The sequence below is a fragment of the Mesorhizobium sp. M8A.F.Ca.ET.207.01.1.1 genome, assembly GCF_004794715.1.
Taxonomy (GTDB): Bacteria; Pseudomonadota; Alphaproteobacteria; order Rhizobiales; family Rhizobiaceae; genus Mesorhizobium.
In genome coordinates, this window is record NZ_SRUS01000008.1 from 1 (window position 1) to 112,794 (window position 112,794).

General features: G+C 64.1%; 107 protein-coding genes and 1 other RNA gene (1 of these 108 only partly in view). 68 read left to right on the top strand and 40 right to left on the bottom strand.

The window, feature by feature from the left end; translation table 11 throughout:
• The first annotated feature begins 409 nt into the window (after positions 1-409).
• The 3 genes from EN850_RS22795 to EN850_RS22805 all read left to right on the top strand — a co-directional run bounded on the left by EN850_RS22795 (position 410) and on the right by EN850_RS22805 (position 1,864).
• Positions 410-928, top strand: coding sequence for an Rrf2 family transcriptional regulator (locus EN850_RS22795; RefSeq protein WP_136092293.1), 519 nt, complete (start codon positions 410-412; stop codon positions 926-928).
• A 28-nt stretch (positions 929-956) separates the two neighbouring features.
• Positions 957-1,415: a carboxymuconolactone decarboxylase family protein gene (locus EN850_RS22800; protein ID WP_127871730.1), complete on the top strand. Its 459-nt coding sequence runs from the start codon at positions 957-959 to the stop codon at positions 1,413-1,415.
• 71 nt (positions 1,416-1,486) lie between these two features.
• Positions 1,487-1,864: a DoxX family protein gene (locus EN850_RS22805; protein WP_136092294.1), complete on the top strand. Its 378-nt coding sequence runs from the start codon at positions 1,487-1,489 to the stop codon at positions 1,862-1,864.
• Positions 1,865-1,873: 9 nt separating this feature from the next.
• On the opposite strand, the gene EN850_RS22810 is transcribed toward EN850_RS22805, so the two are convergent.
• Complete coding sequence (locus tag EN850_RS22810; protein ID WP_136092295.1) at positions 1,874-2,596, bottom strand: SDR family oxidoreductase; 723 nt, start codon at positions 2,594-2,596, stop codon at positions 1,874-1,876.
• The gene (locus tag EN850_RS22815; RefSeq protein WP_136092296.1) at positions 2,593-3,432 is read right to left on the bottom strand and encodes an SDR family NAD(P)-dependent oxidoreductase; all 840 of its coding nucleotides are present in this window, start codon (positions 3,430-3,432) and stop codon (positions 2,593-2,595) included. Before EN850_RS22815 ends, EN850_RS22810 begins: the two co-directional genes overlap by 4 nt.
• A 103-nt stretch (positions 3,433-3,535) precedes the next feature.
• Here EN850_RS22815 and EN850_RS22820 point away from each other — a divergent pair, with 103 nt between their 5' ends.
• Positions 3,536-4,423 (top strand): helix-turn-helix transcriptional regulator, encoded by an 888-nt coding sequence (locus tag EN850_RS22820; protein ID WP_136092297.1) that lies wholly within the window; start codon positions 3,536-3,538, stop codon positions 4,421-4,423.
• Between the two features lie 281 nt (positions 4,424-4,704).
• Here EN850_RS22820 and EN850_RS22825 read toward each other — a convergent pair whose 3' ends face one another.
• Positions 4,705-5,340: a TetR family transcriptional regulator C-terminal domain-containing protein gene (locus tag EN850_RS22825; protein WP_127279388.1), complete on the bottom strand. Its 636-nt coding sequence runs from the start codon at positions 5,338-5,340 to the stop codon at positions 4,705-4,707.
• Between the two features lie 225 nt (positions 5,341-5,565).
• On the opposite strand from EN850_RS22825, the gene EN850_RS22830 reads away from it, so the two are divergent.
• The 5 genes from EN850_RS22830 to EN850_RS22850 all read left to right on the top strand — a co-directional run bounded on the left by EN850_RS22830 (position 5,566) and on the right by EN850_RS22850 (position 10,594).
• A complete protein-coding gene (locus tag EN850_RS22830; protein ID WP_135881951.1) occupies positions 5,566-6,894 on the top strand; it encodes an aspartate aminotransferase family protein in 1,329 nt (442 codons plus the stop codon).
• A gap of 139 nt (positions 6,895-7,033) precedes the next feature.
• Positions 7,034-7,447, top strand: coding sequence for an endonuclease domain-containing protein (locus EN850_RS22835; protein WP_246689263.1), 414 nt, complete (start codon positions 7,034-7,036; stop codon positions 7,445-7,447).
• Entirely contained in the window at positions 7,448-8,698 is a 1,251-nt protein-coding gene (locus tag EN850_RS22840; protein ID WP_136092299.1) for a Zn-dependent hydrolase, read from the top strand.
• Positions 8,699-8,762: 64 nt separating this feature from the next.
• Positions 8,763-10,214 (top strand): dihydropyrimidinase, encoded by a 1,452-nt coding sequence (gene hydA, locus EN850_RS22845; protein ID WP_136092300.1) that lies wholly within the window; start codon positions 8,763-8,765, stop codon positions 10,212-10,214.
• Between the two features lie 2 nt (positions 10,215-10,216).
• Positions 10,217-10,594 carry a hypothetical protein gene (locus tag EN850_RS22850; protein WP_127871721.1) on the top strand — a complete coding sequence of 126 codons (378 nt, stop codon included), beginning with the start codon at positions 10,217-10,219 and terminating at the stop codon, positions 10,592-10,594.
• A gap of 23 nt (positions 10,595-10,617) precedes the next feature.
• Here EN850_RS22850 and EN850_RS22855 read toward each other — a convergent pair whose 3' ends face one another.
• Positions 10,618-11,022, bottom strand: a complete 405-nt coding sequence (locus EN850_RS22855; RefSeq protein ID WP_127280216.1) for a cupin domain-containing protein — start codon at positions 11,020-11,022, stop codon at positions 10,618-10,620.
• Positions 11,023-11,160: 138 nt separating this feature from the next.
• On the opposite strand from EN850_RS22855, the gene EN850_RS22860 reads away from it, so the two are divergent.
• The 5 genes from EN850_RS22860 to EN850_RS22880 all read left to right on the top strand — a co-directional run bounded on the left by EN850_RS22860 (position 11,161) and on the right by EN850_RS22880 (position 16,037).
• The gene (locus EN850_RS22860) at positions 11,161-11,952 is read left to right on the top strand and encodes an ABC transporter ATP-binding protein (RefSeq protein WP_136092301.1); all 792 of its coding nucleotides are present in this window, start codon (positions 11,161-11,163) and stop codon (positions 11,950-11,952) included.
• Between the two features lie 396 nt (positions 11,953-12,348).
• Positions 12,349-13,227, top strand: a complete 879-nt coding sequence (locus EN850_RS22865) for an ABC transporter permease (RefSeq protein WP_135866317.1) — start codon at positions 12,349-12,351, stop codon at positions 13,225-13,227.
• Positions 13,224-14,378: an ABC transporter permease gene (locus EN850_RS22870; protein WP_127279294.1), complete on the top strand. Its 1,155-nt coding sequence runs from the start codon at positions 13,224-13,226 to the stop codon at positions 14,376-14,378. Before EN850_RS22865 ends, EN850_RS22870 begins: the two co-directional genes overlap by 4 nt.
• 40 nt (positions 14,379-14,418) lie before the next feature.
• On the top strand, positions 14,419-15,390 hold the full coding sequence (locus EN850_RS22875; protein ID WP_027160663.1) for an ABC transporter substrate-binding protein: 972 nt from the start codon (positions 14,419-14,421) through the stop codon (positions 15,388-15,390).
• 203 nt (positions 15,391-15,593) lie between these two features.
• Positions 15,594-16,037, top strand: a complete 444-nt coding sequence (locus tag EN850_RS22880; protein ID WP_127279293.1) for a CHRD domain-containing protein — start codon at positions 15,594-15,596, stop codon at positions 16,035-16,037.
• Positions 16,038-16,170: 133 nt separating this feature from the next.
• On the opposite strand, the gene EN850_RS22885 is transcribed toward EN850_RS22880, so the two are convergent.
• The 3 genes from EN850_RS22885 to EN850_RS22895 all read right to left on the bottom strand — a co-directional run bounded on the left by EN850_RS22885 (position 16,171) and on the right by EN850_RS22895 (position 20,024).
• Positions 16,171-17,820 (bottom strand): thiamine pyrophosphate-binding protein, encoded by a 1,650-nt coding sequence (locus EN850_RS22885; protein WP_135866322.1) that lies wholly within the window; start codon positions 17,818-17,820, stop codon positions 16,171-16,173.
• Complete coding sequence (locus tag EN850_RS22890) at positions 17,817-18,992, bottom strand: CaiB/BaiF CoA-transferase family protein (RefSeq protein WP_135931892.1); 1,176 nt, start codon at positions 18,990-18,992, stop codon at positions 17,817-17,819. Before EN850_RS22890 ends, EN850_RS22885 begins: the two co-directional genes overlap by 4 nt.
• A gap of 99 nt (positions 18,993-19,091) precedes the next feature.
• A complete protein-coding gene (locus tag EN850_RS22895; protein WP_136092302.1) occupies positions 19,092-20,024 on the bottom strand; it encodes an alpha/beta hydrolase in 933 nt (310 codons plus the stop codon).
• Positions 20,025-20,214: 190 nt separating this feature from the next.
• On the opposite strand from EN850_RS22895, the gene EN850_RS22900 reads away from it, so the two are divergent.
• Positions 20,215-21,222 carry a ribonuclease gene (locus EN850_RS22900; protein WP_135916657.1) on the top strand — a complete coding sequence of 336 codons (1,008 nt, stop codon included), beginning with the start codon at positions 20,215-20,217 and terminating at the stop codon, positions 21,220-21,222.
• A gap of 49 nt (positions 21,223-21,271) precedes the next feature.
• Here EN850_RS22900 and EN850_RS22905 read toward each other — a convergent pair whose 3' ends face one another.
• Positions 21,272-22,558, bottom strand: a complete 1,287-nt coding sequence (locus EN850_RS22905) for a GGDEF domain-containing protein (RefSeq protein ID WP_136092303.1) — start codon at positions 22,556-22,558, stop codon at positions 21,272-21,274.
• A gap of 258 nt (positions 22,559-22,816) precedes the next feature.
• Between EN850_RS22905 and ettA the strand changes: the two genes are divergently transcribed.
• From ettA to EN850_RS22920, 3 genes are all read left to right on the top strand, one after another.
• Positions 22,817-24,466, top strand: coding sequence for an energy-dependent translational throttle protein EttA (gene ettA / locus EN850_RS22910; protein ID WP_127278582.1), 1,650 nt, complete (start codon positions 22,817-22,819; stop codon positions 24,464-24,466).
• Positions 24,467-24,512: 46 nt separating this feature from the next.
• Positions 24,513-25,283, top strand: coding sequence for a trans-aconitate 2-methyltransferase (tam, locus tag EN850_RS22915; protein ID WP_136092304.1), 771 nt, complete (start codon positions 24,513-24,515; stop codon positions 25,281-25,283).
• A gap of 117 nt (positions 25,284-25,400) precedes the next feature.
• Positions 25,401-26,522 carry a beta-ketoacyl-ACP synthase III gene (locus tag EN850_RS22920; RefSeq protein WP_136092305.1) on the top strand — a complete coding sequence of 374 codons (1,122 nt, stop codon included), beginning with the start codon at positions 25,401-25,403 and terminating at the stop codon, positions 26,520-26,522.
• A gap of 20 nt (positions 26,523-26,542) precedes the next feature.
• On the opposite strand, the gene EN850_RS22925 is transcribed toward EN850_RS22920, so the two are convergent.
• From EN850_RS22925 to EN850_RS22935, 3 genes are all read right to left on the bottom strand, one after another.
• On the bottom strand, positions 26,543-27,109 hold the full coding sequence (locus tag EN850_RS22925; protein ID WP_136092306.1) for an isoprenylcysteine carboxylmethyltransferase family protein: 567 nt from the start codon (positions 27,107-27,109) through the stop codon (positions 26,543-26,545).
• A 117-nt stretch (positions 27,110-27,226) separates the two neighbouring features.
• Positions 27,227-27,643 (bottom strand): glyoxalase/bleomycin resistance/extradiol dioxygenase family protein, encoded by a 417-nt coding sequence (locus EN850_RS22930; RefSeq protein WP_136092307.1) that lies wholly within the window; start codon positions 27,641-27,643, stop codon positions 27,227-27,229.
• A gap of 5 nt (positions 27,644-27,648) precedes the next feature.
• On the bottom strand, positions 27,649-28,068 hold the full coding sequence (locus EN850_RS22935; RefSeq protein ID WP_135928324.1) for a tautomerase family protein: 420 nt from the start codon (positions 28,066-28,068) through the stop codon (positions 27,649-27,651).
• Between EN850_RS22935 and EN850_RS22940 the strand changes: the two genes are divergently transcribed.
• Together EN850_RS22940 and EN850_RS22945 are read left to right on the top strand one after the other, a co-directional pair.
• A complete protein-coding gene (locus tag EN850_RS22940) occupies positions 28,068-28,829 on the top strand; it encodes a TetR/AcrR family transcriptional regulator (RefSeq protein ID WP_246689264.1) in 762 nt (253 codons plus the stop codon). The genes EN850_RS22935 and EN850_RS22940 overlap by 1 nt on opposite strands.
• Before the next feature lie 5 nt (positions 28,830-28,834).
• Complete coding sequence (locus tag EN850_RS22945; protein ID WP_136092308.1) at positions 28,835-29,452, top strand: MOSC domain-containing protein; 618 nt, start codon at positions 28,835-28,837, stop codon at positions 29,450-29,452.
• Between the two features lie 38 nt (positions 29,453-29,490).
• Here the strand turns inward: EN850_RS22945 and EN850_RS22950 are convergent, their stop codons facing one another.
• The 4 genes from EN850_RS22950 to tsaA form a co-directional block, all read right to left on the bottom strand.
• Entirely contained in the window at positions 29,491-30,330 is an 840-nt protein-coding gene (locus tag EN850_RS22950; protein ID WP_136092309.1) for an SDR family oxidoreductase, read from the bottom strand.
• Between the two features lie 154 nt (positions 30,331-30,484).
• The gene (locus tag EN850_RS22955; protein WP_135916653.1) at positions 30,485-31,441 is read right to left on the bottom strand and encodes a D-amino acid aminotransferase; all 957 of its coding nucleotides are present in this window, start codon (positions 31,439-31,441) and stop codon (positions 30,485-30,487) included.
• 137 nt (positions 31,442-31,578) lie between these two features.
• A complete protein-coding gene (locus tag EN850_RS22960; RefSeq protein WP_136092310.1) occupies positions 31,579-31,893 on the bottom strand; it encodes a DUF2293 domain-containing protein in 315 nt (104 codons plus the stop codon).
• On the bottom strand, positions 31,890-32,414 hold the full coding sequence (gene tsaA, locus EN850_RS22965; protein ID WP_136092311.1) for a tRNA (N6-threonylcarbamoyladenosine(37)-N6)-methyltransferase TrmO: 525 nt from the start codon (positions 32,412-32,414) through the stop codon (positions 31,890-31,892). The genes EN850_RS22960 and tsaA overlap by 4 nt, the downstream gene beginning before the upstream one ends.
• A gap of 177 nt (positions 32,415-32,591) precedes the next feature.
• Here tsaA and EN850_RS22970 point away from each other — a divergent pair, with 177 nt between their 5' ends.
• Together EN850_RS22970 and metF are read left to right on the top strand one after the other, a co-directional pair.
• Positions 32,592-33,614 carry a metalloregulator ArsR/SmtB family transcription factor gene (locus EN850_RS22970; protein ID WP_136092312.1) on the top strand — a complete coding sequence of 341 codons (1,023 nt, stop codon included), beginning with the start codon at positions 32,592-32,594 and terminating at the stop codon, positions 33,612-33,614.
• Positions 33,614-34,531: a methylenetetrahydrofolate reductase [NAD(P)H] gene (metF, locus tag EN850_RS22975; protein WP_127871703.1), complete on the top strand. Its 918-nt coding sequence runs from the start codon at positions 33,614-33,616 to the stop codon at positions 34,529-34,531. Before EN850_RS22970 ends, metF begins: the two co-directional genes overlap by 1 nt.
• A 410-nt stretch (positions 34,532-34,941) precedes the next feature.
• Here metF and EN850_RS22980 read toward each other — a convergent pair whose 3' ends face one another.
• Positions 34,942-35,859, bottom strand: coding sequence for a DMT family transporter (locus tag EN850_RS22980; RefSeq protein WP_136092313.1), 918 nt, complete (start codon positions 35,857-35,859; stop codon positions 34,942-34,944).
• A gap of 278 nt (positions 35,860-36,137) precedes the next feature.
• On the opposite strand from EN850_RS22980, the gene EN850_RS22985 reads away from it, so the two are divergent.
• Entirely contained in the window at positions 36,138-37,358 is a 1,221-nt protein-coding gene (locus EN850_RS22985; RefSeq protein WP_135881927.1) for an alanine racemase, read from the top strand.
• 37 nt (positions 37,359-37,395) lie between these two features.
• Here EN850_RS22985 and EN850_RS22990 read toward each other — a convergent pair whose 3' ends face one another.
• Together EN850_RS22990 and EN850_RS22995 are read right to left on the bottom strand one after the other, a co-directional pair.
• The gene (locus EN850_RS22990; RefSeq protein WP_136092314.1) at positions 37,396-38,574 is read right to left on the bottom strand and encodes a lytic murein transglycosylase; all 1,179 of its coding nucleotides are present in this window, start codon (positions 38,572-38,574) and stop codon (positions 37,396-37,398) included.
• A gap of 293 nt (positions 38,575-38,867) precedes the next feature.
• On the bottom strand, positions 38,868-39,668 hold the full coding sequence (locus EN850_RS22995) for a GH25 family lysozyme (protein ID WP_135866349.1): 801 nt from the start codon (positions 39,666-39,668) through the stop codon (positions 38,868-38,870).
• 286 nt (positions 39,669-39,954) lie between these two features.
• Between EN850_RS22995 and EN850_RS23000 the strand changes: the two genes are divergently transcribed.
• Entirely contained in the window at positions 39,955-41,334 is a 1,380-nt protein-coding gene (locus EN850_RS23000) for a serine hydrolase (RefSeq protein WP_136092315.1), read from the top strand.
• On the opposite strand, the gene EN850_RS23005 is transcribed toward EN850_RS23000, so the two are convergent.
• Genes EN850_RS23005 through EN850_RS23015 form a run of 3 tightly spaced genes read right to left on the bottom strand, consistent with a single transcriptional unit; the run spans position 41,335 to position 47,098 of the window.
• On the bottom strand, positions 41,335-42,018 hold the full coding sequence (locus tag EN850_RS23005; protein ID WP_136092316.1) for a class I SAM-dependent methyltransferase: 684 nt from the start codon (positions 42,016-42,018) through the stop codon (positions 41,335-41,337). It abuts the gene before it with no gap.
• The gene (locus tag EN850_RS23010; protein WP_136092317.1) at positions 42,015-43,313 is read right to left on the bottom strand and encodes a DUF3419 family protein; all 1,299 of its coding nucleotides are present in this window, start codon (positions 43,311-43,313) and stop codon (positions 42,015-42,017) included. The genes EN850_RS23005 and EN850_RS23010 overlap by 4 nt, the downstream gene beginning before the upstream one ends.
• Before the next feature lie 32 nt (positions 43,314-43,345).
• On the bottom strand, positions 43,346-47,098 hold the full coding sequence (locus EN850_RS23015; RefSeq protein ID WP_136092318.1) for a hydantoinase B/oxoprolinase family protein: 3,753 nt from the start codon (positions 47,096-47,098) through the stop codon (positions 43,346-43,348).
• Positions 47,099-47,283: 185 nt separating this feature from the next.
• On the opposite strand from EN850_RS23015, the gene EN850_RS23020 reads away from it, so the two are divergent.
• From EN850_RS23020 to EN850_RS23030, 3 genes are all read left to right on the top strand, one after another.
• Positions 47,284-47,490, top strand: a complete 207-nt coding sequence (locus EN850_RS23020) for a hypothetical protein (RefSeq protein ID WP_127275804.1) — start codon at positions 47,284-47,286, stop codon at positions 47,488-47,490.
• 162 nt (positions 47,491-47,652) lie between these two features.
• Positions 47,653-48,372 carry a DnaJ family molecular chaperone gene (locus tag EN850_RS23025; protein ID WP_127275803.1) on the top strand — a complete coding sequence of 240 codons (720 nt, stop codon included), beginning with the start codon at positions 47,653-47,655 and terminating at the stop codon, positions 48,370-48,372.
• Positions 48,369-49,124: an N-acetylmuramoyl-L-alanine amidase gene (locus EN850_RS23030; protein ID WP_127871694.1), complete on the top strand. Its 756-nt coding sequence runs from the start codon at positions 48,369-48,371 to the stop codon at positions 49,122-49,124. The genes EN850_RS23025 and EN850_RS23030 overlap by 4 nt, the downstream gene beginning before the upstream one ends.
• Before the next feature lie 207 nt (positions 49,125-49,331).
• Here the strand turns inward: EN850_RS23030 and EN850_RS37230 are convergent, their stop codons facing one another.
• The gene (locus tag EN850_RS37230; protein WP_246689269.1) at positions 49,332-49,550 is read right to left on the bottom strand and encodes a hypothetical protein; all 219 of its coding nucleotides are present in this window, start codon (positions 49,548-49,550) and stop codon (positions 49,332-49,334) included.
• Here EN850_RS37230 and EN850_RS23035 point away from each other — a divergent pair.
• The 4 genes from EN850_RS23035 to EN850_RS23050 all read left to right on the top strand — a co-directional run bounded on the left by EN850_RS23035 (position 49,471) and on the right by EN850_RS23050 (position 51,273).
• On the top strand, positions 49,471-50,055 hold the full coding sequence (locus tag EN850_RS23035) for a transglycosylase SLT domain-containing protein (RefSeq protein WP_245464245.1): 585 nt from the start codon (positions 49,471-49,473) through the stop codon (positions 50,053-50,055). The genes EN850_RS37230 and EN850_RS23035 overlap by 80 nt on opposite strands.
• A gap of 65 nt (positions 50,056-50,120) precedes the next feature.
• Positions 50,121-50,520, top strand: an RNA gene (gene rnpB, locus EN850_RS23040) — RNase P RNA component class A.
• A 178-nt stretch (positions 50,521-50,698) separates the two neighbouring features.
• Positions 50,699-50,983 (top strand): type II toxin-antitoxin system ParD family antitoxin, encoded by a 285-nt coding sequence (locus EN850_RS23045; RefSeq protein ID WP_135881920.1) that lies wholly within the window; start codon positions 50,699-50,701, stop codon positions 50,981-50,983.
• 8 nt (positions 50,984-50,991) lie between these two features.
• Positions 50,992-51,273: a type II toxin-antitoxin system RelE/ParE family toxin gene (locus EN850_RS23050; protein ID WP_136092319.1), complete on the top strand. Its 282-nt coding sequence runs from the start codon at positions 50,992-50,994 to the stop codon at positions 51,271-51,273.
• An 8-nt stretch (positions 51,274-51,281) separates the two neighbouring features.
• Here the strand turns inward: EN850_RS23050 and EN850_RS23055 are convergent, their stop codons facing one another.
• Positions 51,282-52,397 (bottom strand): cystathionine gamma-lyase, encoded by a 1,116-nt coding sequence (locus EN850_RS23055; protein WP_136092320.1) that lies wholly within the window; start codon positions 52,395-52,397, stop codon positions 51,282-51,284.
• A 406-nt stretch (positions 52,398-52,803) separates the two neighbouring features.
• Here EN850_RS23055 and mraZ point away from each other — a divergent pair, with 406 nt between their 5' ends.
• The 21 genes from mraZ to EN850_RS23160 all read left to right on the top strand — a co-directional run bounded on the left by mraZ (position 52,804) and on the right by EN850_RS23160 (position 79,370).
• On the top strand, positions 52,804-53,277 hold the full coding sequence (gene mraZ, locus EN850_RS23060; RefSeq protein WP_127275798.1) for a division/cell wall cluster transcriptional repressor MraZ: 474 nt from the start codon (positions 52,804-52,806) through the stop codon (positions 53,275-53,277).
• Positions 53,274-54,290 (top strand): 16S rRNA (cytosine(1402)-N(4))-methyltransferase RsmH, encoded by a 1,017-nt coding sequence (gene rsmH / locus EN850_RS23065; protein WP_136092321.1) that lies wholly within the window; start codon positions 53,274-53,276, stop codon positions 54,288-54,290. The genes mraZ and rsmH overlap by 4 nt, the downstream gene beginning before the upstream one ends.
• Before the next feature lie 4 nt (positions 54,291-54,294).
• Positions 54,295-54,690 carry a hypothetical protein gene (locus EN850_RS23070; protein ID WP_127275796.1) on the top strand — a complete coding sequence of 132 codons (396 nt, stop codon included), beginning with the start codon at positions 54,295-54,297 and terminating at the stop codon, positions 54,688-54,690.
• Positions 54,687-56,411, top strand: a complete 1,725-nt coding sequence (locus tag EN850_RS23075) for a penicillin-binding protein 2 (protein WP_127275795.1) — start codon at positions 54,687-54,689, stop codon at positions 56,409-56,411. Before EN850_RS23070 ends, EN850_RS23075 begins: the two co-directional genes overlap by 4 nt.
• Before the next feature lie 54 nt (positions 56,412-56,465).
• On the top strand, positions 56,466-57,920 hold the full coding sequence (locus tag EN850_RS23080) for a UDP-N-acetylmuramoyl-L-alanyl-D-glutamate--2,6-diaminopimelate ligase (protein ID WP_136092322.1): 1,455 nt from the start codon (positions 56,466-56,468) through the stop codon (positions 57,918-57,920).
• On the top strand, positions 57,917-59,389 hold the full coding sequence (locus tag EN850_RS23085; RefSeq protein ID WP_136092323.1) for a UDP-N-acetylmuramoylalanyl-D-glutamyl-2,6-diaminopimelate--D-alanyl-D-alanine ligase: 1,473 nt from the start codon (positions 57,917-57,919) through the stop codon (positions 59,387-59,389). Before EN850_RS23080 ends, EN850_RS23085 begins: the two co-directional genes overlap by 4 nt.
• Positions 59,390-59,406: 17 nt before the next feature.
• Complete coding sequence (gene mraY, locus EN850_RS23090; protein ID WP_015317207.1) at positions 59,407-60,489, top strand: phospho-N-acetylmuramoyl-pentapeptide-transferase; 1,083 nt, start codon at positions 59,407-59,409, stop codon at positions 60,487-60,489.
• Between the two features lie 8 nt (positions 60,490-60,497).
• Positions 60,498-61,898 (top strand): UDP-N-acetylmuramoyl-L-alanine--D-glutamate ligase, encoded by a 1,401-nt coding sequence (murD, locus tag EN850_RS23095; RefSeq protein WP_135866372.1) that lies wholly within the window; start codon positions 60,498-60,500, stop codon positions 61,896-61,898.
• Positions 61,898-63,049 (top strand): putative lipid II flippase FtsW, encoded by a 1,152-nt coding sequence (gene ftsW / locus EN850_RS23100; protein WP_127275791.1) that lies wholly within the window; start codon positions 61,898-61,900, stop codon positions 63,047-63,049. The genes murD and ftsW overlap by 1 nt, the downstream gene beginning before the upstream one ends.
• 1 nt (position 63,050) lies before the next feature.
• The gene (murG, locus tag EN850_RS23105) at positions 63,051-64,178 is read left to right on the top strand and encodes an undecaprenyldiphospho-muramoylpentapeptide beta-N-acetylglucosaminyltransferase (RefSeq protein WP_136092324.1); all 1,128 of its coding nucleotides are present in this window, start codon (positions 63,051-63,053) and stop codon (positions 64,176-64,178) included.
• Positions 64,175-65,575: a UDP-N-acetylmuramate--L-alanine ligase gene (murC, locus tag EN850_RS23110; RefSeq protein WP_127871689.1), complete on the top strand. Its 1,401-nt coding sequence runs from the start codon at positions 64,175-64,177 to the stop codon at positions 65,573-65,575. Before murG ends, murC begins: the two co-directional genes overlap by 4 nt.
• Entirely contained in the window at positions 65,572-66,537 is a 966-nt protein-coding gene (gene murB, locus EN850_RS23115; RefSeq protein ID WP_136092325.1) for a UDP-N-acetylmuramate dehydrogenase, read from the top strand. The genes murC and murB overlap by 4 nt, the downstream gene beginning before the upstream one ends.
• A gap of 676 nt (positions 66,538-67,213) precedes the next feature.
• The gene (locus EN850_RS23120) at positions 67,214-68,140 is read left to right on the top strand and encodes a D-alanine--D-alanine ligase (RefSeq protein WP_127280468.1); all 927 of its coding nucleotides are present in this window, start codon (positions 67,214-67,216) and stop codon (positions 68,138-68,140) included.
• On the top strand, positions 68,128-69,069 hold the full coding sequence (locus EN850_RS23125) for a cell division protein FtsQ/DivIB (RefSeq protein ID WP_136092326.1): 942 nt from the start codon (positions 68,128-68,130) through the stop codon (positions 69,067-69,069). The genes EN850_RS23120 and EN850_RS23125 overlap by 13 nt, the downstream gene beginning before the upstream one ends.
• Positions 69,066-70,373, top strand: a complete 1,308-nt coding sequence (gene ftsA / locus EN850_RS23130; protein WP_010910249.1) for a cell division protein FtsA — start codon at positions 69,066-69,068, stop codon at positions 70,371-70,373. The genes EN850_RS23125 and ftsA overlap by 4 nt, the downstream gene beginning before the upstream one ends.
• Before the next feature lie 66 nt (positions 70,374-70,439).
• On the top strand, positions 70,440-72,119 hold the full coding sequence (gene ftsZ / locus EN850_RS23135; RefSeq protein WP_136092327.1) for a cell division protein FtsZ: 1,680 nt from the start codon (positions 70,440-70,442) through the stop codon (positions 72,117-72,119).
• Positions 72,120-72,399: 280 nt separating this feature from the next.
• Complete coding sequence (gene lpxC, locus EN850_RS23140) at positions 72,400-73,350, top strand: UDP-3-O-acyl-N-acetylglucosamine deacetylase (RefSeq protein ID WP_136092328.1); 951 nt, start codon at positions 72,400-72,402, stop codon at positions 73,348-73,350.
• Positions 73,351-73,612: 262 nt separating this feature from the next.
• On the top strand, positions 73,613-74,482 hold the full coding sequence (locus EN850_RS23145) for an outer membrane protein assembly factor BamD (RefSeq protein WP_127279708.1): 870 nt from the start codon (positions 73,613-73,615) through the stop codon (positions 74,480-74,482).
• A 183-nt stretch (positions 74,483-74,665) separates the two neighbouring features.
• Entirely contained in the window at positions 74,666-76,339 is a 1,674-nt protein-coding gene (recN, locus tag EN850_RS23150) for a DNA repair protein RecN (RefSeq protein WP_136092329.1), read from the top strand.
• A 134-nt stretch (positions 76,340-76,473) separates the two neighbouring features.
• Positions 76,474-78,678, top strand: coding sequence for an NAD-dependent DNA ligase LigA (gene ligA / locus EN850_RS23155; RefSeq protein ID WP_136092330.1), 2,205 nt, complete (start codon positions 76,474-76,476; stop codon positions 78,676-78,678).
• Positions 78,675-79,370, top strand: a complete 696-nt coding sequence (locus tag EN850_RS23160; protein ID WP_136092331.1) for a TIGR02453 family protein — start codon at positions 78,675-78,677, stop codon at positions 79,368-79,370. The genes ligA and EN850_RS23160 overlap by 4 nt, the downstream gene beginning before the upstream one ends.
• A 123-nt stretch (positions 79,371-79,493) precedes the next feature.
• On the opposite strand, the gene EN850_RS23165 is transcribed toward EN850_RS23160, so the two are convergent.
• Positions 79,494-80,252 (bottom strand): SDR family oxidoreductase, encoded by a 759-nt coding sequence (locus EN850_RS23165; protein ID WP_136092332.1) that lies wholly within the window; start codon positions 80,250-80,252, stop codon positions 79,494-79,496.
• A 221-nt stretch (positions 80,253-80,473) separates the two neighbouring features.
• On the opposite strand from EN850_RS23165, the gene EN850_RS23170 reads away from it, so the two are divergent.
• Together EN850_RS23170 and EN850_RS23175 are read left to right on the top strand one after the other, a co-directional pair.
• On the top strand, positions 80,474-81,202 hold the full coding sequence (locus EN850_RS23170) for an AzlC family ABC transporter permease (protein WP_136092333.1): 729 nt from the start codon (positions 80,474-80,476) through the stop codon (positions 81,200-81,202).
• Positions 81,199-81,495: an AzlD family protein gene (locus EN850_RS23175; protein ID WP_136092334.1), complete on the top strand. Its 297-nt coding sequence runs from the start codon at positions 81,199-81,201 to the stop codon at positions 81,493-81,495. Before EN850_RS23170 ends, EN850_RS23175 begins: the two co-directional genes overlap by 4 nt.
• 243 nt (positions 81,496-81,738) lie before the next feature.
• Here EN850_RS23175 and EN850_RS23185 read toward each other — a convergent pair whose 3' ends face one another.
• The 3 genes from EN850_RS23185 to EN850_RS23195 all read right to left on the bottom strand — a co-directional run bounded on the left by EN850_RS23185 (position 81,739) and on the right by EN850_RS23195 (position 85,331).
• Positions 81,739-83,583, bottom strand: a complete 1,845-nt coding sequence (locus EN850_RS23185) for an aminopeptidase P family protein (RefSeq protein ID WP_136092335.1) — start codon at positions 83,581-83,583, stop codon at positions 81,739-81,741.
• 231 nt (positions 83,584-83,814) lie between these two features.
• A complete protein-coding gene (locus EN850_RS23190) occupies positions 83,815-84,687 on the bottom strand; it encodes a 50S ribosomal protein L11 methyltransferase (RefSeq protein ID WP_136092336.1) in 873 nt (290 codons plus the stop codon).
• Between the two features lie 65 nt (positions 84,688-84,752).
• Entirely contained in the window at positions 84,753-85,331 is a 579-nt protein-coding gene (locus EN850_RS23195; RefSeq protein WP_136092337.1) for an SCO family protein, read from the bottom strand.
• Between the two features lie 194 nt (positions 85,332-85,525).
• On the opposite strand from EN850_RS23195, the gene EN850_RS23200 reads away from it, so the two are divergent.
• From EN850_RS23200 to EN850_RS23210, 3 genes are all read left to right on the top strand, one after another.
• Positions 85,526-86,044 carry a CreA family protein gene (locus EN850_RS23200; protein WP_136092338.1) on the top strand — a complete coding sequence of 173 codons (519 nt, stop codon included), beginning with the start codon at positions 85,526-85,528 and terminating at the stop codon, positions 86,042-86,044.
• Positions 86,045-86,129: 85 nt separating this feature from the next.
• Positions 86,130-86,771: a DapH/DapD/GlmU-related protein gene (locus EN850_RS23205; RefSeq protein WP_127871679.1), complete on the top strand. Its 642-nt coding sequence runs from the start codon at positions 86,130-86,132 to the stop codon at positions 86,769-86,771.
• A 382-nt stretch (positions 86,772-87,153) separates the two neighbouring features.
• Entirely contained in the window at positions 87,154-87,579 is a 426-nt protein-coding gene (locus tag EN850_RS23210) for a low affinity iron permease family protein (protein ID WP_127871678.1), read from the top strand.
• 3 nt (positions 87,580-87,582) lie between these two features.
• Here the strand turns inward: EN850_RS23210 and EN850_RS23215 are convergent, their stop codons facing one another.
• Entirely contained in the window at positions 87,583-88,449 is an 867-nt protein-coding gene (locus tag EN850_RS23215; protein ID WP_127871677.1) for an SDR family NAD(P)-dependent oxidoreductase, read from the bottom strand.
• Between the two features lie 137 nt (positions 88,450-88,586).
• Between EN850_RS23215 and EN850_RS23220 the strand changes: the two genes are divergently transcribed.
• Complete coding sequence (locus tag EN850_RS23220; RefSeq protein ID WP_023792142.1) at positions 88,587-88,868, top strand: hypothetical protein; 282 nt, start codon at positions 88,587-88,589, stop codon at positions 88,866-88,868.
• Positions 88,869-88,925: 57 nt separating this feature from the next.
• Here the strand turns inward: EN850_RS23220 and EN850_RS23225 are convergent, their stop codons facing one another.
• Positions 88,926-89,501 (bottom strand): TMEM175 family protein, encoded by a 576-nt coding sequence (locus EN850_RS23225; protein WP_127280053.1) that lies wholly within the window; start codon positions 89,499-89,501, stop codon positions 88,926-88,928.
• Positions 89,502-89,741: 240 nt separating this feature from the next.
• Between EN850_RS23225 and EN850_RS23230 the strand changes: the two genes are divergently transcribed.
• Both EN850_RS23230 and EN850_RS23235 read left to right on the top strand, forming a co-directional pair.
• Positions 89,742-90,149, top strand: a complete 408-nt coding sequence (locus tag EN850_RS23230) for an SH3 domain-containing protein (protein ID WP_127871674.1) — start codon at positions 89,742-89,744, stop codon at positions 90,147-90,149.
• 211 nt (positions 90,150-90,360) lie between these two features.
• A complete protein-coding gene (locus EN850_RS23235; protein ID WP_136092339.1) occupies positions 90,361-91,569 on the top strand; it encodes an MFS transporter in 1,209 nt (402 codons plus the stop codon).
• A gap of 99 nt (positions 91,570-91,668) precedes the next feature.
• On the opposite strand, the gene EN850_RS23240 is transcribed toward EN850_RS23235, so the two are convergent.
• From EN850_RS23240 to EN850_RS23250, 3 genes are read right to left on the bottom strand one after another with little or no spacing between them, the layout of a single operon-like run.
• Positions 91,669-93,060 carry an MATE family efflux transporter gene (locus tag EN850_RS23240; protein ID WP_246689265.1) on the bottom strand — a complete coding sequence of 464 codons (1,392 nt, stop codon included), beginning with the start codon at positions 93,058-93,060 and terminating at the stop codon, positions 91,669-91,671.
• Between the two features lie 54 nt (positions 93,061-93,114).
• Positions 93,115-93,339, bottom strand: coding sequence for a hypothetical protein (locus EN850_RS36445; RefSeq protein ID WP_189591215.1), 225 nt, complete (start codon positions 93,337-93,339; stop codon positions 93,115-93,117).
• Between the two features lie 39 nt (positions 93,340-93,378).
• A complete protein-coding gene (locus tag EN850_RS23250; protein WP_136092340.1) occupies positions 93,379-94,845 on the bottom strand; it encodes an esterase-like activity of phytase family protein in 1,467 nt (488 codons plus the stop codon).
• Positions 94,846-95,126: 281 nt separating this feature from the next.
• On the opposite strand from EN850_RS23250, the gene EN850_RS23255 reads away from it, so the two are divergent.
• The 4 genes from EN850_RS23255 to EN850_RS23270 all read left to right on the top strand — a co-directional run bounded on the left by EN850_RS23255 (position 95,127) and on the right by EN850_RS23270 (position 100,320).
• Positions 95,127-97,538 carry an FAD-dependent oxidoreductase gene (locus tag EN850_RS23255; RefSeq protein WP_136092341.1) on the top strand — a complete coding sequence of 804 codons (2,412 nt, stop codon included), beginning with the start codon at positions 95,127-95,129 and terminating at the stop codon, positions 97,536-97,538.
• 13 nt (positions 97,539-97,551) lie between these two features.
• Positions 97,552-99,105 carry a trimethylamine methyltransferase family protein gene (locus EN850_RS23260; protein WP_136092342.1) on the top strand — a complete coding sequence of 518 codons (1,554 nt, stop codon included), beginning with the start codon at positions 97,552-97,554 and terminating at the stop codon, positions 99,103-99,105.
• A gap of 89 nt (positions 99,106-99,194) precedes the next feature.
• Complete coding sequence (locus tag EN850_RS23265) at positions 99,195-99,950, top strand: DUF4239 domain-containing protein (protein WP_136092343.1); 756 nt, start codon at positions 99,195-99,197, stop codon at positions 99,948-99,950.
• Positions 99,951-100,005: 55 nt separating this feature from the next.
• Positions 100,006-100,320 carry a hypothetical protein gene (locus tag EN850_RS23270; protein ID WP_136092344.1) on the top strand — a complete coding sequence of 105 codons (315 nt, stop codon included), beginning with the start codon at positions 100,006-100,008 and terminating at the stop codon, positions 100,318-100,320.
• A gap of 38 nt (positions 100,321-100,358) precedes the next feature.
• Here the strand turns inward: EN850_RS23270 and EN850_RS23275 are convergent, their stop codons facing one another.
• Entirely contained in the window at positions 100,359-102,983 is a 2,625-nt protein-coding gene (locus EN850_RS23275; protein ID WP_136092345.1) for a UvrD-helicase domain-containing protein, read from the bottom strand.
• 257 nt (positions 102,984-103,240) lie between these two features.
• Between EN850_RS23275 and EN850_RS23280 the strand changes: the two genes are divergently transcribed.
• Positions 103,241-105,556: a glucose/quinate/shikimate family membrane-bound PQQ-dependent dehydrogenase gene (locus EN850_RS23280; protein ID WP_136092346.1), complete on the top strand. Its 2,316-nt coding sequence runs from the start codon at positions 103,241-103,243 to the stop codon at positions 105,554-105,556.
• Between the two features lie 271 nt (positions 105,557-105,827).
• Here the strand turns inward: EN850_RS23280 and EN850_RS23290 are convergent, their stop codons facing one another.
• The gene (locus EN850_RS23290; RefSeq protein WP_127277585.1) at positions 105,828-106,259 is read right to left on the bottom strand and encodes a hypothetical protein; all 432 of its coding nucleotides are present in this window, start codon (positions 106,257-106,259) and stop codon (positions 105,828-105,830) included.
• Positions 106,238-106,426, bottom strand: a complete 189-nt coding sequence (locus tag EN850_RS23295; protein ID WP_189591217.1) for a hypothetical protein — start codon at positions 106,424-106,426, stop codon at positions 106,238-106,240. Before EN850_RS23295 ends, EN850_RS23290 begins: the two co-directional genes overlap by 22 nt.
• Positions 106,427-106,789: 363 nt before the next feature.
• Between EN850_RS23295 and EN850_RS23300 the strand changes: the two genes are divergently transcribed.
• Positions 106,790-107,677 (top strand): dienelactone hydrolase family protein, encoded by an 888-nt coding sequence (locus tag EN850_RS23300; RefSeq protein ID WP_127277583.1) that lies wholly within the window; start codon positions 106,790-106,792, stop codon positions 107,675-107,677.
• Positions 107,678-107,683: 6 nt separating this feature from the next.
• Here EN850_RS23300 and EN850_RS23305 read toward each other — a convergent pair whose 3' ends face one another.
• The 3 genes from EN850_RS23305 to EN850_RS23315 form a co-directional block, all read right to left on the bottom strand.
• Positions 107,684-108,130 (bottom strand): response regulator, encoded by a 447-nt coding sequence (locus EN850_RS23305; RefSeq protein WP_127277581.1) that lies wholly within the window; start codon positions 108,128-108,130, stop codon positions 107,684-107,686.
• Entirely contained in the window at positions 108,127-109,275 is a 1,149-nt protein-coding gene (locus EN850_RS37760; RefSeq protein ID WP_127277578.1) for a histidine kinase dimerization/phosphoacceptor domain -containing protein, read from the bottom strand. The genes EN850_RS23305 and EN850_RS37760 overlap by 4 nt, the downstream gene beginning before the upstream one ends.
• Positions 109,276-109,418: 143 nt before the next feature.
• The gene (locus EN850_RS23315; RefSeq protein ID WP_136092348.1) at positions 109,419-110,336 is read right to left on the bottom strand and encodes a DMT family transporter; all 918 of its coding nucleotides are present in this window, start codon (positions 110,334-110,336) and stop codon (positions 109,419-109,421) included.
• An 89-nt stretch (positions 110,337-110,425) separates the two neighbouring features.
• On the opposite strand from EN850_RS23315, the gene EN850_RS23320 reads away from it, so the two are divergent.
• Entirely contained in the window at positions 110,426-110,905 is a 480-nt protein-coding gene (locus EN850_RS23320) for an Lrp/AsnC family transcriptional regulator (RefSeq protein ID WP_127277573.1), read from the top strand.
• 61 nt (positions 110,906-110,966) lie between these two features.
• Here EN850_RS23320 and EN850_RS23325 read toward each other — a convergent pair whose 3' ends face one another.
• Together EN850_RS23325 and EN850_RS23330 are read right to left on the bottom strand one after the other, a co-directional pair.
• Complete coding sequence (locus EN850_RS23325; RefSeq protein WP_015317249.1) at positions 110,967-111,164, bottom strand: hypothetical protein; 198 nt, start codon at positions 111,162-111,164, stop codon at positions 110,967-110,969.
• 232 nt (positions 111,165-111,396) lie between these two features.
• Positions 111,397-111,882 (bottom strand): thioesterase family protein, encoded by a 486-nt coding sequence (locus EN850_RS23330; protein ID WP_135928355.1) that lies wholly within the window; start codon positions 111,880-111,882, stop codon positions 111,397-111,399.
• A gap of 102 nt (positions 111,883-111,984) precedes the next feature.
• Between EN850_RS23330 and EN850_RS23335 the strand changes: the two genes are divergently transcribed.
• A protein-coding gene (locus EN850_RS23335; protein ID WP_136092349.1) for an FAD-linked oxidase C-terminal domain-containing protein crosses the window boundary here: on the top strand, positions 111,985-112,794 show its 5' portion. 606 nt of this gene lie beyond the right edge of the window; only the first 810 of its 1,416 coding nucleotides appear in the window; its start codon is at positions 111,985-111,987; its stop codon lies beyond the right edge, outside the window.

Genomic DNA, 112,794 nt, shown 5'->3' on the forward strand with positions numbered 1-112,794 from the left:
GCTCTCCCGCGGCTGTAACCTCAGGTGGTACGGGCGACTTCGCCAAGCCAAGGTCCGGGCGGCCGCCCGGACCTTGGCTCAATCGCTTCAATCCCACGAAATCTCTCTCGTGTAGATACAAGGTGGCCCGGCGAAGCCGGGACGGAGAGGGGACTTCGGGACGACTGGGAACTGCCCAAGGCTCCTGATCGCGCGCCTCCTCCTCACCGGTTGCATCTTCACAAAGGTCGTCCCCCTCTCCGTCCCGGCTTCGCCGGGCCACCTCTCCCCCGGTCCGCGGGGTGCGAGGAACCCAAGTCTTGCTAAGCGGCGTGCCGGAACCATCAGAATTAGCAGGCAATCTCCATTTTCCTATTGCAGATAAAGATTATCCACGATAAAAGATATCCATGAATTGGAGATCATCACGATGAAGCTGGGCGAGGGCGTCGAGGCGGCCATCCACTGCGCGGCGACGCTGGCGAGCGTGGACGGCAACAGCACCATGCCGGGCGCGGCTCTGGCGGAGGCGTTCGGCCTGTCCCCGAGCTATCTCCTGAAGCATCTCAATATGTTGAGCGCGGCGCGCATTCTGGAATCGGTGCCGGGCCCGGCGGGCGGCTATCGGCTGGCGCGGGCGGCGGAACGCATCACACTGCTCGACATCGTGCTGGCCATCGAGGGGCGCGAACCGGCGTTTCGCTGCGGCGAGATCCGCCGCAACGGTCCGGTCAAGATCGATGCCTCGGCCTATGTCAAACCTTGCGGCATCAATGCCGCGATGCTGAAGGCGGAGCGCGCCTACCGGGCAGCGCTGGCCGAGGTGAAACTGTCCGCCATCGTGGCGGATTACGCGGCGGAAGGCGACCCCAGATCGTTTGCCGCGAGCTGCGCCTTTGTCGAGCGCCATCAGCGGCCGCAGAAATCCAGTTCAACCAACCAAACCTAACCCTCCCGACGATGCGAAAGGAAAGACTATGAAACAGAGAATGCAATTCTTCGCCAAGGCGCCCGAAATCATGAAGGCGGTCTCGGCGCTCAACAAGGCGGTCGACGAATGCGGGCTGGAGGTGAGCCTGCTGCACCTGATCAAGCTCAGGGCTTCGCAGATCAATGGCTGTTCCTTCTGCGTCGAGATGCACAGCCGCGAAGCCAGGCGCGACGGCGAAACCGAGCAAAGGCTCTATCTGGTTTCCGCCTGGAAGGAATCGCCGCTGTTTTCCGAGCGTGAACGCGCCGCGCTGGCCTGGACCGAGGCGGTGACGCTGGTCGCCGACAACGGCGTGCCGGACGAGCTCTATGCGCGCGCGCTGGAGCATTTTTCGGAAGAGGAACTGGTCAAGCTGTCCGTCGCGGTCGGCATGATCAACACCTGGAACCGGCTCTGCATCCCGTTCCACGCCATCCATCCGATGCCCGCCGCCAAGGCGGCCTGATCGGTCCGGATGTTTGTTGGGGCGCCGCCGAAGAAGGCGGCGCTTCTACTGTTTCAAAGGGAGGGTTTTTAGTGCCTGCCGATCTGCCTTCGACCTTGCTGTTTCTCGGCCGCCTGCTGGCCGGCGGCGCTTTCGTCTTCGCCGGCCTGCGCAACATCCAGAACGCGGCCCTCCTGACCGGGTTGATGGCCGCGCGCGGCGTGCCGCAGGCTCGGCTGGCGCTGTGGGCCGGCATTGTCCTGCAGGTCATTGCAGGGGCGCTGGTGATATCAGGCCTCTGGACCGTGATCGCCTGCGCGGCGCTGGTGCTGTTCCTGGTCGTCGCGACGCCGATGTTCCACAATTTCTGGGATCATCAGGGTCCGGACCGGGCGTCCCGCATCAACGGTTTCATCGGCAATGTCGCGCTCGGCGGTGGGTTCCTGACGCTGATCGCACAATCCGTTTGATGGCCGAAGTCAGGCCGCGAACCGGAGGCCGCCGTCGCAGGTCAGCACCTGGCCTGTCATGAAGTTGTTGGAGACGAGGAAGGCGATCGCCGATGCGACGTCCTCGGCGCGACCGATGCGGCCGACGGGCGTCTTCCCCGCATATTCGGCAAACACCGCTTGCCTCTGTTCCTCCGGCAGAAAGTCCCACCACGGCGTGTCGATGACGCCGGGCGCCACGACGTTGACGCGTAGCGGCTTCAGCTCGACAGCCAGGATCGGCGTCACGGTCAGCAGCATGCCGTTGACGGCACCGATGCCGGCGACACCGGGCATGGTGACCTGAGCTGAGACCGCCGAGATGAAGGTGACCGATCCGGATTTGCTCAACGTCGGCAACGCGGCCTGCAGGCAGGACAGTTGCGGCCGCACCTTTTCGTCGACGCCGCCGGCGATGTCGGCGAGATCGAGCGTCTCGAACGGTCCGAGGCCCTTGCCGCCGCTCGCCGCCAGAACGAGGTGGTCGAACGGACCGAGCCGATCGAAGAACTGGCGCACCTCATCGGGCTTCGACGCGTCGAAGGCGGCCTTGTCGGCTGCGCCACCAAGGCTTTTCCAGGCGCCGACGAGCTTGTCCTGGTTGCGCCCGGTGATGGTGACCTTCATGCCCGGGCCGAGCAGTTTGCGCGCTGTCGCCAGGCCGATGCCGGACGAGCCGCCGATGATGACTGTGTGTTCGGTTGTGACGGTCATGACGGTTCTTCCTTCGATTTTGGCGAAGCCAGCCCGACGAGGTCGAGGCTCAGGCTTCGCAATTGCTGTCTTGCCCTGGCATCGTAAGCCTGGGCGTCGGCGCGGGATTCGCGCAGTCCGTCGAAATAGAGGCCGCTGCGGCCTTCGAGCTTTTGCGCGGTGGCGAGGTTCAAGATGGCGTCGGCGCCGGTTTCGACCGAACTCCATGGCTTCACCCCCGCCTGACGGACCATGGTGGTGTTCATGTAGCTCGCCGGATGCAGCGCATTGACGGTGACGCCGCTGCCTTTCAACTGCTCGGACAGATCGATGGTGAACAGGATCTGCGCCAGCTTGCTCTGGCAGTAGGCGCGCACGCCGCTATAGCCGTGGGTCAGCATGACGTCGTCGAAGTTGATCGCCTGCTGGCCGGCGGACGCCACATTGACGATGCGCGCCGGGGCACTTGCCCTGAGCAGCGGCAGCAGTTCCGAGGTCAGCAGGAAGCCGGCGAGATAGTTGACGGCAAAGCGAAGTTCGTGGCCGTCGGCGCTCGTCTGTCGCTTGTCGCCAGCCGTGCCGACGCCGGCATTGTTGATGAGGACGTCGAGGCGGCTCGTCCTGGCGCGCACGGCCTCGGCGAGGCGCCTTACCTCCGCCAGCGACGCGAGATCGGCCGCGAGAAACTCGGCCTTGCCGCCGGCGGCTTCGATCTCGGCGATAACGGCTTTGCCGCGTGTGGCATCGCGGCCATGCACCAGTACCCGTGCGCCGGAGGCGCCTAGCCTTTGCGCCACGACCCGGCCGACGCCGTCGGTCGATCCGGTGATGAGAATGGTCTTGTCTTTCAATTCCATGTTCAGAGCCTCCTGTTGCTGCTCCGAACGCAAGATGGGACGCTTCGCCCACGGCAAACAGTTCAAACTTTATCCTGGTATCAATACTGCTATAATAGCCGGTATGAACGCTTCCATCTCTGCTGCCCCCACCCAATCAGCCGACGAGAGCCGCCGGCGCGAACTCGGCGCCTTCCTGCGTTCGCGCCGGGAAAGGCTGACGCCGTTGGCCACCGGCATCGCAACAGGTCCGCGACGGCGCACGCCGGGTCTGCGGCGCGAGGAAGTTGCGATGATCGCCGGTGTCGGCACCACCTGGTACACCTGGCTCGAACAGGGCAGGGACGTGCGGCCCTCGGTCGAAGTGCTCTCGGCGCTCTGCGAGGCGTTGCGCCTCGACGCCGTCGAGAAGCGGCATCTGTTCATTCTCGCCGGCCGCCAGCAGCCGGAACGTCGTGTGGCGGCGCCCGAGAAGGTGGACGCTACGCTGTTGCATATGCTGCAAAGCCTCGTCCTGCAGCCGGCCCAAGTGGTCGGCCGGCGCTGGGATGTGCTTGCCTGGAACCCGGCCGCGGCGGCGGTGTTCGGCGACTATGGCCTGCTGGAGGGCGATAGCAGAAACATCGTTCACATGGTGTTCACCAATCCGCACCATCGCCGCCTGCTGGTCGACTGGGAAGAACTCGCCCGCGTGGTGCTTGCCTCGTTTCGTGCCGAAAGCGCCAAATATGTCGGCGATTCCGATTTCGACAGGCTGATCACCCTGATGATGAGTTCAAGTCCCGAGTTCCGTGACTGGTGGCCGCGGCGCGACGTGGCGCGCAGGCTGACCGGCGTGAAGCACGTTCGGCATCCCAAGGCCGGCTTGATGGCTTTCGAGCATATGAGCCTGTCGATCGATGACGGCTCGGATATGCGGCTGATCGTCTACACGCCGCTCGCCGAGCAGAACTCGGTCGCCAAGCTGCAACAATTGCTCGACGCGATGCCGGCCGAACGGCGCAGCGCCTGACGACGGTGCGTTCTGAGGCAAAGCCCTCCCAGCTTCGTCATCCCAGGGCGGAGCAGCTGCGAAGCGGCGTCGCGGAGACCTTGGGATCCATTCCGTGACCTTGGCCGTCGAGCGCAGCGGAGCAGAATTCTGAACCGTTGCAGGGCTTCCGCGTCGCGGCATGGATTCCTTGGGCTGCGGAGCAGCTCCAGGGGTCTGCGCCGCGTCGCTACGCTCCTTGCTTCGCCCTAGAATGACGAAGTGGTGAGCGCCTCGGCCCATCTCCGAGGTCAGCAACAACGCTACCCCTTCGGCTTCAGCCCATCCAAGAATAACTGCTCGAGAAATCTCGCGGCGTCCTCGAAACGGCCGTCGCCGCCGCGGTTCGGGCCGAGCACGGCGCGGACCTGGACGTCGAAATCGGCATAGTGCTGGGTGGTCGCCCAGATCGAGAAGATCAGGTGCCAGGGATCGGTCCTGGCGATCTTGCCTGCGCGCATCCAGCCCTTGATGACGGCGGCCTTCTCGTCGACGAGCGTCTTCAACTCGCCCGCCAGCAGCGGCATGATGCGCGGTGCCCCCTGCAGGATCTCGTTGGCGAACAGCCGGCTCTCGCGCGGAAAGTCGCGCGCCATTTCCAGCTTGCGCCTGATGTAGCTCCTGAGCTCGGTCATCGGATCGCCGATATCGTCGAGTTCCCTCAGCGGCGCCAGCCAGGTTTCGAGCAGCCGTTCCATCAAGGTCTCGTGAATGTCTTCCTTGCGGCGGAAATAGTAGAGCAGGTTCGGCTTCGACATGCCGGCGGCTTCGGCGATCTGGTCGATGGTCGAGCCGCGGAAGCCGTTGGTGGAGAACACTTCGAGTGCGGCCTCCAGGATCAGTTCGCGCTTTTCCTGCTGGATGCGGGTGCGGCGAGGGGCTTGCGTGCTGATGGTCACCGTTGCGGACCCTCGCATTGACGGTCATCTGGACCAATTCTCTGGACCAGTTTTTCCCTAGCCTGTGGAACGCACTTCAGGAGCCGCATTTCCGCTAGTAATCCTTGACCGCCGACAGGGCGGTGCTAACGTTTGTCCAATCGGTCAAAATTTGCGTAGCATGAAAGCACGGCAAAGACCAAGCGTTGGACGCACCGAAACAGGTTACAAGGGGAAGTCTTGGTCATGTCCAACCGGCTGAAAGTCACGCCGAACGATCTCAGCGCATTCTGGATGCCGTTCACGGCAAACCGGCAGTTCAAGCAGGCGCCGCGCATGTTCGTGTCCGCCAAGGACATGCACTACACCACCAGCGACGGCCGCAAGGTGCTGGACGGCACCGCCGGCCTGTGGTGCGTCAACGCCGGCCACTGCCGCCCGAAGATCACCGAGGCGATCCAGCACCAGGCCGCCGAACTCGACTACGCCCCGGCCTTCCAGATGGGCCATCCGATCGTGTTCGAACTGGCGAACCGCCTGGTCGACATCGCGCCCAAGGGCATGGACCATGTGTTCTTCACCAATTCCGGTTCGGAATCGGTCGAGACGGCGTTGAAGATGGCGATCGCCTATCACCGCGTGAAGGGCGAGGGCTCGCGCACCCGGCTCATCGGCCGCGAGCGCGGCTATCACGGCGTCAATTTCGGCGGCATCTCGGTCGGCGGCATCGTCACCAACCGCAAGATGTTCGGCACGCTGCTGGGCGGCGTCGACCATATGCCGCACACCCACCTGCCGGAGAAGAACGCCTTCTCCAAAGGCGTGCCGGAGCATGGCGCGGAGCTCGCCAACGAGCTGGAGCGCATCGTCGCCCTGCATGACGCCTCGACCATTGCCGCCGTCATCGTCGAGCCGGTCGCCGGGTCAACGGGCGTCATCCTGCCGCCGAAGGGCTATCTCGAGAAGCTGCGCGAGATCTGCACCAAGCACGGCATCCTGTTGATCTTCGATGAGGTCATCACCGGTTTCGGCCGCCTCGGCGCGCCCTTCGCCGCCGATTATTTCGGCGTCACGCCCGACATCATGACCACCGCCAAGGGTGTCTCCAACGGCGTCATCCCGATGGGCGCGGTGTTCGTCAAGAAGGAAATCCACGACGCCTTCATGACCGGCCCCGAGCACATGATCGAGTTCTTCCACGGCTATACCTATTCGGGCAATCCGATCGCCTGCGCTGCCGCACTCGGCACGCTCGACACCTACAAGGAAGAAGGACTGCTCACCCGCGGCGAGGAACTGGCGCCCTATTGGGAAGATGCGCTGCATTCGCTGAAGGGCGAGCCGCATGTCATCGACATCAGGAACATCGGCCTGATCGGCGCGATCGAGCTGGCACCGATCGCCGGCAGTCCGACCAAGCGGGCCTTCTCGGCCTTCGTCAAGGCCTTCGAGCGCGGCGCGCTGATCCGCACCACCGGCGACATCATCGCACTGTCGCCGCCGCTGATTATCACCAAGGGCCAGATCAACGAACTGATCGACCATGTGCGTGAAGTTTTGAGGTCTATCGATTGAAGATCTGGGCGCGGATATCCCTCCCCCTCGAGGGGAGGGTGGCCGCGAAGCGGTCGGGTGGGGTCGGTGCGACTGGGCGCCGACCTGATCTTTTGCCGCGAGGTCGCTCCTGATGCCCCGGACTCGCGTGAGTTTCGAAATGCGCCAGAAGGCGCGCGCGCTTCGAGTTCACGCGACCAAGGGCGAATCCCTGCTCTGGTATGAACTGCGCGAGCTGAAATCGACCGGCATCAAATTGCGCCGCCAGTGCCCGATTGGACCGTACATCGTCGACTTCGCCTGTTTTGGTGTGAAACTGGTGGTCGAAGTGGATGGCGATCTGCACGAACACGAAAAGGGCAAACGGCACGACGCCGTTCGTGATGCTTATCTGCGTTCGCTCGGGTTCGATATCTTTCGCGTTGACGAGCCCGATGTCATAAACAGCGCCTGGCATGTCGCGCAGGCGGTCAAGGGGAAGGTCGAGCTTATGTCAGGCGACCCCACCCGACCGCTTCGCGGCCACCCTTCCCTCGAGGGGGAGGGGGACGCCGCGCAATTGGAGAGGTTTTGAATGGCCGCACCCGGCGAAAATCTGCGAATCAATTCAGACCGTTTGTGGGATTCGCTGATGGAGATGGCGAAGATCGGCCCCGGCATTGCCGGCGGCAACAATCGCCAGACCGTGACCGACGAGGACGGCGAGGGCCGGCATCTGTTCAAGCGCTGGTGCGATGCGGCCGGGCTCGAAATGGGCGTCGACGAAATGGGCACCATGTTTGCCCGTCGTGAAGGCACCGACCCCAGCCTGCCGCCGGTCTATGTCGGCAGCCATCTCGATACGCAGCCGACCGGCGGCAAATATGACGGCGTGCTCGGCGTTCTCGGCGGCCTGGAGATCGTGCGCTCGCTCAACGATCTCGGCATCAAGACGAAACATCCGATCGTCGTCACCAACTGGACCAACGAGGAAGGCGCGCGCTTCGCGCCGGCGATGATGGCCTCCGGTGTGTTCGCCGGCGTGCTCGACCAGGCCGACGTCTACGAGCACACGGACAAGAACGGCAAGAAATTCGGCGAGGAACTGGAGCGCATCGGCTGGAAGGGCACCGAAAAGGTCGGCGACCGCAAGATCCACGCCTTCTTCGAACTGCATATCGAACAGGGCCCGATCCTCGAGGACGAAGACATCGACATCGGCGTCGTCACCCACGGCCAAGGCCTGAAATGGCTGCAGGTGACGCTGACCGGCAAGGAGGCGCATACCGGCTCGACCCCGATGCCCAAGCGCCGCAATGCCGGGCTCGGCATGGCGCGCGTGATCGAGCTGGTGCACGAGATCGCCATGGACTACCAGCCCGACGCGGTCGGCGCGGTCGGGCACATGGAAGTCTATCCGAACTCGCGCAACATCATCGCCGGCCGTACCGTCTTCACCATCGACATCCGCTCGCCGGAAAAGGAAGTGCTCGATGCCATGGATGGCCGCATCCGCGAAGGCATCGACACGATCTGCGACGCGCTGGATATCAAATACGAGATCGAGCAGGTCGGCCATTTCGATCCGGTCACCTTCGACAAGGACTGCGTCAAGGCAATCCGCGATGCCGCCGATCGGCTCGGTTACACGCACCGCAACATCGTCTCAGGTGCCGGCCACGATGCGTGCTGGATCAACCGCGTGGCGCCGACCGCCATGGTGATGTGCCCTTGCGTCGACGGGTTGTCGCACAACGAGGCCGAGGAGATCACCAAGGAATGGGCATCGGCCGGCGCCGATGTGCTGTTCCACGCGGTGGTGGAGACGGCCGTCATCGTGGAGTGAACTAAGAGATCTACATTCGAAACGCCGCTCACCAAGAAGCGCGAAGAGAACAGGGAACAGATAAATGACCAAAGTCATCAAGAACGGTACTGTCGTCACCGCCGACCGCACGTGGAAGGCCGATGTGCTGTTCAGCCACGGCAAGATCGTCGCCATCGGCTCGGACCTGCACGGCGACCATGAGTACGACGCCACCGGCTGCTATGTGATGCCGGGCGGCATCGATCCGCACACCCATCTCGAAATGCCGTTCATGGGCACATATTCGGCCGATGATTTCGAATCCGGCACGCGCGCGGCGCTCGCTGGCGGCACCACGATGGTGGTCGATTTCTGCCTGCCGGCGCCGCAGCAATCGCTGCTCGAAGCCTTGCAGATGTGGGACAACAAGACCTCCAAGGCCGCCTGCGACTATTCCTTCCACATGGCAATCACCTGGTGGGGCAAGCAGGTGTTCGACGAAATGGCCACGGTGGTCGACAAGGGCATCACCTCGTTCAAGCACTTCATGGCCTACAAGGGCGCGCTGATGGTCGACGACGACGAAATGTACGCGTCGTTCCAGCGCTGCGCAGATCTTGGCGCGCTGCCGCTGGTGCATGCCGAAAATGGCGACGTGGTCGCGGCGCTGTCGCAGAAGCTGCTGGCGGCCGGCAACAATGGCCCCGAAGGGCATGCCTATTCGCGTCCACCGGAAGTGGAGGGCGAGGCGACCAACCGCGCCATCATGATCGCCGACATGGCCGGCGTGCCGCTCTATGTCGTGCATGTCTCCTGCGAGCAGAGCCATGAGGCGATCCGGCGGGCGCGCCAGAAAGGCATGCGGGTGTTCGGCGAGCCGCTGATCCAGCACCTGACCCTCGATGAGAGCGAGTATTTCGACAAGGACTGGGACCATGCGGCGCGCCGCGTGATGAGCCCGCCCTTCCGCAACAAACTGCACCAGGATTCGCTGTGGGCGGGCCTGCAGGCCGGATCGCTGCAGGTGGTGGCGACCGACCATTGCGCCTTCACCACGGACCAGAAGCGTTTCGGCCTCGGCAATTTCACCAAGATCCCCAACGGCACCGGTGGCCTCGAGGACCGGTTGCCGGTGCTGTGGACCAGAGGCGTCAACACCGGGCGGCTGACGATGAACGAGTTCGTCGCGGTGACCTCGACCAACATCGCCAAGATCCTCAACATGTATCCGAAGAAGGGCGCCATCGTCGAAGGCGCGGATGCCGACATCATCGTCTGGGATCCCCAGCGCAAGAAGACCATATCTTCGAAGAAGCAGCAGTCTGTCATCGATTACAATGTGTTCGAAGGCGTCGAGGTGACCGGCCTGCCGCGCTTCGTGTTCTCGCGCGGCGAACTGTCGATCGAGGAGGCAGAGGTCAAGGCGAAGCCCGGCCATGGCGAGTTCGTAGGGCGGGAGCCGAACGCCGCGGTCAACCGGGCGCTGTCGACGTGGAAAGAGATCACCGCGCCGCGCAAGGTCGAGCGGACGGGCATCCCGGCGACGGGGGTTTGACCATGCGCGCCATTCATCTTGCCATGGCCGCCGCGGCGCTGTTGTCAGCGGGCCATGCGTCGGCAGCCGGCATCGATCTCAGCAAGCCTTATGGCGACAAGTATGGCTGCATCAACAAGAACGGTCAGGAAGTCGCCGCCGATCAGATGCTGCTTCTGACCGACAAGGAACTGATCACGGCGGCCAGCGCCTGCACCTTCACCGAGACGAAGGCGCAGGCCGATGGCTCGTTGATGATCAAGGCCGAGTGCGAAGCCGAAGGTGAGGACGGCAAGTCGCCGGCCACCTTCACCATCAAGCGCAGCGCCAAGAATGCCAAGAAACTTTCTGTCGTCGACGAGGACGGCAATGTGATGGGTGAAGTCTCCCGGTGCAAATGATGGCGACAACCCTCGCGTCGGTGTCAGGCGACGAGCGCATCCAGTTCCGGCAGCAGAACGACGCTTTCCTGTTCGTTGGGATCGGTGCGGGCAATGACGGCCGAAGAGGGGGCGTTGCTGAGATTGGCCGGCAGATGCGGCACGCCAGCCGGGATGTAGAAGAGGTCGCCGGCCTTGACGACGATGTGATGTTCGAGCCGGTCGCCATACCAGGTATGGACTTCGCCGGAGAGCACGTAGATCGCCGTTTCGTGGTTCTCGTGCAGATGCGCCTTGGCGCGGGCGCCGGGCGGCATGGTCAGCACGTGCATGCAGATGCCGGATGAGCCGACAGTTTCGGTCGCGATGCCGGCCAGATAGGTCAACCCCTGCTTGCCTTCATAGGTGCTGTCAGGGCGAATAAGACGACAAGTGGGTTTGGGCGACATCGGGGAAACTCCGGGCGTCGATTGAGTGGAACAAGGTCGGTGGGCCAATGGGACAGGGCAAGTGGAAAACAACATCGCGATAAAAGCAACCGGATTTCAGCCGGCGCCCCGGTGCGGTGACAAGGCAGGCCGCAACCGATGACGGGATCTTCGCCAGCCGTCGTTTCGGCAAGCAAGCTTGGCCTCATCTTCCAGACCAATGACGGCCCGGTCCAGGCGCTGTCCAATGTCGACCTGACCATCGGCAAGGGTGAGTTCGTCTCCTTCATCGGGCCGTCCGGCTGCGGCAAGACCACGCTGCTGCGCGTCATCGCCGATCTGGAGAAGCCGACTTCGGGGATGATTTCGGTCAACGGCATGACGCCGGAACAGGCGCGCGAGAAACGCGCCTATGGCTATGTCTTCCAGGCAGCCGCCCTGTTTCCCTGGCGCACCATCGAGCGTAATGTGGCGCTGCCGCTGGAGATCATGGGCCTGTCCAAGACCGAGCAGGCGGAGCGGATCAAGCGCACGCTCGACCTCGTCAACCTCACCGGCTTCGAGAAGAAGTACCCCTGGCAGCTCTCCGGCGGCATGCAGCAGCGCGCCTCGATCGCCCGGGCTCTCGCCTTCGACGCCGACCTCCTGTTGATGGACGAGCCGTTCGGCGCGCTCGACGAGATCGTGCGCGACCACCTCAACGAGCAATTGCTGCAACTGTGGGGCCGGACCAACAAGACCATCTGCTTCGTCACCCACTCCATTCCGGAGGCCGTCTATCTGTCGACCCGCATCGTCGTCATGTCGCCGCGTCCGGGCCGGGTCAGCGACATCATCGAATCGACGCTGCCGAAGGAGCGGCCGCTCGACATCCGCGAGACACCCGAATTCCTGGCGATCGCCGCGCGGGTGCGCGACGGGTTGAGGGCGGGGCATAGTTATGATGATTGAGCGCCCCGGCAAGCGAGCGATCAACCTCGCCTTCGTCATCCTGGGGTGGAGCAGGCGCGCAGCGGCCTGCGTTATGGAAGCCGCCCGCCGCGATTTCGTCATCCTAGGGCGAGGCAAGGAACGAAGCGACGCGGCGCAGACCCTAGGATCCATGCCGTTACTTCTGAGCTCCGCAACGGTGCAAAACGATGCACCCTCCGCTGTGCCTTCGAAGGGGAATTTTCTCTACTGCTTACACTCCTTGATCGACGTCACGGAATGGATCCTAGGGTCTGCGCGACGCTTCGCGTCGCTCCGCCCTAGGATGACGAGCGCGAAGGTGGTCGACCTCCGCTTCGCTCCGGCCACCCTCTCCCCGATGGGGAGAGGAGGGCGCCTCGCTGGCGAGGCCTCCTGATGGACACCTTCCGCGACAAACTCGTCCCCGTGACATCGATCCTGGCCGGTGTCATCGTGCTCTGGTACGTTTTCGCCGTCATCCTCAACGCGCCGTTCCAGCGCGATCTCGACACCCGTGCCAACGAAACCCCCGGCGCCGTCGAGTTCATCGGCAAGACGCTGTCGCAGCCGAAGCCGACGCTGCCGGCTCCGCATCAAGTGGCGGTGAACTTCTTCGAGAACACCTTTCTGCGGCCCATCACTTCGAACCGCAGCCTCGTCTACAACGCCTGGGTCACGCTGTCCTCGACGCTGCTCGGCTTTGCCTTCGGCACCGCGCTCGGCATCGTCATTGCCGTCGGCATCGTGCATGTGGCGACGCTCGACCGCAGCCTGATGCCGTGGATCATCGCCTCGCAGACCATTCCGATCCTGGCGGTGGCGCCGATGATCATCGTCGTGCTGGCGGCGATCGGCATCACCGGGCTGATCCCGAAGGCGATGATCTCGACCTATCTGTCGTTCTTCCCGGTGACGGTCGGCATGGTGAAGGGCCTGCGCTCGCCCGAGATCATGCATCTCGACCTGATGCACACCTACAATGCCAGCCGCACGCAAACCTTCTGGAAATTGCGCGTGCCGGCCTCGGTGCCGTTCCTGTTCACCTCGATGAAGGTGGCGGTGGCGGCAAGCCTGGTCGGCGCCATCGTCGGCGAACTGCCGACAGGCGCGGTCGCCGGCATCGGCGCCAAGCTTCTGGCCGGCGCCTATTACAGCCAATCGATCGACATCTGGTCGGCGCTGGTCGCGGGCTCGATCGTGGCGGCACTTCTGGTCATGGTGGTCGGCATTGCCGGCCGCATCGTCGACCGCGCCATGGGCGGGAGGCCAGCATGAACTGGCTGAAACCTTCCTGGCAAGCGGTGCTGGCGATCGTTCTGTGCCTGATCGCGGTCGCGCTTGGCGCCATGTCGAGGCCGGAAGCGGCAGCGCTTGCGGACCCGACGGCGAGCATCAACTATCCCTATCTGGGAACGAAGGGCTTGATGCTCGGCCTTGCCGTGGTCGCGGCGCTGATCTCGATGGTCAGGATTCCATCCGTTGCAGAGGCCGTCGTGCTGTTCATCGGCGCGCATCTCGTCGCCTGGCTGCTGATATCGGGGATCGCAGGTTTCGAAGGCGCGGCACTGGCGCCGTATTTCCTGCTGCTGACGGCCGTCTGGCTGCTAGGCTGGCGTTGCGTCGCGGTGCTGTCGGGGCTCCGCCCGATAGCGGGTTGGGCGCGGACCGCTTTGCGTCTGATCATCCCCGCCATCTTCGGCGCCTGGATCCTGATCATCTGGGAGGCGGTGACGCGAGGCGCCGGCATTCCGTTCATCCTGCTGCCGCCGCCGAGCGCGATCGGCGCGCGCATCGCCGGTTCGCTGCCGATACTCGGCGCCGATGTCCGGCAGACCATCTTCAAGGCGGTGCTCTTCGGCTATGTCGTGGGCAGCGGCGCCGGCTTCATCACCGCCATCCTTGCCGACCGCGTGCCGTTCCTGCGGCGCGGGCTGTTGCCGATCGGCAACATGGTCTCGGCGCTGCCGATCATCGGCGTGGCGCCGATCATGGTGATGTGGTTCGGCTTCGACTGGCAGTCCAAGGCGGCCGTCGTCATCATCATGACCTTCTTCCCGATGCTGGTGAACACGGTCGCCGGGCTCGCCGCGTCCGGCCATATGGAGCGCGACCTGATGCGCACCTATGCGTCCGGTTATTGGCCGACGCTCATCAAGCTCCGGCTGCCGGCGGCAGCACCCTTCATCTTCAACGCGCTGAAGATCAACTCGACGCTGGCGCTGATCGGCGCCATCGTCGCCGAGTTCTTCGGCACGCCGGTTGTCGGCATGGGATTCCGCATTTCGACCGAGGTCGGGCGGATGAACATCGACATGGTCTGGGCCGAAATCGCAGTTGCAGCACTTGCGGGTTCGGTCTTTTATGGCGTGGTCGCCCTTGTCGAAAGGGCCGTCACGTTTTGGCATCCCTCTGTCCGTGGTGGATAGGGGCGGTGGGTTTAGGGCACTAACTTCAGAGGGTAAGAAAATGAAAAGACTTATTATTCCAGTTCTGGCCGGCGCGATGTCGCTGGCCGCGTTCCAGGCAATGGCCGCCGACAAGGTGACCTTGCAGCTGAAATGGGTCACGCAGGCGCAGTTTGCCGGCTACTATGTCGCCAAGGCCAAGGGCTTCTATGAGGCCGAAGGCCTCGATGTCGACATCAAGCCGGGCGGCCCCGACATCGCACCCGAGCAGGTGATCGCGGGCGGCGGCGCCGACGTCATCGTCGACTGGATGGGTGGCGCGCTCGCCGCGCGCGAAAAGGGCGTGCCGCTGGTCAACATCGCCCAGCCCTTCAAGAAGGCCGGCATGGAACTGGTCTGCCCGAAGGATGGGCCGATCAAGACCGAAGCCGACTTCAAGGGTCATACGCTGGGCGTCTGGTTCTTCGGCAATGAATATCCTTTCTACGCATGGATGAACAAGCTCGGGCTCAAGACCGAGGGCGGCCCGGACGGCGTCACCGTCTTGAAGCAGAGCTTCGACGTGCAGCCGCTGATCCAGAAGCAGGCCGACTGCATCTCGGTCATGACCTACAATGAGTACTGGCAGCTGATCGACGCCGGCTACAAGCCCGAACAGCTCACCGTGTTCAACTACTCGGCGATGGGCAACGACCTGCTCGAGGACGGGCTCTACGCCTCGGAAGACAAGCTCAAGGATCCGGCCTTCGAGGACAAGATGGTGCGCTTCGTGCGCGCCTCGATGAAGGGATGGAAATACGCCGTCGACAACAATGACGAAGCTGCCGGGATCGTCATGGACGGCGGTGGCCAGGACGAGAACCACCAGAAGCGCATGATGAGCGAAGTCGCCAAGCTGATCGACAATGCCGACGGCAAGCTCGACCCGGCGACCTATGAGCGCACCGCCAAGGCGCTGCTCGACCAGAAGATCATCACCAAGGAGCCGACCGGCGCCTACACCACGGCCATTACCGACAAGGCGGTCAAGTAAGCCGGACTGGCGTGATCAACAGCGCCTGCGACCGGTTTGACGGCTGATACCAAAAGGGGCGGGCGACCGCCCCTTTTCCATGCGCTCCAATCACAAAACCGTGTGCAGGGATACATTGCGCCGCCCATCCGTTGCAATGAAGCATGCGCGCGTCGGGGGAACCGCGACGCATGCTTTATTCAATATCCAATCGGAGGTTCTTCATGCGCGCTCACTCCTTCCTTCCGGCGCTATCGGCGCTCGCTATTTCCACCGCTTTCCTGTTCGCATCACCGGCCATGGCCGAGATGGTGAAATACAAGGCGACCCTCGATGGCGGCCAGCAGAGCCCGGCCGTCACCACCAAAGGCAAGGGGACGGCCACTCTCACCTTCGACACGACCAAGAAGAAGCTCAGCTGGAACGTGAAGTATTCCGGCCTCAGTGGCCCGGCAGTGGCCGCGCATATCCACGGCCCGGCGGCAATGGGTGAAAACGCTGATCCCGTGATCCCGTTCAAAGGCAAGCTGAAGAGCCCGATCAAGGGGTCGGCCACGTTGACCGATGCGCAGGCCGCTGACCTGGAGGCCGGCAAGTATTACGTCAACGTGCACACGGCCGCCCACAAGGACGGCGAGATTCGTGGCCAAATCGAAAAGGCGATGTAGGGTCCGGAGCGCCGCTCGCGCTTGAAGGCCGGCGGGACAGCGCCCCCCTCTATCCTGCCGGACATCTCCCCCACCTGGGGGGAGATCGGCAGCTTGGAATGCAGCACCTTTTCTTTGGAGCCGATCGGTTCCTTCAGCTTTTGTCGCGAATCTGCGTCATCGTGCGGGTCGGCGTGATCGCCTCGGGATCGAGCCGGATTTCGACGATCGCCGGCTTGCCGCTGGCGCGGGCACGTTCGAAGGCAGGCGCAAAGTCTTCGGTCTTCTCGACAGTCTCGCCATGGCCGCCATAGGCGCGGGCAAGCGACGCGAAGTCGGGATTTTTCAGGTCGGTGCCGACCACACGGCCCGGATATTCGCGCTCCTGATGCATGCGGATGGTGCCGTAGATGCCGTTGTTGACGACGACGACGATGATAGGCAGGTCGTATTGCACGGCGGTGGCGAATTCCTGGCCGTTCATCAGGAAGCAGCCGTCGCCGGCGAAGGCGACCACGGTGCGCTCCGGATAAAGCGCCTTGGCGGCGACGGCCGCTGGCGTGCCGTAACCCATCGAGCCGGAGGTCGGTGCTCCTTGCGTGGCGAAGCGGCGGAAGCGATGGAAGCGATGCACCCAGGTGGCGTAATTGCCGGCGCCATTGGTGAGGATGGCGTCGTCGGGCAATACCTTTTCCAGGTAATTCATGATCGGCCCCATCTGCACCGGGCCGGGGCCGCTTTCCGGCGGCGTCGACCAGTCGAGATAGGCGGCGTGCAACTTTGGCGTTTCTTCCGCCCAGGCCGGCATTCCGGCCGGCTTGCGCTTGGCGAATGCCTCCACGAAAGCCGCGGGCGATGCATTGATCGCCAGCGTCGGGCGGTAGACCCGGCCGAGTTCGCCGGCATCGGCATGGACGTGCACCAGTGCCTGGTCGGGATAAGGGCTCTTCAGCAGCGTGTAGTCCGAAGATGGCATCTCGCCCATGCGGCCGCCGATCAAGAGAACGACGTCGGCCTGCTTGATCGCCGCCGCCAGCTTCGGATTGATGCCGATGCCGACATCACCGGCATAGTTCGGGTGCAGATGGTCGAACAGCATCTGGCGGCGGAAGGAACAGCCGACAGGAAGCGACCAGGTCTCGGCGATTTCGTGCATCCGCGCCACGGCGTCCGCGTTCCAGCGCGTGCCGCCGAGGATGACGAACGGTCGCTTGGCGCTGCCCAGCAGCATTTCCAGCGCGTCGAGCTCGGCCCCGCCTGGATAGGTCTCGACCGGCGTATGGGGAAGTGCTTGCGGCGCCTTGACCTCGCTGGTCAGCATGTCCTCCGGCAGCGAGATGACCACCGGGCCAGGCCGGCCCGACGTTGCCACGGCGAAGGCGCGGGTGACGAATTCGGGGATGCGCGAGGCGTCGTCGATCTCGACCACCCATTTGGCAATGTCGCCGAAAAACCTGACATAGTCCACCTCCTGGAACGCCTCGCGTTCCTTGGCGTGGCTGGCGACCTGGCCGATGAACAGGATGAGCGGAACCGAATCCTGCATGGCGATGTGGACGCCGGCCGAAGCGTTGGTGGCGCCGGGGCCGCGGGTGACGAAGCAGATGCCGGGCTTGCCGGTCAACCGGCCCTGGCAGTCGGCCATCATGGCGGCGCCGCCTTCCTGGCGGCAGACGATGGTGCGGATCGAAGAGTCATGCAGCGCATCGAGCACCGCAAGGTAGGATTCGCCCGGCACGCAAAAGATACGGTCGGTGCCGTTGGCTTCGAGGGCGTCGACGATCAGTTGTCCACCGGTCTTCATTTCCCAGACTTCTCCAGTTCGGCAAGGATTTCGTCAGTGTGCTCGCCGAGACGCGGCGAGGGGCGCTCATAGCTGAGCGGTGTGCCCGACATCACCATCGGGGCGCGCACCGACGGCAGGCGGTTGCCATGGCCGTCGTCAAGGTCGAGCCGCATGCCGCGGGCAATGGTCTGCGGATCGGCGAACATCTGGCCGATCGTGTTGATCGGGCTTGCCGGCACGCTGGCGGCTTCGAGCTGCGCCAGCAGCGGATCGCGATCCCAGGTCTTCAGCGCCTCGATGATGCGTGCGCGAAGGTCCACGCGGTTGGCGACGCGGGCGGGATTGGTGGCGAAATCGGGATTCGCCGGCAAATCGTCCAGCCCGACGGCGGCGCAGAATTTGCCGAACTGGCCGTCATTGCCGACGGCCAGGATGATGTGGCCGTCCCTGACCGGAAGCACTTCGTACGGGGCAATGTTCATATGCGCATTGCCCATCTGCACTGGCGACTTGCCCGAGACGAGATAGTTGAGGTTCTGGTTGCCGAGCGCCGAGATCTGGGTGTCGAACAGCGCCATGTCTATGTGCTGGCCCTCGCCGGTCTGTTCGGCATGGCGAAGTGCGGCCTGGATGGCGATCACCGAATAGAGACCGGTGAAGATGTCCGAGATGGCGACGCCTGCCTTTTGCGGCTCGCGGCCGGCCTCACCGGTGATCGACATCATGCCGGCCATGGCCTGGATGATGAAGTCGTAACCGGCGCGTGGCGCATAAGGCCCGTCCTGGCCGAAGCCGGTGATGGAGCAGTAGACCAGGCGAGGGTTGATTTTCTTCAGACTGCCGTAGTCGAGCCCGTATTTCTTCAGGCCGCCGAGCTTGAAGTTCTCGATCAGCACATCCGCCGTCGCGACCAGCCGGCGCACCGTCTCGGCGCCTTCCGGCGTCGAAAAGTCGATGGCGATGGAACGCTTGCCGCGATTGCAGGAATGGTAATAGGCGGCTGACAGGTTCTCGCCGTCATGGCTCATGACGAAGGGCGGACCCCATTTGCGGGTGTCGTCGCCGCCATCGGGGCTCTCGACCTTGATGACATCGGCGCCGAGATCGGCAAGCAACTGCCCGGCCCAGGGGCCGGCAAGAATGCGGGCGAGTTCGACGACGCGGACGCCTTTCAGCGGGGGTTCGGCCATAAATCACCGTGGTTGCCGCAATCACCGTGATTGCCGCGAAAGCAGTGCCTCTATCAAGCCCGGCAGCGGCTGTCACGGTCCTTGCAATGGGCCAACCCGTCACGCTTTCAAGACATTGTCCGCCCAGCTGGCGAAATCGTCCATGATGATGTCGCGGTTCACCTCGTTCAGGCTTTCATGGCGGGTGTCGGCGTAAACCTTTGAAACCAGATTCGAAAAGCCCATCTTGCGCATACGATCGGCGAGATGGGTGATCCCCTTGCCGTAGTCCGAGGCCGGGTCTTTTTCGCCGCCAACGATGGCGACGGGGATGTCGCGGCGAACGGCGGCAAAGCCTGCATCCTTGCCGCCGTTGAGCGCCATGGCGACCACATCGCGCCACATCGAGATGGAGGCATCCCAGCCGCAGAGCGGATCGGCGATGTATTTCGCCACCTCCGCCTCGTCGCGCGACAGCCAGTCGAACAGAGTGCGATGGTTGGGCACCGCCTTGCCCCAGGCCTGGAAGGTGAGTTTCGGCAGCAGGCGCGACGGGACATCGGAGCCGAGCCGCATCCGTTCCCAGGCGAGGATACCGAGCGCCACTTGGCCGAGCAGGCCCTGTGAGAAATTGCCGTTCCAGATCGCGGCGGCATGAATGCGCCTGGAATGGCGCAACAGGTAGTTCAGCGCCACGGACGCGCCCATCGAGTGGCCGAAAAGGATTACCGGCAGGTCAGGCTGCTCGCCGGCGATGAGATCGTGGATGGCGTCGACATCGGCGATCACCTTGGCCGGGCCGTCCGTGTCGGCGAATCTGCCGAGCGGCACGTCGGGCGCCTTGGTCGCGCCATGGCCACGGTGGTCATGAACGTAGACGTGGAAGCCCCGGGCAGCGAGGAAATCGGCGAAGCGGTCGTAGCGGGCGGCATGTTCGGCCAGGCCGTGATTGATCTGGACCACCGCACGCGCAGGGCTGTCGGCCCGCCGGACGAACAGATTGAGGTCTGCGCCGGTCGACGAGCGAACCACGCGCTGCTGGCTGAATGGCATGCCGGCCGGTCTCCCCCCTGGTTCCGCCTTTGTCATGTCCAAACGTGTGCGCCGGTGCCAGATTTGCGTCAATCTGGCCTGCCGGCTTTTCCGCGACGATCTTTCTTGCCACGGGCCTGCAAATTATCGCAATTCTGACATGGAGACAGCTTCAGTCTGTCGCCCACTTTCTTCCAGCCGGGGATTCTCCATGCGCATTGCTGTTATTTTCGGATTGGCCTTGTTGGCGGGCTCGCTGGCAGGCGCGGCGCATGCCGACGTCAAGATGAGCGGCACCTTCGTGGCCGACGCTGCGTGTCCGGCGACTCAGGCGATCAAGAACGGCAAGAACCCCGGCAATGTCTCGACCGATGCCGGACAGAGCTATCAGCTGCTTGCCGGCAACAAGGACACGCCGACCCACTACCTCATCCAGGTGCCGGGCGCCGATCCCGAGCGCCGTTGGGTGAAGGTGAGTTGCGGCCACCTTTCGGGCAGCAGCGCGGCGACGGTGCCGGCGGCACCGGGTGGGCAAGGCAAGCCCGCCGCCTCGGGAAAACCCGAATATGTCTTCGCCTTGAGCTGGCAGCCGGCCTTTTGCGAGACCAAGTCGAACAAGACCGAATGCAAGGCGCAAAATCCTGGCGAATTCGATGCCACCAATTTCACGCTGCACGGTCTGTGGCCTCAGCCGAACGGCAATTTCTATTGCCAGGCTTCGGCCAGCGACAAGGCCAATGACAATCCGGCCCACTGGCAGGACCTGCCGCCGGTCAACCTCGATGCCGACACCCGCGCGGAGCTCGACAAGGTGATGCCGGGCACCGCCTCGAAGCTGGAACGGCATGAATGGATCAAGCACGGCACCTGCTACGGCAAAAGCCAGCAGGAGTATTTTTCCGACGCCCTCCATTTGATGCGCGAGGTCAACAGCTCGCCCGTGCGCGACCTCTTCGCCAGGAATATCGGTGGCAAGCTGACGGCGGACCAGATTCGCGGTGCCTTCGACCAGGCCTTCGGCGCGGGAGCAGGCGACAGGGTGCGGGTGTCCTGCGTCATCGATCCGTCGAACGGCCGGCGGCTGATCGGCGAACTGACGCTCGGCCTTGCCGGCCCGATCGGCCCGAACAGCTCGCTCAAGGACCTGCTGCTGGCCTCGGTGCCGACCAACAAGGCCGGTTGCCCGACCGGCACGGTCGACGCGATCGGGTTCCAGTAAGTGCGGGATCGCCGTTTCCGGCAAGCCGGCGCGGCCGTCGCGGATAGGGCTAAACCTGGGCTGACCTGGTCCAGGCGATGGCGGCGTCGGCCTCATGCCCGCCGGGTTCACCGACGACTCGGTCGCGCCCGGTCGATTTTGCCTTGTAAAGGCGCTGGTCGGCGAGTGCGAACAGGTCGGCCAGGCACTGCGTCGTTTCGCTGACGCTGGAAACGCCCGCGCTGACGGTCAGTTCGAACCGGCTGGTGGCGGCCGATGCCTTGAGCGCGGTGCGGACGCTTTCGCCAAACAGCCTGGCGACGGAATGCGGACGCGAACTGAGGATGGCGAATTCCTCGCCGCCGATCCGGAACACCTGGTCCTCGGCGCCCGCCGCCTCGCAAAGTACGGTTGCGACCGCCTTCAGCGCCTTGTCGCCTTCGGCATGGCCGAAACGGTCGTTGATCGACTTGAAGTGGTCGACGTCGACGATGAGCAGGCTGAGTGGCCTCGCCGTGCGCAGGCTGGCCTGGACGGCGGCTTCACCGTCGGCGTCGAAGCGTCCGCGGTGCAACAGGCCGGTCAGGCCGTCGCGGCCGACATGCTCGACCAGCGCTTCGTAGCGTTCGCGATAGGTCAGCGTCTCGAAAATGTCGGTCAGCCCACGCGGCATCTGGACGTCCCGGACCTCGAACCATTTGAGGTAGGCAACCAGCATGGCGCTGAAAGTCAGTGCCGCCGCCATCTTGGCGAACCAGCCGCCGAAGAAGACCGCGATCGGCGCCCCGGCAACAAAATGCAGCGCGGTGAAGAAGCCGGCCTGGTCGAAGGTGAGCACGCAGGCGACCGAAATCAGGATGCGCGCGAACTGTGCCTTGCGCAGGGTGCGCCCAAGCTTCTCATAAAGCAGGATGATCAGGATGGCGTCGATGACGAGCAGCGTCGTGCCCCACACCATCAGCCAGCCCATCTCGTCGATGAAGCCGATGTCGGGGAGCCGGCCGTCCGGCAGCGGCGCGATGGCGTGCAGGCGAAGCAGCAGCACCAGCCCGATCATCAGCCCATTGCCGAGCAGCAGGCCGTAGATCGGCTGGCGCACGGTGGCGGCGTCTTCCTTCATGTAGAGCAGGAGGAGCACCACCAGCTTGCCGGAAAAGAGCACCGCCGAGCCTGGCGAGACCATGCCGAACGGCAGGGCGACGTAAAAGACGCTGGCGAGATAGGTCTCCAGGAAATGCATGACGCCGAGCGCGCAGACGAAGACGCCGAGGCCGATGCGCTTGCGGAAGCGGAAAAGCGTCACCATGACGCTGAAGTAGACGACCGCTTCGGCGAGGAGCAGGAAGCTGTTCAACACTACGTCGATCCGTTCTCTCTCGCGCCAGGAATCGGGGCAGGCCGGCGATTCCAACCCGATCCTGTTTTGACGCGGAAGGGTTAACCGGAGATTTCCGTGCGCCATCGACCGGTTGAAAACTTGGCTGCCGGTGCACACTTGTCCGTGTGGTTGCCTCGATGTGGCAAAAGCGATTGCCGTTCGCCGCCGCATCGCCTACATAGCGGCCAACCTCCATTCAATTCGGCAAATCCAGTCAGTTTTTCAGGGAAAGCGCGCGTGGCACGCCAGTTCATCTATCACATGTCCGGCCTGTCGAAGGCCTATGGCACCAAGAAGGTGCTCGATAACGTTCATCTGTCCTTCTATCCGGACGCCAAGATCGGCATCCTCGGCCCCAACGGTTCGGGTAAGTCGACGATCCTGCGCATCATGGCCGGGCTCGACAAGGAGTTTCAGGGCGAGGCCTGGCTGGCCGAGGGCGCGACCGTGGGCTACCTGGCGCAGGAGCCGCAGCTCGACAACAGCAAGACCGTGATGGAAAACGTCATGGACGGCGTTGCCAGGAAGACCGCCATCATCGAGCGCTACAACGAGCTGATGATGAACTATTCCGACGAGACGGCGGATGAGTCCGCCAAGCTCCAGGACGAGATGGACCGGCTCAACCTGTGGGATCTCGAGCAGCAGGTCGAGATGGCGATGGACGCGCTGCAGTGCCCGCCGGCCGATTCTGAAGTGACCAACCTGTCGGGCGGTGAGCGTCGCCGCGTCGCGCTGTGCCGGCTGCTGCTGCAACAGCCGGATCTGCTGTTGCTCGACGAACCGACCAACCATCTCGACGCGGAGACCACCGCCTGGCTGGAAAAGCACCTGCGCGACTATCCGGGCTCGGTGCTGATCATCACCCACGACCGCTACTTCCTCGACAATGTCACAGGCTGGATCCTCGAGCTCGACCGTGGCCGCGGCATTCCCTACGAGGGCAACTACACCAGATATCTCGACGCCAAGGCCAAGCGCCTGATCCAGGAAGGCCGCGAGGACGATGCCCGCCAGAAGTCGATCTGGCGCGAGCGCGAGTGGATCCAGTCGTCGCCCAAAGCACGCCAGACCAAGTCCAAGGCGCGCATCAAGGCCTATGAGGAACTGGTCGAGCAGTCGCAGAACCGCAAGCCGACCGACACGCAGATCGTCATCCCGTCGAGCGAGCGCCTCGGCAACGTCGTCATCGAGGTCGAAGGCCTCAACAAAGGCTTTGGCGACGAGCTCCTGATCGAGAACCTGTCGTTCAGGCTGCCACCGGGCGGCATCGTCGGCGTCATCGGCCCGAACGGCGCCGGCAAGACGACGCTGTTCAAGACCTTCACCGGCCAGGAGAAGCCGGACGCGGGCACAGTGCGCATCGGCGAGACGGTCAAGCTCGGTTATGTCGACCAGAGCCGCGACGCACTCGATGCGAACAAGACGGTGTGGGAAGAGATCTCAGGCGGCGCCGAGGTCATCAAGCTCGGCAAGCACGAAATCAACAGCCGCGCTTACTGCTCGTCCTTCAACTTCCGTGGCGGCGACCAACAGCAGAAGGTCGGCAATCTCTCGGGCGGTCAGCGCAACCGCGTGCACCTCGCCAAGATGCTGAAGGGCGGCGGCAATGTGCTGCTGCTCGACGAACCGACCAACGACCTCGACACCGAAACGCTGGGCGCGCTAGAAGACGCGCTGGAAGCCTATGCAGGCTGCGCGGTCATCATCAGCCACGATCGCATGTTCCTCGACCGCATGGCCACCCACATGCTCGCCTTCGAGGGCGACGCGCATGTCGAATGGTTCGAGGGCAATTTCGAGGAATACGAGAAGGACAAGCTGCGCCGCCTGGGCGCGGAAGCAGCGGCCCCGCACCGCATGACGCACAAGCGGCTGACGCGGTAAGGGGTTGATAGGCGGCGAATTTCTCTGGGATACGAGGAGAGCTCAAATGGCTGATTGGTCCGCCGCCCAATATCTGAAATTCGAGGACGAACGCACACGGCCGGCGCGTGACCTCGTAGCACAGGTGCCGGTCGACTTTCCGCGCCGGGTCGTCGACATCGGCTGCGGGCCGGGCAATTCGACCGAACTTCTGGTCGAGCGCTGGCCGGATGCGCAAGTGAGCGGCTTCGACACCTCGCCCGACATGATCGAAAAGGCGAGGGCGCGCCTGCCCAATGTCAGCTTCGACCTCGCCGATGCGGCGACATGGCAGCCGGCCGCGCCGGTCAACGTCATTTTCGCCAACGCCGTCTTCCAGTGGCTGCCGGAACATCCGGCGGTGTTCCAGCGCCTGATGGGTTTTCTGGCGCCCGGTGGCGCGCTGGCGATCCAGATGCCCGACAATATGGGCGAGGATTCGCACCGCCTGATGCGGGAAACCGCCGCGGAAGCGCCTTTCGCGGCAAGGATACAGGGAGCGGCGCGTGCGCCGCTGCCGCCGGTATCGTTCTACTATGACCTGTTGTCGCCGCTCTCCGCTCGGCTCGACATCTGGCACACCATCTACAACCATCCGCTGGCCGACGCCGAGGCGATCGTCGAGTGGGTCAAGGCCACCGGGCTGAAGCCGTTCCTCGATCCGCTGGAAGCGGACGAACGCAAGCTGTTCCTCGACAGCTACACGGCCAGGATCGCCAAGGCCTATCCGAAGACCGCCGATGGCAAGGTGCTGCTGCGGTTCCCCCGCATTTTCGTTGTCGCCAAACGGGCTGGATAGGCTCGCGTAAATCCTGGTTTAATCCGGCGTAAACCGGCCTGATGAGAAAAGTGTTGCGCCGAAGCGTTTCGGCGCCCACATGAAGCCGCATCGCCCGCGGATGGGACGGACTGAAACATGCATCGCGTCATCATCAGCGGCATCGGCGCCGAAATCCCCAAGCCTGTCATCACGAATGAGGAACTGGTCGCCAGTTTCAACGCCTGGATCGACACCGAGAACGCGCGGCGCCAGGCTGCCGGCGAGACGCTGCTGCAGAAATCGGATGCCGACTTCATCGTCCATGCCTCGGGCGTGCGCGCCCGCCACGTGATCGAACGGGAAGGCATTCTCGACCCGACCCGCATGGCGCCGCGCATTCCGGCGCGCCCGGACGACGCGCTCTCGCTGCAGGCGGAATTCGGCGTCGCTTCGGCGGGGAAGGCGATCGAGCACGCCGGCATCGAGGCGTCGGACATCGATCTGGTGATCTGCTCGTCCTCGCATCAGCAGAGGCCATATCCGGCGATCGCCATCGAAATGCAGGAGGCGCTGGGTACACGGGGTGCCGGGTTCGATATGGGGCTTGGCTGTTCGTCAGCGGCGGCGGCGCTGCACATGGCGGTCAATCTGGTCCGCTCGGGCGCCCACAAGCGCGTCCTGGTGACCACGCCCGAGATCATCACCGGCCATCTCAATTTCCGTGACCGGCAGACGCACTTCATCTTCGGGGACGCTTCGGTATCGATGGTGGTGGAGGGGCTCGCCCAGGGCGAGAGGCGGCCGGGCCGCTTCGAGGTGCTGGACACGCGCCTCTGGACGCAGATGTCGAACAACATCCGCACCAATCTCGGCTATCACACCCGCACTGCCCAGGATGATCCCTACAGGATCGACCTGGAGGGCAATCTCATCAAGCAGGTCGGCAACAAGGTGTTCAAGGAAGTCACCGTCGCCGGGCACAAATTCATCGTCGAATTCCTCGCCGAACACGGGCTGACGCCGGAGGCGATCAGGCGCTTCTGGCTGCACCAGGCCAATGCGCGCATGAATGCGATGATCCTGAAACTGGCATTCGGCCATGATGTCGGCCATGACCGCGCACCCATGGTGCTGGAGCGGCTCGGCAACACGGCGGGCGCCGGCGCCATCATCGCGCTGTCGGAGAACCATGCCGACATGAAACCAGGTGATTTCGGCCTGATCTGTGCCTTCGGCGCGGGATATTCGATCGGTGGCGCGCTTTTGCGCATGCTCTGAATGGAGGACGCCGCGCCGCGTCAGGCCGGCGTGAAGGGAACCAGCATCGGCACCCGCCTGGCGTAGTCGTCATAGGCTGGGCCGAGTTCGTCGCGCAGGAAATGCTCCTCCAGCCTGGCTTTCACGACGACGCCGATGATGAGCAGGGCCGCGCCCGCAATGCCCCAGATCGTGCCCTTCGCCACCATCGTGGCGAGCACTGCCAGCAGCAGCCCGGTATAGATCGGATGCCGGACCAGGCGATAGGGGCCCGTGTCGACCACGCGATGCTCCGCCTTGGCGGTGACCGTGGCGGACCACAACCGCCCGAGATGGATACGCGCCCACCAGGCGAAGCCGATGCCGACCGCGATCAGGGCAACGCAGGCCCAGGCTTCGGCAAGGGTCGGCGTCCACAATCTCAGCCGGCCTTCATAGCCATGCGCTGGAACGAACAGCAGGACGGTGCCGGCCAGCCAGAAGACGCGATAGCGAGCCTCCGCCCCGATGGTGATGCGCTTTTGGGCCGGATCGGCCCATAGGGCAGCCGCGAGCCATGTGACCACCCAGATCAACCAAAGCGCTGCGATCGCCGCTCCGGGACGCATGAGAACCTCCGTCGACGGTCCCGACTTCACCATGAAGCCGACGCAGCGCGGCGACAATGCTGCGCGGCGCCGTTCTTCGGTAAGAAGGTCGTGATCGAGGCGGTTGGCGACCGGCGTCTATTCATTGGAGCAGCTGAACATCCACTGCACGCCGAAGGCGTCGACCAGCATGCCGAAGCTGGTCCCCCAATATTGCCGGGCAAACGGCACGGTAGTCCGGCCGCCCTCGGCCATGCGGGCGAAAAGCTCCTGGCGGGCGAGAACCTCTGGCGCCGCGGCGGGCCCGTCGAATTCGAGCATCATGGCGGAGCCCTTCATCGGCTCCGCGTCGTCATTGTCCGACGCGTGGAACAGCACACCCGGACCTTCGAAGCGAGCATGCAGGACCTTTCCGCGCATGGCCTCGGTGCGCACCGGCATATTGTTGTCGCCCCAGCGCAGCAGGATCGTTCCCCGGCCAAGACCGCATTGTTCGTAGAAGGCCAGCGCGGGCTCGCAGTTGGTGGTGAAGAACAGCGAAGGGGAGAGCCGCATGTTCGTCAATGCGCGGCGGCAGCGGCCGCGATCAGCGCGTCGCCTGTATATTGCCGGTCACCGATGCCCCAGCCGCCGTCGGGCGCGTTGACGATGTTGATCCAGGTGTTTTCCGGCCTGTGCCCCGGTACGCAGAGTTCGGCGACAATTTGGGCGGCGGCAGTGATAAAGGTCTCGCGGGCTTCGACGGAGCCAAGGCCGATATTGGGCAATTTCAATTCGACCATGACGACTGGCCGGTTGGCACCGCCGGCATAAATGTTGCGCGCCGGCAGGACATGGACGGTGCCGCCGACGATCGCGGTGAAGAATGAATTGCCGGCGGCGCCGGAGGCTTCGATGAGGGCAGCGCTCAGGCGTGGCAGGATTTCGCGCTCTCCCGCCGGGGTCAGGACGCCTTCCGGCGCGGTCACTGTGATCGGCATTGCTGCTCTCCTTTTGGGTGTACGGCCTCACCGGGAGGCCATCTTCCGGTTTGCCTAGTTTCATATCAATCGATATGTTATGTGGGAGAGGCGAGTCAACAGGTTTCGTATCGATCACTATGGAAAATTCGGACAAGCAACGCGGCGGCCGGCCGCGCGCATTCGACCCCGACCGGGCGCTCGATGCCGCGATGCATCTTTTCTGGGAGCATGGCTATGAGGCGACGTCGCTGGCCATGCTGCGCGAAGCGATGGGGCTGACGCCGCCACAGATCTACAACGCCTTCACCGACAAGGAGACTTTGTTTCGCAAGGCGTTGATGCGCTACCACGAGACCGAGATAGGCTTCGCCCTGGAAGCGCTGAGCGCGCCGGTGTCGACGGGGGAGGCGATGCGGCGCTTGTTGCTGGGCGCCGCGGAGGCCTATTCCAGGCCCGGCAAGCCGGGAGGGTGTCTTTTCGTCAGTGGCGCGCTGGCGGCTTCACCGCAGGCACAAGCCATTGCGGATGAACTCAGGTCCTACCGCAAGGCAAGCGAAGCGGCGATCGCGGCGCGGCTGGCCAAAGGCAAGGCAGAAGGCGACTTGCCTCAAAACCTCTCCGTCGAAGACTTCGCCAGATATATTGCAGGCGTCATGAACGGCATGTCGATCCAGGCGCGGGACGGTGCGTCGGCCGAAGAGTTGCGCGTTTTGGCCCAAACCGCTCTTGCGGCCTTGCCGGCCGAAGGGCAAAACCAAGGCGCGTCATCCAAGGATTGAAGCCCATGCTGGATCTCTTTCCCGAAGCCGAGAAGCCGGTCGAAATCATCCCGGCGAAGAAGCTTTCAGCCCGCGCGGCCGCGCTCTATGTCGCGCCGGCGGATCATTTCCAGACGCGTTCGGTGGACGAATTGCGGCTGGGTTTCGACGGCATATCGGGCGATTTCCATGCCGGGCCGACGCGGCGCTCGGGCGGACGCGAGCCGTGGTACCGACGCGGCACCGAGATGCGCAATGAAAGGCAATTGTCCATCGTGGCGGCGGACGAATTGGCCATTGTCGCCGAACGGATGGGGCTCGCCGAAATCAAGCCCGAGTGGATCGGTGCCAATCTGGTGATCGAAGACGTGCCGCATCTGTCGATGCTGCCGGCCGGCACGCTGTTGTTCTTCAAGGGCGGCGTGACCCTCAAGGTGGACGCCCAGAACGGACCATGCCGTATCGCCGGACGATCGATCGCCGAGAACGTCGGAATGGCCGATGTCGAAGCCGGTGCGCTATTGTTTCCCAAGGCGGCGAAGCGGTTGCGCGGCGTGGTCGCCTGGGTTGAAAAGCCCGGCATCGTCAGGGCCGGCGAAGAGATTTCGGTGCGCGTGCCGGAGCAGTGGATCTACCAGGCATAGCTACGCCGCCCGGGAGGCGGCGCAGCAAATACCAGATGTCAGCCCTTGCGGTTCTTGTTGGCGCCTTGCGCCATGACGGAGACGTGGTCCCACTTGTCCCAGGTGGCGAGGCGGTTGGCGTATTCCTGGCGGATCATCGGCAGGCCGCCATCGCCGAAGAATATCCGCAGCGGCGGCTCGGCCGCATCGACGATGGCCAGCATCGCCGGCCCTGTCGCCTCGGGGTCGCCGGCGACCGAGTTGGCGCGGCGTTCGGCCATCTTGGCGCGGGCAGGCGCATAGGCCTCGATCGGCTTGGAGACCTTGGCAGATGCTCCCGACCAGTCGGTGGAGAAACCGCCCGGCTCGACCAGCGTGACATGAATGCCGAATTCCGCGACCTCGATGGCGAGCGACTGGCTGAAGGCTTCCAGCGCCCATTTCGAGGCATGGTAGAGGCCGAGCGAGGCAAAGGCATTGACGCCGCCGATCGACGAGATCTGGATGATGTGGCCGGACCGCTGCGCCCGCATGATCGGCAGGGCTGCCTGGGTGACCCACAGCGCGCCGAACACATTGGTCTCGATCTGGTCGCGGGCTTCCTGCTCGCTGACTTCCTCGATGGCGCCGAAATGGCCGTAACCGGCATTGTTGATGACGACGTCGAGCCGGCCAAAGCGCTTGTGTGCCTCGGCGACAGCGGCATCGACGGCTTTCTTGTCGGTGACGTCGAGCTTTAGCGCGGCGATGTTGTCGCCGTATTTTTCGACGAGATCGGCGAGCGTGCCTGGGTGACGGGCGGTCGCGGCAACGCGATCGCCACGCGCCAATGCGGCCTCGGCCCAGACGCGGCCAAAGCCCTTCGACGAACCGGTGATGAACCAAACCTTTGATGTCATGATGTGGGATCCCTTGCCCCTGCGGGCGCAATTTCTGGATGGAAGCGGAGGCTTCTCCGCTTCCGGGCATATACGGCCTGTCCGGTGATTTTCCAGAGGCGAGGGGAACCTTTTTGAATTCGGGGCTTCCCCGTAGAACAAGAAATCGTGTGAATCAGGGGTAGTTCACCGGGGTCGACCAGGCAGGGTCGTCGTGCTTTTGCCAGTAGAGCGCCATCAGTCGGCTGGTGATCGGCCCGACCTTGCCGTCCGCGATCTCAGCACCGTCGATCTCCGTCACCGGCATGATGCCGCCGGCGGTCGAGGTGATGAAGACTTCCTCGGCGCCGCGCAACATGGCCACGCTGACATCCTTGGCCGTTGCCGAGAGGCCGGCCTCCGCGCAGAGATCGAAGACAGTGCGGCGGGTGATGCCCGGCAGCACGCCGATGGCCGGCGTCGACAGTCTGCCGTCCTTGACGCGGAAGACGTTGAAGCCCGGACCTTCGGCGACATTGCCGTTGAAGTCGAGAATGAGGGCCGTCTCGGCGCCGCGATCATAGGCATCGTAGAGGCCGCGCACGAGGTCGAGCCAGTGGTAGTTCTTGATCGCCGGATCGATCGAGGCCGGCGGAATGCGCACCTTGTCGCTGATGGAGACACGCAGGCCGCGCTGCAACTGCTCGGCATTGGCGACCGAGCCGAACGGCACGGCGAACGCCATGAAGCGGTTGATCGCCTGGCGCGGGTCGCGGCTGAAGGTCGGCGAAGCGCCGCGCGTGCACAGCATCTCGACATAGGCGGCGCGATGACCCGAAAGTGCTGTGCAATTGTGCAGGATCCCGGCGACGCCATCGCGATCGAACGGGATCGTCATGCGCAGCTTGTCGAGCCCGCCGAAGAAACGGTCGAGATGCAGATCGAGGCGAAAGAAGCGGCCGTTCCAGACATGCACCGTATCGTAAGTGGCGTCCGAGTGCAGAAAGCCCCAATCCAGCACCGACACCTTGGCTTGCGACATCGGCAGGTACTGGCCGTCGAGGAAAGCGATGCCGTCGGGATAGGAATGCGGGTCGACATGGCGATCGCCGACCTGGGGCAGGGACGGTATATCTTGTGCGATTCGGCTCATCGGCAGCTCCTAGCCATGGCGTCACAAGCTATTGCCGGCAGCCCGAGCGCATAGAGCCAGTGGTCCGACTTCAGTCATCCTCGAGATGAAGACCCGGCCAGCATGACGCGGTGAGCGCCATGCGGCCCGGCACAGCCTTATTCCTCCTCGTCATCGGCGTCGAGCAGGCGGGTGGCGCGCCAGCGCGTGAGCACGATGTTGGTCTGCTCGATGACGAAGAAACGCGCCGAGTCGCGATCATAGCCCTCGGCCAGCAGCTTCTCGTAGTCGGTGTGCATGTGACGGATATGGGCAATCGTCGCCAGCCAGACCGCGATCGTGGGCGGCAAGGTCTTCATATACACAGAGCCGGCGTCGGTGCGAATCTTCTCCATGTCGGCATAGGGGGCCAGCGGCAGAAGGGCTGTCAGCGCCTTGGCGATGGCGCGGCGGCGGCCGGTCGGAGCGGTCATCGCTCCTCGCGCCCCCCAACGGTCGCCTCGGCAATGGCATCGGTCGAGGCGAAATAGGGCTTGATGTCGATGACCGGCGTGCCGTCGAGCACGTCGATGGCGTCGAGGTCGATGCGCCCAGTGGAAACGTCGAGCGCGACGAGCTTGGCCACGTGCAGGCCGTCCGGGTTCGGCCGGGCAGGGGAGCGCAACCCGAATACGCCTTTGGCATCAGCCGCATGGCGGGGCTTTTGCACGATCAGATTCCGCGGTGCGTGGTGCAGCCAGGACAGGATGACGACGTGGCTGGCGCGCTCCAGGCCTTGCAGGCCGCTGCGGTAGGGCGCGTCGATGGTCAGCACCGCCGGCTGTCCCGTTTCGCGTGCGGCGCGCATGTTCTTCGGGCAGCTTTCCCGGGTGGTCCAAGGCGAGGCGATACGGCCGATGAAGACGATGCCGCCATCCGGCGGCATCGTCGCCGGATCCTGGTCCAGTCTCCGCTCGCCTTCGCGTGCCTCGAACATCTCACGCGGTTCGCTCATCGGCCGATCTTCCTGCTGATGCATGTCATTGTTCCAAAACCGCTACACGTTTTTGGACGCCATGCACCGAAAAATCACGCATGCGGCATTTTCTTGTCCGGAAGCGACATAGCGCTTGCGTGGTTTCGAAAATCGACATAAACATATGTTTATATCTTTTTCAAAGAGAATACGCTGATGCATGTCTCGCTCGACACCATGGTGGATACGCTGAAGGCAGCGGCCGAATCCAGCCGCCTGCGCATATTGGCACTGTTGTCGCGCGGCGACCTCACCGTTTCCGACCTTACCGAAATTCTCGGCCAGTCGCAGCCGCGTGTCTCGCGGCACCTTAAACTGCTGCTCGAGGCCGGGCTGATCGACCGCTACCAGGAAGGGTCGTGGGCCTTCTTCCGCCTGTCGGACGCTGATTCCGCGCGGGACTTCGTTATGGGGCTGGTCTCCGGCATTCGGGGCGCCGACCCGCAGGTCGAGCGTGACCTGGAGCGGCTGACCTCGGTCAAGCGCAAGCGCCAGGACCGCGCCACCGAGTATTTTTCGCAGAACGCCGCAAGCTGGGACCATATCCGCTCGCTGCATGTGCCCGACCGCGCCGTGGAGGCCGCGATGCTGAAGCTGGTCGGCAAGCGGCCGTTCCAGTCGATGCTCGACCTTGGCACCGGCACCGGGCGGCTGCTCGAAATCTTCTCGCCGCTCTACCGGCGCGGCATCGGCATCGACATGTCCCGCGAGATGCTGACCGTGGCGCGCGCCAATCTCGACAAGGCCGGCGTTTCGAATGCGCAGGTGCGGCAGGGCGATATCTTCTCGCCGCCGGTCGAGCGCGATGCCTTCGATCTCGTCACCATCCACCAGGTGTTGCACTATCTCGACGATCCGGCCCGCGCCATCCACGAGGCAGCGCGGCTGCTGCGCCCGGCGGGCCGTCTGGTCATCGTCGATTTCGCGCCGCACGCGCTTGAGTTCCTGCGCGACGAGCATGCGCATATGCGGCTGGGCTTTTCCGACCGGCAGATCGGGGAGTGGTTCTCGGAAGCCGGCCTCGATCTCGAGGATGCCCAGGAATTCGAACCGCGCGGCGGCAACGAGGCCAGGCTCACCGTCAAGCTTTGGCTTGGCCGCGACCGGCGCCTGCTGATCGCCGATCCTGCCAACGCCAGCCAGCAGACCAGAGTGAGCTCGATAGGGGAAATCGCCTGATGAACCAGTTTCGTTTTTCCCGCCGTCCCGATATCGGCGACAAGGTCAGGGTTTCGTTCGAGTTCTTCCCGCCGAAGAACGACGAGATGGAGGCAAGGCTGTGGGATACGGTCACAAGGCTGGAGCCGCTGCAGCCGAAATTCGTCTCGGTGACCTATGGCGCCGGCGGCTCGACACGTGAGCGCACGGCGCGCACCATCGGCCGCATCCTGAAGGAGACCAGCCTGACGCCGGCGGCGCACATGACCTGCGTCGATGCCGCCCGCCACGAAGTCGACGCCGTGATCCAGGAATTCACCGACATGGGCGTGAAGCGCTTCGTCGCCTTGCGCGGCGATCCGGCGGAAGGCGTCGGCGCTGCCTACCGGCCGCATCCGGACGGCTACGCCAATGGCGCCGAGCTGGTCGGGGCGCTGAAGGGCGCCGGCGATTTCGACATCTCGGTTTCGGCCTATCCGGAAAAGCATCCGGAAAGCCCTGATTTCGCCACCGACATCGACATGCTGAAGCGCAAGGTCGACAATGGCGCGACGCGGGCCATCACCCAGTTCTTCTTCGACAACGATCTCTACGAGCGTTACGTCGAGCGCGCGCGCCGCGCCGGCATCTACATCCCGATCGTGCCCGGCATCCTGCCGGTGCACAATTTCACCCAGGTCGCCAATTTCTCGGCGCGCTGCGGCGCGCTGGTGCCGGCTTGGCTGGCTGAGCGCTTCGACGGCCTGCAGAACGACCCACAGACGCATGCGCTCGTGGCATCCGCGGTGGCCGCCGAGCAGGTGTTGGACCTGGTCGAGCGCGGCGTTGGCGATTTTCACTTCTACACGATGAACCGGGCCGATCTGGTGTTCGCCGTTTGCCACATGATCGGCATCCGCTCGCACGAGGCGGAGGTCGCGGGTTCCGCTGCTGCGTAACGGTCGGCTGGAAAAGCAAAAGGCCGGGTAAAAACCCGGCCTTTCGAATTGGTTGGACTATTAGGTGCTGGTCTTCCCCGTCTTGGCGGGTTCAGGGAAGGACGCCCATAATGAGGGCGCCGATGAAAGCAAACGCAGCACAAATCATCAATGCGTTGATTGGCCTCGTAAGTCCCATGACATAGCCTCCTCTTAAAGAGCTATGCCCCGGAGTCTAGGTTCATTTGTGCCACAGGCAAGCGGAAAATGTGCTGCATTGCGACGTAAATGTGGAATTCGCGACCTCGGTTTTGCCGTTAGCCGTTGAAACTCTTCGGCAAAAGCCGGCTTCATGCCTGTGAATAAATTATGGCCGGATGGTGTCGTTGGCGTGTCATGACAGCGCTACCGCGATGCGGGCATGCCGCGCACTAACGTCTTCCGAACAGGCGCCCGTCGATGGTGACAAGGCCGAGACCGATCAGCACCACGCCGCCGATCTCGAACAGTTCGAGCCGTTCGCCGAGGAACAGGAAGCCGAGCAGCATGGCGCTGGCCGGCACGATCAGCGTGACCAGCGAGGCGTTGGTGGCCCCAGCCGAGGCGACGAGGTTGAAGTAGAGGATATAGGCGAAGGCCGTCGATAGAAGCGCCAGCGCCAGCACCGCCGCCCACACCGGCGGCGAGGCGGAGAACAGGCCGGCGGGGCCATGGGCGAAGAGCACGATCGGGATCATGATGATGGTCGAGGCCGTCAATTGTCCGGTGGCGACGACCGGCGAGGGCACGCCCTTGAAGCGGCGGGCGACCATCAGCGCAACGCCATAGGAGAGCGATGCGCCGATCAGCGCGAATTTGGCCCAGACCGGGCCGCCGAGCCCGGCGAGCAGGCCGGGACCGATCATCACGGCGGTGCCGGCGACACCGAGCACGATGCCGGCGAGCTTGTTCCAGGACAGCTTTTCGTCCGAGGTCAGGGCATTGGCGAGGATCAGCGTCCAGAACGGTGTCGTCGCGTTGAGGACGGAGGCGACGCCGGCACCGAGCTGGGTCTGGCCGGCGAAGATCAGCGAGAAGGGGACGACGTTGTTGGTGAAGGCCAGCAGGAAGAACAGGCCGGCATGCGGCAGAGCAAGGCGGAAAGACGGGCCGCGCAAGCCGAGATAGAGCTGCAGCGCGATCGCGGCGATGGCGACGCGAAACAGCACCAGCACCAGCGGGTGAAGTTCCGCCACCGCGATGCGGGCGAAGAAGAACGAGCCGCCCCAGATCGCGCCGAGCAGCAGCAACTGGCCCCAGTCCTTGAGCGCCATCGGTCCACGTGACGCAGATGTAGCGGTCACTGCCATATGAATCCTCCCCCAGATGGCCGGAATGCCAACCACAAGGCAGAAGCCATATCCGGTTCGCCGACAAGGGCCACCCGAAACTGGACCGATGGCCTTCTGACAAGCCAATGCGGCACCGTCAGGGGGCGCGAGACAGAGAATTGTATTCATTGCAGCGCCGCGCGTCTCCAGAGACGCGCAAAGGACGCTGCAAGATGAAAGTCGAAATTGACTTTCGGGGTCATGCGCTAGCCGCTAGCTTGGATTAATTGTGCGCAGCCGAAGTCGAGGATTCGTCCATGCAGCGATTCGAGAATGCCAGCGAGGCGGCACTGGCGCTTCGCCCGGACGATCCGGTCTATTGCTTCCGCCCGCAGGTGCTGAAGGCCGATGCCAGGCAGTTCATGGGCATGTTCCCCGGCAAGACCGCCTATGCGGTCAAGACCAATGGCGAGCAGATCGTGCTGAAGACGCTGGTCGAGGCCGGCGTCACTGCCTTCGACGTCGCTTCCCCAGGCGAGTTCGCCGCCGTGCGCGCCGTCTCGCCCGATGCCGAGATGCTCTACATGCACCCGGTCAAGGCGCAGTCGGACATCAAGCTGGCGCTGGAAAAATACGGCATCCGCGTCATTTCGCTCGACCATGAGGACGAGATCACCAAGCTGACGCGGGTGGTACGGGCACTCGACATCGACCCGGGCTCGATCAGCGTGTTCGTGCGAATCCAGACGAAAGGGTCGGCGGCCTACGAGCTGTCGAAGAAATTCGGCGCCGGGCCGGCCTATGCGGTCGAACTCGCCGAGCGGCTGAACCGCACCGGCTACAAGGTCGGCCTGTGCTTCCACGTCGGCAGCCAGATCGAGGACCCCGACACCTATGAGCGGGCATTGGCCTCGGCCGACTGGGTGCGCAACCGGCTGACCTTCGACATTGCCGGGCTCGATGTCGGCGGCGGTTTTCCGGCCGAATACGGACATGATCCCAACCGCAAGCAGATCGAGATGCCGTCGCTCGGCCAGATCATGTCGCGGCTCTCCGGCGACCTGAAGGAATATCAATTCGACCAGATACCGCTCGTGGCGGAGCCGGGCCGGGTGATCGTGGCGCGCTGCCTGTCGCTGATCGTGCGCGTGCTCCTGCGCAAGGGCAAGCGGCTCTACATCAATGACGGCATCTGGGCGTCGCTGTCGGATTCATGGACCGGCAAGATCACGCTGCCGGCGCGCTTCATTCCCGATCCGGCGATCAGGGCCCGCAATGGCGACGAGAAGAACATCGTGCCGTTCAAAGTGTGCGGCGCGACCTGCGATTCCGTCGATATCCTGTCGCGGCCATTCTGGCTGCCGGAAACCGTCGATACCGGCGACTGGATCGAGATCGGCCATATCGGCGCTTACTCGCTGTCGCTCAGGACCCGCTTCAACGGCTTTTATCCCGACACTTTCGTCGAGGTGACGACGCCCTTCGACGAGGGCGACGCGCCGCAGGGGTTTGCAAGCCTGGAGACGATGGCGGATTAAGCTTTCTTCCTCCTCCCAAGGGAGAAGGAAGAGGGAGCTACAGCTTTCCCAGCAGCTCCGGCGTCGGCCAGCCATCAACCGGCAGGCCTAGCCGCATCTGCTCCTTGCGGATGGCTTCGCGGGTCTTGGTGCCCAGAATGCCGTCGACCGTGCCGACATCGTAACCGCTGGCCTCGAGCTTGGTCTGCAGCGCCTTCATCTGGTCGTTGTTGAGACCCGGCTCGGGATTGCGCGGATCGAGGGGCGGTGCGCCCGCCAGCCGCGCGGCAAGATTGGCCGCGGTCAGCGCGTAGGTGAAGGACTGGTTCCATTCGAGATAGACGTCGAAATTCTCATAGGTAAGGAAGGCCGGACCCTTGCGGCCCATGGGCAGCGCCAGGCCGGCGTTCAGGCCCTTGTCGACCAGCGGCGAGCCGTCGGGGTTGGTAACACCCCACTGCGCCCACTGTGTCAGCGGCAATTTGTTGGTGCGGCCGGTCTGGTCCCATGGCATCTCGTCGGGCACGCGCACTTCCTGGATCCAGGGCTCGTCGCGCTTCCAGCCGCGCGACAGCACCTTGTTGCCGGTGGTCATGATCACGTCCGGCACGCTGTTTCGCAGGTCGATCTTGCCGTCGCCATCGCCGTCGACGCCGCGCGCAAGATAGTCAGACGGCAGGATCTGCGTCTGGCCGATCTCGCCGGCCCAGGCGCCCGTGACATCGGCTGGCAGCACGCCGCGATCGATCAGTTCCAAGAGCGGCACCAGTTGCTGCCGGAACAATTGCGGGCGGCGGCAGTCATGCGACAGCGTCACCAGTGCGCTCAGCGTGTGGAAATCACCCTGGACGGCGCCGAAATCCGTTTCAAGCGCCCAGAAGGCGGTGATGACAGGCGCCTGGACGCCGAACTGCTGGTCGGCGCGGGCGAAGATATCGGCGTATTTCTTCATGTTCGCCGCACCTTGCTTCAGCCGGTAGGCCGAGATCATGCGGTTGGAAAACTGGACGAAGGTTTGCGTGAAGACTCCCTGGGCGCGGTCGCGAGCCAGAGCCTTCTCGTCGATCCTGGCATCCTCCAGCGCATCGAGACCGACGGCGCCGACACCGGCAGCCTTGGCTTCCGCCGCCACACCCTGTTTCCAGGTTTCGAAATCGCCGCCGCATTCCTGCGCCATCGCCGGCAAGGCCGTGGCGCACAAGAACAGCGCCGCGAGGGCTTGAGAACGCAGTCGCATCAGCTTCCTTTCGAAACGAAGAGGGCTTTGTCGTGCCTGGAGGCCAACGCCCTGAATTACCAGCGGTTGCACTCTTTACCGCTGGTAGTGTCGAAAAGCAGGCGGCAGGCCCGGTGTCAACGGGTCTTCTGCCGCAGCCACCAATCCAGCCGGCCTCGCTACCGTTGCCACGGTGTCAACGGGTCTTCTGCGGCGGCCCTTCTTCCAGACGGCTTCGCTGCCGTTGCCACGGTGTCAACGGGTCTTCTGCCGCAGTCCCTTATTCCCTGCGGCTTCGCGACCGTTAGCCGGAGTCAACGTGTGTTCTGCCGCAGCCATTTGTTCCAGGCGGCTTCCGAGCCGTTGAAGACGTTGATGTCGGACTTGCCGGTCATGCCGGGAACGATGCCGGTTCCGGTGTATTGCCAGAAGGTGAAGGGGTGGCTGCCATATTTCTCGCGCGGGTGGCCGGCGACGGAACGCAGCCAGTAGGGATAGCCACGGAAGGTCGACAGTTCGTTGTCATCAAAGAAATCGACCGAGGTGTAGATGATCGGCTTCTTGCCGTAATGCCGCTCGACGATTTCGAGGAAGGTGGTCATCTCAGCGCGCACCGTGGCCGGGTCGGGGCGCAGGCGGCAGGTCGGCGATTTCGGGTTCCATTCCATGTCGAGAACCGGCGGCATGGCGGAGCGGTCGACAGGCACGTTCTGGATGAACCAGCGCGCCTGCTGGGCCGCCGGAGTGCAGAAATAGAAGAAATGATAGGCAGCGCGCGGAACGCCGGCGGCTCTGGTGCGCGCCCAGTGCTCGCTGAAATATTCATCGAAGCGGTCGCCGCCCTCGGTTGCCTTGATGAAGGCGAAGGAGATGCCGCTGGCCTTGGCCGTCGGCCAGTCGACCGAGGTCTGGTATTTGGAGACGTCGGTGCCGTGGACGGCATAGTTCCACGGCGCGCCGCTGTCCCACTCATGCGGCTTGGAATCGGCAAAGCGCGGCGCGCGCACGGCCACCGTCGGACTGCTCGATGCGGACGGCGACAGCGGCGAGAGATCGTCCACGGTCGAGCAGGCGCCGAGCAGCGTCAGCATGAAAAGGACCGCAAGACGGCGCATCGCAACTTCCAAGCCGGAATCAGCCGGTCGCTGATGGGTCTGTGCACCGATGGCCGAAGTTGGTCTGGCCCCCTCCAGGCGATCGCCCCACGCATCGCCCAGCATAGTCGTTTTTCGTGCATGTCGTCGTCCCAAAACCGCTGCGCACTTCTGGGCGACATGCATCCCTGTGATCGCCGATCATGGTTGATAATCCGTTGATGGCGCTCGACAAGAGCACCGATTTTGCGGAAGCAATGGCGGCAAATCGATGACATAAGGTCAGGCGCGTGCCTGGGAGAAGCAGATGCGGTTCGTCGTCAAGATCGTCAAATGGCTGCTTGGCCTGATCGTGCTGGCGGTCGCCGCGCTGTTTGCCTGGCTCTATATCGCGCCGCCGGAGCTCATCCGCGTCGGCTCGGGCTATTCGGCCAAGATCGTCTGCTCCAACGTCTTCATCGCCGGGCGCGACGCCAATGAGGTGCTGGCCGTCGATGTGCAGGCGCCCGGCCATCCGCTGCTGCGGCTGATGAGGGTCTCCGTCGACAAGAACCGGGGAACGGTTTCGGCCGGCCTGCTCGGCTTCCTCGGCAAGAGCGAGGCGGTCGCCCGCGATGGGCTGGGCTGCGCCTCGGTTCCGGACGGCGATGTCGGCAAGGCGCGGCGCACGACGGTCCATGCCGAACCCGCGGCGACAAACCAGGATACGCCGTGGCCGGAGGGCGAACGGGTCGATGCATCGCAGAATCCAGAGGTCTCGAAGGTCGTTGGCGACGACGCCATGGCCGGCGCCGGCATGCGCGCGATCGTCGTGGTCAAGAACGGGCGGGTCGTCGCGGAGCGCTATGGCGACGGCTTTTCGGCCAAGACGCCGCTGCTCGGCTGGTCGATGACCAAGACGGTCAACGCCGCCATCGTCGGCACGCTGGTCAAGGACGGCAAGATGGCGGTCGACAACAAGGGCCTGTTTACGCCTTGGAAGGCGGACGGCCGCGCCGCGATCAGCCTTGCCGACATGATGGCGATGTCGAGCGGGCTGGAATTCAACGAGGACTATGGCGACGTCGCCGACGTGACGCGCATGCTCTATCTCGAACCCGACATGGCGGGTTTTGCCGAAGCCAAGCCGCTCACCGGCGAGGTCGGCAAGGTGTTTTCCTATTCGAGCGGCACGGCGGTGATGCTGTCGCGCCTCTGGCAGGACGCTATCGGCGACAAGGCCAAGGCATTGACGTGGCCGCGCACGGCGCTGTTCGAGCCGCTCGGCATGCACAGCGCGGTGTTGGAGACCGACGAGCAGGGCACTTTCGTCGGCTCGTCCTATCTCTACGCCACGGCACATGACTGGGCGCGCTTCGGCCAGTTCCTGCTGCAAGGCGGGGTTTGGAACGGCAACCAGGTCCTGCCGGCCGGCTTCGTCGACTGGATGCGCGAGCCGGCATCCGCCTCGAAAGTCTACGGCAAGGGCCAGTTGTGGATCGAAGCGCCGGGCGATGAGGAAAACCCCGGTGCCGGCGTCGCCGCCGGCCTGCCCAGGGACACTTACTGGATGGAAGGCCATGACGGACAGACCGTCGCCATCATTCCGTCCGAGCAATTGGTCGTGGTGAGGCTCGGGCTAACGCCGGCCAAGCTCAACTATCGCCCGCAGGCGATGGTGGGGGCGCTGGTGAAGGCGCTGCACTAGCTAGCTGTGTGGCCCAATCACAGCCAACCAGGCATAGCCACGATAAAGCGTGCGAAAACAGAAGGTTGCGCCGGTTCGCTCGGCCTGCGATTCCAGAACATCACGCAGGGATTCGCGTGGCGTGACGTGGAATTTCTTCAGCCAGCCGCGCAGCAACGCGCGGAACCACCCCGGCAGACCTTCCTGCTGGCCGAAATCGACTATGTGCAGCGAGCCCGTCGGGGCCAGCGCGGCAAGTGCTGCCGAGACCGTCTTCTCCCAGCCCGGGATCATCGATAGCGAATAGGAGACGAAGACCCGGTCGAAGCTGCCTTTGCCGAATAGTGCCTTGGCGTCGAAATCGGTGGCGTCGCCTCGTGCCAGCACGACGCGGTCCGACAGGCCTTCGCGGTCGATCGCCTTGCTCGCCGTTTCCAGCATTTCGGCCGAAATATCGAGGCCGAAGAAGCGGGCATCGGGATAGGCGCGGGCAGCCAGGATGATATTGCGGCCGGTGCCGCAGCCGAGTTCCAGAACGGTGCCGCCCGGCGGCACGTCCAGCTCCGCGATCAGCCGGTCGCGGCCAAGCAGGTAGTATTTGCGGGTCAGGTCATAGATGTGGCGCTGCCAGCGGTAGACGCCGTCCATCAGTTCGGCGTGGTTAGCCTTGAATTCGGGGCTGGCCGGCAGTTCCGTCGTGCTCATGCCGCGCGCTTCACATAGAGGTGGAAGCCGCCATAGATGGCCGAGCGGTCGCGGGCCGAGAATTCGCGCGATGCTTCGTCCTGATAGTCCCACTGATCGAGCAGCGAGGTCGAGACGCGCCCCGGCAACAGGCTGGGCTCGGCGGCGGTGCGGAAGATGACGCGGGCGCCGGCCGAGGCGGTACGGGTGATTTCCGACCACAACGCATTGAGCTGGTCGTCGGTCATCCAGTCCTGCGCATCGAGCAGGATGAAGCGGTCGACGGCGCCTGCATCCTTGCCGGCGAGGAATTCGATCAGGTTGGCGTGGTGGATGGCGACGCGGTCTACATTGCCGCGGATGGTCTGGTAGTTCTGCTTTTCCAGATAGGCGGGCAAGGCGGCCTCGCCTGGTTCCGGGTAGCGGCGGGCGAAGGCCTGCCAGGCGAAGTAATTGTTTTCCAGGGGGAAATCGCAGGCGAGCTTTTCCAGCCGGGCCTTCAGCACGCTGGCCATGGTGCCGTCGCCGGAGGTGATCAGCGAATCATACTGCGCCGGCGGGATGCCGAGACCGAACAGCGAGGCTTTTCGCGAGGTCGCCCATTTCAGAAGCTTCTTGTCGAAGACCGGCGCCAGTTCCTCGTTGAAGAAGCGGCGCTGTTCGCCGATGTTCCTGGCTTCCATCATGCGGGCCGGGTTGACGCCGAAGAATTTCGCCGTGCGGTGGCCCATGGCGATGAACAGGCCAAGCAAGCCGGTCTGGTAGAAATTACGATCGAAAACGCCGATGCGCCTGTTGCCGCGCCAGTTGCGGCGCTCCCAATAATGGCGGCTGACCGGATCGAGATGCGGGGCGATGAAGCGGTCGTAGGCTTCGGAATTGTGACTTGTGTCCGCCGCACCGAAGAAACGGAACAGATCGCCTTGCGATGGCAGATGGCGAACCGCCTCCAGCTTCATGCGGTTCAGCGCGATGTGGGCGGCGTTGAGGTCGACGGCGTCGATCTGTGCCGGCGAGCGGGTGAGATAGGCCAGGATGTTGCAGCCGCCCGAGGCGATGGTGACGAGGCGGTGGCCCTGGCCGAGCTGCATCGCGTCCATGTCGACATCGGGGTCTTCCCAGATCTGCGGATAGACGAGACCGGAAAACAGGAAGGCGAACAGTCGCTCCGAGATGCCGGCTTTCGAAAGCGCGCGGTTCTGGTAGACGGCTTTTCCAACTTCCTTGCCGCGGCGAAAAACCAGATCCGAGGAGACGTCCGTCATGGCAAAGTGATTCCCCATTTGCTTTGCCGCAAGCGGGTAACCCAGGGTCATGACAGGCCGGTGACAGCCTGTTGACGCCTTTCTTACAACTTACCGAACCCGCCGGGCGTCGGCGTGGTCACAATGACGGCTTCGCCAGCGTCGAGCACGGTCTGGTCGCAAGCCTTCAGCGTCTCAACAGTGCCGTCGTTGCGGCGCACCCTGGTCGAGCCGGTCTCGCCGTCGCCGCCGCCGTCCAGTCCTTCCGGCGGGCGGTTGCGGTGCGAGGACAGGATCGCGCATTCCATCGTCTCGAGGAAGCGGATGGTGCGTTTGGTGCCGTCGCCGGCATTCCATTTGCCCTTGCCGCCGGAACCCTCGCGAATGTGAAAATCCTCCAGCACCACGGGGAAGCGCAGCTCCAGCACCTCCGGGTCGGTGAGGCGCGAATTGGTCATGTGGGTGTGCACGCCCGACGTGCCGGCAAAGCCGCGGCCGGAGTTCATGTGTCCGGCGGGCGAACCGGAGCAAATCGTCTCGTAATACTGGTACTGCTTGTTGCCGAAAGTCAGGTTGTTCATCGTGCCTTGCGCATTGGCCATCGCGCCCATGGCGCCGAACAGCGCGTTGGTGACGTGCTGCGAAGTCTCGACATTGCCGGCGACGACGGCGGCAGGGTAGGTGGGCTTGAGCATGCAGCCATCGGGGATGACGATGTTGATCGGCCTGAGGCACCCGGCATTCATCGGGATCATGTCCTCGACCATGACACGGAAGGCGTAGAGCACGGCGGCACGGGCGACCGGCTCGGGCGCGTTGAAATTGTTCTTCATGACAGGCGACGTGCCGGTGAAGTCGACAGTCGCCTCACGCTTTTGCCGGTCGACCGTGATCTTCACCTTGATGACCTGACCGGTATCGGTCGGATATTCATAATCCGACGTGTCCGGCAGCCGTTCCAGCACGCGGCGCACGCTTTCGGCGGCATTGTCCTGGACATGGCCCATATAGGCCTCGACGACGTCGAGACCGAAATGCGCGACCATCTTGCGCAGCTCCGCCACACCCTTCTCGTTGGCTGCGATCTGCGCCTTCAGGTCAGCGATGTTCTGGTGCGGGTTGCGGGCCGGATAGCGATGCTCGGTGAGCAGCGAGTGCAGCTCCGTCTCGCGGAATTTTCCGCGGTCGACGATGCGGAAATTGTCGAACAGCACGCCTTCCTCGTCGACCGTGGTGGCGAGCGGCGTCATCGAGCCGGGGGCGGTGCCGCCAATGTCGGCATGATGGCCGCGCGAGGCCGTCCAGAAGAGGATATTCTTCTGGGCGTCATCGAAGACCGGCGTTACCACGGTGATGTCGGGCAGATGCGTGCCGCCGTTATAGGGGGCGTTCAAGGCAAAGACGTCGCCGGCATGGATGTCGCCGGAGTTTAGCCGGATGATGGTCTCGACCGAACGGTCCATCGAGCCGAGATGCACCGGCATGTGCGGCGCATTGGCGACCAGCGCCCCGGTGTGGTCGAAGACGGCGCAGGAGAAATCCAGCCTTTCCTTGATGTTGACGGAATAGGCGGTGTTCTGCAGCGTCACGCCCATCTGCTCGGCGATCGACATGAACAGATTGTTGAAGACTTCGAGCATCACCGGATCGGCTTGCGTGCCAAGGGCGGCGGCGCGCGCTTTCCTTTCCGCGCGGCGGATGACGACGTGATTGAGGTTGGTGATTTCGGCTTGCCAACCCGGCTCGACGACGATCGTCTGGTTCGGCTCGATGATCAAGGCGGGGCCTGCGACCAGACTGGACGGCCTGAGGTTCTCGCGACGGTAGACGCCAGCTTCATGCCACTGGCCATCCGTGTAGATGCGGCGGGTCTCGGAAGCGGCTGAGTAGACCCTTGCAGGTCCGGCCGGCGCATAGGCTTCGGCGGTCGTCTGGCCGGTTTCGGTGCCTTCGACGCCGACGGTCTCGACGATCATCGGCTTGTCGTCATAGACGAAGCCGAATTGCGCCTTGTGGGCGATTTCGAAATCGCGCCTGGCCTGGAAGATCGAGTCTGCCTCGAAATTCACCGGCAGTGCCGTATCTGTGCCGTCATAGCGGATGTGCAGCACCGGCCTGGTGGCGACCGAGCCCTCGGCGATGCCTTGCGCCGCCAACTCCGCGACCACGGCCTTTTTCAAGGTGGCGATGAGGTTGCCGATCTCCGCTCTGGATTCCTCGGCGAGCGGCTTGAGCAGCGCCTGCTGGCGTGAGGCAAAGACCGACGCCAGCCCGATGCCATAGGCCGAAAGCAGGCCGGAGAAAGGATGGATCAGCACCGCCTCCATGCCGAGTGCATCCGCGACCAGGCAGGCGTGCTGGCCACCGGCGCCGCCAAAGCAGTTCAGCAGATATTCGGTGACGTCGTAGCCACGTTGCACGGAAATCTTCTTGATCGCATTGGCCATGTTCTCGACAGCGATCGTGACGAAGCCTTCGGCGACCGCTTCCGGTGAGCGGCCATCGCCGATCCCGGCGGCAAGTGACGCGAATTTCGCGCGCACGGTTTGCGCGTCGAGCGGCGCGTCCTGGCCGGGGCCGAAGATCGAGGGGAAGAAATCGGGCTGCAGCTTGCCGAGCATGACGTTGGCATCGGTGACCGCCAGCGGGCCGCCGCGCCGGTAGGCGGCCGGGCCGGGATTGGCGCCCGCAGAGTCCGGTCCGACGCGGAAACGGCCGGCCTCGTAATGCAGGATCGAGCCGCCGCCGGCGGCGACGGTGTGGATGCGCATCATCGGCGCGCGGACGCGCACACCGGCGACCTCGGTGTCGAAGGCGCGCTCGTACTCGCCATCGTAGTGGGCAACGTCGGTGGAGGTGCCGCCCATGTCGAAGCCGATGACTTTTTCGAATCCGGCGAGCTTGGCCGTCTCGACCATGCCGACGACGCCGCCGGCCGGACCCGACAGCAGCGCGTCCTTGCCCTGGAACATGTCGGCGGCGGTGAGACCGCCGGAAGACATCATGAACATCAGACGAGGCGGGGATTGGCTGATCTCCCCCCTTGTGGGGGAGATGCCCGGCAGGGCAGAGGGGGGCGCGACAGAACGAGACGTTGGCGGGGCAGCGCCCCCCTCTGTCGGCTTCGCCGACATCTCCCCCACGAGGGGGGAGATTGGCGCCGCGCCCAGTTCTCCCGCCACCCTTTGCACATAGCGCGACAGGATGGGCGACAGATAAGCATCCACCACCGCGGTGTCGCCGCGGCCGACCAGCTTGATCAGCGGCGAGACCTCGTGGCTGACCGAGACCTGGCCGAAACCAAGCTTGCGGCAGACCCTGGCCACCGCCTTCTCGTGATCGGGATATTTCCAGGCATGCATGAAGACGATGGCAACTGCATCGATGCCATCGGCTTTCGCTTGTTCTATGGCCGGCCGGCAAGCCGCGATATCGAGCAGCCGTTCGACGCGGCCGTCGGCGAGCACACGCTCGTTGACCTCGATGACGCGCTCGTAGAGTTGCTCGGGAAGAATGATTTTCTTGGCGAAAATGTCGGGTCGCGCCTGGTAGGCGATCCTGAGCGCATCGCGAAACCCCTTGGTGACAAGCAACAACACACGGTCGCCCTTGCGCTCCAGAAGGGCGTTGGTGGCCACCGTGGTTCCCATCTTGATGTCGCCGATCAGGCCGGACGGAATCGCGGCGGCCGGTCCAAGGCCGAGCAGATCGCGGATGCCCTGAATGGCGGCATCGGCATAGGCTTCGGGATTCTCCGACAGCAGCTTGCGCGGATGCAGCCCGCCCTGCGGGTCACGGCCGATAATATCGGTAAAGGTGCCGCCGCGATCGATCCAGAAATCCCATTTGGCGGTCATGCGGTTGTCTCCGGTATTCCGTTGTCCGGTGTCGTTGTTAAAGCGCCGAAGCGCCGGCAGCAATGTCGCCTGCATGCCATTGATGTTACAGGTGGAAACGCAACGTTACGAAACCCTTGGCCCGATCATGCATTTTCCCTTCGACCGTTCACTGCAACGTGAGCGTGTGTTGAAGGAGAGATGTCATGAAAAAGCTCATTCTTGCGTCGGTTTCGGCGCTTGTCCTGCTTGGCGTCGCGGCATGCAGCGACAGCGGTACCGACAAGACCACGACCCAGAGCACCAATCCGCCGGCCGCCGAGCAGCCGATGAAGCCTGCGGCCCCGGCTGACAATTCGACCAAGCCTGCCGAGCCGGCTCCGGCAACGCCTGCTCCTGCGCCCGCGCAGTAGTTTGTAAGCAGTAAGTGTCTTGGGAGGAAGGCCGGCTTGATGTCGGCCTTTTTCTCGTAGGGGTGACTGTTGGAACCAGCAAAGCGCCCTTCGTTCGCAGGCCCCAGAAGTTGGCCGTTATTGGCTTGATAGCGGGGACCGGTTGGCTCTATGAAGCTGACCATGTCGATTTGGGACCGCCTCGGCGACTTCATCACCCGGGTTTCGTCTTCAACCACGTCTGGCGTCGCCGACGTGGTCGAGGCTGTGCGCACGGTTTTCTCCGGAGACGCCGACCTGCGCCGCCGCGTCGCATTCTCGGTGGCGATGATCGCGCTTTCGGCCAAGATGGCCAAGGCCGACGGCATCGTCACCCAGGATGAGGTGCGCGCCTTCCAGGAAATCTTCGAAGTGCCGGCGAAAGAGACGCGCAATGTTGCGCGGCTGTTCGATCTCGCCCAGCGGGATGTGGCCGGTTTCGAAACCTATGCCGAGCGCATGGCGCAGATGTGCGGCTCCGGGCACTCCAATTGCGTGATGCTGGAAGACATACTCGACGGCCTGTTCCACATCGCCAAGGCCGACGGGCTGGTGCATGAGCGCGAAGGCATTTTCCTGCATCGTATCGCCGAGATCTTCCGCATCGACGAGGCGCATTACGAATCGATCATGGCGCGGCATGTCAATCTTGGCGCCGGCGACCCCTATGTCGTGCTCGGCATCGAGCGCGGCAAGCCGTTCGAGGAGGTCAGGAAGCGTTACCGCAAGCTGGTGTCCGACAACCACCCGGACCGGCTGATCGCGCGCGGACTGCCGCAGGAATTCATCAAGATCGCGACGACCAGGGTCGCGGCGATCAACGCCGCCTACGAGATGATCGAGCGGGGCCTGCGGCACGCATGAGCGGCTTCCTGCCCGACGAGCCGAGTGCCGAGGTCAGGGTATCGCCGAATTTTGGGCCAAGGCGCGACAGGCAGAAGCCCGACATGATCGTGCTGCACTATACGGGCATGGCGACCGGTATCGGTGCCGAAGCCTGGCTGTGCGATCCGGCGAGTGAAGTCTCGTCGCACTATCTCGTCCATGAGAATGGCCACATCGTGCAGATGGTCCGGGAAAGCGACCGAGCCTGGCATGCCGGCCAGAGTTCCTGGTTCGGACACACCGACATCAATTCCTGCTCGGTCGGCATCGAAATCGTCAATCCGGGCCATTCGCTGGGCTATCCCGGCTTTCCGCGACGCCAGATCAATGCGGTGATCAGGCTGTGCAAGGGGATTGCAGCACGGCATGCGATCGCCGCCGAGCGGGTGCTGGCGCATTCCGACGTGGCGCCTGGTCGCAAGATCGATCCTGGCGAGAAGTTTCCATGGGCCGTGCTGTTTAAGGCCGGTGTCGGTCATCTCGTGCCAGCCGCGCCCGTCAGGCGCGGAGCCGCGCTGAAGCCAGGCGACTACGGTGCCGACGTCGAGGCGCTGCAGTCGATGCTGTCGCTCTATGGCTATGGTGTCGAGATAACAGGCGTTTTCGACGATCGGACACGGATCGTCGTCGAGGCCTTCCAACGGCATTTCCGGCCGCGCCGGGTCGACGGAGTTGCCGACGGCTCGACGATGCGCACGCTCCAGAGGCTGCTTGCCTCCGTCACGAGTTGACCTCGCGTCAAGAGCCGGTCCAAGTAATCCTCCTCAACCGTAAAGTTACAACCTGTCACTTAAAGTGACTTGCCCCGCCTTCATTGGCGCCAAATCGGGCTTCAAAGGGCCTTTCGTACAGTTTGTCGGACGTCCCGCCCCCGGGTGATCCGATATTGATCAAGCGATGCCGCGCGAAAATCTTCGCGTGGTCCCAACAGAACAGGATCAAATGCAGAAATTGACCGTTTTAACGGCAGCTCTTGCTGCCGGGGTAATGAGTTTTGCCTTCAGCGCAGCCGACGCCGCACCGTTAAGCCAGCGGGCCGACCAGGGTCTGGTCGCGACATCCGCCAAAGGCAAGGCCATTTCGGCCAAAAGCACCAAGAGTGCGAAGGCGACGACGAAGCAGGCTTCCGCGAAAGTGGAAAAGGCAAGCTGGACCAAGGCAAGGAAAACCCCCGCCAAAAGGCAGACGAAACGCGGCCGCAAGACCGTTGACATGACGACGACGGCATCGATCGGTCTCAGCAACGTCGCCGCGGCGACCGCGGCAGTGGCGAGCAGCGGCCAATATTCCGCGATTGTCGCCCGCTACGCGGCGAGCTACGGGGTTCCGGTGTCGCTGGCCCACGCCGTGATCAAGATCGAGAGCAACTATCGGCCGAACATGGTCGGCGGCGCCGGTGAGATCGGCCTGATGCAGATCAAGCCGGCAACCGCGCGGATGATGGGTTACAACGGGTCGGCCAAGGGCCTGTTCGATCCAGACACCAACATCAAATACGGCATGAAGTACCTCGCCATGGCGCGCGACCTGGGTGGCGGCACGACCTGCGGCACGATCCTCAAATACAATGCCGGCCATGGCGCCACTCGCATGAACCCGGTTTCCGCGGCTTACTGCAGCAAGGTCAAGGTTCAGCTGGCGGCTGTCGGCGCGCCGGCTTGACGAGAACCGGTCACAATCGGCTTTTTCGGTTGCGTTTTGGGGTGTGAGCCCCTTTATACGCTCTGCCAGCTGGCCGGGCGGCCGCACCCGCAAACGCCGAAAGGCCGCGGGTGAGGAAAGTCCGGGCTCCATGGAGACACGGTGCCGGTTAATGGCCGGCGGGGGCGACCCCAGGGAAAGTGCCACAGAAAGCAAACCGCCACGACTTTGTCGGGGTAAGGGTGAAAGGGTGGGGTAAGAGCCCACCGCGCGACTGGCAACAGGAGCGGCACGGTAAACCCCACCGGGAGCAAGACCGAATAGGGGCGGTGCGAGGGGAAACCCTCGAGGGCTGTTTCCGGCTCACCGTCCGGGTAGGTTGCGTGAGGCGCATGGCAACATGCGCCCAAGATGAATGGCCGCCACGTTCTCGCCTCGCAAGGGGCGAGGGCCATACAAAACCCGGCTTACAGGCCGGCTGGCAATTTTTCTCCATCATATATGGATTAAGTCTTTCGATATCAGAAGGTTGCGCCCTTGGGCACAGCTTCTGATTCAAGGGCGCGGCGCTACTTTGCGTCGCCACGCCCAGAGATCTCCGCCGACTTCCTTGAAACTGGTGCGATTAAATCGTACCATCTCGGCTCATCATCGGGAGCCTATCATGGGTCAGGTGGACAAACGCAGCATCACGCTTTCGCCGGAACTGGCGCGGGCGGTCGACGATGTGGTCGCGGCTGGAGAATACGCCTCGGCGAGCGAGGTGATCCGCGATGCGTTGCGGCAATGGAAGGACCGCCGCGACCTGATGGGCTACACGGTCGAAGAACTGCGCAAACTGGTGCAGGAGGGGATCGACAGCGGGCCTGCGCAAGACGGCCAGCCAATCATTGAACGACTGCGCGCGAAATACCTGAAGATGGCCGATGCCAAAGGCTTCCAGGAGTGAAATAGCGACTGCTTCCTCAAGCCACCATCGATCTCGAAAGCATCGGCGACTACATCGCCAGCCAAGACCCGCGCGCTGCTGTTCGCCTAGTGGATGCGCTGGAAAGACGTTGGGATTTGCTGACGTTGCATCCCTTCTCAGGTGCGCCACGCGACGACATAGCACCGCGTATCCGCCATCTGATTGTCGGCGAATATCTCACCTTGTACCGGGTCGGCGGTGATGCGATCGAAATTCTTCGCGTGCTGCATGGTCGCCGCAACATCGAAGCCGATGACCTCGGCTCGTAGTCGATTTGTCAGCCGCTGACCCTGTCGAGCGAGGCCTCGATCGCCTTCCAGAGTTCTTCCACCGGCTCACAGCCCACCGACAGGCGCACGAAACCGGCCGATACCGCATCGCCACGCTTGGAGCGGCGTTCGGCCGAGGTGTGGACGCCGCCGAAGGAGGTCGCGGCCTGCATCAATTCGCAGCCGTTGATGAAATCCTCGGCTTTCTGCTCGGAAGCGAGTTCGAAGGAGATGAGGAAGCCGAAGCGCTCCATCTGGGCGCGGGCAAGATTGTGCGAGGGATCGCCTTCCAGGCCGGGATAACGCAGGCCGCTGATCGCCCGATGGCCCTGCAGCCGCCGCGCGATCACTTCCGCCGATGAACACATGCGGTCGAAGCGCACGTCCAATGTTTCCAGGCCGCGATGCACCAGCCAGGCTTCGAACGGGCCGGGGATGCTGCCCGAGACCTCGCGCCAGCCGGTCACGGCGGTGATGATGTCCGCATTGCGGCTGGCGACATGGCCGAACAGCACGTCGGAATGGCCATTGGGCGCCTTGGTGTCGGCGGCGACAACGATATCGGCACCATGATATAGAGGGCGCTGGCCGAAGGGCGTCATCGTCGTGTTGTCGACCACCAGCAGCGCGCCCGCCTTGTGAACGGCTTCGGCGACAGCGGCGATATCGCAGATGTCCAGTCCCGGATTTGCGGGCGTTTCGACGAAGGCCAGGCGGTAACCCGCGAAGCCGCCGTCGAGGAAGGTCGATGTCGGCCTGACATCGTAGGTGACGCCGAGCGGCTTCAGGAAGCGGTCGGCCAGCGCCCTGGTGGTGTGATAGCCGTCCGAAGGCAGCAGGATATGGTCGCCGGCCTTGAGCACGGCAAAGAATGCCGCCGAGATCGCCGCCATCCCCGAGGGAAAACCGACGCAAGGCGCGTCTTCCAGATGGGACAACATGTGTTCGACGGCATCCCAGGTCGGGTTGCTGAAGCGGCCGTACTGGTTGAAGCCGGTGGCGTCGCCCGGTGCATGGAAGATGGCGGCCATGGTCAGCGGCAGGGGAATGGAATCGCCCATGGCGAACCCGCTGCGACGCAAATGGGGAAGGGCCGCAGCGCGCGACTTCGCAGTTTCAGGCATCGATTTCAAATCCCTTGGTGGTCGGTGAGATGGACGAGACGCTATGCCCGGCCGCGGTTTGCGGCAAGGCGCCTCCAGTTGGGCCAGGCAGGCTCTAAACGCTTCGTTAGGCTTAATGGATCATAAAGACGAGGCGCGCTGTCAAAGCCTTTCTAGTCGGCGTGGCGCGCGTGTCTGAGAAGCCTATTCCCGTTGACGCCCATAGTGCCCCATGATATCCCATTTCGACATCAAAGCCTTCGTTCCGCGTCAGGGTAAAGCGTTCGCCAATCGGGCAGCCGCGGCGGCTGTGCGTTTGCCGGTTTTCGCCCCTGTGGACGAGGTGGGTGCGGGCAGGCAACGCGCGGCGGTGGCGCGTGCGACACGATGAAGAGGGGTGCGGCGGCGCAAGCGGCTGTAACGTGTGATGGACCGGTTTCTGTCGAACACGGTGAGCAGGATCGATGCGAAGGGGCGGGTGTCCGTTCCCGCGCATTTTCGTGCCGTGGTGCAGAAGCGCGGCTATTCGGAACTCTACGCGCTGCGTTGCCTGGACCTGACGGCGATGGATGTCGGCGGGCTCGACCTGCTCGACCGTTACGAGCAGCGCATCGCTCGGGAAGACCCCTTCCTGCAGACGGCGGACGACATGTCGTTCTTCTGCCATGGCGACGGAGCGTTCCTGAAACTCGACCAGGACGGCCGCATAACCATGACCGATTTCATTCGCGAACATACCGGCATCTCCGCGGAAGTGGCCTTTGTCGGGCGCGGCAATTTCTTTCAGATCTGGGAGCCGGGACGGCTCGCGACCTACGGGGCGCAGGCGCGGGCCAGGCTTTTGCAGCTTCGGCAGGGGACGAAGGCTCACGAGGCCAAGGCTGGGGAGCGACCGGAATGATGGTGGGCCACGGCGATGATAACAACGCCGTTGGCGGATCGGTCCGCCACATTCCGGTCCTTCTTGGCGAAGTGCTCGAAGCGCTGGCGCCGGCGGAGGGCGACATCGTCATCGACGGTACGTTCGGCGCCGGCGGCTATACGAAGGCCATCCTGGCGGCCGGCGCGTCCGTGGTTGCCATCGACCGCGATCCGGATGCCATCGCGGCCGGCCGCGACCTCGAGGCGCAGTCCGGCGGTCGGCTGAGGCTGGTGCAGGCGCCGTTCTCGACGCTCGACGAACACATCGACAGCGCCGATGGCGTCGTCCTCGACATCGGCGTCTCCTCGATGCAGATCGACCAGGCCGAGCGCGGCTTTTCCTTCCGCTTCGACGGCCCGCTCGACATGCGCATGGCGCAGGCGGGCCTGAGCGCCGCCGATGTCGTCAACAGTTTCAAGCCGGGCGACCTTGCCCGCATCTTCGGCTTCCTCGGAGAGGAGCGTCACGCCGGCCGTATCGCCCGCATGATCGAGGCGCGCCGGGAAAAACGGCCATTCGAGCGCACGCTGGAACTCGCCGACGCCATCGAGACGCATATCGGCCGCGCGCCGAAGGACAAGATCCATCCGGCGACACGCGTTTTTCAAGCGCTGCGCATCTTCGTCAATGACGAGCTCGGTGAATTGGCCAAGGCGCTGTTCGCGGCCGAACGCGCGCTGAAGCCAGGCGGCCGACTTGTCGTGGTGACGTTCCATTCGCTTGAAGACCGCATCGTCAAGCGCTTCATCGCCGATCGCGCCGACGCCATGACCGGCTCGCGCCACATGCCGGAGGCGCAGGCGCGCACCGCGACTTTCCGCAAGGCTGGTGGCGGCGTGACGGCAGGCGACGCCGAGGTTGCGGCCAACCCACGCGCCCGCTCGGCCAGGCTGCGCGCGGCGGTCCGCACCGAGGCGCCGGCGCGCGGCGACGATTTTTCGATTTTCGGCCTTCCAAAGCTTCCCGGCATCGATCGGCCGGGGGAGAGGTAAGCACGTGTTTCGTACCAGCGACATTGTCCTGATCGCCGTCATGGTTTCGGCAGCGGCCCTGACCTACAAGGCCAAGCGCGAGGCCGAGGACCAGTTGGCGGCCGTGCAGAAGATCCATGCCGAGATACGCTTTGAGGAGGACACGATCGACCTGCTCAAGGCCGACTGGAGCCTGCTCACCCAGCCGTCGCGGCTGCAGAAGCTGGCCGAACTCTATAAGGCGCAGCTCGCATTGGAGCCGGTCAGTGGCCGGCAGATCGTGGGCCTGGGCGACCTGCCGGCCAAGGCGCTCGACATCCAGGACATCCTGAACGGGCGCCAGGGCGCCGTGGCCGACAATTCCGACAAGGCGCCCTCGGGCGACAAGGATCCCGTCGTCACCGGAGACATCGCCCAATGATCGGCAAACTGCTGAAGCGCTTCGCCACGGTAGGCCGCGCCAGGACAAGCGAGGACGGGTCGATCGTGGTCGAAGGCGCCCGCAAGGCGACCGGCGGCAAGGGCAAGGCCCGCATCGTGATGACGATGGCGGTGTTCTTCGGCATCTTCTCGACCATATCGGGGCGCCTGGTCTATCTCGGTTTCCAGACACCCGACCTGTCGGGCGGTCCGCAAAGCCGGGTGACGGCGTCACGTCCCGACATTGTCGATCGCAACGGTGAAGTTCTGGCCACCGACATCAAGACGGCGTCGCTGTTCGCCGAGCCGCGCCGCATCGTCGATGCCGATGAGGCTATCGAGAAGCTGTCGACAGTGCTGCCGGAAATCGACTACGAGCAGACCTATCACAAGCTGAAGAGCGGCGCCGGCTTCGTCTGGCTGCAGCGGCAACTGACGCCCAAGCAGCAGGCCGACATCATGCAGCTCGGCATTCCCGGCTTTGGCTTCCGCACCGAAAAGCGCCGTTTTTATCCGAGCGGCGAGACCTCCTCCTACATCGTCGGCCTGACCAACATCGACAACCAGGGCATCTCCGGCATGGAGAAATATATCGATGAGCAGGGCCTGAGCGACCTGCAGGCGTCGGGCCTGGCGGTGGCGAAGGATCTCAGGCCGGTGAAGCTTTCGATCGATCTGCGCGTCCAGCATGTGGTGCGCGACGAGATCGCGGCCGGCCTGGAGCGCTATCGCGCCATGGGCGCTGGCGCCGTCGTGCTCAACGTCAAGACCGGCGAAGTGGTGGCCATGGCCTCGGTGCCGGATTTCGATCCGAACAATCCCTACAACGCGCAGGACAAGGACCGGCTTAACCGGATGTCGGCGGGGCTCTATGAGATGGGCTCGACCTTCAAGAGCTTCACCTCGGCCATGGCGCTCGATTCCGGCAAGGCGACGATGTCGAGCCGCTTCGACGCTTCGCATCCAATCCGGGTCGGCCACCAGGCCATTCACGATTTCCACGGCAAGAACCGTGTGCTGTCGCTGCCGGAGGTCTTCCTCTATTCGTCCAACATCGGGTCGGCCAGGGAGGCCGAGCTGGTCGGCATCGAGGCGCACCGCGAATTCCTGCATCGCCTCGGCATTCTGGAGAAGATGCAGACCGAACTGCCCGAAGTCGCCCGCCCGACCGAGCCTAAGGTGTGGAAGCAGGTCAATTCGTTCACCATCGCCTTCGGCCATGGCGTGTCGACGACGCCGCTGCAAGCGGCTGTCGGCTGCGCGGCGCTGGTCAATGGCGGCTTTCTGATGCAGCCTACATTTCTGGTCCGCAGCCAGGAGGATGCGATGGCGGCGGCCAAGAAAGTGGTTACCGAAAAGACCGTCGAGGGCATGCGCTACCTCTATTCGCTCAACGCCGAGAAGGGTTCGGCCAGAAATGCCCGGGTTCCCGGCTACCGCGTCGGCGGCAAGACCGGAACGGCCGAGAAGGTCATCAACGGCCGTTACTCGAAGGAATTGAATTTCAACACCTTTGTCGCCGCCTTCCCGATGGACGATCCGCAATATCTGGTGTTCACGATCGCCGACGCCCCGCATCCGGAAAAGCCTGGGATGACCGACGTCGCGGCCAACAATGCGGGGGTCATGGCCGGCAATATCATCAGGCGTGCAGCGGCCATGCTTGGCGTGAAGCCAGATTTCAGCCATGAAAATGGTGCAACGCTGGTTTCCTATCAGTGATTCTTGGGGCGCGCCGGCAACTGCGCGCTATTTTGTTGCGGTGAACGGGACTCGATGAAGCTCAAAGATCTAGCCGGTATCCTGCCAGTCGAAGGAACAGCTTCCGTCGATCTGGAGGTTACAGGCATCTCGTCCGATTCCCGCCAGGTGAAACCCGGCGTCGTCTTTTTCGCGCTTGCCGGAACCAAGGCCGATGGCGCGAGCTACGCCGCCGACGCGGCCCGACGTGGCGCTGCAGCGATCGTCACGGGCAAAGGCAGTGGCCTGGCCGATTTGCCGGTTCCGGTGCTGGCGGTCGATGATCCGCGCCTGGCACTGGCGTTGAGTGCCGCCCGCTATTTCGGCAGGCAGCCGCAAACCATGGTCGCCGTGACCGGTACCAGTGGCAAAACGTCGGTCGCCGCCTTCACCCGGCAGATCTGGGAGCAGGCGGGATACGCTGCCGCCTCGATCGGTACCACCGGCGTGGTCGCGCCTGGCCGCAACGAATATGGTTCACTGACGACACCCGATCCGGTCGCCCTGCATCAGTTGCTGCGGGAATTGGCGGATGCCGGCGTTAGCCACGCCTCGATTGAGGCCTCCAGCCACGGGCTCGACCAGCGCCGCCTCGATGGGGTGAAGCTCTCGGCTGGCGGCTTCACCAATCTCGGCCGCGACCACATGGATTACCATCCGACGGTCGAGGATTATCACCGTGCCAAATTGCGCCTGTTCGACACGCTGCTGCCGAAGGGCGCACCGGCTATCGTCTTCGCCGACGATCCTTGGTCGGAACCCACGATAAAGGCAGCTCGGGCCGCCGGGCTCGACGTGCTGACGGTCGGCCGTCATGGCGATTTCCTCAGGTTGAAGCGGGTCGAGCACGAGCGTCATCGCCAGCGTGCCGAGGTCGAGGCCGACGGTGTGATCCACGAGATCGACCTGCCGCTCGCCGGCGATTTCCAGATCGCCAATGCCCTGGTTTCGGCGGGGCTTGCCATTTCCACCGGAACACCTGTCGCCAAGGCCTTGGCGGCATTGGAGAAATTGAAAGGCGCGCCGGGCAGGCTCGACCTCGTCGGTACCACGGCGAGCGGGGCTCCGGTCTATGTCGATTACGCCCACAAGCCGGATGCGCTGGAGAATGTGCTGGCCTCGGTGCGTCCGTTCACCACCGGTCGCGTGATGGTCGTGTTTGGCTGCGGCGGCGACCGTGACCGGGGCAAACGACCGATCATGGGCGAGATCGCGACCCGGCTCGCCGATGTCGTCATCGTCACCGACGACAATCCGCGCTCCGAAGTGCCCGAAAGCATCCGCGCCGCCATTCTTGCCGCGGCGCCCGGCGCCATCGAAATCGGTGACCGGCGCAAGGCAATCCACGAGGCTGTCGGCATGCTGCATGCCGGCGACACGCTGATTGTGGCCGGCAAGGGCCATGAGGAAGGCCAGACGATCGGCTCGGAAACCCTGCATTTCTCCGACCACGAGGAAGTGCGCGCCGCGCTCAGGGAGCGTGCCGCATGAGTTTGCTGTGGACTTCGGAAGCGCTGGTTGCCGCCACGGACGGGCGGCCGCTCGGCCCCATGCCCGAAGGTATATCGGGCATTTCGATCGACAGCCGCAGCCTGCAGCCGGGCGACGCCTTCTTTGCCATCAAGGGCGAGACGATGGACGGCCATGACTTCGTCACCGCGGCCATCAAGGCCGGCGCCGGCGTGCTGGTGGTGGCAGAAGGCAAGCTGCCGTCGCTTGGCCGGCTGACCGCGCCGATCATCGTCGTCGAGGACGTTCTGGTTGCGCTGGAAAAGCTCGGTGTCGCGTCGCGCGCCCGCTCGCAGGCCAAGATCATCGCGGTCACCGGTTCCGCGGGCAAGACCACCACCAAGGAGGCGCTGCGCCACGTGCTTTCGGCCGTCGGCAAGGTGCATGCCTCGGCGCAGTCGTTCAACAACCATTGGGGCGTGCCGCTGACCCTGGCGCGCATGCCCGATGACTGCGATTATGCCGTGTTCGAGATCGGCATGAACCATCCCGGCGAGATCCGGCCGCTGGTGAAGATGGTGCGGCCGCATGTCGCCATCGTCACCATGATCGCGGCCGCGCATCTCGGCTTCTTCCGCAATCTGGACGAGATCGCCAGGGCCAAGGCCGAGATTTTTGAAGGGCTGGAACCCGAGGGCGCCGCAGTTCTCAACCGCGACGATGCGCGTTTCAAGCTGCTGGACAAGATGGCGCAAGCTGCCGGCGTCGAGCATGTCTATGGCTTCGGCGAGAATGCGCGCTCGACGTTCAAGCTGGTCAAGTGCGAGTTGCATGCCGACCATTCCGACATCGCCGCCAGGATCAGCGGCCACGATATGATCGCTCGTATCGGAGCGCCTGGCCGGCACATGGTGCAGAACGTGCTGGCGGTGCTAGGCGCCGCGCATCTGGTCGGCGCCGATCTCGACAAGGTGGCATTGGCGCTGGCCGATCTCTCCGCCGAGCGCGGGCGCGGCAAGCGCCATGTACTGCGGCATCCCGGTGGCCCGACTTCGGGCCAGCCCGGTAGCCCTATGCACGGTGGCCCAATCACGCTGATCGACGAGAGCTACAACGCCAATCCGGCCTCGATGGCGGCCGCCATGGCGCTGCTCAACGCAACGCCGGTGACAGGCGAGGGCAGACGCATCGCGGTGCTCGGCGACATGCTGGAGCTCGGCGACCATTCGGCAAAGCTGCATGCCGCCCTTGCCGATCTCATCGTCGGCACGGGCACGCGGACAGTCTTTCTCGGCGGGCCGGAGATGCGGTCGCTGGCGGAAGCGCTGCCGGACGATATCAGGACGGAATACCGCGCCGGCGTCGAGGAGTTGAAGCCGGTGCTGCTCGCCGCGCTAAGGCCGGGCGACGTGGTGATGATCAAATCGTCGAAGGGCATCGGTTTTGCAAAACTGGTCGATGCGCTGCTGGGCAAATTCCCGGCCGAGACGACAACCAGCAACCAGACCTAGTCGGGGGACGAAAGCGCATGTTCACACTGCTGGTCGATTTCGCGGACAAGGTCTCTGTCTTCAATGTCTTCCGCTACATCACGTTCCGCACTGGCGGGGCGCTGATCACCTCGGCGCTGATCGTCTTCATCTTCGGGCCGACCATCATCAATTCGCTGCGGCTCAGGCAAGGCAAGGGCCAACCGATCCGCGCCGACGGGCCGCAGACGCATTTCAAGAAGGCGGGTACGCCGACCATGGGCGGACTGATGATCCTGTCCGGCATCATCGGCTCGTCGCTTTTATGGGCGAACCTGTCCAGCATCTATGTCTGGGTGGTGCTGTTGGTGACACTCGGCTTCGGCTCGATCGGCTTTTATGACGACTATCTGAAGGTGACCAAGCAGTCGCATCTCGGCTTCTCCGGCAAGGCGCGGCTTGCGTTGGAATTCGTTATCGCCGGTATCGCCGCCTGGGCGATCATGCACAATGGCCAGGCGCCGTTCTCGTCGTCACTGACATTCCCCTTCGCCAAGGAATTCATCATCAACCTCGGCTGGTTCTTCATCCCGTTCTCCTGCTTCGTCATCGTCGGCGCCGGCAATGCGGTGAACCTGACCGACGGCCTCGACGGTCTGGCGATCGTGCCGATCATGATCGCGGCGGCGTCCTTCGGCGTCATCGCCTATCTCTCGGGCAACGCGGTCTTCGCTGAATACCTGCAGATCCATTTCGTGCCCGGCACCGGCGAACTGGCGGTCGTGCTTGGCGCGGTCATTGGCGCCGGCCTTGGCTTTCTCTGGTTCAACGCGCCGCCGGCGGCGATCTTCATGGGTGATACCGGGTCGCTCGCCATGGGTGGCCTGATCGGCACGGTCGCGGTCGCCACCAAGCACGAGATCGTGCTCGTCATCGTCGGCGGCTTGTTCGTGGTCGAGATCCTCTCGGTCATCATCCAGGTCGGCTACTTCAAGATGACCGGCAAGCGCGTGTTCCTAATGGCGCCGATCCATCATCATTTCGAAAAGCTCGGCTGGACCGAAAGCCAGGTGGTGATCCGCTTCTGGATCATCGCCGTCATCCTGGCGCTGGTCGGCCTCTCCACCCTCAAGCTCAGATAGGCTGCCATTTGATCCCCGCCGCATCCTTCGCAGGCAAGCGTGTTTCGCTCTTCGGGCTCGGCGGCTCGGGGATCGCCACGGCGCGCGCTCTGATCGAGGGCGGTGCGCAAGTGCTGGCCTGGGACGACAATCCCGACAGCGTCGCCAAGGCCGCCGCCACCGGCATCGCAACCGGCGACCTGCGTGGCGCTGACTGGGCTGGCTTTTCAGCTTTCGTGCTGTCGCCGGGCGTGCCGCTGACCCATCCCAAGCCCCACTGGACGGTGGAGCTCGCGCGTGGCGCCGGGGTTGAGGTCATCGGCGACATCGAGCTTTTCTGCCGGGAGAGGACACTCAGCGCTCCGGATGCTCCCTTCATCGCCATCACCGGCACCAACGGCAAGTCGACGACGACGGCGCTGACGGCGCATATCCTTCAAGCTTCCGGGCGCGACACGCAGATGGGCGGCAATATCGGCCGCGCCGTGATGACGCTCGATCCGCCGGCGCCCGACCGGCATTATGTGGTCGAATGCTCGTCCTACCAGATCGACCTTGCGCCCTCGATCAATCCGACGGCCGGCATCCTGCTCAACCTGACGCCCGACCATCTCGACCGCCACGGCACCATGCAGCACTACGCCTCGATCAAGGAGCGGCTGGTGGCGGGCAGCGAGACTGCGATCATCGGCATCGACGATTCCTGGTGCGCTCAGATTGCCGAGCGGCTGGAGCGGGCGGGGCGGCAGGTCATCCGTATTTCCAAGCGGCTGCCGCTGACCGACGGCTATTTCGCCGACGGCACCAACCTGATGGAAGCGGTGCATGGCCGCTACAGCCGTGTCGCCTTCCTCGAAGGCATCGGCTCGCTGCGCGGCCAGCACAATGCGCAGAACGCGCTGGCCGCCGTCGCCGCCTGCCTCAAGGTCGGTCTCGACCTCGGCGAGATCCAGTCGGGGCTCGAAAGCTTCCCGGGCCTCGCCCACCGCATGGAGCAGGTCGGCCGCAAGGACCATGTCCTGTTCGTCAACGATTCCAAGGCGACCAACGCCGATGCGGCTGCTCCCGCACTGTCCAGCTTCAGCCGCATCTACTGGATCGCCGGCGGTCTGCCCAAGGAGGGCGGCATCGAACCGTTGCGCGGCTTCTTCCCGCGCATCGCCAAGGCCTATCTGATCGGCGAGGCCGCCCCCGCCTTTTCGGCGACGCTGGGCGAGGCCGTGCCCTACGAAATCTCGGGCACGCTGGCGGCCGCGGTCGAGCATGCCGCGCATGACGCGGCCAAGGACGACAGCGGCGAGGCGGTGGTGCTGTTGTCGCCGGCCTGCGCCAGTTTCGACCAATTCAAGAATTTCGAGGTCCGCGGCGAAGCCTTCAGGCAAGCTGCGAGCGCTATAGATGGCGTCAAACCCATCGGAGGGGCACGATAATGCAGAGCCGTCTCGACAAAAGTCCGGTCGCAACCTGGTGGTGGACCATCGATCGCTGGTTCCTGGCGGCGTTCCTGTCGCTGATGGGGCTCGGCATCGTGTTGTCCTTCGCGGCAAGTCCCGCGGTCGCCGAACGCATCGGCCTCGACAGTTTCCATTTCGCCACCCGACAGATCATCTTCACCGTGCCCGCGCTCGGCGTGATGTTGGCGGTCTCCTTCCTCGATTCCAGAGAGATCCGGCGCATGTCGCTGATCATGCTGTGCCTCATGCTGGTGCTGATGGTGGCGGTGCTCTATGTCGGCGTCGAGGTGAAGGGCGCGCGGCGCTGGGTCTCGCTCGCAGGCCTCTCGATCCAGCCGTCGGAATTCCTCAAGCCGGCCTTCGTCATCATGTGCGCCTGGCTGTTCGCCGAACACAAACGCCAGCCCGACATTCCCGGCAATCTGTTCGCCATGCTGCTGCTGGTGCTGGTCGTGTCGCTGCTGGTGGCGCAGCCGGACCTCGGCCAGACCATGCTGACCACCGGCACCTGGGGCATCATGTTCTTCATGGCCGGGCTGCCGTGGCTGTGGATCATCGTGCTGGGCGCGGCCGGCGTTGGCGGCGTGTTCGCCGCCTATACGGTGTTTCCGCACGTCGCGTTGCGCATCGACAAGTTCCTTACCGGCGAAGGCGACACGTTCCAGGTCGACATGGGGCGTGACGCGCTGATCAATGGCGGCTGGTTCGGCGTCGGGCCGGGCGAGGGCACCGTCAAGCGGGTCATCCCCGACAGCCATGCCGACTTCGTCTTCTCGGTCGCGGGCGAGGAGTTCGGGCTGATCATGTGCTTCTTCATCATGTCGATCTTCGCCTTCATCGTGCTGCGCGGTCTCAACACGGCGCTGAAGGAGCATGACGACTTCACCCGTTATGCGGTCGGCGGCCTGGTCACCGTGTTCGGCCTGCAGGCCGTCATCAACATGTGCGTCAACCTGCAGCTGGTGCCGGCCAAGGGCATGACGCTGCCCTTCATCTCCTATGGCGGCTCCTCCCAGATCGCCATCGCCATCTCGATGGGGATGGTGCTGGCGCTGACGCGCAAGCGGCCGGAAAAGCGCAAGCAGATGGGCTTTGCGCTGCCGCAGCGCGCCATGCCGGCGGAGTGACATGGCCAGAGGCGTTATCCTTCTCGCGGCGGGCGGAACCGGCGGACATCTGTTTCCAGCCGAAGCGCTGGCGCATGAACTGATCGAGCGCGGCTGGGCGGTGCATCTGGCGACCGACACCCGCGCCGAGCGGTTTGCCGGCCATTTCCCGGCAGCCGCCGTTCACCCGATCCAGTCGGCGACGTTGGGCTCGAAAAATCCCTTCGCCCTGCTTGGCGCCTTCTGGAAAATCTGGAGCGGCGTGCGTCAGGCCTCCGCCGTCATCGGCAGGATCAAGCCGGAGGCCGTCGTGGGCTTTGGCGGCTATCCGACCCTGCCGCCGCTCTATGCGGCGACGCGGCGCAAGGTGCCGACGCTGATCCATGAGCAGAACGCGGTGATGGGGCGCGCCAACCGCGCGCTGGCCGGCCGCGTCGATGCGATCGCCGGCGGCTTCCTGCCGCAAGATGAGAGTGCGGCCGGCGCCAAGACGGTGACGACCGGCAATCCGGTCAGGCCAGCGGTGCTCGAAGCAGCCGGGACACCTTACGTGGCTTCAACCGGGGATGAGCCTTTCCGCCTGCTGGTGTTCGGCGGCAGCCAGGGCGCGCAATTCTTTTCCGATGCCATGCCGGGGGCAGTCGCGCTGCTTTCCGATGCACAGCGCAGACGCCTCGTCATTACCCAACAAGCTCGCGCGGACGACGTGGCGCGGGTGAAGGCGGCCTATGCCGCGCTCGGCGTCGCCGTCGAGGTCTCGCCGTTCTTTACCGACATGGCGGCGCGCATTGCGGCGGCGCATCTGGTGATCTCGCGCTCCGGCGCTTCCACCGTCTCGGAGATCGCCGTCATCGGCCGGCCGGCACTGCTGGTGCCCTATCCATTTGCGCTCGACCACGACCAGGCGGCCAATGCGGCGGCGCTTGCCACCGCCGGCGGCGGCGAAGTGCATGTGCAATCGTCACTTTCGCCCGAGCGCATCGCGGCACTGCTCGGCGCCCTGGTGGACCAACCGGAGCGGCTCGCGACGATGGCCGCCGCGGCCAAATCGGTCGGCAGGCCGGACGCGGCACGGTTGCTCGCCGATCTCACAGAGGCTATTGCGTCCCGCAAAACAGTATCGGATTTCAGGAAGGGGACGCACCCATGAAGATGCCGCAGACCATCGGCCTCGTGCATTTCATCGGCATTGGCGGCATCGGCATGAGCGGCATCGCCGAGGTGCTGCACAATCTCGGCTACAAGGTGCAAGGATCCGACCAGGCGGACAGCGCCAATGTGCAGCGGCTGCGCGACAAGGGCATCGAATGCTTCGTCGGCCACAAGGCCGAGAATCTCGGTGATGCCGAGGTCATCGTCGTCTCGACGGCGATCAAGAAGTCGAATCCGGAACTGAAGGCCGCGCGGGAGAAATTGCTACCCATTGTCCGCCGCGCCGAGATGCTGGCCGAGCTGATGCGTTTCCGCCAGGCTGTCGCCATCGGCGGCACGCATGGCAAGACGACGACGACCTCGATGGTGGCGACGCTGCTCGAAGCCGGTGGGCTCGACCCGACCGTCATCAATGGCGGCATCATCAATGCCTATGGCACCAATGCGCGCATGGGCGACGGCGAGTGGATGGTGGTCGAAGCCGACGAAAGCGACGGCACCTTCCTCAAGCTGCCTGCCGACATCGCCGTCGTCACCAACATCGATCCCGAGCATCTCGATCATTATGGCAACTTCGACAATGTGCGCGAAGCGTTCCGCCAGTTCGTCGAGAACGTACCTTTCTATGGTTTCGGCGTGATGTGCACCGATCACCCGGAAGTGCAGGCGCTGGTCGGGCGCATCGAGGACCGGCGCGTCATCACCTATGGCGAGAACGCTCAGGCCGACGTGCGCTTCACCAACCACCGCATGGCGGGAGCGACCTCGGAGTTCGACGTGATCATCCGCGACCGCAAGGGGCGCGGCCAGACGACGATAGCGGGCCTGCGCCTGCCGATGCCTGGCCGCCACAATGTGTCCAACGCGACGGCCGCGATCGCGGTCGCGCACGAACTCGGCCTGTCGGCCGAGGCAATCAAGAAGGGCCTGTCGTCCTTCGCCGGCGTCAAGCGCCGCTTCACCCATACCGGATCCTGGAACGGTGTCGACGTGTTCGACGACTACGGCCATCACCCGGTCGAAATCTCGGCGGTGCTGAAGGCGGCGCGCAGCGCGACCAATGGGCGTGTCATCGCCATTGCCCAGCCGCACCGCTTCACCCGGCTGCACGATCTGTTCAACGAGTTCTCCGCCTGTTTCAACGATGCCGACACGGTGATGGTGGCGCCGGTCTACGCCGCCGGCGAAGAGCCGATCGACGGCGTGACCTCGGACGCGCTGGTGTCGCGCATACGTGCCGGCGGCCATCGCGACGCGCGCTACATCGAGGGGCCGGCCGATATCGCGCCTGTCATCCGCGACATCGCCAAGCCCGGCGACTTCGTCGTCTTCCTGGGCGCCGGCAATATTACCCAATGGGCCTATGCGCTGCCGAAGGAGCTCGCCGCCTCATGATGAACGGCCAGGCCCTGATCGACAGACTTGGCGACCGGCTGGCCGGCCTGCGCGGCCGCATGACGCCGAATGCCGAGATGGACAAGATCACCTGGTTCCGGGCAGGCGGCCTTGCCGAGGCACTGTTCCAGCCGGCCGACGAGGAGGACCTCGCGGCGTTCCTCAAGGCGGTTCCCGAAGAGATCCCCCTGACGATTGTCGGTGTCGGCTCGAACCTTCTGGTCCGCGACGGCGGCATTCCGGGTTTCGTCGTCAGGCTTTCCGCCAAGGGCTTTGGCGAGGCCGAAGTCATTTCCCCGATCAGGATCAGGGCAGGCGCCGCCGCGCCCGACAAGCGTGTGGCGGCGGTGGCGCTCGAGGCCGGCATTGGCGGCTTCCATTTCTATCACGGCATTCCGGGCGCCGTCGGCGGCGCGCTCAGGATGAATGCCGGCGCCAATGGCGTCGAGACGCGCGAACGCGTCGTCGAGGTGCGGGCGCTCGACCGCAGGGGCAACGCCCTGACGCTGAGCAATGCCGAGATGGGCTATGCCTATCGCCATTCGGCGGCGCCCGCCGGGCTGATCTTCACCTCGGCCGTCTTCGAAGGCTTTGCCGAGGACAGGGCGGTGATCAAGACGGCGATGGACGCGGTGCAGAACCACCGCGAGACCGTGCAGCCGATCCGCGAGAAGACGGGCGGCTCGACCTTCAAGAATCCGGAAGGCACCTCGGCCTGGAAGGAAATCGACAAGGCGGGTTGCCGCGGCCTGATGATCGGCGGTGCGCAGATGTCGCCGATGCACTGCAACTTCATGATCAATACCGGAACCGCGACCGGCTACGACCTCGAATATCTCGGCGAGACGGTGCGCGCGCGGGTGCTCGAGCATTCGGGCATCCGGCTGCAGTGGGAGATCAAGCGCATCGGCAATTTCCGTTCCGGACATGCCGTGCAGGAGTTCCTGGGCCAGTTGCTTTAAGGCACAGCGGATTTGGCGAGTTGCTGGTCTGCCGGCCGGAGCCGCCCATCGTTCGAGCTATTGCAGGCCTTGGAGATTGGCAGATGTCTCTCCGACTTCGTCATCCACGGGCGGAGCAGGAGCGAAGCTCCGTCGCGGAGACCCGAGGATCCATTCCGTGACCTTGGCCGTGGAGTGCAGCGGAGCAGAATTCTGCACCGCCGTAACGCTTCGCGGTCGCGGCATGGATCCTATGGTCTGCGCCGCGTCGCTTCGCTCCTTGCTCCGCCATAGGATGACGAAGTGATTGGCGCTTCGGCTAATCGCCAAGGCATGCCGTCAATCAACGCAGGCTCAGTCGATCCGTCAGAACTCCTGTGCCGAGGAATTGGCTAGCCGCTGTTGAAGTTCACGTGATGCGTGAACTTCAACGGGATAGAAACGCCGTGAATGGTTGCCGCAAAGACTCAGCGAGACGGTTTTCGCATCCGTTTTCTCACAAAGTGAATCCCTCGGAATCATAAGCACTTGCCAGGGAATCAACTCTCTGATTCTCTGCCCTAAAGCGTTTCCTGATTTGAGTCGTTCGACGCGTTACCCGCGTTTTCCGTCTGGGGGGCAACCTGCCGGGAGACTCGGACTCAATGTTGCGGAAATCCTTGGGTTTTTAGTCCGCCGTGAGAGGGGATGACGGGGAATGAAGAACAAGCATGTGGCCGTATTGCTGGGAGGTTTCTCGTCCGAGCGGCCCGTGTCCCTGTCTTCTGGAAAGGCCTGTGCAGATGCGCTCGAGCAGGAAGGCTATCAGGTTACCCGTGTCGATGTCGGGCGCGACGTCGGTTCGGTGCTCGCCGAGCTCAAGCCCGATGTCGCCTTCAATGCGCTGCATGGGCCTTTTGGCGAGGATGGTACCATCCAGGGCATCCTCGAATATCTCGGCATTGCCTACACCCATTCCGGCGTGCTCGCCTCGGCGCTCGCCATGAACAAGGAGCAGGCGAAGAAGATCGTCAAATCGGTCGGCGTGCCTGTCGCCGAATCAAAGGTCGCCAATCGTTTCTCCATCCAGAACAAGCATCCGATGAAGCCGCCCTATGTGGTCAAGCCGGTCAGCGAAGGGTCGAGCTTCGGTGTCGTCATCGTCTCGGAGGGGCAGTCGCATCCGCCGCAGGTCATCGGGTCGTCCGAGTGGAAATATGGCGATACCGTCATGGTCGAGCGCTACATCCATGGGCGCGAACTGACCTGCGCCGTCATGGGAGACGTGGCGCTCGGCGTCTGCGAGATCATCCCGACGGGCCATTCCTTCTACGACTATGATTCAAAATATGTCGCGGGCGGATCAAAACACGAATGCCCCGCAAAAGTTTCACCGAATATTTACCAAAAAATACAGACACTGGCGCTCAAGGCTCACCAAGCTGTCGGCTGTCGGGGCGTTTCCCGGTCGGACTTCCGTTATGACGATCGTCACTCCGAAAATGGCGAGGTTGTATGGCTCGAGGTCAATACTCAGCCGGGCATGACGCCGACGTCTCTGGTGCCTGAAATTGCCGCCCATGCCGGGCATTCGTTTGGTGAACTGTTGAGTTGGATGGTGGAGGACGCTTCGTGTCTGCGTTGAAATGGGGACAGGGCAAGGTGAGGGGCGCGGCCGGGCCGTCGCTGTTCGGCCTGCCATTGTCGTTGGACCATTTCGTTCTGCCGCGCGTGCTTCGCCGCCCGATGCGCATCCTGACGCGCCTGGGTGATGGTGAATTTCAGGCGCCGCGCTTCTCCGCCGCGATCATGTCGTCGGTGCTGCTGGCTTCGAGCGGGGCCTATGGCGCCTATCTTGGCGGTCATGCCGACGGCATCATTCAAAGCATCACCGCCCGCACCGGCTTCGCAGTCGATCAGGTCAAGGTGGTCGGCAACCGTCAGACTTCCGAGATCGACATTCTCGACCGGCTCGAGCTCGATGGCTGGACGTCGCTGATCGGCTTCGATGCCGAGGCCGCGCGGGAGCGCATCGCTACCTTGCCGTGGATCGAGATTGCCGCGGTGCGCAAGGTCTATCCGCACACGCTGGAAGTGCGCGTCGAGGAGCGCGAAGCCTTCGCGCTCTGGCAGCAGGGCGATGATCTCTCCGTCATCGAAAAGGATGGCGCCGTCATCGCGCCGTTCTCGGGCGGCAAGCAGGTGCTCCTGCCGCTGTTGATCGGCACCGGCGCGCCGGCCAAGGCGCCTGATTTCCTGGCCAAGATCGAGCAATATCCCGACCTCGCCAGCCGCATCAAAGGCTATGTCCGCGTCGGCGAGCGGCGCTGGGACCTCAAGTTGGACAACGGCATCACCGTCAAGCTGCCCGAAGACGACGAGGACCAGGCGCTCGCCGAACTCGTCAAGATGGACCATGACAAGGGGCTGTTGTCGCGCGATATCGCCGCTGTCGACATGCGCCTAACAGACCGGCTGGTCGTGGAGCTGACGCCGCAGGCGGCGACGCAGCGCGAGGCCGCGCTCAACGAGAAGCCGAAAACCCTCAAGCGCAAGCCGGAGACGAAGATATGAGCTGGCTTGGCGGTTCTGGCGATGCCTCGTCGCGCCGGTCCGGCACCCTGACGGTGCTGGATGTCGGCTCGAACAAGGTCTGTTGCATGGTGGCCAAGCTGAAGCCGAACGATGATGGCAAGCTTCTGCGCGGCCGCTCGCACCGGATCCAGGTGATCGGCATCGGTCATCAGAAATCGCAAGGCGTGAAGTCGGGCGTCGTCGTCGATCTCGACCGCGCCGAGCATGCCATTCGCCTCTCCGTCGACGCCGCCGAGCGCATGGCCGGGCTGACGGTCGATTCGCTGATCGTCAACATGACCGCCGGACGACTGAAGAGCGAAGCCTTTTCGGCCACCATCAACCTCGGCGGCCACGAGGCCGACGAAGCCGATATCAAGCGCGTGCTCGGCGCCGGCGCCAAGCAGGCGCTGAAGGCCGAACGCGAGGTGATCCACTCGCTGCCCGTCGGCTTCTCGCTCGATGCGGAGCGCGGCGTGCGCGATCCGCGCGGCATGGTGGGCGATGCGCTTGGCGTCGACATGCATGTGCTGACCGGTGATGCGGCGCCGATGCGCAATCTGGAGCTCTCCATCAACCGTTCGCACCTGTCGGTCGAGCGCATGGTGGCGACGCCCTATGCCAGCGGGCTGGCGGCACTCGTCGACGACGAGCTCGAACTCGGAGCCGCCTGCATCGACATGGGCGGCGGCACGACGACGATCTCGGTGTTTTCGGAAGGCAAGTTCGTCCATGGCGACGCCATCGCCATCGGTGGCAATCATGTGACGCTCGACATGGCCAAGGGGCTTTCGACGTCGCTCGATGCCGCCGAGCGGCTGAAGGTGATGCACGGCTCGGCGCTGCCGGGCAGCGCCGACGACCGCGATCTGGTCTCGATCCAGCCGATCGGCGACGATGGCGACGTGCCGCTGCAGATCCCGCGTTCGGTGATGACGCGCATCGTGCGCGCCCGCATCGACGAGACGCTCGAACTCCTGCGCGACCGGCTCAACAAATCCGGCTACGGCAATGCGGTCGGCAAGCGCGTCGTGCTCACCGGCGGCGCCAGCCAACTGGCCGGCCTGCCCGAGGCGGCACGCCGCATCCTGGGGCGCAATGTGCGCATCGGCCGCCCGCTCGGCGTGGCGGGCCTGCCAGAAGCAGCGAAAGGCCCGGCTTTCTCGGCCGCAGTCGGGCTTCTGATCTATCCGCAGATGGCGAGCTTCGAGAGCCATCCGGCGAAAGGTATTTCCGGTCTCAGGATGACCGGAACGGGCGGAAAACTGCATCGCATGAGTCAGTGGTTGAGAGACAGTTTCTAATTGACGGGGACAGCCCCATAGGCGGCCGCGGCGGCGAAGCGGCGTGAAAGGCAAAGGACGGAGACAATGACCATCAATCTGCAGAAGCCGGACATCACCGAGCTTAAGCCGCGCATCACCGTGTTCGGTGTTGGCGGCGGCGGCGGCAATGCCGTGAACAACATGATCACCGCCGGACTGCGCGGTGTCGAGTTCGTCGTGGCCAACACCGACGCGCAGGCGCTGACCATGTCGAAGGCCTCGCGCCTGATCCAGCTTGGCGCGCATGTCACCGAGGGGCTCGGTGCCGGATCGCAGCCGGAAGTCGGCCGCGCGGCGGCGGAAGAGTGCATCGACGAGATCCTCGACCATCTCACCAACACCCATATGTGCTTCGTTACCGCCGGCATGGGCGGCGGCACCGGTACGGGTGCTGCTCCGGTGGTTGCCCGCGCAGCCCGCGAGAAGGGCATCCTCACCGTCGGCGTCGTCACCAAGCCGTTCCACTTCGAAGGCCAGCGCCGCATGAAGACGGCCGACTTCGGCATCGAGGAGTTGCAGAAGTGCGTCGATACGCTGATCGTCATCCCCAACCAGAACCTGTTCCGGCTGGCCAATGACAAGACCACCTTCGCCGACGCCTTCGCGATGGCCGACCAGGTGCTCTACTCCGGCGTTGCCTGCATCACCGACCTGATGGTCAAGGAAGGCCTGATCAACCTCGACTTCGCCGACGTGCGTTCGGTGATGCGCGAGATGGGCAAGGCGATGATGGGCACCGGCGAGGCTTCGGGCGAAGGCCGTGCGATGGCCGCGGCGGAAGCCGCGATCGCCAACCCGCTGCTCGACGAAACCTCGATGAAGGGCGCCAAGGGCTTGCTGATCTCGATCACCGGCGGCCGCGACCTGACCCTTTTCGAAGTCGACGAGGCGGCGACCCGCATCCGCGAAGAAGTCGACCAGGACGCCAACATCATCCTGGGCGCCACTTTCGACGAGGAACTCGAGGGCGTCATCCGCGTCTCGGTGGTCGCGACCGGCATCGACAAGTCGGCCGCTGAAATCGCCGCCGCGCCGATCTCGATCCGCACGGCGCCGCCGAAGCCTGCCCCCCGGCCGGCCGTCGCCGCGGTGGAAAGCCGCCCGGCCCCGGTCCAGCAGACGGTGTATGAGCCGCGCGCCGCCGATCCGGTTGCCGAAGCCATCCAGTTGGCCGAAGCGAACGCCGCTGCCATGGCGCAGGCTCGTCCGGCACCGGTCGCCCATGCGGACGATTTCCGCCCGCAGAGCAAGATCTTCCAGGCGCCGCCCGCGCAACCGATGCCTCAGCCTGTTGTCCAGCAGATGATGCAGCCGGCTCCGCAGCCGCGCGAAATGCTGCGTGAGGTCCAGCAGCCGGTGGCGATGGCGCCGCAGCGCATGCCGCGCGTCGAGGATTTTCCGCCGGTCGTGAAGGCGGAGGTCGACGCCAAGAGCCGTCCCGCCGACCATGAGAACAGCGGCCCGATGGGTCTCCTGAAGCGCCTGACCAATGGCCTGACCCGCCGCGAAGAGGAGCCTGCACGGCTGCAGCCGGCGCAGCCGCGCGAGCCCAAGCTGCGCCAGGCCGCACCGGAAGTGCGCCGCCTCGCCAGCCAGGACGCCCAGCTCTACGCGCCGCGCCGCGGCCAGCTGGACGACCAGGGCCGTCTGACGCCGCAGGTGAGGGCGACTCAGGACGATGATCAGCTGGAGATTCCGGCGTTCCTGCGCCGCCAGGCCAACTGACCGGTTAACGGATTGTAACAATTGTTAACAGGCAGGCAAGAAATTGCTTGCCTGTTAACGTTTAAAGGCTTGCATAATCAATTGGTTATCGTGTCGTAGATGTTCCAGTTCGCGGTTACAAAGAGTAAGAAACCGTGATTTGGAGTCTCCCTGCCGGGACATTATCTTCGCTGCCTACCATGGTCGGTATGCGGGGATTTCGGGGGAAGTAGCCCTGCCTGCCGATTTAACAAGAGCCGCGCCCTCGGGCTGGAGAAGCGGACCTAGGCATTACGGGCTTATGGGGATTGTCTTGCACGACCACCAGACGACAGTGAAGACGCGCGCGTCGCTTACAGGCACCGGCGTTCACAGCGGCAAAGAAGTTTCCATCAGTTTCCTGCCCGCGGATGCCGATACCGGCATCGTGTTCCAGCTTCTCAATGGCGACGGGCAGGGCCGTGAGTTCCGCGCCCTGTTTTCCGAGATCGGCGCCACCGACCTTTGCACCATGCTTGGCGATCCCTCGGGCGAGCACATCGCCACGGTCGAGCATATCATGGCCGCCCTGTTCGGGCTCGGCATCGACAATGTCATCATCGAGATCGACGGCCACGAGGTCCCAATCCTCGACGGCAGTGCCATGGCGTTCGTCGAAGCCATCGACCAGGCCGGCATCGAGGTGTTGGCCGTCAAGCGCCGCTATATCAGGGTGGTCAAGCCGATCCGCATCGAGAACGGCGCCTCCTGGGCCGAGTTCAGGCCCTATGACGGCACCCGCTTCGAGGTCGAGATCGATTTCGAAAGCCCGGCGATCGGCCGCCAGCTGTTCGCATCGGACATCAATGCCGATATTTTCCGCCGCGACATCGCCCGCGCCCGCACCTTCGGCTTCATGAAGGACGTCGAACGGCTGTGGGCCGCCGGCTATGCGCTGGGATCCTCGCTCGAGAACTCGCTGGTGATCGGTGACGACAACCGCGTCATCAATATGGGTGGCCTGCGCTACCCCAACGAATTCGTGCGCCACAAGACGCTCGACGCCATGGGCGACCTGGCGCTGGCCGGCGCGCGCTTCATCGGCTGTTTCCGCTCCTATCGCGGCGGCCACCGGCTGAACGCCGCCGCGCTGCGGCGCCTGCTGTCGGACCGCACGGCCTTCGAGATCGTCGAGACGACACGCCGCGAGCGTGGCCGGGCCGCCGAGATGAACGCCGTCAACGCGCCGCTCTATGCGCCATGGATGATCTGATTTTCTTAATCTTTTTCGCATTGCATGGCGGTATGGGTGTTGCATGAATGCATCATCCATCAGCGAAATTGCATAGATTTTCGCGCTGCGGTCCGTCGCCACAAAAATGTGCGATTGGCTGGACATAGCGTTGCCGGGCAAGGCGGTTATGGTTTATGGCTGCTGCCGTCGATTAATGCATGTCGCCTAGAAGTGGGGACCATTTTTGGGACAACAGCATGCAAGAGGCACTAAAATAACGCCGAAAGGGCGCAATCCAATCATGTTCTTCAAGCGAGTCGGTCAATCGAAAGCGCCGCAGCGGTCTGTCTTCCTGGCGCTTTCGGTGGTTGTTCCATCGCTCTTTCTGTCGGCCTGCATGTCGTCGGAGAAAGATATCGACCTTTCGACCTATGTCGACCAGACCGAGCCGGCCGACGTTCTCTACAATCAGGGCCTCGCAAACATGAATGCGGGACGCCTGGACGAGGCGAGCAAGAAGTTCGACGCCGTCGACCGCCAGCATCCCTATTCGGAATGGGCCCGCAAATCGATGGTGATGGGCGCGTTTGCCGACTATCGGAAGGGCAGCTACGAGGACGCGATCCAGTCGGCAAAGCGGTACCTGGCCCTCTATCCGTCCACGGATGACGCACCCTATGCCCAGTACATCATCGGTCTCAGCTACTATCGCCAGATCAAGGACGTGACGCAGGACCAGAAGGAAGCACGCCAGACCGTGCAGACGATGCAAGACCTGGTGACGCGCTGGCCGACGTCGGAATATGTCGACGACGCCAAGGAAAAGATCCGCTTCGCCAACGACCAGCTCGCCGGCAAGGAAATGCAGATCGGCCGTTATTATCTGGAGCGCCGCGAGTACATCGCCGCCGTCAAGCGCTTCCGCACCGTGGTCGAAAACTATTCCAACACCCGCCATGTCGAGGAAGCGCTCGCCCGCCTCACCGAAAGCTATTACGCGTTGGGCTTGACCTCGGAGGCCCAGACGGCGGCCGCGGTCCTCGGCACCAACTATCCCGACAGCTCGTGGTACAAGGATTCCTATAAGCTGCTGCAGAGCAACGGTCTGGCGCCACGCGAAAATGCCGGATCGTGGATATCCAAGGCCGGGAAGCTGATCACCGGCGCCTGACCGCGGAGCTCCGAGCGAAGCGCGCAGTGTGCTTTTTCGGATTGATCCGAAGCTCAAACAAAAAGATAGTGCGGCGCTGCGACTCCAACTGTCGGGTGCCGCCTTAAATCTTTTGTTTTCGTGCCTGTCGTTATCCCGAAACCGGGTCCACTTCTGGGCGGCATGCAATAGGTCCGGTTTCTCATGCTTTCCAGACTGTCGATCCGAGATATCGTCCTGATCGAAAAGCTGGACATCGACTTCCAGCCGGGTCTCTCCGTGCTGACCGGCGAAACCGGCGCCGGCAAATCCATCCTGCTCGATGCCCTGTCGCTGGCGCTCGGCGCGCGCGGCGATGCCTCGTTGGTGCGCCATGGCGCGTCGCAGGGCCAGGTCATTGCCGTGTTCGATGTTCCGCGCAACCATCCGGTGCGCGCGCTGCTTGCCGAAAACGCCATCGAGGATGACGGCGACGTCATCCTGCGCCGCGTGCAGACGGCGGACGGCCGTACCCGTGTGTTCGTCAACGACCAGCCGTCCAGCGTGACGCTGATGCGCGATGTCGGCCGCGCACTGGTCGAGATCCATGGCCAGCATGACGAACGCGCTTTGGTCGATCCGGGCGCGCACCGCGATGTGCTCGATGCTTTCGGCGGCCATCTCGGCGCCGTCCGCGCGACAGGCGAGGCATGGCGGCACTGGCGCGCCTGCGAGCAGGAGTTGACGCGCCATCGCGCCAAGGTGGCGGCCGCCGCCCGGGAGGCCGACTATCTGCGCGCCGCGGTCGCCGAACTGACCAAGCTCGATCCGCAGCCCGGTGAGGAAACCGAACTTGCCGAGCTGCGCGCCCACATGATGCGCGCCGAGAAGATCGCCTCCGAAATCCACGACGCGCAGGATGTGCTTTCGGGCCCGTCCTCGCCCTTGCCGCTACTGGCCAGCCTGCTGAGGCGGCTGCAGCGCAAGGCGACGGAGGCGCCCGGGCTGCTCGAGGACGTGGTCAAGTCGCTGGATGAAGCGATGTTGTCGCTCGACGCGGCGCAATCGGGCGTCGAGGCGGCGCTTCGCGCCACCGAATATGACCCGCAACGGTTGGAGAAGGCCGAGGAGCGGCTGTTTTCGCTGCGCGCGGCCTCGCGCAAGCACAGCGTCGCCGTCGACGATCTGGCGCAATTGCGCGACACGATGGTTGCCGATCTAGCCGACCTCGATGCCGGCGAGGAGCGCCTGCACGGACTGGAAAAGCAGGCCGCCGCCGCGCGCGAAACCTACGACATCGCTGCCGCACAGCTGTCCTCGCTTCGCCATGCCGCGGCGGTCGGCCTGACCAAGGCGGTGATGGCCGAATTGCCGGCGCTGAAGCTCGAACGCGCGGCCTTCATCGTCGAGATGAAGAGCGAGGCCGAGAGCCGCATGGAGGAGGGCATCGACCAGATCGAGTTCTGGGTGCGCACCAATCCTGGCACGCGGCCCGGCCCGATGATGAAAGTCGCCTCGGGTGGCGAGCTGTCACGCTTCTTGCTGGCGCTGAAAGTGGCGCTTGCCGATCGCGGTTCGGCGCCGACACTGGTTTTCGACGAAATCGACACCGGCGTGGGCGGCGCGGTGGCCGACGCCATCGGCCAGCGGCTGGCGCGGCTGTCGAAGCGTGTCCAGGTGCTTTCCGTCACCCATGCTCCGCAAGTGGCGGCGCGCGCGGCAACACATTTCCTGATCTCCAAATCGGGCAGCACCGACCGTGTCGCGACCGGAATTGCCGAGATGGACAGGACGGCGCGGCAGGAGGAGATCGCCCGCATGCTGGCCGGCGCCACTATCACCGACGAGGCGCGCGCCGCCGCCGAGCGGCTGCTGCGCGAGAATACAAACGCGGCATGAGACTATCGGGCGTCATGGGGCGAGTCAGGATATGGCTCCATCCTGCTGTTCAGGAATGATCTTTTCCGAAAACCGGTTCCCACCTTTCAAGATCATGCTCTATTGTGGCGCGCCACCGTTCAGGGACAAAAAGCATGGCCGAAAAACCCGTCGATTCGCTCAGCGAAAGCGAGGCTGAAGCCGAACTCCAGCGCCTTGCCGAAGAGATCGCCGGTCACGACCGGCGCTACCATGCCGAGGACGCGCCTACGATCACGGACGCGGAGTATGACGCGTTGCGACGGCGCAATCTTGCCATCGAGGAGCGCTTTCCCGGGTTGGTGCGTGAGGATTCGCCCTCGCTCAGGGTTGGTGCCGCACCGGCGGAAGGCTTCACCAAGGTGCGCCACGCCGTGCCGATGCTCAGCCTCGCCAAGGCCTATACCGACGAAGACGTCACCGATTTCATCGACCGTGGCCGGCGCTTCTTTGACCGCGACAAGGACCTCGACATCGCTTTCACCGCCGAGCCGAAGATCGACGGGCTGTCGGCTTCGCTGCGTTACGAAAAGGGCGTCTTCGTGCAAGGTGCGACGCGCGGCGATGGTGCGGTCGGCGAGGACATCACCGCCAATTTGAGGACCATCGCCGACATTCCCGCGAAGCTCAAAGGATCAGGCTGGCCTGAAATCATCGAGATCCGTGGCGAAGTCTATATGACCTATGCCGAATTCGAGGCGCTCAAGGCGCGCTCGGCGGCTGTCGGCGGCCAGGATTACGTCAATCCGCGCAATACGGCGGCCGGATCGCTGCGGCAGAAGGATCCCTCCGTCACCGCCAGCCGCAACCTCAAATTCTTCGCCTATGCATGGGGTTATACTACGGCCGATCCGGCGCCGACACAGTACGAATCAGTGCAGAAATTCGCCGATTGGGGTTTCAAGATCAGCCCACTGATGGTGCGGGCCAAATCGGTCGAGGAACTGGTCGCGCACTATCATCGGATCGAGGAGCAGCGCTCGTCGCTTGGCTATGACATAGACGGCGTCGTCTACAAGGTCGACCAGCTGGAGCTGCAGCGCCGCTGGGGTTTCGTCACCGGTGAGCCGCGCTGGGCCGTCGCGCACAAATTCCCGGCCGAACAGGCGATGACGACCGTGCAGAAGATCGACATCCAGGTCGGCCGAACCGGCACGCTGGCGCCGGTCGCGCGGCTTGCGCCGGTGACCGTCGGCGGCGTCGTGGTGGAAAACGTCACGCTGCACAATGAGGATTATATTAAGGGCCTGGACAGCACCGGCCAGCCGATCCGCGACGGCATCGACGTGCGCATCGGCGACACCGTCGTGATCCAGCGGGCAGGGGATGTCATTCCGCAGATCGTCAGTGTCGTCATCGACAAGCGTCCGCCCGATGCCGTGCCATACGAATTCCCGCACACCTGCCCGATCTGCGGCTCGCCGGCGACGCGCGAGATCAACGAGAAGACCGGCAAGGAGGATTCGCGCCGCCGCTGCACCGGCGAACTGATCTGCCCGGCGCAGGCCGTGGAAGGGCTGCGCCATTTCGTGTCGCGCGGCGCCCTGGATATTGAAGGCCTGGGCGCGGAGAATATCGACACGTTCTTCAATGCCGGGTTGATCAAGACAGCCGCCGACATCTTCACGCTGAGGGAGCGCCGCCCTGCCGTGACCAAGGCGCTGGCCGTGCGGCGCGAGGAGCAGGCCAGGCAGCGCGAAGCGGCGTCCGGCAAGACGCGCAAGAATGTGCGCAGCGTCGAGGACCGCAACTATGAAGGCCTCGACAAATTGTTTGCGGCAATCGATTCGCGCCGTGAGCCCGAACTCGACCGCTTCATCTTCGCGCTCGGCATCCGCCATATCGGCGAAACCACGGCCGCGGTGCTTGCGCGAACCTTCTCGACCATCGAGGAGCTTATCCGAGTCGGCAAGGAGACTGCGGCGGCGCAGAATCCGCATGCGGTCTTCCCATCGATCAACGGCATTGGCGATACGGTGATCGATGCGCTTCGCGATTTCTTCGGCAACGAGCGCAATGACGACGTGCTCGAGAAGCTGCTGCAGCAGGTCAAGCCGAAGCCATATATCGTCACCGTCTCGGCCGACAGCGAAGTCGCCGGCAAGACGATCGTCTTTACCGGTTCGCTGGAAAAGATGACACGCTCGGAAGCCAAGGCGATGGCCGAGCGTCTCGGCGCCAAGGTGGCCGGCTCGGTTTCGGCCAAGACCGATCTGCTGGTGGCCGGTCCTGGCGCCGGTTCCAAGCTCAAGCTTGCCAGCGAACTCGGCGTCGAAGTCATCGATGAGGACACCTGGCTGCAGCGGGTCGGCAAATCGTGACGGACGGGGCATTCAAAGGGTTCGGCCCAAAGGCCATTCCGTTCCTGAAGGCATTGGATTTCCACCAGAGTCGCGAGTGGTTCCTGGAAAACCGCGACCTGTTCGAAAAGGAATTGCGCGACCCACTGGGGGATCTCGTCGAGACGCTTACTCTGCGTTTTGCGCAGGCTGGCCTCGGCCTGCGTGGCGATCGCAAGAAGTCGCTGTTCCGCATCAACCGCGACGTGCGCTTCGCCAAGGACAAACGACCCTATAACCGGCATCTGTCAGCTATCCTGTCGCCGGACGGCACCAAGATGGAGCAGGGTGTGTTCTTCGTCCATATCGGGCTCGAGCGCTGCTTTGCCGGCGTCGCCTGGTGGCAGCCGGCGCCGGAACTGCTGACGGCCATGCGCAAGGCCATTGCAAGCCATCCCGATACGTTTCGCGCCGTGGTGGCGGCGCTGGGGAAAAATGGCCTCGAACTCGATGCCGAAGGCGGCATGAAACGCACGCCGCGCGGCTTCGAACACGTCGCCGACAAAGATCTTGTCGCCGCCATCCGCAACCGGCACTTCGCCGTTCGCCACGCAATCGATCCGGCTGCTATCCACGGGCCGGGACTGGTCGAGGAACTGGTCGATTTCGCCATGCGCGCCAAGCCGTTGCTCGACTGGGGCAGGGCGATCGAGGGCACGGCGCCGGGAAGCTAATGCATGTCGCCCGGAAATGTTCTCGGTTTCGAGACAACGACATGCATAAAATCATAAGCTTACAGGAGGTCGGCGAATCCAATTCGCCGCGACATACTGTAGCCCAGCGCTGTGATTGCGGCGCTACATCCGCATCAAAAGACCGCCGTCGACGGCCAGTTCAATTCCAGTGACGTAACTTGCCTCGTCGGAGAGCAGGAAAAGTGCTGCGTTGGCCATGTCTTGCGGCGTGCCGATGCGGCCGAGCGGCGTGTAGCTGGCGACGGCGGCGCGCTTCTCCTCGGTGTCCCAGCGCGCCTGCAATGGCGTCAGCGCCATGCCCGGGCAGATGGCGTTCGACCGGATGCGATCGCCGGCCAGTTGCATGGCGAGCGACTTGGAGAGCGCGCAGACGCCGGCCTTCGAGGCCTGGTAGGCATCCTGCGGGGTCGGATCGCCGCGATACCACTGGATGGTCGAGAAATGCACCATGGCGCCGCCGCGGCCGCCCGCGCGCATATGTGGCACGACCGCCCGCGCCGTGTGCACGAAGGATTTCAGGTTGATGTTGAAGACCTGGTCCCAGACGTCGAGGTCCATCTCCAGGGCCGACTTGTCGCGGCCGAACCAGAGCACGCCGGCGACATTGGCAAGATAGTCGATGCCGCCGCGCTCACGGCCCGCAGCATTGATGGTCTGTTCGACAAAGGCGGCATCGGTGAGATCGCCCTGCGCGAAAATGAGCCTGTCGTCATAGGCGGCGAGCGATGCCGGGCGTGGCTTGATGTCGATGGCGGTGACGGAAGCGCCGGCATCGAGCAGCGCCAGGGTAATCGCCTCGCCCATGCCGCCGCCAGCCCCGGTGACGACCGCATGCCTGCCGGTGAAATTATAAACGATCATCCGCAACCCCTTTTTTCGCCAATCTGCAATCACCGGACAATAGCGTGCCTTTACGCGGAACTGCAGAGCCATTGTGATCTCGCGTCGATATGACGGAGCGCGGGCCAAATTCCGGCGTGAAAGGCTTGCCGATGATTTCCGCTGATCGTTTGGCTCAAGCGAATTCGTGTGACAAGGCTGGGCATGCCCCCTACATACCGCGACTCCTCATGGAGTGGCCGATGGCGACGGACGTGATTTCAGAGAGCGGCGCGAAAAGCGATTTCTGGCAAGGGGTTAGGCTCTCCATGCCTGTTGTGGTGGCTTCGGCGCCGTTCGCGGTGCTGTTCGGCGCGCTCGCCGTCGACAATGGGTTTTCGGTCCTTGAAGCCTTCCTGATGAGCGCGCTGGTCTATGGCGGCGCCAGCCAGATGGTCGGCATCCAGCTGTTTGGCCAGCATGTCGCGCCATGGTTGGTCGTGCTTTCGATCTTCGCCGTCAACTTCCGCCACGTGCTCTATTCCGCCGGCATCGGCCGGCGCATCGCGCACTGGCCTGTCATCAGCCAAGCACTCGGCTATTTCATCCTCACCGATCCGCAATTCGCGGTCGCCGAGGCACGCGCGCAATCCGGCCAGAATGTGGGCTTCGCCTGGTATCTGGGGCTTGGCCTGCCGGTCTATCTGTTCTGGATCGTCGAAAGCGCGCTCGGTGCGCTGTTCGGCAAGCTCATTCCCGATACGCATGCGCTGGGCATCGATTTCCTGCTGCCGATCTATTTCCTCGGCCTGGTGATGGGCTTCCGCAAGCGGCCGCTGTGGCTGCCGGTGGTCGTCGCCAGTGCCTGCGCGTCCATCATTGCCTACAAGACGGTGGGTTCGCCCTGGCACGTCTCCATCGGCGCCATCGCCGGCGTGCTGCTGGCTGTCATCCTGCCGCCGCACCATAGCGGCGTGGAGACAAGGCCATGAGCACGACATTCTGGATCATCATCGCCGGCGCGATCGCCACCTATCTCACGCGCATCGGCGGGCATCTGGTCATCTCCCGCTTCGACCACATCCATCCGCGCGTCGAGGCGGGCCTCAACGCGGTGCCGGCGGCAGTGCTGACGACGCTGGTGGCGCCGGAACTGCTGAATGCCGGACCGGCGGAGTGGGCAGCGCTGGTTGTCACGGCGGCGGTTTCGTTGCGTGGCGGGTTGATGGCGATGTTTTTGGCGGGTGCTGCGGTGTTGATCGTGGCACGGCAGTTCGTGGGATAAGAAGCCCTGCCGGCGCTATTGCTTCGAAGGTTTGCGCCGCCCCTCATTGCCCTGCCGGGCATTTCTTCCCGTATAGTGACGGGGAGAAAGACGCCCTCGATGATGGTCTCGCCAATCGCCGGCGCCGCAGAAAAAAGCGGCGAGGGTGCAATCAGCCCCTTCTCCCCGTCACTATACGGGGAGAAGATGCCGGCAGGCAGATGAGGGGCAGCGCCAGCCTTCCAAAGCTGAATGTCCGACGACTCAAATCTTCGCGTCGTGCGGCAGTGGTGCCGTCGCCTTTTCCAGCCAGGCCAGTGTTTCGCCGTCGAGCATCGGCCCGATCTCGGCCACGACGCGGGCGTGGTAGGCGTCGAGCCAGTGCAGTTCGTCACGGGTCAGCAAGTCCGATCGCACCAGCCTGACGTCGATCGGCGCCAGCGTCAGCGTCTCGAAAGCGTGCATGGCGATGTCGCCGCCCTCGATCTGTTCGGCCGGCGTCACCAGGATGAGGTTCTCGATGCGGATGCCGTAGGCGCCTTCCTTGTAATAGCCGGGCTCGTTGGACAGCATCATGCCTTCGAGCAGCTTTTCGGTGCCGGTGCGGGCGATGCGCTGCGGACCCTCATGCACGGCAAGATAGGAGCCGACGCCATGGCCGGTGCCATGGGCGAAGTCGCAGCCATGCTTCCACAGCGCCATGCGGGCGACGGCGTCGATCTCGGAGCCGCGCGTGCCGGCGGGGAAGCGCAGCGTGGAAATGCCGATCATGCCTTTCAGCACCAGCGTGAAGCGCTCGCGCATCTCTTGCGTCGGCTCACCGATCGGCACGGTGCGGGTGATGTCGGTGGTGCCGTCCTGGTATTGCGCGCCGGAATCGAGCAGAAACAGCTCTCCGGCCTCAAGCTTGCGGCTGGTGGCGCGCGAGACGCGGTAATGCATGATGGCGCCGTTCGGGCCGGCGCCGGAAATGGTGTCGAAGGAGACATCGCGCAGCGGCATCTGAGTTTCCTCGCCGGTTTGCCGGCGTGTTTCTTCGAGCCTGGTGACGACCGCTATCTCATCGAGCGAGCCGGGCTTCTGCCGGTCGAGCCAGCACAAAAGCTTGGCCACCGCCGCGCCGTCGCGGCGATGCGCGGCGCGCGAGCCGTTGATCTCGGCCTGGTTTTTGGTGGCGCGTGGGATGCGGGCAGGGTCGGGCGCGGCAATCACCGTGCCGCCATTGTCCTCGACCAGCATGCGCAGCCGGTCGGCCGCCAGCACCGGATCGAGCGCGATTTTCGCGCCGCTTTTGGCAAGTGCTGCGATCGCGGCTTCGAATTCGCCGGGCTCATGCGGATCGGCAAGCTGGGTGAGGTAGGCGGCGACCTGGCGCGAGAACTTGCGGCTGTCCATGAACAGCTGGTGCGCCCCGTCGGCGGCGAGGATGGCGAAGCCGAGCGCCAGCGGCGTGTGCGGCACGTCGCCGCCACGGATGTTGAAGGCCCAGGCGATGGAGGAGGGGTCGGTCAGCACCGCATGGGTAGCGCCTTCCTTGCCGATCGCCGTCGCCAGCCGCGCCAGCTTGTCCTTGGCGAGCTCGCCGGCAAAGCCGATCGGGTGCAGCTCGACCGGGGTCACGGGTGCGCCGGGCTGATCCTTCCAGATGATGTCGATCGGGTTCCTGTCGAGCGGCACGAGCACCGCGCCGATCTTGTCGGCGGAGGCCTGCAGCGCCTTGACCTCGCCGATCGTGTGCAGCCAGGGATCGAAGCCCAGCCGCGCCCCTTTGCCCAGGTGATCCCTGAGCCAGACGGCAGGCGGGTTGTCGACGAGGCTTTCGATCGAGAAGATGCCGAGGTCGACTTCGCCCCGCACCTGCAGCGTGTAGCGCCCGTCGACAAAGACAAAGGCACGGTCGCGCAGCACGATGGCGACACCGGCCGAGCCGCTGAAGCCGGTCAGCCATTTCAGCCGTGCAGATCGATCGGCCACGTATTCGCCCTGGTGCTCGTCGGCGCGCGGAACGATGAAGCCATCGAGGCCATTGTCGCTGAGCCATTGGCGCAGCAGCGCCACGCGCGGCTTGCCGACCGCCGGGTCGCCCGCGGAATCGAAGGTCTGGAACATGGTGGGCCTCCTTGGTATCCGCGCGACCGTAACCTATGGGCCTGGAAAAGCGGAATCGATTTCCAGCTGGCGCAAACTGCTACAGCGACTGCCGGGTGACAACCAAATGAGACTGGTCCAGCCATGGCGTGAAAGGGGACGGCGCCGGCATTCTCTCGGTGATGCCGCCTTGCCAACACGCATCAAGTTCTAGGAATTAACCTACGAGGATCGGCAACCGGCTTGCCGGCCTCAATGCTTGAGGTGGATCGTCACCCAGCCCTCGCGGTGCAAGGTACTGATATGGCGAAAGTTCTGGCCGACATAGGCCGAGATCACCGCGTCACGCTGACGGTCGAGGATGCCCGACAGCACGATCGAGCCGCCAAGCGCGATATGACCGGCCATTTGCGGCGCCAGCCGCATAAGCGGCCGCGCCAATATGTTGGCGACGATGAGGTCGAAGGGCGCTCGCCTGGCAAAGATCGGGTGGTGAAAGCCCGGCGCGGTCACCGTCTCGATCAGGCCCTTGACGTGGTTCAGCCGCGCATTGGCGGCGGCGACCCTGACCGCCACCGGATCGATGTCGGTGGCCAGCACCGGAATATGCGCCAGCTTGGCGACGGCGATCGCCAGCACCGCGCTGCCGGTGCCAAGGTCGAGCGCGTTGCGCGGGTGCTCGCGCCGCACGACCTTCTCCAGCATTTCGAGGCATCCGGCGGTGGTGCCGTGATGGCCGGTGCCGAAGGCAAGGCCCGCCTCGATCTCGATGGCGAGTTCGCCACTGTGGCGCTTCCTTTTGTCATGCGCGCCGTGGACGAAGAAACGGCCGGCGCGCACCGGCTTCAGGCCTTCCAGCGACCGTGCCACCCAGTCGATGTCGGGCAGCGCCTCGCGCTCGACAGGTCTCGACAAAGCGAGGCCGGCGAGAATGTCCTTCAGCCGCGCCTCGACCGCGTCGATGTCGCCATCGGCGTAGAGCGAGACCTCGTGGATGTCGGCGTCTTCGTCGACCTCCAGCACGGCGATCGGCAAGCCTTCATCCTCGAAAGCCGTTTCGAGCGCCGCGAAGATGCGACCAGCCTCGATCTTTCCGGTGGTGAAGTGGAGCCGCGTCTGGGTCATGTGAATTTATGTTCCTCCAGGCTTGATCTTGTCCGAAAACCGGTTCCACTTTCCGGGATCAAACTCTAACCCTTCGCGGCGAGGCGCTTCAGCTTCTCCACGGCGGTGCTGGCGTTCTCGCCATAGGCGATCGTGCCGGCGAAGTCGCCCTTGGCGTTGAGCAGCAGCACAGAGGCGGTGTGGTCCATCGTGTAGTCGCCATCGCCGGTGTCGACCTTTTTCCAGTAGATGCCGAACGACTTGGCCATGGCGTGGACCTTGTCCGGGTCGCCGGTGATGCCGGTGATGCGGTCGGAGAAATTGCTGACATAGGCGTTCATCACCTGCGGCGTGTCGCGCTCCGGGTCGACCGAGACGAAATAGGCGTGCAGGCTCTTGCCGTCGTCGCCGAGCGTCTTCAGCCAGCCGGAGAGTTCGAACAGCGTGGTCGGGCAGACTTCGGGGCAATGGGTGAAGCCGAAGAAGACGACGCTGGGCTGTCCGCGGAAGGCGGCCTCGGTGATCGGGGCGCCTTTCTGGTCGACAAGGGTGAAGGGCGCGCCGAACGGTTCGCCGCCATAGTGGCCGCGATACCAGTCGAAGGTCAGCCAGCCGATGCCGGCGGCCATCAGAACGAGAATGCCGACCAGGATAGAACGCATCATCAGAAATGTCCGTCTGTAACGTCATGGGGCGCCGGCCAAACCATGCGCGCGTTGTTCGGCCACAGTCTTAGCGGTTCGGCCCCGCGCAGGCAAAGTGCCGCGTTGCCGCAACCGTTGTGGTGTTGACCCATCTGCTTGCAAAGCCGCACAGTCTGCACCACCTGAGACCGGCAACTCGAACCGAGGAGGCTTCTTTGCTCGAACTGATTGGGCTCGAACTGGCCGGGCGAAAACTGATCGGCCGCGCCTTGGCCGCATGCGTCGTGCTTGGCGCCGGCAGCGCCGTCGCCGAGGAAGTCGGCAAGGTCGGCGTCGACTGGATCGGCAACGACATCATCGTCGAGGCGATCAAGGATCCGAAAGTGGAGGGTGTCACCTGCCACGTTTCCTATTTCGATCGCAGCGTCATCGACCGCCTGCACAAGGGCAACTGGTTCGAGGATCCCAGCGATTCCTCGATCTCATGCCGTCAGACAGGTCCGATCTCCATCGGGGATATCGATACGAGCGAAGGCGGCGAGGAGGTGTTCAAGCAAGGTATCAGCCTGATCTGGAAGAAGCAGGTGGTAAACCGCATCTACGACAAGGCCAACGAAACGCTGATCTATCTGTCGCATTCACGCCAGGTGCAGAACGGCTCGGCCAAAATGTCGGTCACGACCGTGCCGCTCTACGGCCAGAACGTGGTGTGGAGCAAGGGCAAACCGAAATAGGCGGGCGAACGTCTTCCTGGTCCTGTTCTGACCGATGATCGGCCCCGGCTTGCGGGACCAATCATCACGGCGTAAAGCCGCCGGCATGGACCGTTCCGAAGATCTCGTCGCGAAAGACCCCGAGCCGCGCATCCATCCGACCGCGGAGATGAAGGGCTGCAAGCTCGGCCGCTACGCCGCGATCGGCGAACGCGTCGTGCTGCGCGAGGTCATCGTCGGCGACTTCTCCTATTTCGAACGCCATGCCGAGGCGATCTATACGACGATCGGCAAATTCTGCTCGATCGCCGCCAACAGCCGCATTAATGCGCTGGAACATCCGATCGAGCGGTTGACCCAGCACAAGGTCAGCTATCGGCCGAACGAATATTTTCGCTGGCTGGGCGTCGATGCCGCGTTCCGCGAGCGGCGGCGGTCGAAGGCCGTGACCATCGGCCATGATGTCTGGATCGGCCACGGCGCGGTCATCTTGCCTGGCATCGCCATCGGCAATGGCGCGGTCATCGGCGCCAATGCGGTGGTGACGCGGGACGTGCCGTCCTACACGATCGTCGCAGGCGTGCCGGCGAAGCCGATCAGGCCGCGTTTTGTCCCTGAAATAGCGGCGCGCATCGAGGCTCTCGCCTGGTGGGACTGGCCGGTGGAAAAACTCGCCAGGGCGGTTCCCGACATGCAGGCGATGCCGATCGAGGCCTTCCTCGACCGCTGGGAAAACGACGCCGTTTGAGTTCCGGCAGAGAACGGCAGGGCCTGGCCGTCGCGACCGTGCAGAGTATCAACAGGCCAATGCCCTGCGGGTAAGTGAAGCGGCCGGCTGTCTGGGCGCGAGTTGGCTCTTCGGGGAACTATTCTTCGCGCTTTCCGGAATGAAGCCCCTTCCGCCATGCGGGGGTGGCGCGGCGGAAGGGGCTGGAGGTAAACCGCTGTGAAGCGGAGGAACAGGCTCTTTGCCTGCAGGGTTACCATGACATTGAACCGATAAGGTGTGTTTTGCGCCGAATGCGCGCTGAGCGTGCATTCAATTGCGCCGGTTACATTCGGTTCTCGATGGGAACCCAAAGGTCCGCCGCTTGTTTCTCAATGCCGCAAACATTGAGGGCGCTCGATACATGGAAAAGCTTTTCACCAAGGCCGCCAACTGGGTCGCCCATATAACCGGCCTGCCGCTGACCTTTGCCGGCTGCTGCCTGGTCGTCATCGTCTGGGCGGTTAGCGGGCCGGTCTTTGGTTTCTCGGACACCTGGCAACTGGTGATCAACACCGGCACGACCATCATTACATTCCTGATGGTGTTCCTCATCCAGAACACCCAGAACCGTGACGGCGCGGCGATCCAGGCCAAGCTCGACGAATTGATCCGGGTCAGCGAGGGCCACAACAACTTTATCGGCATCGAACACCTGACCGAATCCGAGGTCGAGGAGATCCGCGCCAAATGCGAGCGAGCCGCTAAGCGGCACGACGAGAAGATCGCAACCACGGCGGCAAAGAAGGCGGTTGCCCAGAAGCGAGGCGCGAAAAAGAGCGCGGCTTAAAGCTCAGCCTTTCATGAACGCCGCGAATGCGTCCTTGTGGTCGGGATGCCAGCGCGACAGGGCAGGACGGTTTTCGATAATGTCGCCGATTGCCCAGGCCATGCGCTTTTCGTCCAGCGGCCGCGCCGCCTCATTGTCCGGGCACAGGATGTAGAAGTCGCGCCTGACCAGCGATTCCAGCATGAAATCGACGACCTGTTCACCCGTCCAGGCGCCAGCGGGCTTTTCCGTCGCGCCTTCGGTGAGGCCGGTATAGGTGAAGCCGGGGATGAGCAGATGCGCCGACAGGCGGCCGCCGGGCTCGTTCCTTAGCGCGTGCGCCAGGCCTTCGGTAAAGGTCTTCACGCCAGCCTTGGAAACATTGTAGGCGAGGTTGCCGGGCGGCGTGGTGATGCCTTGCTTGGAGCCGGTGTTGACGATCAGGCCCGGCTTGGCCGCCGCCAGCATGCGCGGCGCGAAGGCTTCGACGCCATGCACGACGCCCCAGAAATTGATGTCGAGCAGCCGCTTCCAGCCATCGCGGTTTTCCCAGGGCTTTCCAGGATTGTCGCCGACGCCGGCATTGTTCATCAGCAGCGAGACCTCGCCAAAGGCGCCGAATGCCCGGTCGGCGAGGCGATCGACCTCATCGGCCTTCGAAACGTCCGATGCAACCGCAAGCACGGCGTCGTCGCCGGCGATGGCGGCAACGGCCCGCGAGGCATCGTCGAGGCGCGGACCAGCGATGTCGGCGAGCACGATCTTCATGCCCATCAACGCCAGCCGTTTGGCCGCCGCGAGGCCAATGCCGCTGGCGGCGCCGGTGATGACGGCGGTATTGCCTCGGCCAAGCGCTGGCAGGGCTGTCTGGATCTCGGCGTCGGGGATCATCGGCGGTGGTTTCCTTTTTTCGAATGGCGCCGAACTTAGCGCCGGAACAGGCTTGTGCAAGCCTTTGTCGGGGCTCGTCGGGTTGACCAGTCCGCTCGTGGCTGCGCATGCTGCGACGCCAAAAGGGAGATTTCCGATTGACGGATTGGGTTGCAATTCTGAAGGAGCAGACCGCCACCGGCGACCAGATGGGACGCGAGGTGCCACAGATGCTGGCCAACCCGGATATCAGCGAAGCTCAGGTGAAAACCTTGTTCTCCGCACTGGAAAAGCAAGCGGAGTTCGTCGAGAAACTGCGCATGGCGCTGGAGAAGTTCGGCCATGATTTCTCGATCATCAAGGCGGCGGAGCGGCTGGAAGAGCGCTACGCCGACCTTGCCGCTTCCGTGGCGGAGAAGCTGAAAGCGATGCGCGGTTAAGCAAGTCCAGGAACGTATGAGGTGGTTTTCCCTCAGGAATTGCGCCGGACAAAGAAGCTATTTTTCCAATACCCGTGCAAAGCGGGTGTCCGGCACCAGCCAAACCAGGGCGACGGCAACATAGAGCGCCACGCCGATCCACCGGTCGAGGAAGGTCAGCCCAACGGCCGCTACGTAGACGGCAAGCGAAATCCTTCCCTTGCGGTCGCGACCGATGGCCTTGGCGAATCCGGTATCCGGCCCATGCAGCCGATGCAGTGCAATCACCAGCATGCTGTAGGCGGTCGCACACATTACAAGGTCGAAACCGTAGACCGCGACCGGCACCGTGGCGAAATGGTTCTCGCCCATGAAGGCGGTCGTCACCGGCATTAGGGATAACCAGAACAGCAGATGCAGGTTCGCCCACAGCACGTGGCCGTCGACACGCTGCACGGTGTGGAACATGTTGTGCAGATTGTTCCAGTAGATGCCGACATTGATGAAGGAGAGCACGTAGCACAGGAAGATCGGCCACTGCGGCAGCAGGGCCGAAAAATCCTCGCCCTCCGGTACCTTCAGGTCCAGCACCATGATGGTGATGATGATCGCCACCACACCGTCGGTGAATGCCTCGACCCTGCCTTTGCCCATGATCACTGCCTCGGTCCGCGACGAATTGCCGAAAGATAGTAAATCGTTAGCGGATGTTGGCGCGCCGATAAACGGCGCACGAAAAAATCCTCAACTATATCAGGGGAAACCATACGCCCGGACCGGTGATCGTGGTGGTTGGCGTTGGCCACTTGTTGACTTTTCTTGGCGCTGCCTCTCCCCTTGCGATGCAGTCCCGGCCGAAGCAGTCGAACGGCCGGCGACCGAATGGAGGGACTGATGAAACTTCGATTTCTGCTTGCGATAGCGACCATTCTGGCCGCCGTCTTGGGGACGTCCGCCGCCGCCTTCGCCTACGGCGCCCATACCACGACCAGCCTCAACGTGCGCACCGGGCCTGGCGCGGGATACGCCAAGGTCGGGACGCTGCCGGCCGGCTTCAGGGTCGACGTGACCGGCTGCCAGCCTGGCTGGTGCAGGATCCATGGCGGCGGTGTCAGCGGCTGGGCCAGTTCCGGCTATCTCTCGCGGACCCATGTCGTGCATCCGCCGGTCATCATCGTGCGCCCGCCGCATCGGCCGCCGCACTGGCACCATCGGCCTCATCACCGTCCTCCGCACCACCGCCCGCCACACAAGCCGCGTCCCGGCAAATGCAAGATCGCGCCCGGCTTTCCCTGCAAGTAGGCCCGGTCTCCTGCAAATAGACCGCTTGCATCCAATACGGCACGAAGGGATGCCGTGACCGATCGGGGCCGCTGGCCCCGATCAGCGTTTTTGGCAATGGGCCTGGTGGGGCAAGGCCCACCGTGGTGTCAGGAGCGTGGCCGTTCACCGGAACGCCTGTCGTAAGGGCGCGTTAACGTCGCGATCCCTGAAACTGGTGACGTGGTTGGCCATGGCCTTTCGCGATTTGGCGCAGACCCAGAACGAGGCCAGCGGCGACGTCCTCGCGATCCCGGCTGTCGCGGCGATGATCGCAGTGCTGTTTGCCGGCAGCACGGTGCTGACGCCTCTCTATATCATCTACAAGCTGCAATTCGGCTTTTCGCAGATCACTCTGACGCTGATCTACGCGGTCTATGTCGTCGGCAATCTCGGCGCCTTGCTGGTGTTCGGTGGCGTGTCGGACGTGGTCGGACGGCGGCCAGCAGCGCTGGCGGCGATGATCGTGGCCATTGTCAGCGCGCTTATCTTCCTGTTCGCCGGAAATGTCGTGTCGCTCGACGTGGCACGCATCCTGAGCGGGCTTGGTATCGGCATCGGCGCGGGGACCGGGACCGCCTGGATTGCCGAGCTTCTGCCGGCCGCCGACAAATCACGTGCCAGCGTCATCACCACCAGCACCAACTTCCTCGGTCTCGGTTTCGGGTCGCTGATATCGGGACTGTTGGCTCAATACGAGCCCTGGCCGCTGCGCCTGGTCTTCATCGTCTATCTCATGGCGCTCGCGGTGGTGGCGGTCCTGGTCTGGCGCACCCGTGAAACCGTGGCGAAACCGGGTGGCCTTGGGCGGATTTCGATGCGGCCGCACCTCTCCGTGCCTGAGAAGATACGCACGCGCTTCGTCGCGCCGGCGGTGACCGGTTTCGGCGCGATGGCGTTGGTCGGCTTCTATGCCGCGTTGGCGCCGAGCATCCTGGCGCAGCAGCTGCACGAGGCAAACCATGCCGTTGCCGGCGCTCTGTTCTTTGAACTGGCGATCGTCGCGGCGGCCAGCATCGTGGCGCTGATGCGTGTGCAGAGCAGCAAGGCCATGCTGGCCGCCCTGGCCTCGATGATCCCAAGCGTGCTGCTGGTGGTGGCGGCGCAGATGCTGGCCTCGATGGCATTGATGATCGTGGCGACGGCCTGCTGCGGTGTCGTGGCCGCACTTGGCTACCGAGGCGGCCTGCAGGTGGTGAACGAGATCGCGCCGCAGGATCGCCGTGCCGAAGTGGTGTCCAGCTTCTTCGTCTGCTGCTTTGTCGGCAACGCCCTGCCTTTCATCGGCATCGGCGTCGTGTCGACCTATGCCAGCCCTGTCGCGGCGAGCCTGGCCTTCGCGGTCATGATCATCGTCTTCGCGCTGGTGGCGCTTGCCTTCGGGCTCAGACAAAAACGCTGAGACAGGCGTCAACTGGCCGGCAGCCGTGCTTCACCCGTGCGGCGTTTCAGGCGTCATGTTCGCGCGCTGGCGCGGCATGCCAAGGCCGGTGTCGGGCGGTTAGCCGGCAGCCGGCCTGTTCTCGATCATGTGCAAGCTGCGCCAGCCGCCGAAGCGGTAGTAGGCCGCGGCCAGGACCAGCGAGGCGATCGAACCGGCCGGGAAACTCCACCACAGTGCTTCCTCGCCGATCACGCCGCGCATGTAATAGGCGAAGCCGGTGCGCACGATGAGCACCGAAATCACCAGGATGATCAGCGGCGGCATCACGGCCCCCGTGGCGCGCACCGTGGCGAACAGGACGATGGTGATGCCGAACAGGACGAACGACCAGGATGCGACGGTGTTGATGTGGGCGGCGATATCGATGGCGGCGCTGTCACTGCTCAGGAACAGGCCCAGGATCGAGCGGTCGAAGACCCATAGCAGCGCGACAAGGGCGCCGGTCAGGACGAGATTGAAGCCGACGCCGGAGGCGGCAACGCGGCCGATCCGGTCCCAGCGGCCTGCGCCGACATTCTGCGCCGCCATCGAAGAGACCGCGGCGCCGATGGCGAGTGCCGGCATCTGGATGTAGGTCCAGAGCTGCGCGGCGATGCCGTAGGCGGCGGCAACCTGCGAACCATAGGAGTTGACGATGCCCATCACCGTCAGCGCCGCCGCCGAGATGACGATCATCTGCAGGCCCATCGGCACGCCCTTGAAGACGACGATGCGCAGCAGCGCCGGATCGGGGCGCAGCAGAGCGAGATTGGCGCCGGCCAGCCGCAACGGATGCTTGCGCGCGTAGAGCACGACGAGGATGGCGATGACGCTCACGGTCTGGCCGATCAGCGTCGAGGTGGCGGAACCGGCGATGCCGAGTTCGGGAAACGGGCCAATGCCGCGGATGAGCAGGGGATTGAGCACAATGTCGAGCACGACCGCCAGCGCCATGAAGATGAAGGGCGTGCGGGAATCTCCGGCACCGCGCAGTACGGTCATGACGAACGACAGAAGGTTCATCATCGGCACGGCGACGAAGATGATGCGCAGGTAGGAGCGCGCCAGCGGCAAGGCGTCGGCCGGCGTGCCAAGCGCGCCCAGGATGGCGTCGACCCAGATCCAGCCGCAGACCGCGAAGACCACCGAAACGAGGAAAAAGAAAGTGGCGCTGGTGCCGACGATGCGGCGCGCCTCGGGCAGGTCGCGGGCGCCGACCGACTGCGCCACCAGGATGGTGGCCGCCATGCCGATGCCGAACACCGTGCCGAGGATCAGGAACAGAACGAGGTTGGCGTTGGAGGTCGCGGTCAGCGCCGATTCGCCGAGGAATCGGCCCACCCAGACGGCATTGACCGAGCCGTTCAGCGATTGCAGCACATTGGAGCCGAGCACCGGCAGGGCGAACAGCAGCAGCGTGCGCGGGATCGGGCCGCTGGTCAGGTCGCCGGTGCGCCGACGCGCGGGCATTTTTTCGTCCATGGCTAAGGCCTATCTCGAGTCCGGTGCGCGATGATCGCAGATTCAACCTGACAGGTCGATGTAGGCGGACGGTCCAAGGCGTTCGCGCCATGATGGGACATCATCGACCTCGACAGCCGCGTCAACGGAGCCCGCCCAGGTCTTCGTGCGGCCCAACCTGTCGGCCGCCGGCAAGATCATGGCCGTGTCGAGCAGGACGGCCAAGCCGATCGATGCGGGCGTGCCGAAGGACGCCGAGTTCTTGAAGTAAGCCTTCGCGACCTGCACAGGCGGTCGCGCCAGGCGCGCCCGCTTGTGCGGTGATCGTTACTTCTTGCCGAGACCCGGCAGCGTCACTTGATAGACCAGGAACATGGTGTCGACATCGGCGCCGTCATCGGCCTTGTAGGGGGCGCCGACCTGGAATCCGTCCTGGGCGAGGAAGTCGTTGTCGTTGCCGACGAACAGGAAATAATCGTCGGGCAGCTTCGGATCGAGGACGCTGGCGACCGACATCGCTTCCCACTTTTCCGAGAGCTCATTGTGGTCCTTCGCCCCGCCATTGTGCAGGCCGAAGCGGCTGAGTTCGCCGGCGTCGTTGATGTCGATGAACGGCGTCAGCTTGGCCGGGGTCACCGACGGATCAAGCACGCCCTTGGGCGCGACCGGCTTGTCGGCGGCGTCGAAAGGCCCGCCGGCGATGTCGGTCGCGCCGGACAGGTCGACGATGTTGATCTGGCGGTAGAGTGACGCGTCACCCTTCTTCAGGCCCTGGCCGTTGCCGCTGTCGCGCGCCAGCATCAGGAAGGTGTCCGAAAGCGCCACGATCTCGCTTTGCGCGGCGACCTTGGTCTTGCCCTTGGCATCCTTGAACACCGGCAGCGGCACGACATATTCATGCGCGAGCTTCAGATGGGCGAAGTCGGAGGCATCATAGACCAGCGCCCGGGTATTCTGCCGTGTCGAGGGTGAATCGCCGCCATCCTGCCTCGGAGCCGACTGCAGCACGGCGATCAGGAACTTGCCGTCCGGCGTCATCGCCATGCCCTCGAGGCCCTGGTTGTTCTGGCGTCCGGTTTCGGGATCCTTCGGATCGGGGTCGGCGGCGCCCGGGCCGGGACTGTCGGAGGAGAAGTTCGGCGCGCCCTTGCGCATCGGCACGAGGGCCGCAGGCGGCTGGGTCGCCGACATCAGGCGGCCTTGCGCGGAAAACCTGTAGATGTTGGGGCCGTACTCGTCGGAGATGAACATCGAACCGTCGGGCAGCCGCACGATAGCCTCATTGTCGAGGGCGAGCTTGCCGTTGGTGGCGACGGGCAGCATCGGCATGTCGCCGGCGGCCGGGCGCACATCCGACAGCGGATCGAGCCCGGTGGCATCGGCGCCCTTGTCGTCAGTAAGAAGCATGGTGTCGGCAAGCGTCGCCTTGACGCCCTTCTGCTCCTGGCCGGCGGCGGGAGCAGCGCCCGGCGCGACAGGCGTGAACTCGATGCCGATGGTGTTGAGACGCGGCCGGTAGTCGGTGGTGCCGGCGACATTGTAGCCACGGTCGGGCAGGAGCCAGAGCGATCCCTTGTAGGTGCCCGCATCATGCGTCCAGCCGGATGTGTCGATCGCCATGCCGGAGCCCGAGCCGAAGGTCTCGCCGAACTTGTCGCGCTGGTCGGCCGGGATGCGGCCGACGCCGACCAGGCCCTTGTTGACGTAGGCCACGCCGTCGGCAAGCGCCGGGGTGAGAGCGGTGAACAAGGCCAGCGCGACGCCGAGCGAGGCGGTTCGGTGCAGGTGTTTCATGGACAATCCTCTTTGTGACGAAGCATGCCGGAGCGGCCGAAGGACAAACGGAAAGAGGTGCCGCATCGATGATGCCGTGCATGCCTCCCCGAAAGCGATCTAAGGCGTCAACATGATGCTTGCGTGACAGTGCGCGACGCCGACCAGCGGCGATCTCCAAGTGCCGATGAAAACGCTGGACGGCATGAGATTGTTGACCGCCCATCCGCAGCATTCCGTGCACTAGACACTTATGTACAGTGCGTATATGGTGCCGCCACTGACAGACCGGGAGGGAAGCCTTGAAGTCGCACTACCGCGCAGTTGTCATTGGGGGTGGCGTGGTGGGCGCCTCGGTGCTCTACCACCTGACGCGGTTCGGCTGGAGCGATGTGGCGCTGATCGAGCGCGCCGAACTGACCGCCGGCTCGACCTGGCACGCGGCGGCCGGTTTCCATGCGCTCAACGCCGATCCCAATGTCGCTGCGCTGCAGGACTACACCATCAACCTCTACCGCGAGATCGAGGCCGAATCCGGCTGGGATATCGGGCTGCACATGACCGGCGGCGTCAACATCGCCAGTGATCCGGCGCGCTGGGAGTGGCTGAAATCGGCCTGGGCGGTGTTCCAGTCGGTCGGCATCGAGACGGCCCGGCTGGTTACGCCCGACGAGATCAAGGCGATCTGCCCGATCGTCGACGTCACCGGCGTGCTCGGCGGCCTTCATGACTCCAACGAGGGCCATCTCGATCCATACGGCACGACGCACGCCTATGCCGGCGCCGCCAAGAAGCGTGGCGCCGATGTCATCCTGCGCAACCGCGTGGTCGAGCTGAAGGCGCGCGCCGACGGCCAGTGGGATGTCGTCACCGAGCAGGGCACCATCGTTGCCGAGCATGTCGTCAACGCCGGCGGGTTGTGGGCCAAGCAGGTCGGCCGCATGGCCGGCGTAGACCTGCCGGTGACGCCGATGGCGCATCACTATTTCGTCACCGAGGACATTCCCGAGATCGCGGCGCTCGACCGGGAGATCGGCATCGCCGTCGATCTCGACGGCTTCTCCTACCTGCGCCAGGAGCGCAAGGGCGTGCTGCTCGGCGTTTACGAGCAGAACCCGAAGCACTGGAACATGGACGGCGCGCCATGGGACTATGGTATCGAGCTGATTCCGGAAGACATCGACCGGATCAGCCCGGAACTCGCCAAGGCGCATGAGCGCTTTCCCTGCCTGGCGACGGCCGGCATCCGCAAATGGGTCAACGGCGCCTTCACCTTCACCCCCGACGGCAACCCGATCGTCGGGCCGGTGCGCGGCTTGAAAAACTACTGGGTCGCCTGCGGCGTCATGGCCGGCTTCAGCCAGGGCGGCGGCGTCGGCAAGTCGCTGGCCGAATGGATGATTTACGGCGAGCCGCGGGCCGACATCTTCGGCATGGACATCGCCCGCTACGGCGCCTTCGCCGCCAACCGCGAATATCTCAGGCAGACGACACGCCAGTTCTATTCGCGGCGCTTCGTCATGACCTTTCCCAATGAGCGATTGCCAGCGGGCCGGCCTTTGAAACGCCCCGGCGCCTATGACGGTATGGCTGCTGCCGGCTGCGAATGGACGGCCTCGTGGGGGCTGGAAATCCCGGCCTATTTCGCGCCGATGGGCTTTCGCGAGAACACGACGCTCAAGCGCTCCAACGCTTTCGACATCGTCGGCGACGAAGCGCTGCAGGTGCGCCGCGCCGCCGGCCTCGTCGATATCTCGGCCTATTCGCGCTACGCGATTTCAGGGCCGGGCGCCGCAGCGTGGCTCGACCGGCTGCTCGCCTGCAGGCTGCCGAAAGCCGGCCAGGCGCGGCTGGCGCCCATGCTCGGGCCGGACGGGCGGTTGAAGGGCGATCTCACCGTCATCAACTGGGGCGGCGGCGACTATTGGCTGATGGGCTCCTATTATCTCCGGGAGTTCCACCTGCGCTGGTTCGAGAGACAGGCGCGAGAGGGCGTCACGGTCACCGACATTTCGGATGTGATGAGCGGATTCCTGCTGACCGGACCAAATGCGCGCAAGATCCTGGAGCGCACGACGCATCAGGATGTGTCCGGCAAGGCGCTGCCGTTCATGGCCTGCGGCGCGTTCGATATCGGCATGGTGCATGCGCGGGTTGCCCGCCTCTCCATCGCCGGCGAGCTCGGCTTCGAGATCAGCTGCCCCGTGACCATGCACGCCACATTGCGCGAGACGCTGCTTGCCGCCGGCAAGGACCTCGGTCTGGCCGAGATCGGCTACTACGCGCTCAATGCGCTGCGGCTGGAGAAAAGCTTCGGCATCTGGTCGCGCGAATTCACGCAGGGCTACACGCCCGGCCAGACCGGGCTCGATCGCTTCATCGCCTTCGACAAGGGCGATTTCGTCGGCCGCGAGGCGGCGCTGAAGGAACGAGACGCCGGCGCCGCGCAGCGGATCGTGACGCTGGAGATCGACGCCGTCGATGCCGATGCCAGCGGCTTCGAGCCGGTCTGGCATGGCGGCCGGCGCGTCGGCTTCGTCACCTCCGGCGGATTTGGCTACACGATCGGCAAGAGCGTCGCGCTGGCGTTGGTGGACGACGATTTCGCCGGGGAGGGGACGGCGCTTTCGGTACACATTGTCGGCGTCGAGCGGCCGGCGCGGGTCATCTCTGCCTCGCCCTATGATCCCCAGGGCAAGGCGATGCGGCAATGAGGAGGAACTTCCGATGATCGATGACGCGGCACGAGACAGCAGGCGCGAACGCCGGCGCGGACGCACCGGCGAAGCGGGCAGCGAATCCAGCCGCAAGCCCAATTACCGGTCGCTGAAGAACCCGTTCCTGCCGCAGCCGATCTTTTCCGACGACCAGGTGGCGTCGATCCACGACACGGCGCTGCGCGTGCTGGAAGAGCTCGGCATCAAGGTGCTGCTGCCGCAGGCGCGCGAAGTGCTCACTCGCGCCGGCGCGCGGGTCGATCCCGAGACCGACATGGTGCGCATCGGCCGCGACATGGTGGTGGCAGCCTTGGCCTCGGCACCGCGATCGATCCATGCCAATGCGGGCGTGCGCGCTCGCGATCTGTCGCTCGAACTGGGTTCGATGACATTCCTGGCGGGCTCCGGCGCGCCCAACGTCACCGATCTCGACCGCGGCCGGCGGCCCGGAACGCTGGTCGCCTTCGAGGAACTCATCAAGCTGGTGCAGCATTTCGATGTCTTGCACATGCTGGGGCCGTGCATCGAGCCGCAGGACATCGACAATCGTTTTCGCCACTATGCCGTCAATCGGGCGCAGCTGACCCTGTCGGACAAATTCCCGTTCGTGTTCGCACGCGGCACGCCGCAGGTCGATGACAGTTTCGAGATGATCAGGCTGGCCCGCGGGCTGTCCGAAGACGAGTTCCGCTCGGGCGCGCATTGCTACACCGTCATCAACACCAATTCGCCGCGCCAGCTCGATATCCCGATGGCGCAAGGCATCATCGACTTCGCCAAGGCGGGGCAGGTGCTGATCATCACGCCGTTCTGCCTTGCCGGGGCGATGGCGCCGATCACGGTGGCCGGCGCTTTGACGCTGCAGCATGCCGAAGCGCTGGCCGGGCTGACGCTGGCGCAGATCGTGCGGCCGGGCGCGCCGGTGGTCTACGGCTCCTTCTCCTCCAATGTCGACATGAAATCGGGCGCACCGGCCTTCGGCACGCCGGAGCACGTCAAAGCCACACTGGGCGCGGGCCAGCTGGCGCGCTTCACCGGTCTGCCATGGCGCTCGGGCGGCGGCAGCGCGGCCAACATTTCGGACGCGCAAGCCGCGCACGAGACGCAGTTCGCGCTGTGGGGCTCGGTGCTGTCGGGCGCCACCGTCTGCATCCATGCGGCCGGCTGGCTGGAAGGCGGCTTGAGTGTTTCCCTGGAAAAGCTGGTGACCGATATCGAGGCGCTGCAGACGGTCGCCGAACTCTGCGCCGCGACGCCCGGCGACGACGACGCAATTGGCTTCGAGGCGATCGCCGAAGTGCAGCCGGGCGGCCACTTTTTCTCGGCTGGCCATACGATGGCGCGCTACCGCACCGCCTTCTACGAGCCGCTGGTGGCCGACTGGTCGAATTTCGGCAACTGGACGCAAAGCGGTTCGAAGAACGCCACCGAACGCGCCACCGGCGTCTGGAAACGCATCCTTGCCGATTTCGAGCCGCCCGCTTCGGCCGCCGCCACGTCAGGCGTGCTCGACGCGTTCATCGCCCGGCGCACCGAAGAAGGTGGAGCGGCACCGGTTTCCTGAAGGCCGGCAAACGCGCACCAAGAGGTCTGAAGCTGGCTCAATTCCAGCAGCCATTGGCAATTCGTGCGTCTCGTGCAGAAATGAGCGGCATGCGCGAAGCGTCGATCGCAATGGTGATCTTCCTGTGCCTGGCGGGGGCAGCTTTCGCCGCCATGGCGGTCTGGCCCAGGATGCCGGTCAGGCATCGCGACGACGATACGAATGCCGTGGTCCGGCTCGCCGCCAATCTGTTCGGAGTGATGACCTCGCTGATGCTTGGGCTGATGATCAACTCGGCCAAGAACACCTTCGAATCGATCGATCACAATGTGCATGCCTATGCGACGGAGCTGATCCTGCTCGACAGGACCTTGCGCCAATACGGACCGCAAACCGACACGGTGCGCCAGCCGCTGGTTGCCTATGTGCAGGGGGTGGTGGCCGATGCCATGCAGGGCGACGAGACGCCTGCCGCCGGCAACGAGCTGTCCGAACATCTGTTGACGGAGATCGGCACGCGGCTGAGCGCGCTGCCGCCGGCCGACGCGGCGCGCGCCTCCGTCTTGCAGGACGCCCGTCAGCGCCTGCAGAAAGTGCTGGAATTGCGCTGGGTGCTGATCGAGCAGTCGGAGGGCACGATCCCCTGGCCGCTGATCGTCATGCTGGTTACGTGGCTGGCGCTGATCTTCGCCAGTTTCGGGTTCAGGGCGCCGAGGAATGCGATCACTGCCGCGACCTTCATGGTCTCGGCCGCGCTGATTGCCGGGGCGATCTACCTGATCCTGGACATGGATGTGGCGTTCTCCGGCCCGATCCAGATTTCGTCGGCGCCGCTGGAGCGGGCCTTGGCGGAATTGCAGCGATGATGCGGAACCGGCGGCATTCCCCAGACATCCATCGGGATGGCCAATGGAGGACGACATGGGTTTCGACCAGTATCACGAACCGCCGGAAGAACTGTCGCAGCAAGTGCGCACCTTCGCCCGCATGATCGCCTCGCTGATCGAGGAGGCGGAAGCGATCGGCTGGTACGAACAGCGCATGTCGGTGGAGAAGGACCCGCAAGCCAAGGCGATCATGAAGAACGCGCAGAGCGAGGAGTTCAAGCATTTCGGCATGGACCTCGAATTCCTGCTGCGCCAGAAGACGGACTGGCGCGCGGAACTGAAGGAAATCCTGTTTACGACAGGGGATATCGTGAAGGCCGGTGAGCGGGGCGAGAAGAAGCTGGATTGAGCGACGTCGCCGGCTTCTTGTCAAAGCCACGCCTCAACTCACACAGCCGCTACAAACCCATCCAGCACGCGTTTCTGGCCGGCCTTGTCGAAGTCGATGGTCAGCTTGTTGCCTTCGATGGCCGCGATGTTGCCGTTGCCGAATTTCTGGTGGAAGACGCGGTCGCCGACGTTGAAGGGGGAGGGCTTGTCGGCCACGGATTTTGCGACCAGTTCGCCGTCGATGGTGCGGCCCTTTACGCTGGTGCGGCCGGCGCCGTAGCCGGAGTCTGTCTCGCCATAGCCGATGCGTTCGATCTGATGGCCCGAGCGCGTGCCCCAGTTGCGGTCGGTCGCCTCGGTGCGGTTGGCCTGCGCGCGCTGCCAGCCCGGTGTCGAATAGGTGTTGGAGAAGGCGCCGGATTTTTCCGTGCCGCCCGAATTGCCGCCGATATTGTCGAAGCGCGAGGCGCCATACGGGTTCTGTCTTCCTGCCCCTTGGCTGCCGCCACGGCCGGACGCGAACGAGCCGCCGCCATAGGGATTGCCGTAGCCGCCGTAGGAATTGCCGGCTTCGGCGACCTCGACATGGGCTTCCGGCAGTTCCTCGAGGAAGCGCGACGGAATGGTCGATTGCCAGAGGCCGTGGATGAGGCGGTTGGAGACGAACCAGATATGCAGGTTCTTCTTGGCCCGCGTCAGGCCGACATAGGCGAGGCGGCGCTCTTCCTCGAGCCCCGAACGGCCGCCTTCGTCCAGCGCGCGCTGATGGGGAAACAGGCCTTCCTCCCAGCCGGGCAGGAAGACGGTCTCGAATTCGAGGCCCTTGGCCGAGTGCAGCGTCATGATGGAAACGGCATCGAGCCCGGCATTCTGCTCGGCATCCATGACCAGCGCGACATGTTCGAGGAAGGAGCGCAGCGACTCGTACTCCTCCATCGAGCGGAGCAGTTCCTTCAGGTTCTCCAGCCGGCCGGGGGCTTCCGCCGAACGGTCGTTCTTCCACATGTCGGTGTAGCCGCTCTCTTCGAGAATGGTCTCGGCGAGCTCGGTGTGCGGCGTGGTTTCCAGCGCCTTCTGCCAGCGTTCGAAATTGGCCGCGACCTCGCGCAGCGCGGCGCGCGGTTTCGGCTTCAGCTCGTCGCTTTCGGCGAGCGTGCCCGCCGCCTCCAGCATCGGGATGCGCATGCCGCGCGCCGTGTCGTGGATCTGCCGGATGGTCGCTTCGCCCAGGCCGCGCTTGGGCACATTGACGATGCGCTCGAAGGCGAGGTCGTCGGTGCCGTTGGCGACGACGCGGAAGAAGGCCAGTGCGTCGCGGATTTCCATGCGCTCGTAAAAACGCGGGCCGCCGATGACGCGATAGTTCAGGCCGAGCGTGATGAAGCGGTCCTCGAAGGCGCGCATCTGGAAGGACGCGCGGACGAGGATCGCCATGTCGTTCAAATTGTGCTTCTGGCGCTGGTAGGCCTCGATGGTCTCGCCGATGGCGCGGGCTTCCTCCTCCGAATCCCAGGCGGCGTGGACGTTGACCTTGCCATCCTCGGGATCGTTGCGGTCGGTGAACAGCGTCTTGCCGAAACGGCCCTCATTGTAAGCGATGAGATGGGAAGCGGCGCCCAATATGTGTGCGGTCGAGCGGTAGTTGCGTTCCAGCCGGATGATGGTGGCGCCGGGAAAATCCTTGTCGAAACGCAGGATGTTGTCGACCTCCGCGCCGCGCCAGCCATAGATCGACTGGTCGTCGTCGCCGACGCAGCAGATGTTAACGGTGGCCCTGTCGCGCGAGGCGCCCCCCTCTGTCCTGCCGGACATCTCCCCCTCAAGGGGGGAGATCGGCTTGCCTTCCGGCCGCTGCGCGAGCAGCCGCAGCCACATGTACTGGGCGGTGTTGGTGTCCTGGTACTCGTCGACGAGGATGTATTTGAAGCGCCGGTGATAGTCCTTCAGCACATCGGGATTGGCGCGGAAGATGCGGATCGGATGGCAGAGCAGGTCGCCGAAATCGCAGGCGTTGAGCGTCTGCAGACGCTCCTGATAGGCCTTGTAAAGCTCGCGGCCCTTGCCGTTGGCGAAGCTGCGCGCATCGCCCTCGGCGATGTCGGCCGGACCCTGGCCCTTGTTCTTCCAGCCGTCGATCATCTGGGCGAACTGTTTTGCGGGCCAGCGCTTGTCGTCCAGGCCCTCGGCCTGGATCAACTGCTTGATCAAGCGCACGACGTCGTCGGTGTCGAGGATGGTGAAGTCGGATCTCAGGCCGGCAAGCTCGGCATGGCGGCGCAGCAGCTTCACGCCGATCGAGTGGAAGGTGCCGAGCCATGGCATGCCCTCGACATTGCCTTCGCCGATCAGGATGCCGATGCGCTGCTTCATCTCGCGCGCGGCCTTGTTGGTGAAGGTCACTGCCAGGATCTGCGAGGGGAAGGCCCTGCCGGTGGCGAGGATGTGGGCGATGCGGGTGGTGAGCACGCGAGTTTTGCCGGTGCCGGCGCCGGCCAGCACCAGAACCGGGCCTTCGGTGGTCTCCACCGCCAGCCGCTGCTCGGGGTTCAGCCCCCTGAGATAGTCCGGCGCATTGTTCTGGCCGCCGCGGGCGGCCATGGCGCGCGCGGCAATGCCCGACGGGGCCGTGGGCCGCGCATTGGGTTCGTCGAAAAAGGGCATGTCTTCGGAAAAGCCGGACATCTCCCCCGAATGTAGTGATTCGGGAGGGAAAGACCAGAACTGTCTACGTTTTGTTCCGCTAAAGTGCCTGATAAGGCCACTCGAGCGATATGGCGGCCGCGTTGTGAACAACCGCAGGGGGACAAGGTTGCCGCCGCGGACCCATGACCTACGCTTGACAGGCGCGGCGGTCGGGAGAAAGTTGCGTACGGGGCAGCACGCAATGCCGGGTTGCCTAAGGCCGCCTCCATGCGCGCAACAGTCGAAGGAGTATCATCTTGGCTGTCACCATCACCTCCCTCGTCCTCTTCCTCATCGGCCTGGCGCTTGGCGCCGGCGGTATCTGGTTGGCTTCGCTGGGCGGCAGTTGGTACTACATCATCGTCGCTCTCGCCTTCCTGGTCGCCGCCTGGCTGCTCTACCGGCGCCGTTCCACTTCGCTCTGGCTCTACGCGGCGATCGTGCTCGGCACGCTTGCCTGGGCGGTCTGGGAAACCGGCTTCGACTGGTGGGAACTCGGCCCGCGCGGCGGCATCATCGTGCTGGTGGCGCTGTGGCTGCTGACGCCGTGGGCGCGGCGGGGCCTTGCCGGTCCGGACGGCCGCGCGCCACTGATCCTGGCCGTGCTGGCATCGCTGGCGGTGGCCGGCTATTCGATGACCACGGACCCGAAGGACATAGGCGGCGCGCTCGACACCGACAAGGTGATACCCAACGCCAATCTCGGCGGCGATGTGCCGGCGGGCGAATGGCACTATTACGGGCGCACGCAGTTCGGCCAGCGCTATTCGCCGCTCGACCAGATCACACCGGATAATGTCGCCAATCTGCAGCCGGCCTGGACCTACCGCACCGGCGACGTGAAAGGTCCGGACGATGTCGGCGAGACCACCTACCAGGTGACACCGCTCAAAGTGGGGGACACGCTCTATATCTGCACGCCGCACAATTTCGCCATCGCGGTCGATGCGGCGACCGGCAAGGAGAAGTGGCGCTACGATCCCAAGATCAAGCTCGACAAGGACCGACAACACCAGACCTGCCGTGGCGTCTCCTATTATGCCGATGCCGCCGGCGCCGCCGGCCAGCCCTGCGCGACGCGCGTCTATCTGCCGACCTCGGATGCGCGGCTGATCGCGCTCGACGCCGCCAACGGGCAGGTTTGCCCGGCCTTTGCCGAGGGCGGCACGCTCAATTTGTTGACCAACATGCCGTATCCGAAGTCCGGTTATTACTACTCGACCTCGGCGCCGCTGATCGCGGGCGGCAAGATCATCGTCGGCGGCGCGGTCAACGACAATTACTCGACGCAGGAGCCGTCCGGCGTCATTCGCGCCTATGATGCGAGCACCGGCAAGCTGCTATGGAACTGGGATTCCGGCAATCCGGACCAGACAACGCCGCTGGCGGCCGGCCAGACCTACACCGCCAACTCGCCCAACATGTGGTCGACGCCGAGCGCCGACGAAAAGCTCGGCCTGCTCTACGTGCCGCTCGGCAACCAGACGCCGGACCAGCTCGGCATGGGCCGCAGCGCCAATGTCGAGAAATTCTCCTCCTCGATCACCGCGCTCGACCTCAACACCGGGCAGTTGAAATGGGTGCGCCAGACCGTGCACCATGACCTCTGGGACATGGACGTGCCGGCGCAGCCGAGCCTGGTCGACATCACCAAGGCCGACGGTTCCGTCGTGCCCGCGCTGGTCGGGCCGACCAAGCAGGGCGACCTCTACGTGCTCGACCGGCGCACCGGCGAGCCGGTGATTGCGGTCAACGAGGTGCCGGCGCCCGGCGGCGCCATCGAGGGCGACCATACGTCGCCGACGCAGCCGGCGTCGGACCTCTCCTTCAATCCGAAGCCACTGACAGGTGCCGACATGTGGGGGATCACCATGTTCGACCAGCTGGCATGCCGGATCGAATTCCAGGGCCTGCGTTATGAGGGCCGCTACACGCCGCCTTCCGTACAGGGCTCGCTGATCTATCCCGGTAATTTCGGCACCTTCAACTGGGGCGGGGTAGCGGTCGATCCGGTGCGGCAGGTGATGTTCGGCATGCCGACCTACCTGGCATTCAAGTCACAGCTCATCCCCCGCGACCAGGTGCCGCCGCCGGATGAGGGGCGCGGCAGCGAACAGGGGCTGAACCGCAATGAGGGCGCCCCCTACGCGGTGGTCATGGGGCCATTCCTGTCACCGCTCGGCATTCCGTGCCAGGCGCCGCCCTGGGGCTATGTCGCCGGCGTCGATCTGAGGACCGGACAGATCGCCTACAAGCATCGCAACGGCACCGTCTACGACATGACGCCACTGCCGTTGCCGCTGAAGGTCGGGGTGCCCGGCATCGGCGGGCCGATGATCACGGCCGGCGGTGTCGCCTTCCTGGGCGCCGCCGTCGACGACTATCTGCGCGCCTATGACCTGACTTCAGGCAGGCAGCTCTGGCGGGCGCGGCTGCCCGCCGGGGGGCAATCGACGCCGATGACCTATACGGTCGCGGACGGGCGCCAGTTCGTGGTCATCGTTGCCGGCGGCCACGGCTCGGTCGGCACCAAGCCTGGCGATTATGTGATGGCCTACGCGCTGCCCAAGTAAGGGGCGGGGTCCAGTTTTCGCGACGCTAGCGCCGCCCCTCATCGGGCACTTCTCCCCGTATAGTGACGGGGAGAAGGGGCTGGACGCAACCGCGGCGCCTTCTTGCATCATTGGGGATTAGCGAAATCGGCGATGACAGCGCCCCTCTCCCCGTCACTATACGGGGAGAGGATGCCGGCAGGCAGGTGAGGGGCAGCGCCAGCCATGGTCAGCAAAGCGTCGCAATGCAGGACGTTTTTCTGCCTTCGACCGGGCGGCCGGCGTCGCCGTCTTAGCCGAGCCCCAGATGGCTCTTCAGGCTGGGCACCGAGCCGAGCACCTGGTTGGTCAAATCGGGGCCGGCGGCTGCCTCGGCCTGCTGGACCAGCGTCTCGCCTGCCTTCTGGATCTGCGCCATGTCGAGGCCGGATGCCTTGAGCGCGGCGAGGCCGTTGACCAGCGCGCCGGCTTTCTCGCCGAGAACGCCGCCAAGCGCGCCTTGCAGCGAGGACAGGAAGCCGCCGCCGCCGGCCGGGGCGGCCATGACGTCGTATTTCTGCGCCAGCGCATCGGCGCCCGGAATCTTGGCGAAGAAGGAGGAGGCGCTGGTGCCTTCGGCCTCATGCTCGAGGACCGAGAAAATGGTGCCGACGACCTTTTCGGTCGTAGCCTGGTCGAGACCGGCCTTCTGCGAGACGGTGTTCACGATGTCCTGGACGTCCATGACTTCACCTCACCTTGGGTTTTCGTGTTTGCCGGATGACGCTGGCGGCTGCGTACCTTGACCATGGACTTGCGGCTCGCCGCAACAACGGCCGCGCGCATCGCCAGAACGGCGGCCGCAGCCATGAAAGCTGTTGCGAGCATCGGCGAGGCCATGGTCATCGGCATTGTTCCTTCCAGATCGCGCCTAGAGCGGTTCAGAGTTTGATAGAACCTCTGCCCCGCTCTAACTTCTTGTTTTTACGCAATTCCCAAGGGGAAGCGCTACGCGCTTCTCCCGGGAAAACCGCTACGCACTTTTCCTGGAATTGCTCTACCGTGACCGCCAAGGGCGGCCGAGCCAGTTTCCCCCACTATTGTGGCAGCGCCATCAAGATTTTCACCGATGACAAAAACGTGATGATCTTCAGCGGCCTGACTGGCGGCCTTCGAGGCAGCGAGGTGTCACCGTCCGGTGGACGATGAGAGGCTCGCCCCTATCTTGCGGACGGCAAGGAAACCGAAGTCAAGACACCGAGATCGAGGAAGCCCATGACCGACGTCACCACCAAGCCCGTCATCACCCAGGCGATGATCGACGCCTATGACGAATACACCCATCTGACGCTCGATCGCCGTCGCTTCATGGAGCAACTGACCAGGCTTGCCGGATCGGGCGCGGCGGCGGCCGCGATCGCGCCGATGCTGGCTGCGAACTCCGCCCAGGCGGCAATCGTGGCCGAAAACGATGCCCGCGTGAAAGGCGAGGACATCAGCTATCCCGGCAGCGGCGGCGAGATGAAAGGCTATCTGGTCAAACCGGCAAACCATACCGGCAAGCTCGGCACGGTCATCGTCATTCATGAAAACAGGGGGCTCAACCCGCATATCCGCGACGTCGCCCGGCGTGTGGCGCTGGAAGGGTTCGTGGCGCTCGCGCCCGATTTCCTGTCGCCGCTCGGCGGTACGCCCGCCGATGAGGACAAGGCGCGCGACATGTTCGGGAAACTCGACCCGGCGCAGACCGTGGCCAACGGCGTGGCGACGGTCGCCTTTCTCAAGGCCGACAAGGACGGCAACGGCAAGGTCGGCGCCATCGGCTTCTGCTGGGGCGGCGGCACGGCCAACATGCTGGCCGTCAATGCGCCCGACCTCGCCGCCAGCGTCGCCTATTACGGCATGCAGCCGAACGCCGCCGACGCCTCTAAGATCAAGGCTGCGCTGCTGCTGCATTATGCCGGCCTCGACCAGCGCACCAATGCCGGGATCGATGCCTTCAAGAAGGAGCTCGACGCCGCCCACGTCGAATACACGGTCTATGTCTATGAAGGCGCCAACCATGCCTTCAACAACGACACCTCGGCGGCGCGCTACGACAAGAAGGCGGCCGATCTCGCCTGGGGCAGGACCGTCGCTTTCCTCAAGCAGAAGCTGGCTTGATCGTCGTCACCTTCCCGGCGCCCAGACCGTCTCGAAAGCCGGCGACAAGGTGAAGCCCGCCGGTCGCTCCGATGTCGGCGGCGGGCGCCGCACGCCTTCCTGCAAATAGCGCAGGGCCGAAGTCACCCCGTGGACCGTGTAGGGCTTGGCAATGACCCCGATCGCGCCGGCGAAATGGTCGGGAATGCGCTTCGGGTTTGCGGTCATGAAAACGACCATTGAGTTCTTCCTGTCGTCGATATATTCGGCGACATCGATGCCGGTCGGGCCGTCGGTGAGGTGGATGTCGACAAAGGCGATGTCGGCCCGCGTCGAATCAACCACCTCCCTTGCTTCGGCCAGGGATGTCGCCCAGCCCACCACACTGTGGCCGGCGTCCTGGACAAGGCTTTCCAGCTCCATGGCCAGCAAGGCCTCATCCTCCACGATCAGGACCTTGAGAGGCTCATTCATGACAGGTTCCCTTTGTGCTGTGGTCCGTTGGGCATCGAAATGACAACGCGAGTGCCGGGACCGGCATCGCGCCACTCGATGTCGGCGCGCAATTGGCGTGCAAGCGACTTGATCAGCCGCATGCCGAAGGAGGCGTCCCCATTGGCGTCCGCCATGCCGACGCCGTCGTCCGAGACCTCGATGTTCAAATGGCCGTCCGGCTGGCTCATCTTGATGCCGATGCTGCCCGATCTCGTGCCATCCGGCCCTTCCTTGAAGGCATGCTTGAGTGCGTTGGTGAGGAGCTCGTTCACCATCAATGCCACCGGCGTTGCCTTCTCGGCTGGGATGATGATGGACTCGAGATCGAGTTTCGGATTGATTTCCGAGCGTCCCGAAGCCGTGAGCAGCTCGGAGACGAGATCCCTGGCAAAATCCGAGACATCGAACTTGCTGACGTCCTTGGATTGGTAGAGCCGGCGGTGCACGGTGCTGAGCGCCTCTATGCGTTCCAGCATCGTACCCAGCGAGCGTTTCAGATTCTCGTCACTGACGGTCCGGCTCTGCATGAGGATGAGCGAGGAGATCATCTGCAGGTTGTTCTTCACGCGATGATCGACCTCGTGCAGCAGCGTGGTCTGCGCCTCGAGCGCCGCCTCGAGTTCCGCAGTACGTTCCCTCACGGCTTTCTCGAAGCGATCCTTGTCCGCGGTGATGCGATGTTCCGAACGCTTGCGGTCTGAAACATCGAGCTGGGAAGCAAAGAAGAATTGCAATTCGCCTTTGTCGTTGGAGACAGGGCTTATGTAGAGCGCGTTCCAGAAGCTCGAACCATCCTTGCGGTAGTTCAGGATATCGACGCTAAGATCGGTCTCGTTCTCGATCGCGGCGCGTATCTCTGCGATGGCGGCCTTGTCGCTCTTGGGGCCCTGCAGGAAGCGGCAGTTCTTGCCGATAACTTCATGGCGCTCGTATCCCGTCAGGCGCAGGAAGGCGTCGTTTGCAAAGACGATCGGATTATCCTGCCGGCGCGGATCGGTAATGATCATTGACATCCGCGTGGCACGGATGGCCGCCGCGAAGGGGTCGCCCTTGCCTTGCTCGACATGAAGGTCGTCGGTCATGTGCCATGCGTCGGCGGGTTCCCTGGTCTTTTTCCAGTCCATCGCGTCGCTCCAAGCCATTTTTCGTGGGAGACAACGGCTCAAAGTCGGATTTGGTTCAATCTCGAACGGCCTGTCGCAGTTCGTCGCAGGTGGGAACCAACGGATGCTTTTTGCAACCGACTGGGAGGAAAGGGATTTCTCGACTAGCCGGCGGAGGCCGGCTTGTGGAAGGCGACACCGGCCACCACCAGGGCGATGCCGATGCAGTCGGCCGGACCGGGGATCTGACGCAGCACCACGACTCCGATCACTGTCGCGGTGACCGGCAGCAGGGACAGCATCAGCGCGAAACTCGAGCGCGGCAACCGCGCCATGGCGAGTTGATCGCAGGCATAGGGTATGACCGAGGAACAGACGCCGACGCCGATGGCGGCAATGAGCAGCGGCGGCGAGAAGAAGGCGGGCAGCGCGTCGGTGAAGCCGATCGGCAGCACGACGACGAAAGCGACCGCCATGGCGGCACCCAGGCCGGCGATGCCGTCGGCGGCGCCGGTGCGGGCGACGCGGTGGCCAAGCATGATGTAGCCGACAAAGAGCGCGCCGTTGAGGAAAGCCCAGAACAGCCCGATCGGGTCGCTTGACCATCTGACGTCGGTCAACAGCAAGGTGCCGGTGACGGCTATGGCAAGAGCGACCAGATTGCGGGTGCTCCTGAGGCCGACCAGCGCAATGCCGATGGTGCCGACGAATTCGATCGCCGCCACCAACGAGATCGGCAAGCGGTCGAGCGCCAGGTAGAACGAGCAGTTCATCACCGCCAGGCAAGCGCCGAAGGCCAGCAACAACAGGCGCGTCCGAGTATCGGTTCCGACGAAGGTTCGCCAGGGCCGCGTCAGCGGCGCGAAGATCAGCGCCGCTGTGGCGATGCGCAGCCACGCCATGCCGAGCACGCCGACATGCGGGAAAAGCAGCACGGCGAAGGCCGGCCCGAGATAGTGGAAGACCGCGCTGACCGCGAACCAGAGATGCGGTGGCAGTCTCGTCGCCAGGCTGCCCGGGCCGGCAAGAGCAGGCCTGGTGGCATCGCGACCGGCAGTCGGGACTTGCGCCTGGTCATCCATCGGCGCAGTATCGCAGGCGATCTTTCCGGTTTATATGGACGATGAGCAGCAAGTCCGGTCATTTCTTTCCCGGAAGCAAGGATTTTTCCATGAAACGCCTTCGAAGCGAAAGCGTCGACCTCGACGCCGCCGACATGAAAATATTGCGCTTGCTGGAAGAGGACGCGCGCATCAGCACGGCGGAGTTGGCGCGCTCGGTCGGCCTGTCGGCGCCGAGTGTGGCCGAGCGCCTCAAGCGGCTGCAGGAGAACGGCGTGATCGAAGCTTATTCGGTCAGAATCAATCCCGCGGCGCTTGGCCTGAAACTGTCGGCATGGCTGCGCATCCGGCCGGTGCCGGGGCAATTGGCGGTCGTGGCCGAGATCATCCGCTCCCTGCCCGAGATCGCGCAATGCGACCGGGTGACAGGCGAAGACTGTTTCATCGCGCTGGCGCATGTCGGCTCGGTAGCCGAACTCGAACGGGTGATCGATCGCATCATCCCCCATGCGATGACCAACACGGCGATCATCCAGTCGTCGCCGGTGATCGCGCGCTCGCCGCTGGCGGCGATCAAGCGGCAGGTTTGATCTCGGTGAGATATTGCTTGAGAAAAATGTCAGCGCCAGACGGCGATCGAAATCGCTTGCCTCAGGCGTGGCCGCGCTTCAGGCGGGCGCGTTTCAGGATGCTGCGCCAGCGAATCATGTCGAATGGGATCGGTTCGTTGTTGTTGGCGATGTGAAAGATCTCGTTGTCGACATTCTTGAGCGAACGCCAGAAATCATAGTCTGATATGCGCGGATCGGCCGCCAGCCTATCCACCTCGACCTTGATGTCGGTTTTCATGCACGTCCCTCGAACCGGCTTCGCCCCGCCGCCCGTAAACAACCCTGGTGCGGACGTTTTCGACCGCTCCGCTGAGTCGTTCAACGGCTCAATTGGCTTGTTCCCGTTAAAACCTCGGTAAGGTTAATGTGGGTCCAGGACCGCTTCAAGCGCCGGCGCCAGTCGATTTGAGGGGGCCGGCGATTTTGGTTCGCGGGTGTGGCTTTGAAGTCGTTCCGTCCTCGAATTTGCCCTAGCCCTGCTTGCGCCTGATTCCGATCGAGCGCCCGGCGCGTTCGGGCATTGGCAGCACCGAATGGGCGGCGCGCATGGCTTCGATCCTGGCCAGCACATCGGCCGGGAAGGGCGCCACCTTCGGCCCCGACATGTCGACATGCAGCGACAGGGTCTCGGACGTGGCGGCGAGCCAGCCGTCGACATGGCGGATTTCCTGGTAGGCCCTGAGCCGCTTCTCGTCATGGTCGATGAGTTGAAAGGAGACCATGACCTTGTGGTCCAGGTGCAACTCCTGCACGTAGCAAACATGGACTTCGGCGGTGTAGATGGTGAGCCGCCGCTCTTTCACATAGTCCAGGCCCATGCCCATCGCCTCGAAGGCCTCGTCCGAGCAGCGGTCGAACAGCACGTTGTAATAGGCCATGTTGAGATGGCCGTTATAGTCGATCCAGTCCTTCTCGATGTCCATGGGCTTGGAAACGAAGGGGGCGAGGATGGACATCGAAACTTCCTTGTTCTGGTGCTGGACAGAGCGTGGTCGTGGAGACTACGCATCCATAATCGCATGACAAGCATGCATGCTGGTCCATTCGCGGAGGATTCCATGGCTCTGAGCGACCTCAATCCGGTCGAACGCAACGAGGAAGGCATCGCGGCCGTACTCGGCATCCTCAAGCAGCGTCTGGGCGAGCGCTTCCAGACCGGACAGGCGATCCGCTCGCAGCACGCGCATACGACCACCTATATTCCGACGCAGGCGCCCGACGGCGTCGCTTTCCCGGAGACGACGGCCGAGGTGCAGGAAATCGTGCGCGCCTGCGCGGCACATCGCGTGCCGGTGATCGCGTTTGGCGTCGGCTCGTCGCTCGAAGGCCACACCAACGCGCCGGGCGGCGGCATCTCGGTCGATACGTCGCGGATGAACCGCATTCTTGCGGTCAATCCGCAGGATCTCGACTGCACCGTCGAACCCGGCGTGACGCGCGAGGACCTGAACCGGCATCTGCGCGACACCGGCCTGTTCTTCCCGATCGATCCGGGCGCCAATGCCTCGCTCGGCGGCATGGCGGCGACGCGGGCCTCCGGCACCAATGCGGTCCGCTACGGCACGATGCGCGAGAACGTGCTGTCGCTGACCGCCGTGATGGCCGACGGCGAGACCGTGACGACCGGCAAGCGGGCGAAAAAGAGCTCGGCGGGCTATGACTTGACCAGGCTGCTGGTCGGATCCGAAGGCACGCTCGGCATCATCACCGCGCTGACCTTGAAGCTGCAAGGCATTCCGCAGGCGATCTCGGGCGGCGTCTGCCCGTTCCCGAGTGTCGAGGCGGCCTGCAACGCAGTGATCGCGACGATCCAGATGGGCATTCCGGTGGCGCGCATCGAGCTGGTCAACGCGCTGCAGATGCGGGCG

Coding starts and splice junctions, on each gene's coding strand:
- EN850_RS22795 (WP_136092293.1), top strand. CDS start 410: ATGAAGCTGGGCGAGGGCGTCGAGGCGGCCATCCACTGCGCGGCGACG.
- EN850_RS22800 (WP_127871730.1), top strand. CDS start 957: ATGAAACAGAGAATGCAATTCTTCGCCAAGGCGCCCGAAATCATGAAG.
- EN850_RS22810 (WP_136092295.1), bottom strand. CDS start 2,596: ATGACCGTCACAACCGAACACACAGTCATCATCGGCGGCTCGTCCGGC.
- EN850_RS22815 (WP_136092296.1), bottom strand. CDS start 3,432: ATGGAATTGAAAGACAAGACCATTCTCATCACCGGATCGACCGACGGC.
- EN850_RS22820 (WP_136092297.1), top strand. CDS start 3,536: ATGAACGCTTCCATCTCTGCTGCCCCCACCCAATCAGCCGACGAGAGC.
- EN850_RS22830 (WP_135881951.1), top strand. CDS start 5,566: ATGTCCAACCGGCTGAAAGTCACGCCGAACGATCTCAGCGCATTCTGG.
- EN850_RS22835 (WP_246689263.1), top strand. CDS start 7,034: ATGCGCCAGAAGGCGCGCGCGCTTCGAGTTCACGCGACCAAGGGCGAA.
- EN850_RS22840 (WP_136092299.1), top strand. CDS start 7,448: ATGGCCGCACCCGGCGAAAATCTGCGAATCAATTCAGACCGTTTGTGG.
- hydA (WP_136092300.1), top strand. CDS start 8,763: ATGACCAAAGTCATCAAGAACGGTACTGTCGTCACCGCCGACCGCACG.
- EN850_RS22850 (WP_127871721.1), top strand. CDS start 10,217: ATGCGCGCCATTCATCTTGCCATGGCCGCCGCGGCGCTGTTGTCAGCG.
- EN850_RS22855 (WP_127280216.1), bottom strand. CDS start 11,022: ATGTCGCCCAAACCCACTTGTCGTCTTATTCGCCCTGACAGCACCTAT.
- EN850_RS22860 (WP_136092301.1), top strand. CDS start 11,161: ATGACGGGATCTTCGCCAGCCGTCGTTTCGGCAAGCAAGCTTGGCCTC.
- EN850_RS22865 (WP_135866317.1), top strand. CDS start 12,349: ATGGACACCTTCCGCGACAAACTCGTCCCCGTGACATCGATCCTGGCC.
- EN850_RS22870 (WP_127279294.1), top strand. CDS start 13,224: ATGAACTGGCTGAAACCTTCCTGGCAAGCGGTGCTGGCGATCGTTCTG.
- EN850_RS22875 (WP_027160663.1), top strand. CDS start 14,419: ATGAAAAGACTTATTATTCCAGTTCTGGCCGGCGCGATGTCGCTGGCC.
- EN850_RS22880 (WP_127279293.1), top strand. CDS start 15,594: ATGCGCGCTCACTCCTTCCTTCCGGCGCTATCGGCGCTCGCTATTTCC.
- EN850_RS22885 (WP_135866322.1), bottom strand. CDS start 17,820: ATGAAGACCGGTGGACAACTGATCGTCGACGCCCTCGAAGCCAACGGC.
- EN850_RS22890 (WP_135931892.1), bottom strand. CDS start 18,992: ATGGCCGAACCCCCGCTGAAAGGCGTCCGCGTCGTCGAACTCGCCCGC.
- EN850_RS22895 (WP_136092302.1), bottom strand. CDS start 20,024: ATGCCATTCAGCCAGCAGCGCGTGGTTCGCTCGTCGACCGGCGCAGAC.
- EN850_RS22900 (WP_135916657.1), top strand. CDS start 20,215: ATGCGCATTGCTGTTATTTTCGGATTGGCCTTGTTGGCGGGCTCGCTG.
- tam (WP_136092304.1), top strand. CDS start 24,513: ATGGCTGATTGGTCCGCCGCCCAATATCTGAAATTCGAGGACGAACGC.
- EN850_RS22920 (WP_136092305.1), top strand. CDS start 25,401: ATGCATCGCGTCATCATCAGCGGCATCGGCGCCGAAATCCCCAAGCCT.
- EN850_RS22925 (WP_136092306.1), bottom strand. CDS start 27,109: ATGCGTCCCGGAGCGGCGATCGCAGCGCTTTGGTTGATCTGGGTGGTC.
- EN850_RS22930 (WP_136092307.1), bottom strand. CDS start 27,643: ATGCGGCTCTCCCCTTCGCTGTTCTTCACCACCAACTGCGAGCCCGCG.
- EN850_RS22935 (WP_135928324.1), bottom strand. CDS start 28,068: ATGCCGATCACAGTGACCGCGCCGGAAGGCGTCCTGACCCCGGCGGGA.
- EN850_RS22945 (WP_136092308.1), top strand. CDS start 28,835: ATGCTGGATCTCTTTCCCGAAGCCGAGAAGCCGGTCGAAATCATCCCG.
- EN850_RS22950 (WP_136092309.1), bottom strand. CDS start 30,330: ATGACATCAAAGGTTTGGTTCATCACCGGTTCGTCGAAGGGCTTTGGC.
- EN850_RS22955 (WP_135916653.1), bottom strand. CDS start 31,441: ATGAGCCGAATCGCACAAGATATACCGTCCCTGCCCCAGGTCGGCGAT.
- EN850_RS22960 (WP_136092310.1), bottom strand. CDS start 31,893: ATGACCGCTCCGACCGGCCGCCGCCGCGCCATCGCCAAGGCGCTGACA.
- tsaA (WP_136092311.1), bottom strand. CDS start 32,414: ATGAGCGAACCGCGTGAGATGTTCGAGGCACGCGAAGGCGAGCGGAGA.
- EN850_RS22970 (WP_136092312.1), top strand. CDS start 32,592: ATGCATGTCTCGCTCGACACCATGGTGGATACGCTGAAGGCAGCGGCC.
- metF (WP_127871703.1), top strand. CDS start 33,614: ATGAACCAGTTTCGTTTTTCCCGCCGTCCCGATATCGGCGACAAGGTC.
- EN850_RS22980 (WP_136092313.1), bottom strand. CDS start 35,859: ATGGCAGTGACCGCTACATCTGCGTCACGTGGACCGATGGCGCTCAAG.
- EN850_RS22985 (WP_135881927.1), top strand. CDS start 36,138: ATGCAGCGATTCGAGAATGCCAGCGAGGCGGCACTGGCGCTTCGCCCG.
- EN850_RS22990 (WP_136092314.1), bottom strand. CDS start 38,574: ATGCGACTGCGTTCTCAAGCCCTCGCGGCGCTGTTCTTGTGCGCCACG.
- EN850_RS22995 (WP_135866349.1), bottom strand. CDS start 39,668: ATGCGCCGTCTTGCGGTCCTTTTCATGCTGACGCTGCTCGGCGCCTGC.
- EN850_RS23000 (WP_136092315.1), top strand. CDS start 39,955: ATGCGGTTCGTCGTCAAGATCGTCAAATGGCTGCTTGGCCTGATCGTG.
- EN850_RS23005 (WP_136092316.1), bottom strand. CDS start 42,018: ATGAGCACGACGGAACTGCCGGCCAGCCCCGAATTCAAGGCTAACCAC.
- EN850_RS23010 (WP_136092317.1), bottom strand. CDS start 43,313: ATGACCCTGGGTTACCCGCTTGCGGCAAAGCAAATGGGGAATCACTTT.
- EN850_RS23015 (WP_136092318.1), bottom strand. CDS start 47,098: ATGACCGCCAAATGGGATTTCTGGATCGATCGCGGCGGCACCTTTACC.
- EN850_RS23020 (WP_127275804.1), top strand. CDS start 47,284: ATGAAAAAGCTCATTCTTGCGTCGGTTTCGGCGCTTGTCCTGCTTGGC.
- EN850_RS23025 (WP_127275803.1), top strand. CDS start 47,653: ATGTCGATTTGGGACCGCCTCGGCGACTTCATCACCCGGGTTTCGTCT.
- EN850_RS23030 (WP_127871694.1), top strand. CDS start 48,369: ATGAGCGGCTTCCTGCCCGACGAGCCGAGTGCCGAGGTCAGGGTATCG.
- EN850_RS23045 (WP_135881920.1), top strand. CDS start 50,699: ATGGGTCAGGTGGACAAACGCAGCATCACGCTTTCGCCGGAACTGGCG.
- EN850_RS23055 (WP_136092320.1), bottom strand. CDS start 52,397: ATGCCTGAAACTGCGAAGTCGCGCGCTGCGGCCCTTCCCCATTTGCGT.
- mraZ (WP_127275798.1), top strand. CDS start 52,804: ATGGACCGGTTTCTGTCGAACACGGTGAGCAGGATCGATGCGAAGGGG.
- rsmH (WP_136092321.1), top strand. CDS start 53,274: ATGATGGTGGGCCACGGCGATGATAACAACGCCGTTGGCGGATCGGTC.
- EN850_RS23075 (WP_127275795.1), top strand. CDS start 54,687: ATGATCGGCAAACTGCTGAAGCGCTTCGCCACGGTAGGCCGCGCCAGG.
- EN850_RS23080 (WP_136092322.1), top strand. CDS start 56,466: ATGAAGCTCAAAGATCTAGCCGGTATCCTGCCAGTCGAAGGAACAGCT.
- EN850_RS23085 (WP_136092323.1), top strand. CDS start 57,917: ATGAGTTTGCTGTGGACTTCGGAAGCGCTGGTTGCCGCCACGGACGGG.
- mraY (WP_015317207.1), top strand. CDS start 59,407: ATGTTCACACTGCTGGTCGATTTCGCGGACAAGGTCTCTGTCTTCAAT.
- ftsW (WP_127275791.1), top strand. CDS start 61,898: ATGCAGAGCCGTCTCGACAAAAGTCCGGTCGCAACCTGGTGGTGGACC.
- murG (WP_136092324.1), top strand. CDS start 63,051: ATGGCCAGAGGCGTTATCCTTCTCGCGGCGGGCGGAACCGGCGGACAT.
- murC (WP_127871689.1), top strand. CDS start 64,175: ATGAAGATGCCGCAGACCATCGGCCTCGTGCATTTCATCGGCATTGGC.
- murB (WP_136092325.1), top strand. CDS start 65,572: ATGATGAACGGCCAGGCCCTGATCGACAGACTTGGCGACCGGCTGGCC.
- EN850_RS23120 (WP_127280468.1), top strand. CDS start 67,214: ATGAAGAACAAGCATGTGGCCGTATTGCTGGGAGGTTTCTCGTCCGAG.
- ftsA (WP_010910249.1), top strand. CDS start 69,066: ATGAGCTGGCTTGGCGGTTCTGGCGATGCCTCGTCGCGCCGGTCCGGC.
- ftsZ (WP_136092327.1), top strand. CDS start 70,440: ATGACCATCAATCTGCAGAAGCCGGACATCACCGAGCTTAAGCCGCGC.
- lpxC (WP_136092328.1), top strand. CDS start 72,400: ATGGGGATTGTCTTGCACGACCACCAGACGACAGTGAAGACGCGCGCG.
- EN850_RS23145 (WP_127279708.1), top strand. CDS start 73,613: ATGTTCTTCAAGCGAGTCGGTCAATCGAAAGCGCCGCAGCGGTCTGTC.
- recN (WP_136092329.1), top strand. CDS start 74,666: ATGCTTTCCAGACTGTCGATCCGAGATATCGTCCTGATCGAAAAGCTG.
- ligA (WP_136092330.1), top strand. CDS start 76,474: ATGGCCGAAAAACCCGTCGATTCGCTCAGCGAAAGCGAGGCTGAAGCC.
- EN850_RS23165 (WP_136092332.1), bottom strand. CDS start 80,252: ATGATCGTTTATAATTTCACCGGCAGGCATGCGGTCGTCACCGGGGCT.
- EN850_RS23170 (WP_136092333.1), top strand. CDS start 80,474: ATGGCGACGGACGTGATTTCAGAGAGCGGCGCGAAAAGCGATTTCTGG.
- EN850_RS23175 (WP_136092334.1), top strand. CDS start 81,199: ATGAGCACGACATTCTGGATCATCATCGCCGGCGCGATCGCCACCTAT.
- EN850_RS23185 (WP_136092335.1), bottom strand. CDS start 83,583: ATGTTCCAGACCTTCGATTCCGCGGGCGACCCGGCGGTCGGCAAGCCG.
- EN850_RS23190 (WP_136092336.1), bottom strand. CDS start 84,687: ATGACCCAGACGCGGCTCCACTTCACCACCGGAAAGATCGAGGCTGGT.
- EN850_RS23195 (WP_136092337.1), bottom strand. CDS start 85,331: ATGATGCGTTCTATCCTGGTCGGCATTCTCGTTCTGATGGCCGCCGGC.
- EN850_RS23205 (WP_127871679.1), top strand. CDS start 86,130: ATGGACCGTTCCGAAGATCTCGTCGCGAAAGACCCCGAGCCGCGCATC.
- EN850_RS23210 (WP_127871678.1), top strand. CDS start 87,154: ATGGAAAAGCTTTTCACCAAGGCCGCCAACTGGGTCGCCCATATAACC.
- EN850_RS23215 (WP_127871677.1), bottom strand. CDS start 88,449: ATGATCCCCGACGCCGAGATCCAGACAGCCCTGCCAGCGCTTGGCCGA.
- EN850_RS23225 (WP_127280053.1), bottom strand. CDS start 89,501: ATGGGCAAAGGCAGGGTCGAGGCATTCACCGACGGTGTGGTGGCGATC.
- EN850_RS23230 (WP_127871674.1), top strand. CDS start 89,742: ATGAAACTTCGATTTCTGCTTGCGATAGCGACCATTCTGGCCGCCGTC.
- EN850_RS23235 (WP_136092339.1), top strand. CDS start 90,361: ATGGCCTTTCGCGATTTGGCGCAGACCCAGAACGAGGCCAGCGGCGAC.
- EN850_RS23240 (WP_246689265.1), bottom strand. CDS start 93,060: ATGCCCGCGCGTCGGCGCACCGGCGACCTGACCAGCGGCCCGATCCCG.
- EN850_RS23250 (WP_136092340.1), bottom strand. CDS start 94,845: ATGAAACACCTGCACCGAACCGCCTCGCTCGGCGTCGCGCTGGCCTTG.
- EN850_RS23260 (WP_136092342.1), top strand. CDS start 97,552: ATGATCGATGACGCGGCACGAGACAGCAGGCGCGAACGCCGGCGCGGA.
- EN850_RS23265 (WP_136092343.1), top strand. CDS start 99,195: ATGCGCGAAGCGTCGATCGCAATGGTGATCTTCCTGTGCCTGGCGGGG.
- EN850_RS23270 (WP_136092344.1), top strand. CDS start 100,006: ATGGGTTTCGACCAGTATCACGAACCGCCGGAAGAACTGTCGCAGCAA.
- EN850_RS23275 (WP_136092345.1), bottom strand. CDS start 102,983: ATGTCCGGCTTTTCCGAAGACATGCCCTTTTTCGACGAACCCAATGCG.
- EN850_RS23290 (WP_127277585.1), bottom strand. CDS start 106,259: ATGGACGTCCAGGACATCGTGAACACCGTCTCGCAGAAGGCCGGTCTC.
- EN850_RS23295 (WP_189591217.1), bottom strand. CDS start 106,426: ATGCCGATGACCATGGCCTCGCCGATGCTCGCAACAGCTTTCATGGCT.
- EN850_RS23300 (WP_127277583.1), top strand. CDS start 106,790: ATGACCGACGTCACCACCAAGCCCGTCATCACCCAGGCGATGATCGAC.
- EN850_RS23305 (WP_127277581.1), bottom strand. CDS start 108,130: ATGAATGAGCCTCTCAAGGTCCTGATCGTGGAGGATGAGGCCTTGCTG.
- EN850_RS37760 (WP_127277578.1), bottom strand. CDS start 109,275: ATGGACTGGAAAAAGACCAGGGAACCCGCCGACGCATGGCACATGACC.
- EN850_RS23315 (WP_136092348.1), bottom strand. CDS start 110,336: ATGGATGACCAGGCGCAAGTCCCGACTGCCGGTCGCGATGCCACCAGG.
- EN850_RS23320 (WP_127277573.1), top strand. CDS start 110,426: ATGAAACGCCTTCGAAGCGAAAGCGTCGACCTCGACGCCGCCGACATG.
- EN850_RS23325 (WP_015317249.1), bottom strand. CDS start 111,164: ATGAAAACCGACATCAAGGTCGAGGTGGATAGGCTGGCGGCCGATCCG.
- EN850_RS23330 (WP_135928355.1), bottom strand. CDS start 111,882: ATGTCCATCCTCGCCCCCTTCGTTTCCAAGCCCATGGACATCGAGAAG.